This window comes from Flavobacteriales bacterium (genome assembly GCA_016124845.1).
Taxonomy (GTDB): Bacteria; Bacteroidota; Bacteroidia; order UBA10329; family UBA10329; genus UBA10329.
This window is the reverse complement of the sequence record WGMW01000040.1, coordinates 1-115,343: the sequence shown is the minus strand read 5'-3', so window position 1 is coordinate 115,343 and position 115,343 is coordinate 1. Positions and strand designations below refer to the sequence as shown.

Genomic DNA, 115,343 nt, shown 5'->3' with positions numbered 1-115,343 from the left:
ACAGCAGTCAACGGCACATTTGACGTTGCTCACGGCCAATCTGATCAGCGGTTATCACCGCGATTTTCAGGAGCTGAAAGGTGTTTTCATGGAAAGCATCGAGACCACCATCGACAATTTGGAGGTGGCCACTTTCATGCTGAAACATATTCAGGTGCAGCCCGAAATTGTTGGGTTGCCGATCTACGATGCCATGTACACGGTGGAATCGCTGCACGAACTCGTGCTAAAAGGAATGCCATTCCGTACGGCTTACCAGCAATTGGGCAAGGAAGTGAACGATGGAACATTCATCCCTAACCGAGATGTGCACCACACGCACGAAGGAAGCATCGGCAATCTATGTCTCGGTGAGATTCGCCAGAAGATGGAGGCGGTGAAGGTTGGGTAAATCGGCTTACTTCCCGATACAGAACTTGCTGAAAATGTTCCCTAAAAGGTCATCTGTTGTGATCTCTCCAGTGATCTCTCCAAGATGAAACAGCGCCTTACGGATGTCAATGGCCACAAGGTCTCCCGGAACTTGATTGTTAAAACCTGTCACAACTTCAAGCAATGAATTTTTGGCGTTGCGAAGCGCTTCAATGTGGCGCGTGTTCGTGACGATGGTCTGGTCTTCCTTGAGTGGTGAAAGATTGACGCATTCCGTCAGTCGGTTTTTCAGTTCGTCAATGCCCGTTTTCTCTTTCGCTGAGATGGAGATGATGTCAAAATCGGAGAATTTCTCTTCGACATTCTCAACAGTCTTGTCTGATTTGTTGGCAACAAGAATGAGGTGTTTCTCGATGTCAGATTTCCGAGTTTTCAGATTTCCGATTTCGGATTTCAATCTTTCAGAATCGTAGGTGGAAGCATCAAAAAGCAACAGCACAACATCAGCCTGCTCGGCCTTTTGCATGGTGCGTTCAATGCCGAGACTTTCAATCGTGTCCTCCGTTTTTCGGATACCAGCAGTGTCGATGAAACGGTAACGGATTCCTTCAATCGTCATTTCGTCCTCCACCGTGTCGCGCGTAGTGCCAGCAATGTCAGAAACGATGGCGCGTTCCTCATTCAGAAGTGCGTTCAGCAAGGTCGATTTTCCCGCGTTCGGTTCTCCGATAATGGCGACTTGAATTCCTTCTTTGATGACATTTCCCAATTCAAACGAACCAATGAGCTGGTCAATTTTGGAATTGATACGGTAAATTAGATTCTTCATCTCGGTGCGATCAACGAATTCCACATCTTCTTCCGCAAAGTCCAGTTCCAACTCGATCAGCGAAGCGAAATGAACCAATTCTTCCCGCAGGATTTTCAACTCAGAACTGAATCCGCCACGCATCTGGTGCATAGCTACTTTGTGCGCGGCTTCAGATGAAGAAGCAATTAGATCGGCAACCGCTTCCGCTTGCGAAAGATCCATTTTTCGGTTGAGGAAGGCGCGCATCGAATATTCGCCTGGCTTGGCCATGCGGCAACCGTTTGCACTCAAAAGGTTCAGAATTCGTTTCTGAATAAAAGTGGAACCGTGACACGAGATTTCCACCGAATCCTCACCTGTGAATGACTTCGGATTTCGGAAAACGCTGACGAGCACTTCGTCCACAACCTCATCGCCATCCAGAATCTCACCGAACAGAATGGTATGCGAATCAGCTTCAGACACCTTCTTTTTCCCTTTGGGACGAAAAACCTTGTCGGCAATCGTAAAAGCATCTTTCCCGCTGATGCGGATAACAGCAATTGCACCCGCTCCAGAGGCGGTGGCCAAGGCCATTATCGTATCATCCAGCGTGTTGAGAGTGGCCAATTTGTGCTTAATTCTACTGTGGAAAAGTTGCGGCCGCAAAAGTAGCCCTTAATGTTGGGTATCCGTTGTCAATGACCTACTTTTGGCCGCGTTAAATCCGTAAGAAAAGACACGATGAGTGTATTAGTAGATAAGAATTCGAAGGTGATCGTACAGGGGTTCACGGGCAGTGAGGGAACGTTTCATGCTGGTCAGATGATCGAGTACGGAACAAACGTGGTCGGTGGCGTAACTCCGGGCAAAGGAGGACAAACTCACTTGGACCGTCCTGTGTTCAACACAGTTGCTGAGGCTGTGAAGGAAACGGGAGCCAATGTTTCCATCATTTTCGTTCCGCCACCATTTGCGGCAGATGCAATTATGGAAGCTGCTGAAGCAGGCATCGCGTTGGTGGTTGCCATTACCGAGGGAACACCGGTTGCGGATATGGTGAAAGCTGCTGATTATTTGAAGGGAACAAAAACACGTTTGATCGGACCTAACTGCCCAGGCATCATCACGCCAGGAGGAGCAAAGGTCGGCATCATGCCAGGATTTGTTTTCAAGCAAGGGAGAATTGGTATTGTTTCGAAGTCAGGAACGTTGACCTACGAAGCTGCTGACCAAGTTGTGAAAGCTGGAATGGGAATTTCAACTGCCATCGGAATCGGTGGTGACCCGATTATTGGAACTACTACCAAAGAGGCGGTTGAGTTGTTCATGAATGATGATGACACGGATGCGATCGTAATGATCGGTGAGATCGGAGGAACGTTGGAGGCGGAAGCTTCTGCTTACATCAAATCAACTGGAAACAAGAAACCCGTTGTTGGTTTTATCGCTGGTCAGACTGCTCCCAAAGGACGTACAATGGGCCATGCAGGTGCCATCGTTGGTGGAGCTGAAGATACGGCAGAAGCCAAAATGAAGATCATGGCCGAGTGCGGAATTCACGTGGTTGCTTCGCCTGCGGACATTGGTGTTACCATGGCGAAAGCGATGGGAGTTACGGCTTAGTAGATAAGTGAAAGCTGGAAAATCAAAAATGGAAAAGTGATGCGGTTAATTATCTTGTCGAGCGTTCTTTTATGTGCATCCTATCAGCTTTTTGCTCAAGAACATGTCGTTAAAGTTTACAAGACTTATGAGGCGTATCAGAAGAGGGATGGGAAAGAGATTGGAGAGTTTTGGAATTTTTTCTGGTCTTTACGAGAGTTTGTCTTGGTAACTAAGAACGGAGGCAGAGAGGTCAAAACAAATACGGATGGGTTTTGGGGATTCACGGTTGATTCAGCACTTTACAGAGTTGATCACAACACACCTTACCGGGTAGACATAGTTGCTCCAGAGTTGGTTTTCTACCAGCATGGAATTGGAAAGAGTCTGAATTATATTGGGGAACGAGCCGATAGACCAAATACTCAAGATAATTATCAATTCAGTAGATACCATATTTCGGTGGATATGAACTCTGAAATATTTGTAATCACAAGTGGGAAAGCCAAGAAGGCATTTGCTGGTAATGAGAAAGGTCTGGCTGTATTGAAATGTGCCAAGTGGAAAACGGGTATGGAAAATGATGGAACTCGGAAGTGTGTCACCGACAATCTCTAATTTTCGAGAGCTATTCGATCAAGCTTACGACCTCGCAGTCATCCACTAATATCGAGTATAGTGGCTATGGTCAGAAAAGAGGTCGCCATACGTATACTGTTTCGTGGTGATGTTCTTCTTGATTGGCCCGACTAGGATACAAGTAATCTGGTCTGGAAAGAGAGTGTTTTGAAGTAAATTCGCTGCCCAACAATAATAGATGGTGTCGTTGCCAGTATTCTTTACACATAATTCGGCATTGTAGCAATTAGTATATTCTGAAAGGAAGCATACCATCAATATTCCCAACAGGAAAACGAAATATTCCATCATTGTTTGATGATGTTTTGCCAGACAAAGTAAATGGATCAAAGAATCACGTGACCCCATTTCCTGACTTAGGACAAAACTAATCGTACTTCGTCTTGCCTTTGTTTGCACGTTTTTCTGCCAGTTTCTCTTTGGCCGATTTCGCTGGAGCTTTCTTCGTCTCCTTTTTCTTGTCTTGTCCTTTTGACATGGCTAATGGATTAAAACCACACCAATTTTAGTGAATTCCTGAATCCGAAATTCAGCGGTTGAAAACTATGGTCACGTTGCCGATCTTCTTTCCAGAAAGCACATAACGAAAGGCATCGGCAATCTCTTCCAGTGGATAAGTTCGGTCTATTAGCGGTTTGAATTCACCTTTTTGGAGAAGCTCTGCCATTAGATTCACCGACCTCGGTCTGTCCAGCGGCAGCGGGAATTTTACGTGCTTGTTAAAGATGGAGAGCGGAATATTCTCCAAGTTCGGGCCGAGTTCGGAAGAGATGTAAACACCGTTCGGTTTCAACAGCCGCTTGCAAAGCCTGTATCTGCTTTTTCCGACCGTATCAAACACAAAATCGAACTGCTCTCTGTCTTTGGTGAAATCGGTTTTCTGCCAATTGATGGTCCGTACGGCTCCGAGGTCTTTCACTTGCTCTTCATGACCTGTTCCACAGGTGGCGGTAACTGTTGCCCCGAAATATCTGCACAGCTGAACACATGCAGACCCGATGGCACCGGTTGCTCCATGAACAAGTACCGTTTTTCCTTCCACGTTTACCTTATTGATAAAGTTGTAAGCGTAGTGCGCTCCTTCCAAGCTGGCGGCAGCTGCTTCAAAATCGGTGTTGTCGGGAATTTTGGCAATGGCTTCGTCCTCAGAAAGAACCATGTACTTGGCAAAAGATGAAAGTATGTTATCGTTGAAACCGAAAATGCGGTCACCGACCTTGAATTTGCTCACCTTGCTTCCAACAGCTTCGATCACACCAGCGAAATCGGTTCCGAGAATCTGTTTTCTGGGTTTGGACATGCCTAACATGAGACGCATGATGAACGGTCTTCCCGTAAGGTTGGCGCAGTCCGTTCGGTTGGCAGTTGCTGCATAAACCCGGATCAACACTTCATTTTCATTCGGTGTCGGCATCTCGATTTCCTCCAAAGAGAGTACATCGGGCGAACCGTAATTTTTGTAAACGACTGCTTTCAAGTCTTAAGCAGTTCTCAGTTCGTGCAAGGTAATTTCAGGAGGCATGCCCACACGCCCAGGGAAAATGAGATAGCCCATGCCACGATTAACATACAGATGCTGACGGCCTTTTGTGTAGAGACCTGCGTAGCGTTCGTAAAAGAATTTACCTGCGCTCAATTCCACCAACCCGGGAATCGAAATCCCGAACTGTCCGCCATGCGTGTGGCCAGAAAGTGTGAGGTCAACATTTTCTTTGGCAAGGATATGATGGTCCCAATGCGTTGGGTCGTGGCTTAATAGAATTCGGAAAGGAACGTCTTCCATATTCTCCACCGACTTTTTGTAATCACCACGGGTAGGGAACCAACCTTCCGGTGTATAGCCCCAATTCTCTACTCCAACAAGTCCGATCTTCTCGCCATCTTTCTCCAAAATGTCGTGCTCGTTCATCAGCATTTTGAAGTCCATCCGCTCGATCATTTTCTTCACTCCGAGCGAATTCTGGGTCTTGACTTCTTCGGTCAGTTTACCGCCTCTACCCCAACCATAATCGTGGTTTCCGAGAATGGCGTACTTGCCCGTTTTGGCTTTCAGTTTGGTGAAAACGCTGATCCAGTTTTCGGCTTCTTCGGGATGCTCGTTCACGAGATCACCAGTAAAGAAAATGTAGTCAGGATTGAGTTCGTTCACCATCTGAACCGCTTCTTCCAACGGTTCGTAATTGTTCTCAAAACTTCCCAAGTGAAGATCCGATATCTGAACGATCTTCAGGCCATCGAACGCTTTCGGAAGGTTGTCGAACGTCAACTTGTTCTCCAAGATCCGCCACCCGAATTTGCCTTTGGTGGTTCCCCAAAGCACCGAGCCGAGCATCAGTCCTCCAAAACCTAGAGCAACTTTGTTCATAAAGGTTCTTCGACTGAGCGTTTCACCCTCTTTGTGTTTTCCCCGCATTCGGAAAACCCCGAAACGGGTCAGTAGCATCAGATCGGAAAAAAGTTGAAAAATGCTGATGCTGAGCAACGTTACCGCTAGCGTGATGGCTCCAACGATCGTGTAGCTTCGTATCCAAGGCTGATCGCGATATTCATCGCGGTTCACCGCAAAATAAGAGGTGGTACCGTAGATGAAAATGGCCGTTACCAGAAATACAATTCTGAAAAGCCACTTGTATCTGGGCAACATCTTTTGTGTGACGATATGTACCGAACGGTATGAGTACGCGATCAGCGTAATTGTTCCGAACAATATCAGGTAATAGACAACCATGTTGCAAACTTACGGTTTACCGATGTTGAAAACGGACATCCGCAAGTCAGAAACAGTTAAGAATTCTTATTGTTTGGAATAATGAGCTCAAACCATGTTGCCAACCGCTTTCCTCTATCTTTGGCCGAAATCAGTCTCGTATGAAATTGTTGGAAGGCAAAGTGGCTTTGGTAACGGGCGGTACGCGCGGCATCGGCAAAGGCATCTGCCAGAAATTTGCTGAGCAAGGTGCTACGGTCGTTTTCACTTATGTAAGTTCGGAAGAGAAGGCCAAGCAACTGGAAAGTGAACTTGGAGCTAAAGCTTGGGCGGTTCGTTCGGATGCATCCAATTTTACCGAGACCGAAGCGTTGGTGAACCAGATCGTGGAGAAATACGGACAGTTGGATGTGGTTGTGAACAATGCTGGAATTACCCGCGACAATCTTCTGATGCGAATGAAAGAGGAAGATTGGAATGCCGTGATGGACACCAACTTGAAGTCAGTTTTCAATGTGACAAAGGCGGTGCAACGGACCATGCTAAAGCAACGAAGCGGAAGCATCATAAACATCAGCTCGATCGTTGGTGTTCAAGGAAATGCCGGGCAGTCGAATTATGCCGCCAGCAAGGCTGGAATTATCGGTTTCACGAAGAGCATTGCCAAGGAGTTAGGTTCCAGAAATATTCGCTGTAATGCTATTACACCTGGTTTTATCGAAACGGAAATGACGGATGCATTGGATGAGAAAGTGGTGGAAGAATGGCGGCAACAGATTCCGCTGAAACGTGGTGGAACGCCCGAAGATGTGGCCAATGCCGCGCTTTTTCTGGCCAGCGATATGAGTACTTATGTCACGGGGCAGGCAATATCTGTGTGCGGAGGAATGTTGACCTAGGACATGTTTTTAGCCACAGAAACACAGATTTTCACAGATTTCTCAGAGCAGAATATTTTTTCTGTGAAAGCATTCAGTGTCTTCTGTGCTTCAGTGGCCGATAAAATTTCAATTCAATCTTGAGTATCGTTTTTCAATATCCAACTTGGTTTGTACTGTTCGCCATTGTCGCGGGCGTGGCATATGCGTTCGGAATGTACTTCCGCGAAAAGCGTACGGCTGAATTCCCGAAATGGATGAGGCAGGCGTTGGCTGCTGTGCGTGGGATTGTGGTCGCGCTGATCGTGTTGTTGCTCATCGGCCCACTTATCAAGTCAACCACCAAGCGCACTGAAAAACCAATCGTTGTCATTGCGCAGGATAATTCATCTTCCATTCCGCTGAACAGCGATAGCGCATTTTACAGAACAGAATATCAGGAGAAACTGAACGAACTCCGAAAACAGCTATCGAGTGATTATGAAGTCCGCAGCTACGTTTTCGGTAATGCGGTTACAGAAATGGAAACGGCTGATTTCTCGGATGGCCGAACGGACATGTCGGAGCTTTTCGAGGAACTCGATAACGTTTACGCCAATCGGAATGTCGGTGCTGTTGTTCTTGCCTCAGATGGACTTTACAACCTTGGCCGCGACCCGATCTACAGTCCGTTGCACTTGAACGCGCCCATCTATTCCATTGCATTGGGAGATACCAGCATCAAACGCGATGTGATTCTGAAGAAAGTGGAACACAACCGCTATGCGTATCTCGGCAATGAATTTCCTGTGGAGATAACCATTGAAGCAGAGAAATTTCAAGGAAAGGATGTGACCGTTCAGCTTTCGGGCGAGAACGGAATTCTGTGGGAGCAGCGCGTCAATATCAATAGCAATTCGTTTCGAAAAGTGCTTTCAGCAAAACTGAAGGCCGAAGTTCCTGGATTGAACCGCATCAAGGCCAGTGTGAGCGAGTTGAGCGGAGAACTTTCGCGAAGCAATAACTCACAGGATTTCTTTGTGGAGGTGCTGGATGGAAGACAAAAAGTGCTGATTCTGGCGGCCAATCCGCATCCAGATATTGCCGCCATCAGACGCAGTATCAGCGAGAATGACAATTACGAAGTGGATGCTTTTGTGCTGGGCGAAAAGGAATTCACGCCTGAGAAATACGACCTCATCATTTTACACCAATTGCCAATGACTGGTGGTCGCGGACGTACCGAAATGGACAAGGTCCGCGCTTCATCGGTTCCTGTTTTCTGCATTGTGGGCGGCAAGACCGACCTGCGTTGGTTCAACGACATGGGTTTCGGGCTGCAGATAAATGCAGCACGCCAATCAAAGAACGAGGTGCTGCCTGTTTTTGCCAAAGGGTTTTCGCTCTTTACTTTGGATGAGAATGTGCGAAGAATGGTGCAGCGTTTTCCGCCTCTCAACGCGCCTTTCGGTGAATATTCGTCCAGTGGTTCTGCTCAAACGCTGTTCAATCAGCGCATCGGAAATGTGGATACGGAAAATCCGCTGCTCCTATTCAATGATGTTTCGGGAAGGAAAATGGGCGTGTTGGTCGGTGACGGAATTTGGCGGTGGCGCATCCGTGATTTTGAGGAGAACGGCTCGCACGAAATATTCGACCGAATGCTATCGAAAGTGGTTCAATTTCTTGCGCTCAAAACCGACAAAAGTCTGTTCCGCGTGAACACGAAAAACCGTTACCATGAAGATGAGGCGGTGGTTTTCAATGCAGAACTCTACAATGAAACCTACGAGCCAATCAACGAACCCGAAGTGGAATTGACCATTACAGACGAAGCGGGAAAATCATACGAATACCAGTTCAATCGTACAGACAATGCCTACCGTTTGAACGCTGGAAGTTTTAAGGAAGGCAATTACCGCTTTGTGGCGCAGGTGAGCCATGGCGGAAAGGTGTTTGAAAGCAAAGGGCAGTTCATGGTGGCGGCTCTCAAATTGGAAACCACGCGCACCACGGCCGACCATGCGTTGATGTACAAGTTGGCAAATGGTTCAGGCGGAGAACTTTTCTATCCTAGCGAACTGGACAAACTGGCCGAAGCCATCAAAAACCGTGATGACATCCGCAACGTGGTGTACGAACAGACCTGGTTCAAAGAAGCAATTCACCTGAAGTGGATTTTCTTCTTACTTCTGGCGTTGTTGAGTTTGGAGTGGTTTGTAAGGAAGCGGCTGGGGGCGTATTGATTTGATAATTGGCAAATTCGGTAATTTCAAGCTCATGAAAACGAGAGAGGCTTTCCATAAGTTGATTGATGAGATAGGAGACGAAGCTGTCTTGAGATCGTATTATCAGTTGATCAGTGTTCTGAACCAAAAGGGAGAAGGTGAGTTATGGAATTCCCTCTCCAACTCGGAGAAAGAAGAACTTCTAATTTCATACGAGGATAGCTTGAATGAGGAGAACCTCATCGATCATAATATGGTGATGGAAAAGCACCTGAAGTGGCGAAAAAAGTAGTTTGGACTAAGCGGGCCTCCAGGAAGTTTGATGTCATTATCGAGTATCTGGAGGAGGATTGGAATGAGAATGTCGTTCGTGCTTTCGTTCTAAGGACAGAAACAGTTTTGGAGTTACTGTCTCGAAACCCAGAATTAGGAACAGTTGAGAATTCGGAAAGAGGGATTTACGGATTCAGATTGACCAAACACAATCGTTTGTTTTATCGGTTCGATAACCAGCGTTTGATTGTCTTGAATCTATTCGACAATCGTCAGAATCCGAAAAGAAAGCGTTACTGAGGGCGTTTGGGAATTCGTTCACCGAACCGTAACGCTCAATTCCTTTACGTTCCCAACCTTATCTTTCACGGAAATTCTAATCGTGTTCTGACCGCTGATGAAACGCTCGTCTTTGACATAGAAGAGCAGGTCATTTTTCGGGTCGTGTTCTAAAAGAACCCAGTTGCCATTGAGCGTTCCTGAGATGGAACGGATGCCTGAAAGGTCGTCTTCCAAATGGAATTTGAGCGTGTCGATGCCAGCCGTGGAGGTTTGGTCCCGATAGCTATCGGGATTGAAATTCTTGGGCTTGAGAATGGGAGCGAGGCTGTCGAGCATCACGGAATAATCACCAAAGCTGCGTGTTTTGGTGGTGATCCAATTCCATTGGGATGAGCCGCCCTCCGCAATCGGTCTGTTGTTCTTATCGAATGAAACAATGACGGCTTTGCCGGCCGCTGTTTCCGAAACCTTATCCAGTTTGATGGAAACGGTCATGTACTTATCCAAAGGGGTGTCTGAGAGTTTGCCAATGGAATGGACAGGTGAAATGCAATTGGCGCAAGCAGGTTTCAGGTCGTATTTGAATTTCAGCGTATCGTACAAACAGCCATTGGGAATGTTGACACGTAATGAATGATTGGAAAAACTATTCTCACGATTCGGGTAGAAAATGTCGGTAATCTGTTCGGTTGCTGAAACTGCTGAGCCTTTTCTTTCAGCTCCCAAAACCACAAAGCTGAATTGGGAAATGTTGCCAGCGTGGTCTTTCACTTCAACTTCAACACGATACGTTTTTCCTTTTTCGATTTTCGTTATTCCTCTGTTCCTGACGTTCGGATAAAGCTTGAGTGAGTTTTCTGGTGCGATGTACGTGCGATAAACGTTCTGCTTTTCGGTCACGCGCTTTTCGTAATCCACATGGCAATTCACCATCCGTTTCTTGTCAAAAGGAAACTTGTCAATCTGTTGCTGATGAAGGATTTCACCGTTCACTTTCACGGTCATTGAATAAATCCCGCAAACGTTCTCAGAACTCGAAAAACGGTCTTGCGCAGCAACTCCGAAACTGATTGGTCCAAACGCACGAATGGTATCAACAGTTGAGTAATTACCCGAGGTACCTGAAAGTTGGAAGTCTTTTTCGTCAAGAAGTCCATCAACATGACCTTGTTCTGAATGCGAATAGACCCAAAGTTTTTTCAACTCTGGGTGGCGTTGGTCTTTCACTTTAAAACCATAGTTCAACGGGTTCTCAGGAATCTGCGCACCTGTTTCTCGCACTTCAAAATGCAGATGCGGCCCGCCTGAACTTCCTGAGTTGCCGCTTTTGGCAATCACCTGTCCTTGTTTCACAGGGAATTTGGAAGCAGCAACATTCAGGTCGACCTCGAAAGATTGCTTGGCGTATTGTTGCTCTTTCACATAAGCCGCAATTTCTGGAGCAAAATCCCGAAGGTGAGCGTACACGGAGGTTTTGCCATCTGGGTGATTGATGTATATGGCTTTGCCAAAACCTTCTCCAGAAACCGCGATTCGAACCACGTAGCCGTCTGCAATACTGTAAACCGATTTTCCTTCCGTACCACCCGTTTTCAGGTCAAGCCCTGAATGGAAATGGTTGCCTCGTACCTCACCGAAGTTTCCAGAAAGGATCAATTCGCCATCGAGTGGATTGGCGTATTGCTGGGCATTCGACATAAGTGCGATGCTCAATAAAACCGTGATGAGGATTGGATTTCGCATTTGCAGCAAATTACAAGGATTTAGCCGTAGGCGAAAAATCAGATCCTATTCTTTAAAAAGGGAAGAACAATACTAGTTCAATATCAAATCTAAACTTGGGCAAAACATGTGGAAAACTGACAGTTGTCAGACACAAAACTGAGCGGCAGGTAGAAGAGAACGGTTACCTTTGCGCATTCTTTACACTAACGAAATTCTAACGCATGGATGAATACGGATTGAAGGCAGAAGGAGCTACTGTTGCTGACCTTGGCCTGAAAAACGTGGCTGCCGCTTACTGGAATCTGACCCCAGCGGAGCTTGTAGAAGAGACACTTTTGAATGGTATGGGCGCATTGACCGACACGGGCGCGCTGGCTGTTGATACGGGCGAGTTCACGGGACGCTCTCCGAAAGACCGTTTCATTGTTTGTGATGAAAAGACCGAAAACGCGGTTGCGTGGGGAAACATCAACATCAAGTTTACGCCTGAGAATTTCGACCATCTTTATGAGAAGGTGTGCACCTATTTCCAAGGCAAAGAGGTGTATGTGCGTGATGCATACGCTTGTGCGAGTGAGAAGCACAGAATGAACATCCGTGTTGCTACGGAGCTTCCGTGGAGCAACTTGTTTGCGAACAACCTTTTCCTTCGTCCGACCAAGGAGGAAGTGGAGAATTTTACTCCTGAATGGACGATTCTTTGTGCACCTGGATTTTATGCCGACCCAGAGAAGGACGGTACGCGCCAGCACAATTTTGCGGTATTGAACTTCACCAAGAAGATGATCCTTATTGGTGGAACGGCTTACACGGGCGAGATCAAGAAGGGTATCTTCTCTGTATTGAATTTTGTGCTTCCGCACGAGAGAAACGTGCTTTCGATGCACTGCTCTGCCAACGTGGGCAAGGATGGCGACACGGCTATTTTCTTCGGTCTTTCTGGAACAGGAAAAACCACGCTTTCTGCCGATCCAGAGAGAAAATTGATCGGTGATGACGAGCACGGTTGGGATGGCGACACCATCTTCAACTTTGAGGGCGGTTGCTACGCGAAGTGTATCGACCTTACGCGTGAGAAAGAGCCACAGATCTTCGATGCTATCAAGTTTGGAGCGTTGGTTGAGAACACGAATTTCTATCCTGGAACTTCAACGGTTGATTACGAGAACGTTGAGAAAACGGAGAACACGCGTGCTGCGTACCCGATCCATCACATCGATAACGTGATGAATCCATCTTACGGAAAGAACCCGAAGAACATCTTCCTACTTACGGCTGATGCGTTCGGCATCCTTCCTCCTATCTCGAAATTGACCACTGGACAGGCGATGTACTACTTCATTTCTGGCTACACCGCGAAGGTTGCTGGTACTGAGGTTGGTGTTACTGAGCCACAGCAGACGTTCTCTGCTGGTTTCGGTGAGGCGTTCCTTCCGCTTCCTGCAACACGCTACGCAGAGCTTTTGGGTGAGAAGATGAACGAGCATAAAGTGAATGTTTGGCTGTTGAACACAGGCTGGTCTGGCGGTCCTTACGGAGTTGGAAGCCGCATCAAGTTGAAGTACACACGTGCGATGATCACGGCTGCGATGAACGGCACGCTGGATAGCGTTGAGTACACGACTGACAGCATTTTCGGATTGGCAATGCCTACTTCTTGTCCAGATGTGCCAACCGAGCTATTGAATCCGCGTGAAACGTGGGCTGACAAGGCCGCTTACGATGCGAAGGCTGAGAAATTGGCTGCTTCGTTCGTGAAGAACTTTGAGCAGTACGCTGACACAGCCAATGCGGAGATCATGGCTGCTGCGCCAAAGATTTCGCAGAGCGCTTAATTACAAATTGAATTGATCGGAAAACCCTTCTCGGAAACGGGAAGGGTTTTCTTTTATCCAAAACTGGTATTCAGTACTTTTACATACCATGAGTTCAAAAACGATCAATACCCTTATTGACGACTTCAACGCGCTTGAAGACGATGAGAAGGAAATGGCGCTGGATATTATCCGTAAAGCGGTGGCGGAGATAAAGCGAAACTCGATTGCCGCCAACGCCAAAGTTGCCGAAGAAAACCTGAAATACGGTAAGGTAAAACGTGGAAACGTTGATGACCTTTTCAACGATCTTGACGCATGATTGAACTGGTTTGGGATTCCAGTTTTAAACGTGCTTACCGCAAACGGATTCTGCGAGACCCATTTCTTCAAAAACGATTCAGAACAGCTATTGAAACGTTTGTTCAGGATCCGTTTGACAGGTCACTCAGAACACATAAACTTACTGGGCAGCTGACTGGACATTGGGCCTTTACGGTGGCGTATGATTGTCGGGTAGTCTTCAAATTCCTTGACGGTCAAACTGCCGCGCTTCTGATCGATATTGGAACGCATGATGAAGTCTATTGAAAGACTGGCTGAGTTGTGAAAGTTGCAACTTGGAATATCGAGCGTTTGAAGCACGCAAAGCGATTGACTGAAATGGAAGAAGCAATTCAGGCAATCGATGCTGATATTCTGATTCTAACCGAAAGCGACACGCGAATCAAGCTTGATTATCCATTTGTTTCGATGTCTTCTCCATTGAATACTGATTACTATCAAAACACGGAAAGACGAGTTACAATTCATTCAAAATTTGAGATTGTTTCAAATCATGAAACATATGATGAGCGAACGGCCGTTTGTCCAGAAATTGCAACACCCATTGGTAATCTGTTGGTCTATGGAACCATCATCGGAATTCACGGTAATCGCAGACCAAGCTTTAAAGAAGACCTTATAGAACAGCTACAAGATTTTGAGCGATTGTCAGGTAGGAATCTGTGTATATCTGGAGATTTCAACATCAGTTTTTCTGACAATTACTACCACACCAACTTTGGAAGGGATTCTTTAAACAATTCCTTTGAACAGAATCGGATAAAGAATTTGACCGCGAAGCTTGCCGAGACTATTGACCACATCTGCGTCACAGAGGAATTTCTTCGAGGTTGTTCGATGAAATTGCAGGAATGGAATACGGATAAGACGCTCTCTGATCATAAGGGAGTTTGTGTCAGACTCGAGTTGTAAATTCGGCCAATGCATCTCTTCTACCAACCCAATCTACAGAACGGCCTTCTTGAACTGAGCGAAGAAGAAACACGCCATGCGGTTCGTGTGCTTCGTTTGGGTGTTGGCGAACGCGTGGAAGTAACGGACGGAAAAGGTGTTCGGGCCATTGCTGAAATCTCGGAAATTTCGAAGCGCAGTTGTGCGTTTCAGATCGTGGAACAGGTGAAAGAGGAAAAGCCTGTTCTGCCAAAAGTGGCCATTGCACCAACCAAAAGCATCGATCGTTTTGAGTGGTTTTTGGAGAAAGCAGTTGAAATTGGCGTGAGTGAGATCTGTCCGATTCTGTGTACGAATTCTGAGCGCAGAAACCTGAAACTGGACCGCAGTGAAAAAGTGTTGCTTGCGGCCATGAAGCAAAGTCAGCGGAATTGGTTGCCGACCATTCTGCCGTTGACCTCGTTCGCAGATTTCGTTTCCAGTGTTGAACATCCAATGCTCCTCGCGCATTGTAGAGATGGAAAGAAAGTATCGCTGAACAAGGATTTGAATACGGAAAGCTGGATTCTTATTGGTCCAGAAGGAGATTTCACACAGGAAGAAATTGAATTGGTGCTGTCCAAAAGTGCTACTGAAATAGATCTTGGAAAAAGCCGTTTACGCACCGAAACCGCTGGAATATTTGCACTTTCGGTGATGAATTTTCTACAGGACTGATACGAATTCCGAATGCTCACGAATATTCGAATATTGATAAAGATTGCTTCGTCCTTCGCCCTCGCAATGACGTTAGGATTTGGCTCGCTTCAAGCACAGAATTTCAAACTCGCTGTATTGAAATACAATGGTGGTGGCGATTGGTATGCGAATCTTACGACCTCTGTCCCAAACCTCATTCAGTTCTGCAATAAGGAACTCAACACAGGAATAGACACGGAACAGGAAGTGGCCGAAGTGGGTTCGAAAGACCTCTTCAAATATCCTTTCGTACACATGACAGGACACGGCAATGTGATCTTCTCCGATCAGGAAGCACAGAATCTGAGAAAGTACCTCTTAGCTGGCGGTTTCCTTCATATTGATGACAACTACGGGATGGATCAGTTCATCCGCACGGAGATTAAAAAGGTGTTCCCAGAATACGAATTGGTCGAACTGCCATTCTCACATCCGATCTATCATCAGAAGTTCGATTTTAAGAACGGATTGCCGAAAATCCACGAGCACGACAACAAGCGCCCCCAAGGATTTGGAATTGTGCATAACGGGCGATTGGTGCTATTTTATTCGTACGAATGTGACCTTGGCGATGGTTGGGAAAGCCCCGAAGTGCATGGCGACAGTCAGGAAGCGCGCACCAAGGCATTGCAAATGGGCTGCAATATTCTACAGTATGTGTTGATGGGCAACGACCCTGACAGTCTATAACTACACATTCGGCAGCTTCACGTTCATCAGAAAATCCTTGGTCTTCATCATGTGCGGATGCATCTGCTCGTCCTCATGAAGGAACGGAACAATGCTGCGATACTCACTCAAGAATTTCTCAATCACTAGTGACGACTTTTCTGGTCTTCGGAAATCCAATGCTTGCGCGGCCGTGAAAAGTTCGATGGCCAAAACCTGATAGACGTTCTCCACCACTTCGTAGAGTTTGGTGGCGGCATTTGCGCCCATACTCACGTGGTCTTCCTGCCCGTTGGAACTGACGATACTATCCACCGAAGCAGGACTGCACAATTGTTTGTTCTGACTTACAATTCCGGCCGAAGTGTATTGTGGAATCATGAATCCTGAATGCAACCCGGGTTTCTTCACCAAATAAACGGGCAGACCGTTCTTACCCATGATGAGTTGGAAAGTCCTGCGCTCCGAAATGTTGGCCAACTCCGCTAACGCGATTGAGAGGTAATCGTACGAAATGGCCAGCGGTTGTCCATGAAAATTACCTGCCGAAATGATCTTATCCTCATCAGGGAAAATGAGTGGATTATCTGAAACGGAATTCAATTCACGCTCCACCACTTGCTTTACGTGGGTAATCGCATCAATGCTTGCGCCATGAACCTGCGGCATGCAACGGAAAGAGTACGGATCCTGAATGTGCTCTTTTTCTTTCCGCGCCAGCGGACTTTCTTCTAAAAGCTCGCGCAGTCTTCTTGCAGATTCAATCTGCCCGGGATGAGGCCGTACTTGATGAACTGACGCATCAAAAGGAGCAGTCAATCCACCGTAGGCATCCAATGCAATGGCACCGATCAAATCCGCGAAAACGGCCAGTCGCTCTGCATGAAAGACGCAGTAAGCACCATAAGCCGACATGAACTGAGTTCCGTTCAGCAGCGCCAAGCCTTCCTTCATTTTGAGTTGAAGCGGCTTCCAACCTAAATAAAGTAGTGCTTCTTTGGCCGGAACTTCTTTTCCGTCCAGAATCACATTTCCTTCTCCGATGAGCGGAAGACACAGATGCGCCAATGGAGCAAGATCACCACTCGCCCCTAACGAGCCCTGCGTGTAAACAACGGGCAGCACATCTTGATTGAAATGATCGATCAAACGCAGTACGGTTTCCTTCTGCACACCGCTATTACCGTAAAGCATATTCCATACTTTGAGGCAAAGCATGGCACGGACGATATTGTCTGGAATTCGCTTGCCCGTTCCACACGCGTGGGACAGAATCAGGTTGGATTGCAATTCCTCCAACTCATCTTCTTCAATACGAATATTACTCAGCGAGCCGAAACCTGTGTTGACCCCGTAAATGGTCGCCTTGGTGGTGTTGACCTTATCATAAAGGTAATTTGCAGATTTTTCGATGCGCTCGAGTGTCTCGTCTTCCGCATACAACTTTCCGCTGCCCAACATCTTGGACAGCTTCGCAACCGTGAGTTTACCTTTAAACAACGTTTTTCTCTTTTAGAATTTCGAACAATGGTAGCTCGGTCATCTTGGAATCCACCCACGATATCAAATCCAGGGTTGAGAGCGAATTACGCTCACCGGGTTCATATCCTGCATCTTCCAGATCTCGTTTCAACTGAGCAAACAATTCCTTGTTTTTCCGCATTGCATCGTTCTTCGAGAACTTCTTCATGAAGGCAAGCATCACCTCTTCAAATCTGTACAGTCCTTCCAATTTTGTAAGAAACCTGTAGGTTGATCTAGCCAAGTAATCCAGCAACTCACTACGACCGAGTTCAAATTGGAGAATGAGGGTAAGAAGGCGTGTGGAAGCATGCAGATCCTCAGCCGATTTGATAGCCGTATCGTTCAGCACCATGTTCAGCCATCGGATGGAACGGGAATAGAGACCGACTGTAAAAAGGAAATAGGAAATATTGAAGTAAAGATGAAGGACCACGTACTTTCTGTGATAATTCTCCAGTAGGTCTTTTCGTTCCGCCAATTTCTCTACAAGATCAAGTCCTTTCTCCTTGTCTCCCAAACGGGTGTAAAGTGCCAATTTACCGATTGCCGTCTGCATCAGAATGCGCATTCTCATTTCCTCAGAGAAATAAGAACTCAATGATTGCTCCTCGATCGCTTCCATCTTGGCCAGGCAGGTCTCAGCCTCTTCCCACTTTTTCAACTTTATGCAAACAGGGACAAGATTGTTCAGTGCGACAAAATATCGCTTGACGATATCTTTATTGTAACCACTTCCGAACTGCTCGTCCACAAGTTCAAAAAGTTGCTTGCGATAATCGTAAGCGGCTTCCCAGTTCCCGTTTATCTTGTTGTATTGTGCGTGAATGTTGAGAAAACAGCATTTGGACCTGAAGGTCAAAGCACGTGAGGGATCGCGTAGTGCAAACTGATTGATTATCTGATCATTGGTCTTGTGACCTTCGTTGCCGCGCTCAATCCCTATCTTGTAGTAATTGTTGAACACTTTGGATTGAAGGTCTGCATATTCGCGCTCATTCTGCAGGGCTCCCAGAATTTCGTAATACTCATCTGAAATGGCGTCAATATCCATTTCATCATTCCCAACATAAAATCCTTCTGCCAACAGCATGGCTTCCCATTCAAGGACACTGAGCAACACAAGGTGGCAATCATTTTTCACAGCCGCCTTACGCACCTTTCGCAACAACTGAGCAGAATGTTCAAAAAGCCCCTTTTCGTATAGGAACTGTACGTCCTGCAACATTCCTTGAAGACTGAACTCTATTGACCGCTTCAGGTGATAGAGTCTCATCGTTTTGAGAATCAGTTCGTAAAGATGATTCTGAGTAACCGCAAGCTGATCCAGAAATTTTTCGCCCTTGAACCTGTTGCGCAACTCCTTTTCATCAAATCCCTTCGAATCGGAGTAGTAATCGAACAGGCGGGCCAAATTGCTGTCCTTTTTCTGAAGTGACGCCTGCAACTTGAAATATCGCTTCTCATTCAGTTCCAATGAATGGACCAGCTGATATAACTTATCTCCCTTTGACATGTGATTGCGCATTGAAAGTAAAACAAAACCTATGATTTTACAATCTGAAAATTAAATTGACTTTAAGGATGTTCGGTTTGTGAGCGGTCTATACTTCTGATAACATATATTTGTTAGTCGGCAAACCGATGGTGTTCATCGATAAAAACCATCAGCACGGCATGGTTTGTCATAAGTTTATCGAAACAACTAAAATCTGAATCAGGCATGAGATCAAATCGTACTCTGCAAATTCTTGTTACTGTTGCAATCATAGGATCTTTCGGTTCTCGAACCTTTGGTCAGGCGGTTTCAATCAATTCTTCGGGAGCTGCTCCGGATGCACAGTCCATTCTTGACATCACCGCCACAGACAAGGGTGTTCTACTGCCAAGAATGACCACGACACAACGTGGAGCATTTGCTCCGACCAACGGTTCTGATAACGGCATGTTGGTCTACGACACGGACACGGAGAGTTTCTGGTATTGGGATGGTACGGCCAATTCTTGGAGAGAAATTCCCAACACGGCAGGTATCGTTACTACGCTTGATGGGGCCTATGACGGTGGTGGTTCAGGAGTTGGGCGGGTGATAACCGCTGACGCTGGAGCCGTAGATGTTCAGGGAGCTGATGGGCTGCTGGTATCTGGAAATGTGGGGATCGGCAACACCAACTCCGATTACAAGCTCCAGATTTCGGGAGGTACTGGTGGTGCCGAAACATCCTTACTTAACTTACACTCCAACTCATCAGCAGATGAGACAGGGTCCATTCTACGGTTTACCAACAGTACATCTACTACTTCAAGTCCGGGTTCTGGTGAGATTGCAGTTAGACGTACAAACCGTGACGCAACGGGCGATGCCGCCATGTTCTTCCGCACCAGTAACGGTTCTGGTGCACCCGCAACGCGAATGACCATTCTGGACAATGGCAACGTTGGTATCGGCACAACTGCTCCAGACTATGAATTGGATGTTGCCGGTGATGTTGGCATTGACCAATACCTTTCTCATAATGGTAATGTTGACACTAAACTTGAATTCAATACCGACCAGATCACGATTTGGGCAGGAGGGGTAAGCATGTTCGACCTGACCGAAGTAACGGGAACCGATAAAGTTTCTGTCAACCCAACAGGAACAGATGTTGATTTTAATGCACAGGGAGATACTGACGCCAATCTGCTTTTCACGGATGCATCAACCGACCGCGTTGGTATAGGAACATCTACGCCTGAATATAAACTTGATGTAGTTGGAGATATCAATCTTTCGGGAGCCGTTCTGATAGGAGGACACACAGGTGTTACGGGTCAAGTGCTGACCTCTGCTGGTGGTGGAACAGTAACGTGGGAAGATTCTTATGCAGGAGATATAACTTCCGTGGTTGCTGGTGACGGAATTATTGGTGGCGGAACAACAGGTGATGTAACGTTGAATGCATCGGCCGACAACGGATTGAATGTGAACGCTGGAGCTGATATGATTCGACTTGGAGGTTCTTTGACGGAGGCAACAACAATTACGAATGGTTCTTACAATTTGACCGTAAACCTTGATGGAACTGGTGAATTTGTGGTTCAGGACGGAGGTGTGGATCACTTCAAGGTGGCATCTAACGGAGATGCCCTTTTTGGTAGTGACACATATTTCAACGATACGGATGTCAACGGCACAAACCTGGTCAAGATAAGCGATGCAGGTACTGGTGGGAATGACGGAAAAATAGAAGTATTCACCGATGGTCTCGTCAACCACACAATTCACGGAGATGGAGATGTGATTTTCAACGCTCAGGGGCTTGACCGAGACTTTAAAATTGAGGGAGACACTGACGCAAATACGTTCTATTTGGATGCATCAACCAATCGTGTTGGAATGGGAACCAGCACGCCCGATGCCAAGTTGAATGTAGGAGAGCCTACGGGTGGAACCATTTTCATTACCCGCGAAGACCCTACCACTGCTGTTGATGATGCCTTGGGTTCTCTACTCTTTGACAGCACAGACGATACTGGCCCATCATCGACAGACGCAAGTGCCGGTATCCGTGCCTTTGCTGCTGAAGATCAAGGAAACAGCAACAAAGGTGGTTATTTGACATTCTTTACCAAACCAACTGGAACACCTGGCTCTTCTGCTGCGGCTGAAAGGTTGAGAATCTCTGCAAATGGCAATATTGGTATTGGCGCAACATCCCCTGCTCAAAAACTTGAGGTAGTAGGAAACGTTCGCATATCAGGGCTTTCTGCTGGAGGCAATGTTCAGGCCAACTCAAATGGTGATCTCATTATCTCCAGCGATGTTCCAAGCGGTGATGGAGATTACATTCAGAATCAGTACGGTTCTCAGCAATCTTCCTCCGAATTTTGGGTGAGCGGCAGAGGTAGGATGGACGGAGGACTGACCGTTGGAGCCGGTGCTACTGTTGATAACAATAACACCAACAGTGGATCCGTTGCGGCAGGTGCACTTGCGTTTGGCAATGCATCCGGTGAAGGAATCGGATCCAAGAGAAATGCCGGTGGCAATGCATTTGGTTTGGATTTCTATACCAACTCAACCAACAGATTGGCAATTACCAACGGAGGAAGTGTAGGTATTGGCACAAGTTCCCCTTCCAATCCGCTACATGTGGTGGCCAACAGCACAACGCCATATGATGTTGCCCGATTTGATGGTTCCAATACGTATGGAACGGCTCTGTATGTAAACAGTATGGCCTCCGGAGGACGGGTTTGGGAACTAATTTCTACGGCCAATGCGGCCGGTGAGGGAGCTGGCAAATTTTTGATCAAGGACGTTACAGGCAGTAGCGTGAAAATGACGGTGGAAAGCGGTGGTAACGTAGGTATCGGAACTTCATCTCCAACTGGAATACTTCACTTGAACACATCTTTGACAGGCAATGCGGTCAAGTTGGTGAATGGTTCTTTGGCCTCCAGCTCGTTAGTGGGATTTGAATTCGGAAAGGCGGAAACAGCGAATAACATGGCCGAGTTCCGTTACAACCATGTGAGTGACGGTAACAGTTCCAACTACATTAACCTCGGACTTTGGGGGAATACAAACACGTTGATTGTTACAGGTGCTGGTAATGTTGGTGTTGGAACAGCATCGCCAACCTCGAAACTTGATGTTGCCGGAAAAACTGAAACCGACCAGTTGCAAGTAGGTGGTGGAACAACGCATTCAATGATTCAATCGGGTACCGCCACTCTTGGTTCTGGATCCAATATCTCCACTTATACAGTTAATTTTCCTTCCTCATTCGGCTCTGCACCGAAAGTTATATGCACAGTACGAACTGAAACAGGACAGACCTATACGGACACGTTCGCGGTCACAACCAAAAGTATCGGTACCAGCAGCTTTCAAGTTAACGTTTACCGTGTTGATGGTTCTGCTTGGGGACAAAGCCTGATGCTGGATTGGATTGCCATTCAGTAAGAGAACGGATACGCCCCAGCTTCCGAAACAAATACAACTTCTTTATTTGGAACGCCCGTAAGGCGTTCCTTTGTTTTTGTACCTAACGTATTTGAGATGATCAATTTTGATGTAGGCAATGAAACCAACTGGTCTATCAGATCCCATCCAATTGAATGAATGATGGCGAAGTCAAGCGAATCTGATGGTTTCCAAGACATCGCCTGATCATTGGAGGGTTTCAAATTGAGGATGGCAAATCGTTCATCACCAAATTCGAGAACCCGATTGCAGACCGAATCAGAAAGTTCCACCCAATTTTCCTCATCAACTCCTTTTTTCCACCAATGGTGTTTCACATTGAAAAGCATCGCGCTTGCATCAGATCGGAACTTTGAACTTGATACAAAGGTCAGCTCAGTTCCATTGACGAATGCTGCCACCGTTTCCTTTCTGACATTGTAGATGGTAGAGAAACGTTGATGCTGTTGTTGGTTCACTTCCCACACTTGCATCAAAACAAGTACGATGGAAACGAACAGCGACACGTAAAGTCCAAGTTTCTGCTTTTGCAGATAAAACACGAGAACGCTGATGATAATGAGGTAGATAAGTAGCGTTTCAAAAGTTGTGATGTCTATTCCCATAAGGACCGAATTCGGTATCTGCTCAATTTGAACGACCAGAAAATTGAGAATGGAAATGACCGAACGAAGGATGAAACCGAAGAAAAGCAGGGTCGGTTTCCACCAGCACAGGACAAACAGACCGAAGCCGATGTAAAGGATAAGTGCCGCTGCTGGAATGACAATAAGATTGGACAGCAGGAAAAGCAATGGAAACTGATGGAAATAGAGCAATCCTAACGGAAATGTGGCGATCTGCGCAGCGATGGAAACACAACTGATGGACCATGCCCAATCGAGCCAACGGTTTTCAAAACTCTTCAGCTGCACCAGCTTCGGCTGGATGACCACAATACCGAAAACGGCAGCATAGGAGAGTTGAAAACCAACCTGCATCACAATCATTGGGTCGTAGAGAATCAGCCCGAAGGCCGATGCAGCCAGCGTATTGAATATGTTGGTATCTCGATTGATGGCCTTGCCCAAAGCAACAAATGTGAACATGAGTGCCGCACGGGAAACAGAGGCTGAAAATCCTGTCAGAGCGGCATACCCGACCAACAGAACTACCAGAAGCAAGGTCTTTAACCAGCGCAGATAATTGCTCCTGTCCATAAATCGGAGAAAGAAGTTGATAATGAGATAAACGATACCCACATGCAGACCGGAAACTGCCAGCACATGGGTTGCGCCAGCACCTGCATAAGCCGACATCAGTTCTTTGTCCAAGTTGTCGCGGAAGCCAAGTATCAATGCCGAGGCCACGGCAAGTTCATCACCTTCCAGTCCAGATTCTTTCAGCTTCCCGATCAGGAATGTCCGCGCGTCAGCAAACCAACCTACAATTCCAGGATTGCCGTTAGAGAGAACTTCCCAATCGCCACTCCGCACAAATCCTCGGAACAGAATATTATGAAAACGCAGATAGCGTGCATAGTTGAACTCATCTGGGTTTCCCTGCGGACGAACTCGATCAACAGCACTTTTCAGTACCAGTTCCTGCCCGTACTTGACCCTTCTTGCGGCAGAATCAAGGTCAAAATAGAACAGTACCTTACCAAAAGACTTACGCTCGGCATCCGTTACGTCCGCGATCACCTCCACAGAGTTGGTCCGAACACGCGGCTGTTCACCAACCTCCGCAATAAAGACCTGTTCCCCTGCTTTCTCTGGGTTCAGGTAATTGGGAAAAACATAGTCGGAAACGGAAACAGTGAGCAATGATCCCAATAGAAAAAGTACTGGCCACAGGGCAATTCCGAACAAATAGGGTCTCCTACCGATAAAACTCAATAAAATCGTTCCGAGCGATAGAAGAATGGCGCAACCGTAAATAATGCAGATCTGATCGGTGGTTGGACGAACAGACTCAAGTGCAAATGCAGCCACGATCACCCCGAAAATGATCGGCAAAACCACACGAAGCATCGGAAATGAATTCCAAACTTTCATCTTCACTTCTCCTTGTTATAAAAGTAGGAGATTCAAACTAATTAACACAGGCTTGATGAAAACTGTGATTATCAGCCAATTACAGGTGGCTACCTCGATCGTAATTTGCACTCGATGCAATGGCCATCCGGATATACGGAAGTACGAGCGCTCATTCAGCTGCTGGATGACCCCGATGATTCTGTCTATCAGAATGTGAGCGACCGACTGGTTTCTTACGGCAAGAATGTCATTCCACATTTGGAATTTGAATGGGAAACAAGTGCCCATCTCGCTATTCAGAACCGTATTGAAGAGATCATTCAGCAAATAGAGTTCGATTCGTGCAAAATTGCCTTGGCGGATTGGATCGGAAACGGTTCCGAAGACCTCTACGAAGGAGCCGTTACAGCTTCGATGTTCCAATATCCGGATCAGCATATCGATTTCATGGCATCGCGGCTGGAATTACTTCGGAAAGATGTTTGGATCGAACTGAACGATCACCTCACATCATTGGAGAAGATCCGTGTGCTGAACCATATCCTGTACGAGATACACCGTTTCCACGGATATCCGAAATATCCCAATTCATATCCGAGTTACTTCATCAGCAATGTACTGGAACAACTCAACGGAAGTCCAACAGCATTGGGAATTCTGTATAAAGTCATTGCCGACAGGCTTGAACTTCCTGTGGTAGGCATCGACCTTCCGCAACATTTCATCTTGGGTTACTTGGACGTGAACAATGCGGCCGATGGCGATGTGCTTTTCTATATCAATCCGTTCAGCAAAGGAGCGGTTTTTGGCAAAGGAGAACTGGAACGCTACATTGAAAAGATGCAGCTGGAAGTAACGGTGGAAAGTCTGAAACCGATGACCAACAAAGAAATCATCAAGCGACTTCTAACTGAGTTGAAAGCGGCTTACAAGCGACTTGGCAAGTACCGAAAACTCGATCAGGTCGATCAGCTTTTGGCGCTTTTCTGAATTCGCAATAATTTACGCTCGCAACCGTATAGAACGCGGAATAGTTGAACATGAGCAACAAGGAGATTTTCAAGAATTGGTGTGCCAAGCATCCAGAAATCCCCTTGTTTCTGCAATACGATTGGATGGAAATTGTGGCCAAACCCGAACAATGGGACGTGGCTTTGGTAGGTTCTGAGAATGATGTTCAGGCGTTCATGCCATACTTCAAAAAGCGAAAACTGCAGTTCGATATTATTACGGTTCCGCCATTGACGCCTTACATGGGGCCGTGGCTTCATTATCCTGAAGGACAGAAAGAAGCTACGCGACTTTCCTTTGAGAAGAAGATGTACGAGCAACTCATCGAGCAGCTTCCAAAGACCGATAAATTCATTCAGTATTTCCATCCCGAAGTGACGAATTGGCTTCCATTCTTCTGGAACGATTTCGAGCAATCGACCCGTTACACATACATCATTGACGACCTTTCGGATGCTGACATCCTCTACGAAAACCTGCAAGGAAACATCCGAAGGGAAATCTCTAAAGCACAGAAATCACTGACCGTTTCTGAAGTGAACGAAGTAAAGACGCTTCATAATCTAAAATTGAAGGACTTTGCTATCAAAGGTCAGGAGCTGAACTACTCAGAAGCATATTTCAATCGTGTTTTTGAGAAGTTGAATACGAAAGATGCCTGTAAAGCTTGGATTGCAAGTGATGCCGATGGAAATCCTATTGCTTCTCTCCTACTGGTTTGGGATCATGATTCAGCTTATTACTTGGCAGGTGCAACAGACCCTGAAAACAAAAACTCAGGCGCGATGAGCCTGCTCATGTGGACAGCCATACTTTTTGCTTCGAGCGTAGCTGATAAGTTCAATTTTGAGGGAAGTATGATTGAGCCTGTGGAACGTTTCTTCCGTTCGTTCGGGGCCAAGCAAACTCCCTATTTCGAGATTCGAAAAACGGATTCGAAGTTGTTGAAATTGCTGTAGAGACGCGATGAATCGCGTCTCTACAATTGAAAAGGGCGTCCGACCCCAGATCGAACGCCCTTCTAATTCACTAATTCCCTGATCAACTGATCACCTACTTAGCGTAAGCAACTGCTCTCTTTTCACGGATAACAGTCACACGTACTTGACCCGGATAGGTCATTTCATCTTGGATCTTCATAGAAATGTCCATTGCCAATTGATCTGCCTGCGCATCAGAAACCTTCTCGCTTTCCACAATTACACGCAATTCACGACCCGCCTGAATAGCGAATGTCTTCGTCACACCTGGATAAGCCAACGCCAACGCTTCCAACTCGTTGATACGCTTGATGTAGCTTTCAACGATCTCGCGTCTTGCACCTGGACGAGCACCTGAGATCGCATCACAAACTTGAATGATCGGAGAGATCAACGTGGTCATCTCAATCTCATCGTGGTGAGCTCCGATGGCGTTGCAGATGTCCGGTTTTTCACCATATTTCTCGGCCAGTTTCATACCAAGGATTGCGTGTGGCAATTCTGGTTCTTCATCTGGAACTTTACCAATATCGTGAAGCAGTCCAGCGCGTTTCGCCTTCTTCGGATCAAGTCCCAATTCTGAAGCCATAATAGCACACATGTTCGCTACCTCGCGGCTGTGTTGCAACAGATTCTGTCCGTAAGAAGAACGATACTTCATACGACCTACCATTCTGGTCAATTCCGGGTGCAGACCGTGAATTCCAAGATCGATTGCAGTTCGCTTACCGATCTCGATGATCTCTTCCTCCAAACGCTTTTTGGTCTTGGCCACAACCTCCTCAATTCGTGCTGGGTGGATACGTCCGTCCGTCACCAATTGGTGTAGCGCCAGTCGAGCCGTTTCACGTTTTACAGGGTCGAATCCTGAAAGGATGATCGCCTCTGGCGTATCATCTACAATGATCTCAATTCCAGTTGCCGCTTCAAGCGCTCGGATATTTCGTCCCTCACGACCGATGATACGCCCTTTGATCTCGTCACTTTCAATGTTGAAAATGGAAACCGCGTTCTCAATCGTGTGCTCGGTAGCAACACGCTGAATGGTCTGAATCACAATTTTCTTCGCCTGCTTGTCAGCCTGCATTTTGGCTTCCTCAACTGTTTCGTTGATGGCCGCCATTGCAGCAGTCTGCGCTTCAGCTTTCAAGGCTTCAACCAACTGTGCTTTGGCTTCATCAGCCTTCATTCCAGCAACTTTTTCAAGTTGCTCCACTTGCTTCTGACGATCGCGTTCAACCTCTTCCAGCTTCTTATTGAAAACCTCGATCTGACCATCAAGTTTCTCTTGCTTTTTCTTGGCCTCTCCAAGTTCGCGCTCAGCAGCCTGACGCTCGCGTTTCACGTCCTCAAACTTCTTGTTAAGCGAACCCTCTTTCTGTTTCACGCGGTTCTCTGCTTCGATCAATTTCTGATTCCGTTCATTCACCTTCCGGTCATGCTCGGCTTTCATTTCCTGAAACTTCTCCTTCGCCTGACTTATCCGTTTCTCACGGATGACTTCTGCCTTTGCCTTGGCCTCTTCCAGAATGCTGTTGGCTTGATCGTTCACAACCTTTTTGTTGTAAACCATCACTCCCGCACCCCCAAGGATAACCCCCAGCAACGCAGCCACTACTCCTACTACTAACTCCATTTTCTATTCAACTTTTATTCATAAAAAAACCCGCACAGATCCTTGGCTTAATTAAACTCCAATTAAGACATGATTGAGACTGCCGAGCGCATCAGAGTTCCACTGTCCCGAACGAATTCGGAAACTGCACCGAAGCGCAGTTGAGGCCTTTCTTTAACACCCATGAGCTTGATCTCAATTTTTTAAACGTTGAGTTTAACAAACGATCGATCTATGCGGGAAATCGTTGAGGTTTTACGGCCAGTTCATCAAAGAGAACCAACTGTTCACCTACTAAATATCTTATGTAAAGAACGAACTACTTGTTGATCAAGTGTTGGCATCGAGCACCTGCTCTATTGCCTTCAATCTGCTTAACACGTCCTGCTCCACTCCGCCCGCCTTCTCCTCGCTTTCCAACGCCTCTGTGGCAAACTGTAGCACGCACATGCTCAACAGGTCTCTAACATCCGTAACGGCATACTTCTCTTCATACATCTTCACCCGCTCCCGTATCTGCCGCTCCGCCTTCCTTATGGTTTCTTCTTCCTGCGGTGATTCCACCGTCATCGGGTAACTCTTCCCTGCTATCCTTACTGTTATCGCCTGAGTTCCCATTCAAAAAGAACGATCCTAATTATTCAGAAGTGCTATACACTTGTCAATCTCCCGCACGAGGTCATTCAACCTCTTTCTTTGCTCTTTGCGATCCTCCTCACCATCCGTAACCGCCTTTGCAATTTTAACAACTTTATTCTGTTCCTCCAGTTCCGTCAACGCATTTTTTTGTGTACTTACCAACCGCTCCAATTCTGCATTCTTCTGCTTCAATTCTGCATTCTCACCGCGAAGTTCAGTCTGCGACTTCACCAGTTTTTCCACGCGGCCGGTAAGTGTGCCAATGTATGTGTTCAGGTTTTCCATAGAGGTCGTATGAAGATACAAACTTACGGTTTCAAAGTGCAGAGCCTGGATAATTTCTAAAGCCCGATTCCGGTTTTACTGACTCCATTCGCGCTTGGGCGAACATTTCAACCTGCGTTTCATTCCGGGCATCTCGTTCATCGGTCGAACCATGGAATACACCATTTATGAGAAGGATACGGTCCCAGTTGTGTACGACAAGACCGTCAATTCCGTTTATCTGCAAGTGCCGTTGTATTTCAAATTCCGCTCACGCAGGATCAACAACTGGCGCGTGTACATCATGGGCGGTGGCAAGTTCATGTACGATATGGCAACGAAGGCCGATGTGAAAAGTGATGAGGTGATACTGAAAATGAAACGGGAAGATTACACGTGGGATCTGGGTGTCGGTGTCGATTTCTACCTCGAATATTTCAAACTCACCACCGAAGTGAAAATGGCCTTCGGGCTGAACAACCTCATGGTCAAAGACCAAACGGTATTTACCAACTCCATTCAGTCGCTCAACTCCAAAACCTTTCTGTTCTCGCTTTATTTTGAGTAACTGGAATAGAAGCGAGAAACCATTTCGAATTTGAACGATTCGGATTTCGTGCTTTCAACAATTCTCGTTCTTTGCCCTTCGAATGAAAGATGTCAATCTCGTCATACCCGCTCAGGACTACGGAAATGAGACATTGATGAAGCAGGCCGTTTCGCGCGCTTCAGGAATTCCCCTTGACGAGATCAACGGCTTTCAGGAACTGCGAAGAAGCATTGATGCACGGAATCGGAGCATCAAATTCAATCTCAGCCTTCGGGTTTACGCCAAGGGCGAGAAGGTGGAAGCACATCATCCCAAATTCGAGCCTCGACAGTTTCAAGATGTTTCCAAAGCAGAGCATGTGGTAATTGTCGGTGCTGGTCCGGCTGGTCTGTTTGCCGCCTTGCGATTGATTGAATTGGGCAAGAAACCGATCGTTTTGGAACGCGGAAAAAACGTGCGTGAAAGAAGGAGAGACCTCGCAGCCATTAATAAAGAGCATATCGTCAATCCAGAAAGCAATTACTGCTTTGGTGAAGGCGGGGCAGGAACCTATTCGGACGGAAAGCTCTATACGCGTTCCACCAAAAGGGGAGACGTGAACCGCATTCTAAGCACGTTCATTCAGTTCGGTGCAGATGATGATATTCTGGTGAACACGCATCCACACATTGGCACCAATAAACTTCCCAATATCATTACTGCAATCAGGGAACAGATCGTGGCTTGTGGTGGCGAAGTCCGTTTCAATTCCAAACTCACCGACATTCTTCTGAAGGATAATGAAGTCGCTGGCGTTGTCATTAATGGTGAAGAGAAACTCGAAACCAAGCATTTGGTACTGGCAACGGGTCATTCGGCCAGAGACATTTACGAGTTGCTTCACAAAAAGGGAATTGAAATAGAGGCGAAGCAGTTCGCCATGGGCGTTCGGGTGGAGCACCCACAGGAACTCATCAATTCCATTCAATATCACGGAGTGAGCTGCGAAACGCTGCCGCCTGCTGCGTATGCGTTGGTCAATCAGGTAAACAACCGTGGTGTGTATTCTTTCTGTATGTGTCCTGGCGGGATTATCGCGCCTTGCGCCACCGCTCCTGGAGAGATCGTTACCAACGGTTGGAGTCCCAGCAAGCGGAACAATCCGTTTGCCAATTCGGGAATTGTTGTTCCTGTGGAGCCAGAAGATTACAAACAGTTCGCATCTGCTGGTCCGTTGGCCGGATTGCGCTATCAGCAATTTGTGGAGCAGACCGTTTGCAAAATGGCTGGTGGAACTCAGACCGCACCAGCGCAGCGATTGTCAGATTTCGTAAATGGAAAACTGAGTTCAGACCTTCCGGTCAATTCCTACAGACCAGGAACGGTTTCCATGCAACTTTCTGAGGTGTTGCCAAAGGCGATACATCAGCGCTTGCGTGGCGGTTTTCAGGAATTCGGCAAGAAAATGCGCGGTTATTTGACCAACGAGGCCGTTGCTGTGGCGGTGGAAAGTCGCACATCGTCTCCCGTTCGCATTCCACGAAATGAACATGGAGAACATCCACAGATCAAAGGACTTTTCCCATGCGGAGAAGGCGGTGGTTACGCGGGTGGAATTGTCTCTGCAGCCATTGATGGAGAAAGAATATCGGAAAATATTTCAATTTCAAGTGGTTGATTATCAGAGCAAAACAAATTATTGTTTAATTAATTGTATTAAAAGTTAAACAAAATAATTTCTCGTGATGTTGTATCGCCAAACCATAAAAACAACATCATGAAAAACACAAAACTATTTCTCTCCGTGATGCTGGCAGGCTTTACTTCGGTCAGCGTTGCTCAAGCTCAAACTGCAAGACTGGAGGTCATTCACAATTCTGCTGATGCCGCTGCGGCCGTGGTTGACGTGTACGTGAATGGAGGAGCTTCACCGTTCATTGACGACTTCGCATTCAGAACTTCTTCTGGATTTGTTGACGTACCTGCTGGAGTGGCGCTTTCCATCGGTGTGGCACCTTCAACAAGTACTGGCCCAGGAGACATTATTGCCACCGTACCGGTTGGACCGTTGACCGCTGGCGAGACATACATCGCCATTGCGAATGGTATCATTTCTCCAAGCGGATACATGCCGGCTCCTGCTTTTGGTTTAGACATCTATACTGGAGCGAGAGAATCGGCAACAGGTGGTTCGGGAACCAACGATGTGTTGGTCTACCACGGTGCAACAGATGCGCCAATGGTAGACGTGCAGGAATTGGCCGTTCTGAATGCACAGGCCGTGAACGACCTTTCGTATTCAGAATTTCAAGGTTATCTGACCCTGGGAGTTGAGGATTACACCTTACAGGTTCAAGCTGCTGCAAGTGGAGCTGCTGTTGCGGCTTTCGATGCGCCATTGGCAACGCTTGGAGTGGACGGAGCAGCGATTACAGTACTTGCTTCAGGTTTCCTCGATCCATCGATGAACAGCAATGGTGCGGCTTTCGGCCTTTTCGTATCGACAGGGGCTGCTGGTCCATTGTTGGAACTGCCGACTGCAATGGCGCGTTTGGAAGTTATCCATAATTCTGCAGATGCTGCCGCTGCCATTGTGGATGTATTCATCAACGGCAGCGAGGCAATTCCAAACTTTGAGTTCAGAACCACTACTGGCTTCATTGATGTGCCAGCGGGAATGCCATTGGCCATTGATGTAGCTCCTGATGGTGCAGGAATCGGTGGTTCGGTCGGTACGATCGATATTCCATTCTTAAAGTCGGGAGAGACCTATATCGCCATTGCAAACGGAATCGTAAGTGGTTCTGGTTACTCACCTGCTCCAGCATTTGGGCTGGATATTTACGAAGGTGCAAGAGAGGCTGCGGCCAGCCAAGGTATGAGTCAGACAGATGTTCTCGTATATCATGGTTCTACCGATGCGCCAACAGTTGATGTTGCCGAAACGGGAGTCGGTGCTGGGACTGTTGTAGACAATATCTCGTACGGAGAATTTCAGGGATATTTGGAATTGGGGACATCGAATTATCAGCTGACCATTCAGGATCAAACAGGTACAACCAACGTAGCTTCATTTGCAGCACCGTTGGCCGACCTGATGCTGGAAGATGCCGCCATCACGGTGCTTGCCTCAGGTTTCTTAGACCCAAGCATGAATTCCAATGGAGCAGGTTTCGGACTGTGGGTTTCATTGGGAACGCAAGGCGCATTGGTTCCGTTGAGCAATGTGACGGGAATTGAGGAGGTGCAATCCATCAGCAACTCAGTTCTGTTCCCAAATCCTACAAATGATAATGCCACCATGTTCTTTGATCTGGTCGAAAAAGAGAACATCAACTTGGAAGTGGTGAACACAATGGGTCAGCGCGTATTTGTGCGAAGCTTCGGAGAGATGCTTTCTGGAAATCACAGAGTGGAGATTCCAGCTTCGGAAATGGCACCAGGATTCTACTTCGTGAACCTACGCACCAACTCAGGTGTTGTATCTACAAAACTGCAAGTAGTTCGATAATTTCCCTGCAGAATAGAGCGTCCCGTTCCGAAAGGGACGGGGCGCTTTTCATTAAAGAAATGGCACATATTCTCATAACAGGCGGTTCGGGTTCCATTGGTCGCAGGCTTATTCCAAAGCTGCGCGAGCATGGACATGCTGTGGCAATTATTGGCCGTTCAGTTCACAAGAATTTGGATGTTCCAAGTTTCACGTGGGACCTGCAAAAAGGAACGTTGGATGAACGTGCCTTGAAGGATGTGACGCACATTATCCATCTGGCTGGTGCAGGAATTGCCGATAAACCTTGGTCGCCATCGCGCAAGCAGGAAATTATTGAAAGCCGCGTAAAACCCTTGCAACTTCTTTCTGACGTTTTGAAGAAAAGGAACCAATGTATTGAGGCCATCATCTCATCTTCCGCAGTCGGTTATTATGGTGCGGTTACTTCAGAAAAGGTTTTCACCGAAGAAGACGCTCCCGCGAATGATTTTCTTGGTTCCACCTGTAAACTGTGGGAAGACGCAGTTCAATCTTTCAAACCTGTTGCCGATAGAGAAGTGCGCGTGCGAACTGGAATTGTGTTGATGAAAGGTGATGGTGCGCTTCCCAAGCTTTCAATACCTGTAAGATTTGGAGTTGGCGCGGCCATCGGTTCGGGCAAGCAATGGATGCCGTGGATTCATATTGATGATATGACTTCCATTTATCTGCATGCGGTGGAGAACAACCACATGCACGGAGCTTACAATGCGGTGGCTCCAGAAAATGCCACACAGACCAAGTTCATTCAGAGGATTGGGAAGTCGTTGAAACGACCTGTTTTCCTTCCTTCCGTTCCGAAGTTTTTGGTAAGTACCGTAATGGGCGAAATGGCCAAAGTGGTCACGGAAGGATCACGTGTCTCATCACAGAAGATCATGGATGCGGGGTTCGAATTCACCCATCCACAATTGCAGGAAGCACTCAACGATCTTTTACAATGAAACTTCACCGACAGGAATACCGACAGTTACTGCCCATTTCATTGGATGAGGCTTGGGATTTCTTCTCTCGCCCCGAAAATCTGAACGAGATCACGCCAGATGATATGCAGTTTGAGATTCTGACGGAGAACATTCCGAAGATGTACGAAGGGCAGATCATTCAGTATAATGTCACGCCTTTCCCGATGATGAAAATGGGATGGGTCACCGAGATAACGCATGTGCAAGACCGCAAAATGTTTGTGGATGAGCAGCGTTTTGGACCGTACGCTTTCTGGCATCATCAGCACATTTTCGAAGAGATGGAGAATGGCACATTGATGACCGATATTTTGCATTACCGTGTTCCACTTGGGATTGTTGGTAAGTTGATCAATGCCCTTTTCATCGAACGTAAGGTTAAAGGCATATTTGAATACAGATTTCGTGTACTTGAGAACAAGTTTGTTAAAAGTGTGTTAACAGAAGCGTCAGAGTAATAGCCATGGGCAACTACAGTATCAGCGATCTGGAAAAGCTTTCGGGCATAAAGGCCCACACCATCCGTATTTGGGAGAAGCGGTACAACATCATCAAACCCGATCGGACCGATACTAACATCCGCAAGTATTCTGACTGTGAGTTGAAGAAGTTGCTCAACGTGGCCATTCTCAACAACCACGGTTTCAAGATTTCCAAGATTGCCAAGTTCTGTCAGCAGACGATGAACACGGAATTGGAGAAATTGAACGAGAAGGAGGCGGAGTTTCAAGTTCAGATAGACATGCTGGTGGTGGCCATGGTCGATCTGGATAGAAGAAAGTTTGAGAAGATATTGGGCGATAGCACGCTGCGTATCGGTTTTGAGGATACAGCCATCCGAATTCTCTATCCATTTCTTCAGAAAGTAGGAGTGATGTGGCAAACGGACGACATCAACCCCGCTCAGGAGCATTTCATCAGTAGTCTCATCATTCAAAAATTGTACGTGGCCATTGATCAGGCCTATCAGCCCGATCTTGTAAACGCGAGAAAGGCATTGCTCTTTCTTCCCGAAGGAGAATACCACGAAATGGGGCTGCTTTTCTTCCGTTATCTGATGAAAAAACGTGGGTACGAGACGTTCTATCTTGGGCAGTCGGTTCCGTATGATGATGTGGTAAAGGTGGTAAAGGCGCACAAACCCGATGTGTTGGTTACTGCATTTGTTGCCAACTCCCCTGGTGGTCACATGCAGAATTACCTCAACAGACTGGGAAAAGAATTCAAAGACAAAACCATCTATGCATCGGGTTATCAGGTGTGCCACCAAGACTGTTCGTTACCTAAGAACGTAAAGCCCGTTCACACGCCTTACGACTTCATTTCTCTCATCGAGAAGCGTTAAATGGCCATTCGTTATTGAGTTTTTAGCTATTGGAAAAGCTATCTCTCCTAATAACTATTATCATTAACCAACAGAATTGTAAAGTTGATGGGTTCGAGCTGAGGTTCCTCACTGCGTTCGGAAAAGCAGCCAAACTTTGTTCTTGTTTTCCTGAAGAAGGAAGGAACTCAACGCTTTTGTACCGTTTACTTTATAAATCCGTTAACCGATAACCATTTCCAGCATTAACGAGCTGGAAATCCCCTTTAAGATTGTTTAACATTTGCGCTGAAAACCTTGGCAATACTGAGGTTTTAGAGGCGTTACTGCGTAGAATGTCTAAAAATGATGAAAAAAAGTTGAACAAAAGTTTGGATGTTTAAACATTGAAATCTATGTTTGTTCAACCATTTAATTAGATTGTTAAACAAAATCATATAAGTCATGTCAGCATTAACATTTAACGACAGACTCCTGAAAATGAGCGATGTGTTGGAGTATTTCGCTCTGAGTCTGACAAAGAACAGGGAGGATGCCCAAGACCTCCTACAGGAAACCATGGTAAAAGCCATCACTTACCAGGATAAGTATACACCGAACACCAACTTCAAAGCGTGGTTGCACACCATTATGAAGAACACGTTCATCAACCAGTACCGCAAGATGAAGCGTGCCAATACGGTGATCACCACAAAAGATGAGGTGGAAGTGTTGGATTTTGTGCCTGCCACAATGGACGATACGCCAGAAAGCATGCACGCCACCAAGGAAATCAACAAGGTGATAGATGCTTTGGACGACAATACACGTATTCCGTTCACCATGCACCTGAAAGGGTACAAGTACAAAGAGATCGCAGCGCACCTGGATATTCCGATCGGTACTGTGAAAAGCCGCATCTATTTTGCGAAGCAGTCCTTGATGAAAGACCTGAAGGATTATCGTAATTGAGCATTAGGCAATTCTGATGGATCTTGGAAAGTCGTCAACTTTTCGAAAGTTGACGACTTTTGTTTGTTCAATGAGTACTGAAAAAGTCATATTGGTCAATGAGCAGGACGAGCAGATCGGTCTGATGGAAAAGTTGGAAGCGCATCAGAAAGGCGTGTTGCATCGGGCGGTTTCCGTGTTCATCTTCAACAAAAAGGGCGAATTGCTGTTACAGAAGCGCGCAGCCACCAAATACCACGGTGCGGGACTGTGGACCAACACGTGTTGTACGCATCCGCGAGATGGAGAAACCAATTTGGAATGTGCTTCGCGCAGGTTGAAAGAGGAAATGGGCATCGAAACCAAGTTGGAAGAACAGTTCTCATTCGTGTACAAAGGCGAGGTTGAAAATGGCCTCATTGAGAACGAATTCGATCATGTTTTCTTCGGAGTTCACGAAGGGAAAATAGAATTGAACCCAAACGAGGCAGAAGATTGTACTTTTGCATCGTTAGATAAGGTATTCACGGACGCGGCCAACAGGCCAGAACGCTACTCGATCTGGTTCCGCATTATCATCGATAAGTTCAGGGATCACCTTACAGGAATGGAACATCGGCTGCGGTCGGTGGGAGTATAATGTAGGATGATGAAAGTAACCGTCAGCAGAAAGGCGCAGTTCAATGCCGCCCATCGACTTTTCAACCCAAGTTGGACAGAGGAGAAGAACAATGAGGTGTTCGGAAAATGCAACAACCCGAACTACCACGGCCACAATTATGAACTGACCGTAAGCGTGAAGGGAACAATTGACCCTGAAACGGGTTACGTCATCGATATGAAGGAATTGAAGGCGCTGATCAGCGAATATGTTGAGAAGCCTTTCGATCACCGCAACCTCAATTTGGACACAGAAGAATTCAAGAATTTGAACCCCACAGCAGAGAATATCGCGGTGGTTATTTGGAACAAGCTTCGACCACATTTGAAGAAGGAATTGGAGCTAAAAATCGTTTTACATGAGACAGAACGGAATTTTGTTGAATTTGAAGGATAGAGACATCGAGTTGATCGAAGAGGTTGGCGATAACCACATCTCCACAACGCTCGAAACACCGATGAAGCCTGATGCGCACGTCCTTTCCGACAAGGAAAAGATGGCGAAGATCGCGGAGCATTTTGCTTACATCATGGACACGCTTGGCTTGGATCTGTCTGACGATAGTCTTCAAGGAACACCTATGCGCGTGGCCAAAATGTACGTGGAAGAGGTTTTCAGCGGGCTGAACCCGATGAATAAACCTGACGTCAAACTCTTCGAGAACAAGTACGGCTACAACGAAATGTTGGTGGAAAAGGATATCAAGGTCCATTCGTTCTGTGAGCACCATTTTGTGCCGATCATCGGTGTGGCTCACGTGGCTTACATCAACAGTGGTAAGGTTGTCGGTCTATCCAAACTCAACCGCATTGTCGATTATTTCGCCAAGCGACCACAGGTTCAGGAACGCATGACCATGCAAATTGCCAACGAACTGAAAGAAGCGTTGGGTACGGAAGATGTGGCGGTGATCATTGATGCCAAACACATGTGTGTGTCATTGCGTGGAGTAGAGGACACGAGCAGCAGCACGGTTACGGCCAGCTACGGTGGCGCATTCCAAAATGAAGAAACCAAGAAGGAGTTCCTGCAGTACGTTTACGGAACGAAGTAGATTTTTCTTGACCGATAAATGAACCCTGTCCGCCTGAGGCGGATGGGGTTTTTTATTTTTTCCCGTCATGCTGAACTTGTTTCAGCATCTTGGGTTTAGTTTCTGAAATAAATCCAGAATGACTGATAAGAGAGAAGTATCTGTTTTTTGGTTCAGGCGCGATCTGCGATTGGATGACAACGCAGGATTGTATCACGCCTTGCGCTCAGGAAATCCCGTCTTACCCATTTTCATTTTCGATCAGCACATTCTCTCCAAACTGGAAGACAAAGCAGACAGGCGTGTTGATTTCATTCATCGAATGCTGGAAGAGCTCAAATCGCGACTAAAGGCGTTGGGTTCCGATTTGCTGGTATTTCACGGAAGTCCGTTGGAGGTTTACAAGAAGTTGCTTTCGGCATATTCGGTCAAAGCGGTTTTCACCAATCACGATTATGAGCCTTACGCGCAAGAACGTGACAGGCAAATTGCTGAATTGCTGAATGAAAACAGAGCGGGTTTCCACACCTCAAAGGACCAATGCATTTTCGAAAAAGATGAGGTGCTGAAGGATGACGGAAAGCCATACACGGTTTACACGCCATATTCCAAGAAGTGGAAAGAGAAGGTGAATGCATTTTACCTGAGTTCATATCCAACGGAGAAGTATTTCGACAACTTTTTGAAGTTCGAAGCAGCCCATTTCCCAAGTTTAGAAGAAATCGGTTTTCTGAAAACTTATGTTGATGTTCCTTCTTCAGAAGTGGAATTGGACATCATCAAGAATTACCACAACACACGGGATATTCCGAGCATCCATGGAACATCACGATTAAGTGTTCATCTGCGGTTCGGAACCATTAGCATCAGAAAACTGGCGCGAATGGCACAGGAGACCAACGGCAAATTCTTGAACGAACTCATTTGGCGGGATTTCTACATGATGATCCTGTGGCATTTTCCGCATGTGGTCGGTGGTGCGTTCAAACCGCAATACGACCAAATAGCGTGGGAGCGAAATGAAAAACACTTCGAAGCCTGGTGCAAAGGCGAAACGGGTTATCCGATCGTGGATGCTGGCATGCGTGAACTGAATGAAACAGGTTGGATGCACAATCGCGTTCGGATGGTGGTGGCCAGTTTCCTTACCAAACATCTGTTGCTGGACTGGCGTTGGGGCGAAGCTTATTTCGCCAAGAAACTATTGGATTTTGAGCTATCAAGCAACAATGGAGGGTGGCAATGGGCGGCAGGTTCAGGTTGCGATGCTGCTCCGTATTTCCGCGTGTTCAATCCTGATCTGCAAACGCAGAAGTTCGATCCGCAGTTGAAATACATCCAAAAGTGGGTGCCAGAATTTCAAGAACTGACATATCCCAAACCTATTATCGAGCACAAGTTTGCTCGTGAACGTGCGCTTGACCGTTACAAAATCGCGCTCAAATAAAAAGCCCGATTCGCCTGAGGCGAACCGAGCTTCGTGTGATCAAAAACGGTTGAGGTTATTTTACCTCGAAAGAGGATTTACTGGTGTAAACGCCATTCTCGCGCACAACAGCTATATATTCGCCTTTCTCCAAACCAGCTACGCTGATCTTGTTCAAGCCCAACCCAAGTGTGTTCTCCAGCACAATTTCACCGATGGAATTGAAAATGGAAACGGTTACGGACGTTCCAGCCAATTGGTCATCAACCTGAATGCTGAGCATATTGGTTTTTACCTCAGAATAGATGATGACCGATTTCTCTGAATTAGGTTCACCTATAACGTTATTTGCATGACTTCCGAACGCTACGGAAGAAATCATGAGAATACCGAAAAACTGCTTCATAAATTGGGGACGCATGTTGGTTTGTTTGATGCCGCGAATGTAGGATCCGTGTGCTACTCCGTTTGTCGGAATGTTGCATCTTTATCAACAATTGAATGTTCAATTCTGTATTCAAAACTTGTTGTTACGTGAATCACGCAGCATCTGTGAGAAATCCTGATTCGCACTCCAGTTCCACCTCGATGGCGGTCGGTGGCAGGTACTTTTCCTTGACAATATTGGAGATGGTCAATCGATACACCTTTCCTTCCAATTCGAGTTGTTGCACGCGTCTTGCCAACGAACTGCTCAACACGCCCAGAAAGTAGGATCCATATTTCACTGTGTACATCAAATGGCGGGAATCTGAACCCGAAACCGAATGCAGTTGAAGAATGCAGCCTTTTCGCAAGTGATGATAGACATACGGAACTTCGCTTTTATCCATAGCACCAAGCCACGCGCGGTGCTGAACCAATAACGGATTTGTACTCAGGTTTTCGGTGGTGAAGTATGTGTGTTTAGACAGCATGACGGTAAGTTTCAAGAGGGTTTGTAACAGCTTTTTCCAGTTTCTGAGTTGGTTTGGACAAGGCGCGTAACCACATCCTGATACCGTCAATTTTTCGGGTATCATTGATCTGGATCTCACGGGTTGCGTCTGCCAGCGAATTCTGAATCAGAAGTTTCATATCCTGATGGATGAAAAGTGGTTTCAACTGAAGCCATTCATCGGCAGTTTCATGCCAGACCGAACGGTTCAGAACGCCTTCGCTTGATGTGTAATCGGTGAATGACTTCCAGAGGTCTCGCTCCGAGAAGAACACATTGAAATCGTTGTTTTCACAAATGGGGCGTGAGAAATCTTCCAGATCACTTTCCTCCAGAAAAAGAACGCTTCCATCATTGTTCCAAGTGCGGTAAACCAATCTTCGGAAACCATCTTTGGCTACTTCCAGAACAAGTTCTTTTGTGTTGTTTTTGCTGCTTTTCATAACGTGTTGTTTTGATTACGTCAGCAAACCAACAGCAGCACATCGTAAACTATTTACGGAGTGAAAATTTGTTGCAATTCCTTTCGCAGCATAGGCAGAACTGATTCAAACATTAGATTTGTTCTCCATTCCCCCAATTCACTAAAAAAAATAGAGTTACATGGCAGATTTTGTTTGGTATCAGCATTACACAGGAGGCGTTCCGAAAGAGATAAACCCTGACAGTTATCCCAACATCGTTGCAGCATTTGAAGAGAGCTGCGATAAGTTCGGGGATAAGGTGGCTTTTGAGAACATGGGTGTTCCGATGACCTTCAACCAACTGAAGCGAAAGGCGCACAATTTTGCTGCTTGGATTCAGAACAATACCGACCTGAAACCAGGTGATAAGATCGCCATTCAGATGCCGAACCTGCTTCAATACCCCGTTTGTATTTACGGTTCTTTCTTGGCTGGATTGGTTGTGGTGAATGTCAACCCGCTTTACACATCGCGCGAAATGGAGCATCAGTTGAATGATGCAGGCGCCAAAGCACTTGTGATCGTTGCCAACTTTTGTGCTGAATTGCAAGAATGTTTGCACAAGACAACGGTGAAGCATGTCATCGTAACGCAGATTCCAGACCTCTTTCCGCAGCCAAAGCAGTTTATTGTGAATCTGGTGCTGAAGCACGTGAAGAAAATGGTGCCGCCTTACAGCATAAAGAACACGATCGATTTCCGTGAGTTGGTGAAAGACCGAGGTCTGAAAGTGAAGCCAGTTGAGATCAAGAACACAGATACCGCTTTCCTTCAGTATACTGGTGGAACAACGGGTGTTTCGAAAGGAGCCGTGCTTTCGCATCGTAATGTGATTGCAAACATGGAGCAGATGAAAGGCTGGATGGGAAATGTGCTTGAAGAAGGCAAGGAGATTATCGTTACGCCTTTGCCGATGTATCACATCTTCTCCTTGACGGTGAACTGTCTTTCTTTCATCTGTTTGGGAGGAAAGAACGTTTTGATCACGAATCCTCGTGACATTCCAGCTTTCGTGAAAGAGCTTGGCAAACACAAGTGGACGGTGATGACAGGTGTGAACACACTCTTCAACGGCCTGTTAAACAATGAAGAGTTCAAACAACTGGATTTCAGCTCGGTAAAAGCTGTCATCGGTGGTGCCATGGCCATTCAGAAAGCAGTTGCGGAGAAATGGCGTGATGTAACTGGAAACCTGTTGGTGGAAGGGTACGGATTGACAGAAAGTTCGCCTGTAGCTTCGGCCAACCCACTGGATGGGCGCGCTCGCATCGGAACCATTGGCGTGCCAGTTCCTTCAACAGAAATGAAATTGTGTGATGAGGATGGGAATGAAGTCCCAGTTGGTGAGCGTGGCGAGATCAACATCAAAGGGCCGCAAGTGATGCAAGGCTACTATAACCGTCCTGAGGAAACTGCCAATGTCATTAAGGACGGTTGGTTGCGTACAGGTGACGTGGCCGTGATGAGTGAAGATGGATTCTTCACCATCGTTGACCGTATCAAGGACATGATCCTTGTTTCAGGATTCAATGTCTATCCGAACGAAGTAGAAGACGTGGTTGCCTCGCATCCAAAGGTGCTGGAAGTAGCGGCAGTTGGTGTTCCAGATGAAAAATCGACCGAGGCGGTTAAGATCTTTGTGGTGAAGAAAGACCAATCGCTGACTGTAGAGGAGTTGAAAGCTTACTGCCACGAAGAACTGACAGGTTACAAGCGTCCGAAGCACATCGAGTTCAGAGATGAGCTTCCGAAGACAAACGTTGGTAAGATTCTGCGTAGAGCACTTCGCGATGAAGAAAAGGCGAAGCAACCTGCCTGATCTTAGGATGATGCCGTAAAATGAAAAGGGCCGCAATTTGCGGCCCTTTTTAGTGATGTCTTTTGCAGGATTATCGAACCACTTGAACCTTGGCAGCTTCTGGACCTTTCAATCCAGGTTGCATTTCAAAGGTTACCAAGTTGTTCTCCTTGATTTCTTCCAAAGTGTTGTTCACGTGAACGAAAATACTTTCGCCAGAGTCAGCATCTTTTATGAAACCGTAGCCTTTTTCGCTATTGAAGAATGAAACCACGCCCTTGCGAACGGTAGGTTCATCCTCTTCCGTCTTTTTGGGAATTCCGAGCTCAATATCTTCGGCTTTGATCTCCTGCTTTTTTGCAGTTGGATCCGGTGGTGTGTCAACGATCATTCCGTTCTCGTCAACGTAGGCAATCATGTCGTCAAAGCTGCTTTTCCCTTCTTCCTTTCTTGCCAATCTGGCCTCTTCCTTCTCTTTACGCTTCTTCGCTTTTTTCTTTTCCCGTTCTTTTTTTCCGAATGTTTCTTGAGATCTACCCATAGATATTAATCTGCTTGTTTTAATTGCGTTTGGTGCATGAAAACCGAGGGATCACAGGCTAAGCACACAAACTGAAGGCGCACTCGGGGAGCAATATCGATGGCCGCTGAACACCAAATAAACTCAACGGCAGCGAGACAAAGATACCAAATATGAGACGGAAAGCTATTTTCCAGCTTTTTCGAAATCCTTGACACTATCGAACTGAGGCTTGATGACCCAGTTGCCAGTTTTGTCAATAAAACCCCATTTGTCGCCTTGCTTCGCGGCAGCATAACCATTTTTGAAATCACGTACAGCTTCAAACTGAGGTTCAATGGCCCAAGCACCTGTTGCTGAAATAAAGCCTACCAGTCCACCGACCTTTGCATAGGCCAATCCGTCTTCAAAATTGCCATAGGAGTCAGCACTTGCCGCGTCAACAACAGTACCTTTCTTGTCAATAAATTTCCATTGGTCATTTTCTTTGACGCGTGTACATGCCGTGCTATACGAACCGTCCTTTGCCGCATCGTATATCGGTTCGATAACCCAGTTGCCAGATGGGTCTATGAAACCGATCTTCCCGCTTTCGGTTTTAGCCCAGGCCTTTCCGTGGACAAAATAACCGACACTTTTAAACTTCGCTTCGACCACTAATTTCCCCGTAGTATTCACAAATCCATAATTGTCGCCAACTTTTACTGGAGCAAGTCCTTCCTGAAAATGTTTGGCATCCTCCACGTTTTCCTGTATCGGTTGCTCAGTTCCCACTTTGTCAATTATCAGCCATTTATCCTTCGATTTTACCAGCGCGTAACCGTTATCGAAAACCGTAGCATCGTCATATTTGGCGGCAACGGACAGATGACCTTTTTTGTCCAAGTATCCCCACTTCCTATCAATTTCCACCATGGCCATGTTATCGACAAATCCCACGGTGCCAAAACCAAAAATGTTCTTCAGTTTGAAATCTTTCACATCCGTTTCCAATCTATTGTTCTTGGTGTCAATAAAGTAGAACTGCTTCGACTTTTTGTCATAGATGGCAGCCAGACCATCGCTGGAAAAGGCATTGCAATTCCTGTATTGGGCGGGGATGATAAAATCGCCTTTCGGATTGATGTATCCCCATTCGTCCGAATCGACAGGTTTGGCTTGGGCCAAGAGTTCCTGCGAGAATACGTTTACTGAAACTGTGAGGCAGAGAATGGACGTAAGTAGTGCTTTCATGATCAATGGTTTGCAGGCGAATTTAGGGTTTGTATAAGAACAGACGGTTACGGGTTCAGTTCAACCATTACAATTTTCCCTTCCTGAGATACGAGGTCGAGTTGAAGACCACCGATAAATCTGTCGCCTTCTGGACTGAACGAGCCGAGCCCAGCCCAAACCGCATGCCCCATATCCTGTTCGTTATCAGGGTTGTTGAAATAGGTGAGGCGATGCTTATTACTTCCATCCGCGTTCATCATCCACCAATCACTTCCACCGTATTGTGCGTCCTTGTTCGTCATCCAAACTATCTGCGAACCATCTGGCGTGTAGAACGCATGTTCGTTATAATCCTTGTCGGTCAGTTTGATGAATTCGCCAGATATCGGATCAAGGGTGTAGATGCGTTGGTCCCAGGTACTTGCCTGATTCACACTGCTGCAAAGGATCAGTTTGCTGCCATCAGGACTGAACCCGTAGCATTCGTAAAATGCGCTTCCATCAGGTTCAAAGGTTCGGATGTTGGAGATGGACGGAATGCTGTCCTCGCTCCAGTTCAGCTCGGCCAGTTTAATGCGCCAATACCCGAAGGTTTCTGGCGGCCACAATGGGTTTGGAGATGATTTACGGTCCGTCCAAACGATCTGCGTTCCATCAGGCGAAAAGCGCGAAGCGATGACACCGTGGTCGTAATCGTTCGGAATGTCGATGATCTTGTGGGTTTTCTGTCCGTTTTTGCTGATGAGCCACACATCTGTGTAAGCGCCAAATCCAGGCAAAGCATCTGTGCTTGAACCAGAATGATCCGCTTTTTCAACCTCGATCATCAACCATTCTCCCGAAGGATGCCAACTGGCCGAACCGATATGTCTGTTGGGAAGGTCGGGATGATCGCAGGTCAGGCAGGTATCATTCGAACCATCAGGCAACGCCAAATGAATATCGTAGTAGCCGTCTGCGCCTTTTGATGAATAGGCGATCAAATTGCTTCCCGACCTGTCCCAATCAACGGCCAAGCCGCTTTCGCGGAAAGTGGAAACAGTTGTTGTAAGAACGATGGGGTCTTTCTGGCAGGAAGACAGAAGAAGTATCACGGTGAGAATTGCAAGAAGACGCATATCAGTCGAGTAGATGGTTCGGTTCCAGCACTTCCACATTATCCCCAAACGAACGAATGGTCGCCTTCAACTCATAGCTTGGAATCACCTTCAGTTGAACGGTCAAGCCATCAGCATTTTCCTTGATGATCTTCTGCGTTGGATGAAGCGGTTGCGCCTTCACATAACGGCCTTCCTGTGGTGCAAACTTCAAAACAACCTTCTCAGGTTTACCGCCTGCTGTAATGCCGAAACTGTACTTGAAAAGCGTTTCAGGGTCAAAGTTCTTATCAACTGTAAAGTAGTTCTCGCGAATGGACAGGTCGGAGATGCGGTCAAGGCCAAATGTTTTCACTTTTCCAGCTTCGGCATCTTTTCCTATCACGTACCAACGGTTGCGGTATTCCTTCAAAAGATAAGGATGCAGCACGCGCTCGGTTTCGCTTTCATCCAAGAATGAAAGATAGCGGAATCGCACCTCGCGGGTTTCTTTGATGGCTTGTAGCAACAGCGGCAGATGTTCCGTTCCCTTGGCAACAGGCGTGTTCTCAAACTGCACGAAGCGTTCAATTGCTTCGTCTTGCATTTCTGGCGAAATGTTCAGTCGGTCGAATATCTTCTGAATGGCCGCCCCGAACTGATCGAAAATCGATAGGTCTTTGAACTGGAAAAGGGTAGTGGCCGCAAAGCGGATGGCCTCCTTGTCCTCATCGCTCAGACTGATTTCTTTGATGGTGTAATTCGGGTCTTCGTAGTAGTAGCCTTTCTCAAGTTTTGAATACGCAATGGGCGCGTAGTAGCCGAGTTCGCTCTCGTTCTTCATCGCCCACATATCCTTCTCAATGGTACTGATGGAAACGCGCTCGCCCGAACTGCCATAAAGCGCCTGTTCACAAGCGTATTGCAAATCTTCCTTGGTCGGAAACTTACGGCCTTTGTTGGTCAGGCAATCGTCAATAATGCGGTAGCGGAGTAGGGCGTATTTGTTGGCTGGCATGCAGTAAAATTAAAAGCCCCTCCCGACCTCCCCAAGAGGGAGGAGAGAAAAAGTCTCCCCTTTGGGGGAGATTTAGAGGGGTCTACCACAGCGGGCTCGGATATTTTCCTTCGTCAACGAGTTTTTGGAAGGCGTTCACCACCATCGGACGGTCTTCCTGATACGTTACGCCATACCAACGGTCGTTGCTGGTCAGAATCGGGAATTTGGCATCGCCCGCTTTGATGAGGTTATCGGCCACCAACGGAATGAAGAATTCCGCTTTCGGATTATCGCGGTTCTCCTTCACGAAGTCGATGAACATGTGTCGGCTCACTTCAAAAATGTTCGGGTGGAAACCCCAGAAATTCATGGAAACAACGCTGTCAGGATCCACTTCATGTGCGCCATCTGCATCGTGGTAAACCACTTTTTCACCTTCCCAATGGATCTTGGTACGCTCGTCAACTTGCGACAAGTTATTTCCGCTGTCAGCTACACAAACACCACGACTTACCTGTCCGTGATCGCTCAACGTGTTGCGAAGCACGTAACCGACCATGGTGTACGTGTCTTCGGTGCACTTATTCTTCAAGAAATCGGCCACCTGATGGAAGCCATCCGCACCGTAAAAATCATCTGCATTGATAACCGCGAAAGGCTCGTTCACCACATCCTTGGCAACCAACACGGCATGCATGGTTCCCCAAGGTTTCTCGCGATGCGGAAGATCGGTTACACCTTCAACAGGTGTGTTCACATCCTGATACGCGTACGCGATCTCAATTTTATCCTCGAACTTCCCTGTGAAACGCGCTTTGAAATCATCCGCAAAACTCTCGCGGATAACGAAAACCACTTTGCCAAAACCTGCCTGAATGGCATCGTAGATCGAGTATTCGATGATGGTTTCTCCGTTCGGGCCAAGCGGATCGATCTGCTTGAGACCACCGTAACGGCTGCCCATTCCTGCTGCAAGTATTAGAAGTGTCGGTTTCATGTTCATTGGTTATTTGTCGCGAATATAGAAAGCCCATTTCTTCTGCGGCCTGTTGAGTTGCCGAAGCATTAACGCATGCCTGTTAATACTTCGTTAAGGATGCGCGATGAGCGGCCTCGCAACCGCGTAATTTCCATCATGCAACTCACACTCCTCGATCAGGCCATCATTGCGGCCTTTTTTATCGTTTCGCTCATTATCGGAATTGTTGTTTCGCGCAAGGCCGGAAGCAGTTCAGCAGAGTTTTTCCTTTCGGGAAGAAACATGCCCTGGTGGCTGTTGGGAATTTCGATGGTAGCAACGACCTTCTCGGCAGATACGCCCAATTTGGTAACGGATATCGTTCGTAAGAATGGCGTTTCGGGCAACTGGGTCTGGTGGGCGTTTCTGCTGACAGGAATGCTGACAGTTTTTGTCTATTCCAAGCTGTGGAGGAGGTCTGGCGTACTCACCGATCTGGAGTTCTATGAGATACGTTACGGAGGAAAAAGTGCGGCATTTCTCCGAGGTTTCCGAGCTTTGTACCTCGGTGTTTTCTTCAATGTGATGATCATGGCCACGGTGTGTTTGGCCGCCATCAAGATCGGTGGCGTGATGCTTGGGCTTTCGCCCGAACAAACGCTGTTGATTGCAAGTGTTGTCACGGTTCTTTACAGTTCGATGGGAGGTTTGCGTGGCGTTCTGATCACCGATTTCTTTCAGTTCATTTTGGCGATGGTCGGAACGGTTTGGGCAGCGAATGTGATGCTCGACCTGCCGCAGGTTAACGGATTGGAAAACCTGTTGGCGCATCAGGAAGTAGCTTCATTGACCAATTTTCTTCCAGACTTCTCTGATACCGAAGCATTGATTCCATTGCTCATTATTCCGTTGGCGGTGCAGTGGTGGAGCGTTTGGTACCCAGGTGCGGAACCAGGTGGTGGCGGATACATTGCGCAGCGAATGTTGGCCGCAAAAGATGAACAGAACGCGATGGGCGCAACCTTGCTTTTCAATATTGCGCATTACGCTTTGCGACCTTGGCCTTGGATCATCATCGCCTTGTGTTCGGTCATAGTTTTTCCTGACCTGAAAAGTATTTCCAATGCTTTCCCGAATGTTGACATAGGAATAATAAATGATGACATCGCTTATCCCGCCATGCTCACTTTACTGCCTACCGGATTGCTTGGGCTGGTGATCGCTTCTATCATTGCGGCATTCATGAGTACCATTTCAACCCACCTGAATTGGGGCAGTTCGTATGTGGTCAACGATTTCTACCAGCGTTTTGTGAAGCCTGATGCTTCCGAAAAGGAACTGGTGATGGTGGGTCGCATAACTACGGTACTTCTAATGGCGTTCGCAGCTTTGTTCGCCTTGGTCTTGAATAACGCTTTGCAGGCGTTTGAAATTCTGCTGCAAGTTGGAGCTGGCACGGGTCTTATCTTCATCCTGCGCTGGTTCTGGTGGCGCATCAATGCGTGGACGGAGATCAGCGGGATGGTGATCTCATTCCTTGTGGCCATCTTCTTCCATATTATTAATCCGAAATTTGAACTTATTGAGATTGCCGCACATTGGAATTTGGTGATCGGTGTTGCAATTACCACCATTGGTTGGTTGGCCGTTACCTTTCTAACGCAGTCCGAAACAGAAGAAACGTTGAAAGGCTTCTGCGCCAAGGTCAATCCGACAATCGGTTGGAAGAACTATCGTTCCGAAGGAATGACAGTTTCCGGAAATCTGCCTTTGCAAATTCTTGGGATGTTCCTCGGTTGTGTAGTGGTTTACACCGCACTTTTCTCCGCTGGCTCTTTCATCTACGGAAATATGATGCTTGGCATAGGGTTGGCAACCGTTTCGATACTTTCTGTAGCGATTCTTGTTTCCTTCTGGAGAAGGTTCTAAAACAAAAGCCCAAACCATAGCGGCTTGGGCTTTTGAAACACAAATTGTTCGTAGTTCTACCTCGCTACGATCACCTGTCTTAGCACATTCAATTCGTCATTGTGGAAACGGATAGAATACAATCCGTTCTCAACTCCTTGAAGGTCGATCACACTATTGTTCTTCACATTTGAACTGGTGTAGATCGTTTGTCCCATCATGTTGAACACGTTCACTTCCATCGGACTTTCCACATTCGAGATCATTCTGAACTCACCGTTGCTTGGGTTAGGGTAGAGTAGAAGCACGATTTCTTTTGCCGTTGCGTCCTCAATTCCAACGGTCATCACATTGTAGCAAGATGATGTGTCGGAACAGGCGTTCTGCGTCACTACTAATGCATAGTTTCCAGTAGTTGAAGGAACGAATGTCTGATCCGTTGCATTGGCGATAGGCGAGAAATTGTCATCGCAATCAACCCACTGATACGTTGCACCTGCAAGAACCGCGGCCAATTGGTTTCCATTCTGAACAACAGATGTGTCTGGAAGGTCATTCACCGTTACCATCACCGAATCCATGTTCGAGCAAAGCGTGGTGTTGTTCACTCCAACAACAGTAAAGTAGCCCGATTGTGTTGGTGCGAAAGCGACACCGTCTGTCACATTATTGTTCCACGTGTAGCTGTCAGCACCGCTTCCTGAAAGTGTGATCTGCTCTCCTGCACAAACCGTTTGCGAAGTAGCATTTGCAACAACTGTTGGTAATGCGTTGATGGTGATATCCGTTGCGTTTTCCATTCCCGTTGTTGGAGAGGCTGTTGAATTCACGCGCACGCGGTAGCCACTTCCTTGAGCCGTATTTGCTGGGAACGTAATCGTGATCGCTCCGGGCGTAGCTCCGTTCAATGTGCCAATGTCAGTCGGAGAAGTGAAATCTCCGCTGGCATCCGAAAGTTGAGCGGTGAACACATTTGCACCTGTAAAACTTCCAATCGCATTGAATGTAATGGATGTAGAATCGCCAGCACAGAATTCCAAGGTTGCAAGGTCGGTTGTCACAATTTCAACACATGGATCAGGTTGCAAAGCCAACACGCCTACGTTATCGGTAATGGTTCCGGCCACATTGGCCACTTCACCAACTGCTCCATCTGTGCCAGCAACCCCTGCTGGTGTTCCTGCACCTCCTGTTCCAACAACACCGGCTGTTCCTCCGCTAAAATTGGAACCTGTTCGGTTGATGGTGGAGTTGACTCCGTAAATGCCGTAAGCAGAGCCTGCGGCTCCACCGCCACCGCCACCGCTGTTGCCGCCATCGCCACCGTTGCCGCCATTTCCGCCATCTCCAGTTCCTGGTCCGTAACCGCCTTGACCACCTTGGCCGCCAGCTGTGCCTTGTCCGCTTTCGCCACCGGCACCTGCAATACCGCCCGAGCCAAGAAGGAAGGAACAATCAATGGCCGAGCAAGTGGAGTTCACAAGAAAAAGCGCAGCACTATTGCCACCGGATTGGCCACCGGTACCAACCGTAGAAGCGGCAATGCCGCCAGATCCACCGCCACCGCCACCGGCTCCATAAGAATCGGTTCCGCTGTCGCAGCCGCCTGAGCCACCGCCACCGCCACCTCCGGTGCCATTATCGCCCAAAGTGCCTGGGTCAGCTGTTGTGGCAATCCAAAAATCTCCATTCAATGTAGCCGAAGACGTTGCACCCGTGCCGCCTGTGCCATGAACGGTTTTGCCGTTCTGCCCGGGGCTTCCATTGCTGCATGTACCGCCACCGCCACCTCGGTAACCGTAACTATTGGTCTGAAAATCCGTGGCGTTCGATCCGGCAACGCCATCCGTTGCGTTCAAGCTGGGAGGAAAGCTGCAATCGCTGTCCATGTGTCCGCCACGGCCTCCGTTTCCTCCTTTCGTGTTCGCATAGCCAGGAGTTGTCGCGCCTGTACCACCGCTTCCTGCGCTACTGTCGTTGCAGGAGGTGTTGTATTCGTCACCATCGCCTCCATTTGTGCCATTCACGGCAACCACGGTAGCATCGGTTCCCCCAGTTCCAGAATCACCTTGTGAACCTGTTCCACCATGAATGGTCACGCGCTGGAATACCAACCCCGTACTGTTGGAAATATGCATTCCGTAAGAACTTCTACCGGCAATGGTAGCGTTGGGCGCGGTTATTTCCAGATCGGAAAGCACAGTGGTCGAATTGACATTGCTGGCCTTGACAGTATAAACCTCGCTGTTGTTGTCAAGTCCTCCTTCAATTTCGGTGAGTCCCACCAGATTCCATTGAGAATCAAATCCGCCCCAGAGGCTGATTCCATCGGCTATCTCCACAATTTCCGCGTAAGGGTTTGTGGTAATTGCAATGCGGACGTCAGAATAACCTTCGGTTCCAGCCCTCTGAATACCATAGTTGATGGTGGCACACGGAGAACCTTCGCCTCCGCAGGAAGCATCATCGGTTCCGTTGTCTCCATCTACGTGGATGATGAATGAGCAGCTCTGCTGCGAATACACCGCTGAGGTAAACACAACGGAAAGAAGGAAGGGAAGGAATGGGGTCAGTTTTTTCATGGTAAATTTTAATGGGTGCGAATATGCGAGTTTGAGCCGAGTGCTATGTGATGGAAATCATAAGGAATTCTCCATTGTCAGATACATTACATAGAAAAGGGGCTATTCTCCGGGATGATATACCCGCTCGGCATTCTTTTCCAATGTTGCTCTGTCCATTGGAACTTGCTTGTATTCGTGGTCGGTGAAGAGTTTCATCTGGTCGGTGTAATGCGAACTCTCTGGCCGAGAACTTGCACCGAACGCATTGATGCTGCGGATGTTCACGCCATCTTTCCCGAACCGCGCTATCTGAATGTAACCATCGCCACCCGTTACCTTATAGATTCCATTCTTCTTGTCGTGCAGTTTGGTGTCGCTGGCGCGTGGAACTTCGCGAAGACCGTTGGCCGGGAAACTGACATCTCCTCTTACAAGACGTTGAACTTCTCCGAGAGGAACATCCAATGTTCCGTGCGTTTTCAGTAGCAATTTCTTCGCTTTGCGGATGGCGTCCACGGCCATTTCCTCCGAAAGCGGTTCCTGCCGAACCATCAGCAGCGCAAAAGGTGCATCAATGGCTTGGCGGAGAAACTCGTGCGTGACCATGGCCAAGGCCGCATCCATGTTATCGGCATTGCCCGCTTTGTCCCAATGTTTCAGTTTTTGGATGGCATCGGCAATGTCTGGATATTTCGTTTCGTCCAAGTTGTACATGGCTGCGAATTTGTGCTCGTAAATTCCATTCGGGTGATACTTCATGTCGAATTTGATGCGCTTCAGGTCGGCTTCCGTAAATGATCCTTCATGGCTTTTCATCAGGTAGCCGAAACGCTCGCCTCGGTTGTACTCAAACGTCTGAAGTCCAGGGAAATACTCATTCCAATTGCAACTGTCGCCTGTGCAATGGAGCGGTGTGTTATTGGCGTTGTAAACAAAACCGCATTCGGGATTTTCCACGTGTGGCAGCTGCTCATAATCAAGGATCTCCGTCCATTTGTAATCAGATGTATTGGCCGTGATAGGATAGGTCCAATTGAGCTTTGGATTGCGCTTGGGCATTTTTCCGCCAGAGTGCAGCATGATGTTTCCGTCCTTATCTGCATACACCGTATTGAAGAGTGGAACCGCTTGCATTTTCATCGCCTCGGTAAACTCCCCAAAGTTTTGGGCCTTGTTCATTCGGAACCATTGTTCGGTTGCCCGAATGTCGTTGTATGCAGGGAATCGGAATCCCCACGAACCGTACTTGTTCTCGAAAACGGGGCCGTAAGTACACCATTTCACCTTGCGAGAGACAGGAATCCTCATTCCCGCCACTTTCACTTTCAACTTCACTTTTCGGATGTAGAAATCCTTCCACTCACCATCATATTTATATTGGTTCTTGTTTTTCGGGTTGATCTCCAATTTATAGATGTCGCCAAACTGGTGGTAGTTGAAGGTGTGCCCCCAGCCAAGGTTCTGGTTCGAGCCGACAAAAACGGTGGTGCCACCAGGAAAAAGTCCTCCGATGCAATCCCAACCTTCATCACTTACCACGTGCGCTTCGTACCATGCAAATCGTCCCTCGATCGGCTGATGCGAATTGACCAATAAATAAGGAAGTCCGTCATCCATTTTTTCGGATGCAACTGCCAATGCATTGGAGCCTGTTCCGGTATGTGCTTCATTGGAACCGAGGAATTCTTCCACGCGGTTCTCATTCACCGCTTTCAACGCCATGCCCAAACCTGCCATCAGCGAAACGCTCAGCGTAGAACTTTTTACGAGGTCTTTCGCTTCCACAGGGAAGAGTTTTTTATGAAGGACCTCTTTCGGATGCTTGGCCGCAAAATCATTCAAACCCTGTGCATAGGCTTGCAGCGTGGCTCTGAATTCGGGCGACAGGTCTTTTTCGAACCGCGCTTCCACCAGCGAGTCGATGTTCAGCAACCTCAGACCGAAATCGAAAAGCACGCCTTCCTTTCCGGTCACTTCTCCCAACCTACCTTGCCCGGCCAGCACCGCCAACTGGATGTCGTGAAAGTTGTCTTCAGAATGTGCATACGCAAGACCATAAGCGGCATCGGCATCGGTCTTCCCGAAAATGTGCGGCACTCCGAACGGGTCGCGCACAATGGTCACATCTTTCGGGTCGATGGTCTGTGAAAAGGCAATTTGCCATACGCTAAGGGCGTAAAGGCATAGCAGAAATCGTGAGAACATTTGAACTGGAATTGAGAATGAGCCGTGAAAATACAATTCGTAGTTCAGGCCACGAACTTGTAGCCGACACTCCTAACAGAAAGAAAATGTTTGGGGTCTTTGGGATCTTTCTCAAAGTACTTTCGGAAGGCGAGAATGTAGTTGTCGATGGTGCGGGTGGAAGGGAACACATCATAGCCCCAGACCGTTTCCAATATCGTTTCGCGCGAGAGGACCTCGTTTCTCCGATCGACAAAAAGGCGCAGCAGCTTCATCTCCCTTTTGGAAAGCTGATGTTCGTTCCCGTCAATGTCTTTGATGGTGAACGAACTGAAATCGATCTTGCAGTTGCCGAAACTGAACGTGTCTACAGACTTGTTGAACTCGGTCGCTCCACGCTTCAGTAATGCCTGAACACGGAGTAGAAATTCATCCAAGTTGAACGGTTTGGTGAGGTAATCATCTCCACCGATCTTCAAACCGAACACGCGGTCTTCTGCCGAACTTTTTGCGGTGAGAAACAGGATAGGAACTTTGGTGTTTTCCAGTCGAATGGTTTGGCAGATGGTAAAACCGTCCACTTCGGGAAGCATCACATCCAGAATCACCAGGTCGAACCGCTTACGGGCAAATTCCTCCAAGGCGGTTTTGCCGTTGTTCACGGCAGAAACCTCATAGCCTTCCAATTCCAAGTTCAGTTTAATGATATCTTGGAGGCTTTCCTCGTCCTCAACCAGCAGAATCCGTTTGTTCATAGCTATCTTGCCCACGAATTTAACGGTAATTCCGCCCAACAGATGAGCCAGCGACTTTTCGGAAGTTCTTTACCCCAATTCGGGTATGCACTTTTTGTGGCTGCGTTGTTTCTGCTGGTTCGCGGTTACCAGTTCAATACAGACGATCAGGCAGAACACTTGCCTCAGATCTATCAGCAGTTGGACCCACAACTCTACCCGAACGATTATTTCGTCAATGCTTCCAATTCGGTTTTCACCATCCGTTTCTACTACGAGAAATTGGTTCTTTTTGTAGCCGAGACCATCGGTTTGGAATGGGGACTTTTCGTTCTCACGTTCTGTTGCATTGGATTGATGGCGTATTCGCTTTCGCGCATAGCGGAAAAATGGTTCCATGACCGTTGGGCAGCGCTACTTGCTCCAGTTTTTGCCATGATGGTGTTCTACAATTTCACCGTTGGTGGAAACCACGTGATGTACAGTAGCTTTATTTCCAGCACGGTGGCCAAAGGAATTTCCTCCTTCGCGCTTTTACAGTTCATTTTGAACAGGAAGCTTCTTGCGGGAATTATTCTTGGTGTCGCCACGCTGTTCCAACCGCTTGTTGGGTTGCAACTGTTCTTGCTTTTGGGCGGGATAGAACTTCTTTCAAGAAGAGACATTGGGAATACTGTAAGGTTCTCCATTCCCTATCTGTTGTTGGCAGCATTGATATTGATCCCAACGTTTCAACGTCAGTTCGGTGAGGCGTCCGATTTCGACAAGGAATTCTACTACACCATATTATACAGGTTTAGAAATCACCATCATTTCCTGCCAATTCTGTTTCCGATAACGCATTACATCAAGTTTGCGGGATTGTTGGTTTTGGGGTTGATGAGCTACTACGTCACCAAGCCACGCGACAACCGGTTTTACCTGTCGTTGGTGGTTTTGGCAATTTTTGGAATGGCCGTTTATGCCATCGGTCTGGAAGGTCTGCACATTTATTCCGTTGGCAAAACACAATGGTTCAAGACCACGATATGGGTGGAAGCGTTCAGTTCCATCATGGTGGCGGGTTTGATAGGGCAACTATTGTCCGGGCTTCTGCCGTTGTTCAGGTTCAGAAGAATCCTTGGTCCTGTCTCTTTATCGCTTTGTCTCTTAGTTCTAATAGCGATCACCAATTCGAAATATCTTCCTGAACGGTTTCAGCACAAGTACATGATCGGTAATCGTGTTTATTCTGATCTGGAGAAGATGCATTTCTGGATCGCGGAGAACACACCCAAGGATGTTTCAGTTCTTGTTTCACCCGATGACAATGCTTTTTCATGTCAGGCCAAGCGGAGCATGCCCATTCATTATCAGGCCATTGTGCATGAGCCATTTTTCATGTTGCCTTGGTACGAGGATTACAAGGAGATCTATGGTGTTTCCATTGAAAATTTGGAGGGAATTGATGCACGGGCTCATGCCGTAAAGCTCTATCGGACCCGCAACTACCGAGGTTCGGCCAAACACATCGATTACCGTTTGGACGATCTGGAAACGTGTGAGTTCAACGATGAACTCGGCCCTGTGATCCATCAGGAAGGAAAGTGGGTGTTGACCCGATTCCGGGCTGCCGAATAATTGGCAATTACGTAAATCCGCGTACGCAGAAACATGGGAGACTTCCGTGTTTTGTTCCAGTAACCAATTATTCTAAACCCCAAAAAATTCAACATGAAAACTTTGAGCGAAACATTCAAGTGGGCGCGGTTTCTGGTTTTGGCCGGTGCTGTTTCCTTTGCCGTTGCATCGTGCAACACAAAAAAAGACGATACCAGCACGCCTTCCGATCCTGCAAGCGATCCTCCAACACCTACAGTTGGTGAAGGTTATGGAACATTATCGGCCGTAAAAACGGTTACCACGATCGATCCAGGATTCGGGCTGCCAACTCAGGAGATAGAGCTTGGAATTGCTGCGGCAGCTTTTTTCAATGGCACCGATTACAGCACGTTTGTGAATGCCGGTTCGGTCTCTGCCGAAGGTGAGTCGCTGACTCAGTACGAGAACAATTCCTATGCTTACACTCCCTCGCAGACCAATCCGTCTGGAATCGATTTCGGCTCCACAGCATCATGGGATGTCGGTGGCGCGGGCGATATTCCCGCCTTCACGCACACAACAAGCATCGGTTTTCCAACACTTGGAACCATTTCAAGTGCAACCACCGTCCCTGCCACCGGAAATTATACGTTATCGGTCTCCAATGTGACTGGTGCTGATTCGGTGTATTTCATGCTCGGAGGTGTGGTGCATGTGGAAGCAGGAAACGCCACTTCGAGCACATTTACAGAGGCAGAGATAGATGGCATGGGCTCAGGATCCAATTTTGCGCAGGTGGCTCCTTACAAGATTGAAGCTGCCACAAAATCTGGCAAGCAGTTTTTCTTCGTAACGGAAAAAGTTAAAACCCAATCGGTTACCATCGAATAATTGGTTGCGGTATAATGTGGGTGAGGTCGGTTCCTTCGGGGATCGGCCTTTTTTGTTCAGGAAATTTCAATCTCATTAAACCTGTTGACAATTCTGTAACGCTTGATTGATTCCGATAATATTAATTTGGCGGACGATGCAAGCAGCAGAACTCTATATCCGCAACATGGTAAGCAGCCGCTGCATTGTGGCGGTGCGCCAGATGCTTAAGCAATTGGACATGACCGAAGTGGAGCGTATTTCGCTTGGCCGTGCAGTTGTAGGTTATGATGATGACCGACAGTTGGCCCAGTTCATTGATGCGCTTCCATCCATCGGTTTCTCGCTGGTGGAAGATGACGGACAGAAGACCGTGGAGATGATCAAGGCGGCTGCCATTGAGCTTTTTTACCACGGGAATAACGCCAATTCGCTTATCCGAAATTCCGACCACTTGAGTGAACGTACCGGAATGCCTTATCATCAGCTCAGCCGGGTTTTCTCGGAACAGACGAACACCACGCTGGAGAAGTACATCATCCTTCTGAAGATCGAGCGTGTGAAGGAACTTTTGAGTTATAAAGACCTATCGCTCAGTGAAATATCATACCAAATGGGATACAGTAGTGTGCAGTATCTCAGTAACCAGTTCAAGCAGGTAACGGGTGTTACTCCCAAACAGTTTAAAGAAGGTAAAGGTGGGGGTCGGATTCCGCTGGATAGACTTGTCTAAAACCTTTCCGGTTGAATAGGGTAGAAGCGCTTCGAATGTTACACAAGGAACTATTAATACTGTAAAAGGCGGCCCGAACACAACCCGTTACTTTGAATCAGACAATTGAATAACCATAAAACAAGGAAGCCATGATCAGTTTAAAGAAAAACATCGCAGTAAGTGAGTCAGGATTCGTTTTCAACCCGACAACCGGAGACTCGTTCTCGCTGAACGGAGTTGGAACAGACATCCTCAAACTGATGAAGGACGGCAAGAGTGAGGCCGAGATCAAAACCATGGTCCGCACATCGTATGATGTGGATGATGATACGTTTGACAAGGACTACTACGACTTCCTGAAAATGTTGGGGCAATACAAACTTCTTGACGCAGAGTAATTATGAAAAAGCAACTCACCATAGCAGTTACGGGACTGAACAACATTGACAGTCCAGGACCGGGAGTACCTGTGATCCGCGCGCTGCGAGATAGCGAAGAGTTCGATGTACGCATCATCGGTTTGAGTTATGAGGCACTTGAGCCAGGCATTTACATGCATGATGTGGTAGATTACGTTTACCAGATACCTTTTCCGAAGTCTGGAACAGAGGTGATCTACAGTCGCATTGCCTACATCAACTCGTTGGAGAACATCGATGTGCTTATCCCGAATTTCGATGCAGAGCTTTACAACTTCATCAAACTGGCAGACAGGATGGAGAAGGAGTTGAACATCAAGACCTTCCTTCCTTCGGTAGAGCAGTTTGAGGCTCGCCACAAGGTGAACTTGGAAGAGTTCGGAGAGAAGCACGGGCTATTGGTTCCAAAGAGCAAGATGATCTTCTCCACGGCCGAGGTTCCAAAGTTGGCTCAGGACTTCACATATCCTGTTGTTGTCAAAGGCCAGTTTTACGATGCACACATTGCCTACAATCAGGAGCAGGTGGTCACATACTTCAATAAGATCGCGGCCAAGTGGGGATTGCCGATCGTCATTCAGCAGTTCGTTTATGGAACTGAAGTGAATATTGTGGCCCTTGGCGATGGCGAAGGGAACATGGTAGGAGCGGTGCCGATGCGCAAGCAATACATCACCGATAAGGGAAAAGCTTGGGCAGGAGTGAGCTTGGATGATGAAGGTCTGCTGAAAGAGGCCAAATCAATGATCGCCAGTTCGAAGTGGCGTGGCGGCATGGAGCTCGAGTACATCAAAACAAGCGATGATGAATATTACCTGCTCGAGATCAATCCTCGGTTCCCAGCTTGGGTGTATCTGGCCGTAGGCTGCGGACAGAACCTTCCGGAAGCGTTGGTGAAACTGGCGCTGGGAGAGAAGGTTGAGACCTTTACCGATTACGAGATCGGGAAGATGTTCATCCGCTACTCATGGGACCTGATCGTGAACATGAAGGAATTTGAGGAGATTTCAACGACAGGTGAGCTTGGACCTTCTTCGAAGAAGAGAGCAAGTTGATCAGTTGAACAGATAATAAGTTGACAAGAAAAAGTTGGTTTTTCGGTAAGTGAATTCGTCATATTCGAAAGGATTCGTAATTCGTAACAGCCAGCATCATTTCAGATAACCAAAAACCGAATACAAATGGAAAAGCAGCGCTATGAAAGACCAATTATCCGAAGGCTGAACACAGGGGTAATGAACAAGTTCGGTACTAAGACAGAGTACGAACCAGTAACACACATTGACGATTGCGCGGTGAAAGACCTGCTGGCAGATTACGGTTCTCCGCTGTTCGTCATCTCGCAGAAGAAGATCCACGAGACGTATCAGGATGCAACGCGTGCGTTCACCACACGCTATCCGAAGGTGCAGTTTGCCTGGAGCTACAAGACCAACTACATCAGCGCGGTATGCAACGTTTACCATCAGTTAGGTTCGTGGGCGGAAGTGGTTTCAGGCTTCGAATACCAGAAAGCGCTGAAGAACGGTGTGCCTGGTTCCAAGATCATTTTCAACGGACCCGACAAAACCGTGGATGAACTGAAGTTAGCGATGGAGAACAAGTCACTGATCCACATCGATCACTTGGATGAACTCTATACGCTCACGGAGCTTTGCGAAGAGACAGGAATCCGTCCGAAAGTGGCCATCCGTATCAATATGGATACAGGCATTTACCCAATGTGGGACCGTTTCGGCTTCAACTACGAGAACGGACAAGCGTGGGATGCCATCAATAAGATCGTATTGAGCGATAGAATGGATCTGGTCGGGTTACACTGCCACATCGGAACATTCATGTTGACCGCGAACGCGTACGGAGTGGCTGCCACCAAACTTTCCGAGCTAGCGTTGAGCATTCAAAGCAAGTACGGCAAGAAGATTCAGTATATCGATATGGGCGGAGGTTTTGCTTCCAAGAACACGCTCAAAGGCTCATTCCTTTCAGGATATGATACTTCACCAACATTTGATGATTACGCGGAGGCCATTTCAACCTCCATCATGAATGCTGGATTTGTGGAAGATGAGTTGCCACTGCTGATTCTGGAAACAGGTCGTGCAATGATCGATGAGGCAGGTTACCTGCTTGGAACCGTGATCTCGAACAAGCGTTTGAGCGATGGTCGCAAGGCAACGATCATGGACTTCGGGGTAAATATCATGTTCACTTCGTTCTGGTATGATCACAAGATCAGTCCTGCGCAGGAGTTCAGCCACCACACGGAAGATACCGTGATGTACGGGCCGCTGTGTATGAACATCGATGTGGTGCGCGAGAATGCTACGCTGCCACCAATGAAGCGGGGCGATCAAGTAGTGGTTCACACCGTTGGTGCGTACAACATGACCCAATGGATGCAGTTCATTGCGCTTCGGCCTGCCGTGGTGATGATCGATCTGCAGAACAAACCGCACCTGATCCGTAAGCGTGAGGAACTGTCCAATATCGATCAGCAGGAACAAATGCCTGATTACCTGAAGGAGTTTAAACTTTGACGGAAACTCAGAAATACACTTGGAAATTGATCTGGGAGGGGCTGCTACACAGCTACTCTCAGATTTTTTTCAGTCTGGACAAGGTGTTTGCCGTTGTCCTTCTGCTCTGTTCCTTCATTGATCCGTATGTCGGTATCAGTGCGATCGTTGCTGGGCTCATAGCCATTCTCACCGCGTACTTTCTGGGCTTCGACCACAAGAACATCCGCGAAGGCATGTACAGCTTCAACAGCGTGATGGTGGGAATGGTGATGGCGGTGTATTACGATATGAACGTGCCGTTCATTCTCTTGCTGGTGCTGATGTCTGTGTTTACACTCTTCTTCACCTTGGCCATCAATGCGCAGTTGAGCAAATACGGCTTGCCCATCATGAGTATTCCATTCCTTTTTGGGGTTTGGACCGTTCTTTTGGTTGGTAGAGAATTCGGTGGGTTGCAACTCACCGAGCGCGGCATCTATACCATCAATGAACTTTGGTCGTATGGTGGCGAAGCGTTGGTCAACTTCTACGATAAGGTCGATAACCTGCCCATTCCCGACATTCTGGACGTATATCTAAGGTCGCTCGGAGCTATCTTCTTTCAGTTCAATATTCTGGCAGGACTGGTCATCATGATCGGGTTGATCCGCTTCTCGCGGATTGCATTTGTGCTTTCGCTGATCGGTTTTTTTAGCGGTTACCTTTTCTTCAGTTTTATGGAAGGGCAGTTCTCGCATTTACATTACAGCTACATCGGTTTCAACTTCATTCTGTCCGCCATTGCGTTGGGCGGTTTTTTCACCATTCCTTCCCGTGGAACGTTCCTGATGGTTGCGCTGGCATCGCCAGTCATTGCCATTCTCATCGCGGCAATCGGAAATGTGTTTGCCGTGGTTCAGCTGCCGATCTACTCGCTTCCGTATAACGTACTTGTTCTGGTTACGCTTTATGTTTTGAAGCTGAGATTGGCGCCAAAAGGGCTTACTCCAATTGTAGAGCAATCCTATTCTCCAGAGATAAACCTTTACCGTTTCTTGAACCAGCAGGAGCGTTACGCCAACGACACCTATTTCCATATTTATCTGCCATTTTATGGCGAATGGACGGTTTCGCAAGGACATGATGGCGAGATCACTCATAAAGGAGAGTGGAAAGAAGCGTTCGATTTTGTGATAGAGGATGAGGAGGGGAAGACCTATCGGAATCCTGGAACGCAGTTGGAAGACTTTTACGGATTCAACCGTCCTGTGGTAGCGCCACAGGCAGGTTGGGTGGCAGCTGTACAAAGTGAAATTGAGGAAAACGCCATTGGCGATGTCAACCTGGATAAAAACTGGGGAAATACCGTGGTCATCCGTCATGGCGATGGCATGTTCACCCAGCTCAGTCATTTAAAAAAGGACAGTATAAAAGTTGCGGTCGGTGATCCCGTGAAGAAAGGCCAGGTCGTTGCTTCCCTCGGAAATTCGGGACGTTCTCCTGAGCCACATATCCATTTTCAGATGCAGGCCACACCCTACATCGGCAGTAAGACAATGAAGTATCCCGTGGCCTACTACATGGAGAAAACCGCTGATGGTCTGAAATTCCATGCGTTCGATTATCCACAGGAAGGGCAGACCATTTCCAACATTAAAGTGGATCCATTACTGAAAAAGGCGTTCAATCTCATTCCTGGGATGGTTTTGAACTTGGAATCGGATGGAAAAAAGTTCAAGTGGGAGGTTTTTACGGATGCATACAATAGCACATATATCTACTGCCACAGGAGCGAAGCAATTGCCTACTTCGTGAACAATGAAACGCTGTTCTACTTCACCCGATTTATCGGGGATAAAAAATCACCGCTGTTCGAATTCTACACAGGCGTCTACAAGGTAATGCTCGGTTTCTACCGCGATCTGAAGGTCACCGACCATTTCCCTGTAAATGACATCTATTCAGGTTTCCTCAAAGGGTTGCTGGACATTGCATCGCCATTTTATCCAGTTGTGAAAGTAGAATATGAGGTCAGTTATGATGAGATCGATGATTCGCTGGAAGCGGAGTGGATGAAGCTGAGTTCTTCGCTCAAGGTGAAAGCACTTGGAAACGTACAGCGGCAGAAGGATTTCCGTATCGAACTTGATTCCAAAGGGATCTCAAAGTTCATTATCGGCAAGGATGGCAACGAAAAAGTGTTCACATGCGAAGTGCGCTGATCGTCATATCATTTGTGCTCATTGCGATGAACGGACGTTCGCAGGTCTGGTCAGATTCTGCCCAGTACAACGCCTACATGAAAGGCGATTGGAAACGGGTTCTGAAACTCGGAAAACTGGCCAAGAGATCGGGTGCCGATTACTATTACATCCGCGCTCGGAACGGCTACGCCAACTTCATGCTGGGCAAGTATTTCCGCTCCGAAAAGGAATTTGAAAAAGCCTTGAAATTCAATAGTGCCGACCCGTTCTCAAAACGCTACGGTTACTGGTCATCTGTTTATGCGGGAAATGTCGAATCTGCGCTGGTGACGAGTTCGAAAATGTCACAAGCCGAGAAGGACACGTTTCAGGTTATGAAGCCGAAATTTCTGAGCAGCATTTCGGCATTGGGAGGTTACCGTGCTTCCACTTCACAGAACTTTGTGGGCGACATGCCATACTTTGCGCTCTATCTCGGCCATCAGTTCGGTAAGCGCATTACATTGCGGCATGGTGTCGGTTATCTCAGTCAGCGTAGGCGCACCTATCCAGCGCGGGCTGATTATAACGTTTGGCAGGTCGGTTATTTGGCCAGTATCGGCATTCAAGTGGCAAAGCATACTACGATCACACCGTCTGTTGTTCTACTGAATTGGTCGGTCAAGGACACATCACTTTCAGGTCTGGATGTTAGCGGTGCGCTGAGCGTCAAACAGCATTTGGGCAATTTTCGTTTGTCTGTAAACGGTGGTATTTACCGTGAATCCGGAAAGTCCAGTTCAGATACACTCAAGTATATTGTAAGCGGTTCGTTGGTCTGGTACCCGCTCGGTTCAACCAAATTGTACACCATCACTTCTGGCGGTTACAACTTTGGCGGAAAGGCTCCCAATCCGTTCGTGTCGCAAAGCATCGGAGGACAGCTTTTCAAACGGGCGTGGGTCAAAAGCACCTTCATTTGGGGACATCAGATCTGGATGATCGAGGATGGAAATATGGATTTCAGCAACAATAGTGGAGATAGATTGCAATGGTTGTGGTCCATTTCACCCACCTATTATGTCACCGACCATTTCAGCATGTCGGTCACATATTCGGTTGAATCGCGCTCGTTTTACGTATCTACTTCTGCCTTGGGAGCAGAAAACGGACGTGGCCGATCTTTCAACTATAATTTCCACTCTTTCTACGTAGGTTTGAACTATAATTTCTAAGCATGAAAAGTATCCTTGCAATAGCGTTTTCCGTGTTGGTTTCCTTGGGTGTCTTCGGACAGTCGTCAGAACTGCAAACGGCTTTCAAGAGTAGCTATACAAAAGAGTCCAACAGCGACTTTTCTGGGGCGATCAAAGACCTGAAAGCGGTTTATAGCGAAACATCTTATGAACTCAACCTGCGCTTGGGCTGGTTGCATTATTCGGCAGGTCTTTTCACCGAATCCATGAGCTATTACAAAAAGGCCATCGACCTGATGCCCGCTTCGGTTGAGGCAAAATTTGGCTATGTGTATCCAGCAGCGGCAGTTGGAAATTGGGATCAGGTAAAATCGCAGTACGAAGACATTCTGCGCATTGACGCCAAGAACTCGCAGGCGCATTATCGTTTGGGATTAATTTTCTACGGAAGAGAGGAATTCGATAAGGCGCTTCAGCACTTTCAGGTCGGTTTCAACCTCTATCCGTTCGATTACGATTTCAACCTGATGATGGCTTGGACGAGCCTCAAAATGGGCAAAATGCGTGAGGCCAAAGTGCTATTCAATAAGGTGCTGTTGCTTTCTCCAGATGATGAATCTGCGATTGAGGGATTGGGTCTGATCAAGTAAGACCTAACGCAGTTTTCCAGCAATAAAACCCGTGGTCCAAGCGGCTTGAAAGTTATAGCCGCCCGTAATTCCGTCAATGTCCAGCACTTCTCCAGCGAAGTAGAGATTCGGTACAACGCGACTTTCCATCGTATTGAAATTCACGGATGAAAGGCTCACGCCTCCACAGGTCACAAACTCTTCCTTGAAAGTGGTTTTTCCGCTCACAGAATACTCATCGTTTGTGAGCGTGTTCACCAACTTGTTCAATTGTTTCTTGCTCAATTCGTTGGCTTTTTTCTCTGCTGGAATTTCGCTTCGCTGAAGCAAAAACAGCCACAACCGATCGGGTAATGTGAATGGTTTGATGTTCGAGATCTGCTTGTTTGGATTTATTTCCAACGCTTCTCTCAAGGTTTCCGAAGCCTTTTCGTAGTTCGGTTCACCAATCCAATTCACTTGAACGTTGAACTGGTAGCTCATTTCGCTCAGAGTGCGCGCGCCAAAGGCAGATAGTTTCAGAACCGCTGGGCCGCTCATTCCCCAATGGGTGATGAGTAACGGTCCCTGTGCTTTCAGCTTCGTTCCTTGAATATTGACCAATGCGTTGTCTGAAACCACGCCCATCAATTCCGTAATCGATTCATTGGGCATATTGAAGGTGAAAAGCGAGGGAACGGGCTCAACGATCTCGTGTCCCAACTTTTCCAGCCAATCAAACCCCGTTCGCTTTGGAGAACCACCTGTGGCAACAATCACTTTGTCGAAACGCTCTGAATCACTTTCTGAAAAACTCAACCTGATTCCACCTTCAATTGATTCAATGGCAGAAACCCCAACTCCAGTTCGAATTTGAATTCCAAGTCGTTTGGTTTCATTCAACAGACAATCAATGATGGTCTGCGAGTCATTTGACGTGGGGAAAACCCGATTGTCGGGTTGTGTGTAGAGTTTCACGCCACGTTTTTCGAACCACGTTTGTGTGTCTCGATTATTAAAAACCGAAAAGGCTTTCTTAAGCTGTCTTTCGCCTCGTGGATATCCCTTGGCCAGTTCGGTAATGGAATCGGTTCCGTTGGTGACGTTGCATCTTCCACCTCCCGAAACCTTCACTTTGGCCAACACCTTCTGCGATTTCTCGAAGATGGTAACAGAGGCATTCGGATGATTCTCCCTCACGTGAATGGCAGCGAAGAATCCAGCGGCACCACCTCCGATTACGGCAACTTTCATGTTGGCGAAGGTACGTGCGTTGAGTTGTTCAGCTGCGCTTCAAAATACCGTTGAATCGCATCTTGAAATAGCTTTCAAACGCAGCCTGAAGATTCAGCCCTTTGGAAGTGAGGTATTCGGGATTGGTCAGCGCATCGAAGAAAAGTTCGTCACTCAATACCATCAGGTCAGGATTGATGTCTTCAAACGTTCCGTCCTGGATGCCGCTGATGTAAAAGGTTCGCAGTTCATTCAAAGCCATTAGTTTGAAGGAGTTGATAAGATTCCACAGGTCTGGATAGATCTCTTTCAGGTCGGAGAGGAAAACGTTACTCACATCTCCCAAATGTTTGGAGATATAGGCAACAGCCAGCACATAGCGTTCTTGATATGTCTTTGATGGATCACCGAGAATTGGAACAAAATGCTTCAGGTCGTTCAGCTTCCGCGCAATGACCAATGAAACGATCTCGTGGTGCGATTCGAAGTGCTTGTAAACCGTGGCTTTCGATTTTCCAAGAATGGAAACAACCTCATCGATCGGTGTTGCTTTAATGCCGTTCTGGATGAAGTAGGGCAGAAGCTGTTCAATCCAAGCATCCCGTTTTATCGGGTCCTTAATTCGTTTTTTCGCTACAGATTGTCTTCCCATCACAACAAAGGTAAACTAAAAATGAAAAATAGTTTACTAATGGATTTTTCTTTCTACTTTAGTGTCAACCAAATTTTACTCATCATGCCAAAATTCAGAGCACTTAAATACTTGTTTGTCTTTCTGATTCCCGTTGTCGGATTCTATGCGCTTTATGAGAAGGGAATGTGGTCGTGGTTTCTTCCTGTTTTTGTTTACATCATGATTCCGATCATTGAGTTGATCAGCAAAGGCTCAACGGTCAATCTCTCTGAAGCCGAGGAAGAAGTGGAGCGAAATGACAGGATCTACGATTACTTGGTCTATGCGATCGTTCCGGTACAATGGGCGCTGTTCATTTTCTTCATGTATGAAGTGAGCCAACCCGATCTGGCTGCTTATGAAATTGCAGGTATGACCTTTACGATGGGCATCGGCTGTGCGGCATTTGGGATAAATGTGGCGCACGAACTTGGTCACAGAAAGAAGAAATCAGAACAATGTATGGCGAAAGCGTTGCTCTTGACAGCTCAGTACATGCACTTTTTCATCGAGCACAATCGAGGACATCATAAGAATGTAAGCACCGAAGAGGATCCAGCAACAGCACGATATGGCGAGGTTTTCTACACGTTCATTTTCCGTTCGGTAATAATGGGTTATCTCTCTGCTTGGACCTTGGAGGTTGAACGTCTGCGAAGGAAAGACCTGCCTTGGTACCATTGGAGCAATGAGATGATATTCTACGCTTTCTGCCAGACCGGTCTGTTGGTAGCTGTTGCAGTCATTTTCAGTGTTCCGACCATGCTACTGACATTGACGGCCTCGGTCATTGGTTTCTCTCTTCTTGAAGTGGTCAACTACGTTGAGCATTACGGTCTTGCCCGCCACAAAACAGAAAAGGGTTTTAAGAAAGTGCTGCCAATTCATAGCTGGAACAGCAACCATCCTATGGGAAGGCTGCTGCTTTTTGAGCTGACCCGACACAGCGATCATCATTACAAAGCAAGTAGGAAATATCAGGTTCTACGTCACTTTGAGGATTCACCTCAAATGCCGACCGGTTATCCAGGGATGATCGTGTTGGCGCTGGTTCCGCCACTTTGGTTTGCGGTGATGAATCCGCGTGTGAAGGCGTTGCAGGAACAATATCCGGATGACCTGAGAATTCCTGTGGCGCAGGCGGCTTAGGAGTGTTCGTACTTTCCTAAGAGTTCGTTAACAAGCGCAACATACGCATCGGCAGCATCTTCTTGAGACATACCGCTTTTGTCTTTCCAAGCCTTCCATTTGAACTGACCTTTCATGTCAAACATACCTGGTTTGGAAGTTCTATTGTCCCCAACAGTGGCCTGTTTGAATAACCCATAGAGATTCAAGAATTCCTCATTCGATGGGCGTTCGGTAAGGGTTTTCAGGCGCTCAGCTGCTTCTTCTACGTTGCTCATTGATATATCAGTTTGAACGTGCAAATTAAATATCGAAAGCATTCCGATAGGCCGACTATCGTGCAAAGGTTGCGGGTCACCAGTAGTCAGTTTTCAATATCTGAACATCAGGCTGCTCTAAAAGGTAATTGGGAACGGAGTCATTGTCCAATACCGCCATCAACAGTTCTTTTTCTCTCAACTCTTCAACCTGTGCTTTGGTAGGATAGCCCGGATGCGCATCTCTCAGTTCGGTGAAGAACAATGCAGGAACCTCATCCCCTCGTCTGCAATTAAAGAGCACCGTGCGTTCCATCTCAGGCACAGAATCGTTGAGTTGCTTGAAAATGCGAGTTGAACGTTTGCGCTGCGCGATGAAATCGTTGCGGTTCTTACCTTTCATGGTCAGGTCTTGCTCAATTCGTTTCAGATCCAGATCCCACAGGCAAACCATTGATAGAATGACCGTTGTAAATAGAACCGAGTAGATCGGTCTTGTACTCATCTTAGGATTGATGACCACCCATTTGAAGAACGTATCGATGGTTGATCCCAAAATAATGAACACCAGAAACGAGATGCAATAGGTGAACGCGATCATTTTTGATACGGCCAAACTGAACAACCCATAAACGATGATCATGGAAACCAGCATGAATATGCGGTATGGCGTGTTTTTCGTATTTCGGAGAAAGATGAGCGTGAGCAAGATGAAAACCCCGAAACTCAACTTGTAGATGTCTTGAAATTTATCGAAGTGGTAGCCGAACGGTTCTCCATGACCTTCCACGACTTCGAACAGGTGCTTGGAGTTGTACGCATATTCAAACCTGCTCAATTCTGGGAATTCGTTGAGAATGTAAAGTTGCCAAGGCAAAAAAACTACAATACAAACGCCCAATGCGGCCAACATGTGCAGGTAACCGGGTTTGGATTTACGTTTTTGGCCATCTAAGAGATGAACGATGCCCCAACCAGCGAATACAAGCAGTCCAGTAAGCCATTTGTTGAGAATGGCAGCTCCAGAAAATAGACCGATCAAGAGTGCCCATTTCCATTTATTGCCGATGCTTGCATGTTCGTATTCAAACCAGGCCCAAACGCTACATGCAACATAAAACAGGAAAGCCGTGTCGTTATGGTCGGTGTGAATGCTGCCCGTTGTCAGTCGTAAACCAAAAAACGACATGGCGTAGAGCAATGCGCCATAATAGCCTGCTTTACGGTTGAATCCGATCTGCCCTATTCTGAAAATGAGCAGTACAACCAGTGCCGACATGATGATGCTTGGCAGACGCATGGCAGTTGTGTGCACTCCAAAAAGTTTCATGCTCAGTGCCATCTGCCACAGGAACAAGGGTTGTTTGTGCAGCCATTCACGACCGTATGTCCAAATGAACGGGTCATAACCAAGAGTAGGATTGGCAAAAAGCATCGGGTGGAACGGATCGCTCATCATGTTCTTTGCGACCAAAGCATGAAACTGCTCATCCCAAAGAAAGAGGTGATCGGATACCTCGGCCAAGAATACGCGTATGGAAACAGCCCCAAGCAACAACAAGGCAACGGCCAATTTATCTTTTGGTGTTGCATGAAATAGAATGATGCTGATCAGTGTAAGTAGAAATCCCAACCCTAAGTAAAAAAGCTGATGGTCCCTGAAATTGCTCTTGATGAGTGGCTTTCTTTTCTTGACGATCACAAATTTCGTGGCATCCTTCATGCTGTCGGAAGTGGCGGTCAACCTTTCTTCCGAATCTGTTCTGACAAATTTGTCATTGCTCGATTGAAAGATCACATGTTCGTCCTCGGTCGTTATCATCTTGAAGACTGCGTCTTCTGTGAGATACACTCCGTCCGCAATCAGTTTGGCATTTGTACTTCCGTCTAATTTTACCAATCGACCTGAATGGGAGCTGATGGTCACTTGTCCATTGGACAGTTCAGAAAGGGTAAAGTTCTCCCAAGTTTGTGCATGGTCTCGGTTCGCCCGAAGTTCACCACTCTTAAATCCATCGGCACTTACGTACTTGCCACAAGGATGCAAGATGACCACCTCGTAATTAGTCCCAAAGTTGAACAAATGACCCATCTGCTGACAGGAGGCCAGCATTACTGACAGAAGCAAAGCTGTCAGCGTCAACCATCTTACACGTATAACCGAAGGACGCATTTTCATATCACGATAATCGGAATGGCCCATTCAAATAGCGTATTAATCTGCCTGCATTTCGGTTCAGCCACTGCAGTTTTCGTTTCCGAAAGTTTGGATGAACCTTACATTTGCGCCAAATATCGCATAAGAAATGGGAAGAGCATTTGAATACCGGAGAGCAGCAAAGGAAAAGCGCTGGGGCAACATGTCGCGTGTGTTCCCGAAACTCGGGAAGGCCATCACCATGGCAGCAAAAGAAGGTGGTCCCGATCCGGACATGAACGCTGCGTTGCGCACGGCCATTGCCAATGCCAAGGGGCAGAACATGCCCAAGGCAAACATTGAATCGGCCATCAAGCGTGCAACGGGTAAAGATGCCGCTGACTATACGGAGATCAATTACGAAGGCAAAGGACCACATGGCGTTCTTGTGTTTGTAGAATGCGCAACCGACAACACCACGCGTTCCGTGGCCAATGTCCGTTCCTATTTCAATAAGTTCGATTGTTCGTTGGTGCCGAATGGCTCATTGGAATTCATGTTCAGCCGTAAGGCGGTTTTCGAGATCAATAAGACCGAAGGAATGGACATTGAGGAGATGGAGTTGGAGCTGATCGATGCCGGTTTGGAAGAGATCGTTGACGATGGCGATACCATCTACGTTCATGGCGATTACACCCATTTTGGAAGTCTCGCTCAGGCGCTTGAAGCCATGGGAATTGAAGTGGTCAAGGCCAGTTTGGAGCGTTTCCCAACCTCACCCGTTGAGTTTACGGATGAGCAGATGGTAGACATCGAAAAGCTCATTGACAAACTTGAAGATGACGATGACGTTCAGGCGGTTTATACCAACATTGCCTGATTCAGTTCGCATTCTTTTTGGGCCTTTTCTTCTTATTGTAAATATCGGGTAGTTCGATGGTGTCGCCTTTTGAGGTGATCACTTCCAGATCATAGCGGAAGATAACCTTGGTTCCGATCGGAGCGGAGTAGTAAACGTACCAAGCATCTGTCTCCGAGCAACCGACACAGCCATGTGAGCAGGGCTTCCCGAGCGTTTCAGGGTTTGTGGTCGGATGGATCAGATCTCCAGGTAGCATTCCATCCAATTCAGGTTCCAACCACGGTATCTGAGGCATCTTGGTGTATTTGCCGTCATCTCTTCGCGTAGCGTAATAGCGTTTGCCCGTGGTCGGATTCACATAATAAGGGTCGCGGGCAATCCGAACAATGGATCCGATTCCTGTAACGGTTCGAAGATCGGCCTCGCGACCGGCAGTTTTCATGTATTGCTTGTCGTTACGGCCAACACGCACCTTACATTCTTTAATGGTTTTCCCATATTCCATAATGCGAAGATTGAACTCTGGAATGTTCACATCGATGACCGTGTTTTTCAGCCTTTCGGAAATCGAATCACTCATCAGGCTATCGGGGATCATCAGCACACTTCCTTTCGGTAGAATGACCATTTCCTTCTGATCCTCAATGAAAATGCCGCGCGCCTTTTGTGTGTAATAATCTGTGTTTGCCAGCGTATCAATCACCCAAGGATTCGTCCGTATGAGAAGATGCTCCGTTATGGGCCAATTGTATATGGTGTCGTAGCGTGCCACCAAACTGTCCATTACATGGAAGTAGTTCTTCATCAGCACATCTTTTTGAAATGTGTCTGTGAAAAATTGTTCTCGAACCATCTTCACAGGAGCAATGCTGTCGCTGGAGGTTGCTGCATTATGCTCAATTGGCCGCTTTTCATTGCATGCCGCCAACAGCACCATCAGACCCATGATCGGCAAACGAAATTTCATACAGGTAAAATTATTGGCTTTTGGCCGATGTGCAGGACGAAATTGCGACCGTGATCACATACGGTGAACCGACCTTATGTAGCTTCGTGTCCGATGAATTTCAGAACCGTCCTGTTTTTATTGCTTCTTGCTGTCGGTCAGGCCAATGCGCAGAGTGGCTTCTCAGGCGGAAATCAGATATGGACGCAACTGCTTCAGAAACACGTGGATGATAGAGGTTGGGTCTCGTACCGAGGATTTCTGAACGATACGGCAATACTGAACAACTATCTGCTTTGGCTTTCCTCCAATCCGCCAAGGTTATCTGCTGACAGCGATGAAAAACTCGCATTCTGGATCAATGCTTACAATGCTTTTACGGTCAAGTTGATCTTAGACCATTATCCTGTTTCCAGCATCAAAGACATTAAGAACGGTGTACCGTTTGTCAATTCGGTCTGGGACATCAAATTCTTTGAAGTAGGAAGCGAGGAAATGAGTTTGAACGCGATCGAACATTCCATTTTGCGAAAGCAATTTGATGAACCAAGGATCCATTTTGCCATCGTCTGCGCTTCCATGTCGTGCCCGCAATTGCGCAACGAAGCCTATACGGCAGACAAATTGGAACAACAATTGACAAACCAGGCGGTTCGATTCATAAATGATACGACCAAGAATGTTCTTGCACGTGAAAAGTTACAGCTTTCGGCCATATTCAAATGGTATCGGAAGGATTTTACGAAGGAGATCAGCTTGAAAGAATACCTTCGGAAGTACGCCAAAGAGGCGGTGAGCGAGAAGGCCAAAGTGAGTTATTTGGATTATGATTGGAGTTTGAATGGAGAATAAACTGATATTCGGATTGATCTTGTTGCTTCCGCTCATCTCTTGCGGACAGAAAAACACCTCGTTGGATGAGGAGGTGAAAACGCTTTACAGGAACACGGTTCCAATTGCGCAGATGACGGATGTGGAAAATTGGAAAAATGCCAAAGTTTTGGATTCGCGCGAGAAAGAGGAATATGACGTGAGCCATCTTCCAAATGCGGAGTTTGTCGGTTACAACGACTTCGACCTAAGTTCTGTCAAAAGCATTCCGAAAACAGACACCATCATTGTTTATTGCTCGGTCGGTTACCGAAGCGAGCGGATAGGTGAAAAGTTGCAAGATGCCGGTTATAAGCATGTTTATAATCTGTACGGAGGCATTTTCAATTGGAAAAACCATGATGGCGTAGTTGTGGATGACCAGAACGATACCACCCAGAAAGTTCACACTTACAACAAGGATTGGAGTCGGTTTCTTACCAAAGGAGAAAAGGTCTATTGATAGGTGAAAAACCTTGTGATTTCCAATGAATCATGTACCTTGTACAAGTTTTAAACCTAACTTCAACAGTCTATGAGTTCTGAAGAAAGCGCAAACATGCTTGGGTCGCTTGATGATCAAGTATCGGGTCAGTTCGAGGTTAACGACCGAATGAGAACGTACCTTGCCGAAACTGGCAAATGGGGTAAGTTCATTGGTATTGTCGGTTTCGTATTCATTGGTTTGATCGTATTTGCAGGTCTTGCAATTACCATAATGGGAAACTCTTTTCCCGGTAGTGAAGATAGGCCGATAAATATGGGCGTTTTCGGTATTGTTTATATCATTATGGGAATCATTTACCTGTTCCCAACACTTTATCTGTACCGTTTTTCAAGCAAAGTGGTGGATGCCGTCAAGCATCTTGATACCATGGGTTTGGAGGCAGCATTTATGAATTTGAAGTCGCTGTTCAAGTTCTTTGGAGTCTTCACGGCAATCGTTATGGGACTCTATGGTCTCATTTTCGTTGGAGCGATCATCGGTGGTGGGTTTGCTGCCCTTATGAAGTGATAAGAGACCTTGGTGGGTTTCGTTCCCTTTGCAGAGAACACCTAAGACAACGGATTCTTCTCAATTGTAATGAGGTAATCCTGTTCGCGTCTATTATAGAAGAACTTCCGTCTCACCTCGCGCTCACTTGATTCGTAGAAATAGGAAACGTGTTCTTCCTTGTTCGGGTCATTTCGGTCTATCCATTTCACCGTGTAGCTATACTTTTCGTCCGAAACGCTCTCACGCTTCAGGTGATGGATCATTTTCTGAAGGACATCGATTGAACTCGTTCCGCGTGTTTGATGCAACAGAAAAATGGCGCCATTCCGAGCGTTTCTGGTGTAGAGGTCAAGCATAATGCTGTTGTCGGTGTCATCAATGTCCACATGGTAATCGAAATGCACCGTATTGCGGTTGTCCTCAAAGATCAACGTCATGATCTTTCCTTCCAATTCAAATCGTTTGTCCTTCTGCCTCATCAGATTCGTTTGTCCAAAGCTAAACAAACCAAGAATTCGGATGTTTCTGCTTTGTCGATAATGTGATCCACATTACACAAACCAACATAACCCAACATATTTTTGGACACCTCTAAACCACGAAATTGAAAAAAGAACTTCTATCAATTGCCATTGGGTCTGTCGTATTGACCTCAGTATTTACTGGTTGTAGCGACCATTCCGCAACACACCAACAGAATCAAAATGCGGCTGAATTTGCGGAACACATGCGATTGGATGGTCTTGTGGCCGAAAAGGCAAGAAAGATATTCAAACCGCTTTCTTCGGTGGCAGAGAATTCTGAGAACCCTGTTACCGAGCAGAAGGTGAAGCTGGGGAAGATGCTGTACTTCGACAAACGTCTTTCCAAAGAGGGAAATATCAGTTGCAACTCTTGTCATAATCTGAGTACAGGTGGTGTGGATCATTTACCGACCTCTCCTGGCGACAATGGAGGTTTCGGTGACCGCAACTCACCAACAGTTCTGAATGCGGCTTTCCACACAACTCAATTCTGGGATGGTCGCGCCAAGGACGTGGAGGAACAGGCAGGCATGCCAATTCTCAATCCAGTTGAAATGGCAATTCCGAGCGAGGCATTTTTGGTTGACCGTTTAAAGGGAATTGACACATATAGGAATCTGTTTGCGGAAGCATACCCGAATGAATCATCTCCTATCACCTATACCAATCTGCGAAAAGCAATTGCTGCTTTCGAACGCACGCTTGTTACGCCTTCTCGCTTTGATGCGTATTTGGAAGGAGACTCAAAAGCGTTGACCATTGCCGAGAAAGAAGGACTGAGGGCGTTTCTGGATGCTGGCTGCATCACGTGCCATAATGGGCAAATGGTCGGTGGAAATTCGTTCCAGAAATTCGGGCAGTTCAAAGACTACTGGAATTATACTGGCAGCGAGAAGATCGATGAAGGATTGTATGCCATCACTAAAAATGAAGCTCAGAAATACATGTTCAAGGTGCCAAGTCTGAGAAATATTCACGAAACAGGACCTTATTTCCACGATGGCAGCGTGAGCGACCTGAAGGAAGCAGTAAGCATTATGGCGGAGGTCAATCTGAACAAGAAGTTGAGCGATGCGGAGGTGAATGACATTGCCACATTTCTCCAATCACTTTCTGGCGAACTTCCAGAAGGAGCAGCCGATGAGCCGAAAGAGCTGGCCTCCGCTCATTGACGGCTAAAGACAGCCGTGATCCTGGGCTGAACGATAATCGTTGTTCGGGAAACAGAAGCCCGAAAGAACGTGATCCGGTGTATAGCGTTTCAGATTCCGATCGTAAAGACCGAATTCGATAAACGCGCTGATTGCTGATATTTCTGCTTGTGTAAGACCAAGCGGATGAAAGTCCTCGGCAAGTTGAGACGCGGGTACTTCCGAATTTTCAGCAACCGCTCTGTTCTTGTATTTCACCACCTCTTCCACGGAGTGAAAAGAAGCCCCGTGCCCGTAAAAACGTGATTGGATAAGATTGTACAATTGCGGCACTTTGAACTTGTAGTTGTCCTCCTCTTTGCCTGTAAATCCACCGCGTCCGAAATTGATGGTCTCGTCCGGGAAATTGGTGAAATACGTACCGGCACCGCCCAGATCGTTCACCCCCAAGGCATAGAAATCCATGGAGTTCAAGGCTGGGCCGTTGTGGCATTTGTAGCATTCGGCCTTGGTAAAGAACAGTACGGCTCCACGCTTTTCCTGTTCGCTCAAAGCCGCTTTATCGCCATTCAACCACTTTTGAAATGGAGCTTCGGTTGCAAGTATTGTGCGCTCGTATGCCGCCAAGGCCAGACCCACATAAACGTTGCTCATCAGGGTATCATCTCCCAACGTTCCGAAGGCAGCTTCGAAAAGTGGTCGGTAACCTGTTTGGTCGTACAGTTGCTCGGTCATGCCCTGTCGATGCACAATTACACCGGCTATGGCCTGCGTTTCCGTTCCTTCAAAACCCAGATGATTCCACGTTTTGGGTGTGTTCTCAAACCATTGCGATTCGGTCCCAGCGTTCAGATGTGTGCCTCCGAACTGTCCGTTCCAAAGCACGTTGGTCTGATAGGCAATGTTCAGTACAGATGGTGTTCGTATGGGTTGCACATCGAGCTCGGCCACGGCATATTCCGGGTTCGGATAACGTCCTTCTCCATGCAGTCCGAAACCCATTCCGCCTTCAGAGATCCCTTGCGGGAGATTTGCCTGAAAACCGCCTTCGGCATGATGGCAACTTGCGCAACTGTACGTAAATCGTCCTGCCTCATTCATCGGGTTTGTGGCCAATCCCGACTCGTGATAGAGCATCTTGCCCAATTCAACTTTAGCTGCCGTCAATGGGTTCTTCGGATCCTGTGGAATGGCATCCATACTTGTTGGGAGCTTGTAGAAATCTGCACCCACACCGTTCGAGGCGTTCAGCAATGCCTCATCCAAAGCGGCATCCAACACGTTGGGTTGGGTCGTATCATCCGTAATTATGGAATCCTCCTGACAGCCGATAAAACTGAGCGAAACAAGAAGCGCAAGCGTCCAAGTAAGACGTTGATTCATGGTAGTTTGGAGTTGAACGATGCAAAGAAATAGAACTTCCGTGCATGCTGACTGACGTACGGCAGTTTATTCGGTCAACTGCGTTTTTACCAATTCATAAAGTCCATCGAACGAACTGGCGCGCCCGATCCAACGGAGTTCGCGGTCAAGCAGAATGAGTGTGGGAGTGGAGGTGACACCGAATTCCTTCACGTATTTGCTGTCCCAACCGTCTGTGTCGATCACGTTAAGCCACCGAAGATTGTTCTGGTTGATGGTGTTGACCCAATCCGTTTTGGATGTGTCGAGCGAGACCGCGTACACACCCAATTTGCCTGGAAGCTCATCGTACAATGCTTTCAGTTTTGGTATCTCGCGGATGCAATGCGGGCACCACGATGCCCAGAAAACCAACACGTTCAGGTCTCCTGTTAAGGCTGTAAGCGGAACGTTATGGCCTGTCTGGTTCTTGAGTGTGATGCTCGAAACCACGTCACCTTCCTTGAATTTCACGGTCTGCGAGATCTTGTCCAGCGTTTCCTGTGAGAGAGGTAGGTCGCAACTGCCCAAATAGTTGCGACTGATGTGGTCGACATATTCGGCAGCACCCTTATCCGTGAAGAAATCGATGAGCAGATCAATGACGAATGCCTGCACTTTCGGGTTCATGTTCGGCATGTTCAGAAGTTTGTCGATAGCATCTTTCACGCCTTGTTCCGATCGTTCGGTATAGCTGTAGAGGTATTCGAGAATTTTGTTGGATAGGAACGGATTGGTGATGATCCGTTCATCATCAAAAGGGATCATATCGAAATAATGGACATGATTGAACGCAGGGTCGTTGTCGTACTCTTTCTGCCATTCGGGTTTTTGAGAGCGGAGCGGAATTTTATCCAACGGAACCAACACTTCGGCCGTGTAGCTTTTTGGAAAAAGATTATTCAGAAGGTCGAGCGAATGGTTGTACGCTTCGGCAGTTCGATGGTAATGATCCGTCATCAGATCGGTAATGGCATCATGCTTCGGGTCGAAGTCGGAAAGACGGTTCATGGTCATGGAAAGTGTGTCCATGCTCATGGAATAGGTGTCCGCCAAATTCAGCATGACATTGAATGCGTCATTTTCCTTTGACATGTCTGCTTTGAAAGCCATTCCTCTACCACTTTCGTAAATGTGTGCGGTGATCGGCTCCTGCCCAACCAACACAAACTGAAACGTTTCCAGCGTGCTGATACCGACCGCGTACACGCCATCTGTGTAGCGCGAATCGTAATTGAAGGTCACTTCCGCTTCGCCACGATAGCGCATGCTGTCCAGCGGAATTTCCATATCGCCCAAATATTTGGACACGCGGATAACACTTCCGACAGGTTTCGTATCCATTACCAAACGCAATTGCGCCTGAGCGGTAAACGCACCGAAAAAAGTGAGCAGGAAAAAGATGTTCTTCATGCAATGGCAATTAGAATGATGGATGCCACAGCCAGCGCAATGCCACCCCAATTGAGTTTTGAGAGCCGTTCTCTGAACAGCAAAATGGCCAGCAAGGTACTCAGAAGTACAATGCCTGTGTTGTTGATCGGGAAAACGATGGTGCTTTCCAGATTCGGGATGTTGAGTGCCATCAACAGAAAATGAATGGAGAAGTAGTTGGGAATGCCTAATGCAAATCCTGCTACAATGCTTTTGGTTTCCAGCGTTTCATTCTTGGAAAAGCGTTTGAACAGCAGCACGGAAAGTCCCACAAAGGCAGCCATCAAAAAGAGCGATGCGCTGAAGATCTCTACTTCATTCTCGCCCAATTGAGTTGTTTCCACGTATTTGAAAAACGTGTCGAGAAAGCCGCTGCCGACAAAGATCACCAACGGAAGGATGAGGAATTTGGGTTCGATGTGAACGCCTTTCTTCGGATAGGTGACCATGGCCACAGAAACTACGGCCGCAACCACTCCGACCAATTTCAGTCCTAAAAGACGTTCGCCATAAAGAACAATGCCCGCCACCACGGGAATGACCAGCGACATTTTATTGGCCACCGAACTGATGGCCACACCGACCTTTTGCGATGAGATGGCCATAACGTAGAACATGGCAATGAAAACGCAGCCAATGATCACGGCACTTGCCGTCCAAGGTTTGGAAAGCAGTTCGGTGGCAGAGTAGGAGACAGGCGACAGCAGAAAACCAAGCGAAGCCGCAACCATGTAATTGATGGTGATGGCCTGAAAGGTTTTCACGCTGAACTTGTCGAAGTACTTGAAAATGACCAGCAGTAACGATGACGAAAGGATGCTGAGTGCTAAGGGGATCATCGGTTGCGATAAATAAGCAATCGGTCGTCACCGATCATCGTTTCAGTTTCAGGCGTTTCCTGAATATTCAATGCGGGAACGCCATTTCCGATTTCCAATGGCGAAACAAATCGTCTGATCTCATCCCAAACATCGGCCTCGTAAAACGAACGGTGAAGCGTTGGCCCACCTTCCACGATCACGGATTGGATGTCTCGCTGATAGAGTTCCGATAGCATTTGTGAAAGATCGCGTGTATCTGTTACGGTCAACGTTTCGAATTTCTCATTTCTCATTTCCGATCTTGAGAACACGATCGTTTTCGAATCATCATTGAAGATTTTGGCCGTAAGTGGTGTTTCCAAGTTCGAATCGATAAGAATCCGCACAGGATTTCTGCCTCCGTATTTCCGTGTTGTCAAACTGGGTTCGTCCAAAATGGCGGTGTTCTTCCCGACCATGATCGCAGCTTCCTCCGAACGCCATTTGTGAACAAGGATATTCGAAGTTTCGCAGGTGATCTTCAATGCTGGTTCTGACGAATCCGTTCTGTTTCCATCGACAAACCCATCGGCCGTTTCGGCCCATTTCAGAATGATGTAGGGTCGTTTTTTCTGATGGAACGTCATAAAACGTCTGTTCAGTTCGATGGCCTCTTTTTCCAGCACACCGAGTTTCACTTCCGCGCCCGATTCCATCAGTCGTTTGATGCCCATTCCGTTCACTTTCGCGAATGGATCCAAGCAGGCCACAACCACACGTTTTATCTTCTTGCTGATGATGAGATCGGAACATGGAGGCGTTTTTCCGTAATGAGCGCACGGTTCCAAACTCACGTAAATGGTGGATTTCGGTAGCAACGACTGGTCTTCTACAGAGTTGATGGCATTCACTTCCGCGTGGTTGCCACCGTATGGGCTCGTGAATCCTTCTCCGATGATCTTGTCGTTATGAACAATGACGCTACCGACCATCGGGTTCGGTGCAGTTGTTCCCGCTCCGAGCAATGCCAGTTCAAGGCAACGCTGCATGTATTTCTCATCGCGTTTCACAGCACGTTCAGTCGATCCGTTCCAGCCAATTGTTCACAATTCCAACTACGTTCTTCGGTTTTTTGGCCCAATTGAAATGATTGTAGCCATCGTTCCTTGGGTCATTTTTTTCCAAGTGGATATGCTCTTTTTGGGCATATGAGAGTTTGTCGAGAAGATGCTCCACCGCGCCAACGGGCGAAAGTGAATCGCCTTGGTATGAAAGTGCCAGAACGGGGATTTCAACTTCACTCAGAGCTTTCTCGTAATCGAAGGAATCGTTCTTGAGAATGTAGTTGCCAGTTCGGGATTGTCGGCTCCAATCGCCAATAAGGCTTTTTGCCTCCGTGCCTCCGAATCCTACTTTCTTTCCAGGAAAATAACCAACTGATCGTGCCACAAGATTGGCGAACTGCGTACCTGCAAGAATTCGGTAGGCCGCCAAACCATCCCAACCTTTGTAATAGACGGAACAGGTTGCCGACAGAACAAGTCCATCGATTTTGCGTGAATTCCGCGCAGCGAAAAGGCAACTGAGCTGCCCGCCCAAGCTGTGTCCGAACAGAAAAACCTTCTTTTCGGGAAATGATTCTGAGACATGGTTCAATACGGTGGTGTACTCCTGTTGCAGCACATCCGCGTAGCTGAAGTCTACTTTTTTGGAAGGACGGATGCTTGAATGGCCGTTACCGCGCAGATCGGCCGTTATGGCCAAATGACCCGCCTGCGCAAGTTCTATTGCAAGCGGTTGGTAATAACTGGCATACACGCCCATAGCAGGAAAAACCACGAAAACCGAACTGGCTTCCGTGGTTTCTCCAAATTGATGCACCACCGTGGTAGTGCCATCGCTGTTCTCAAGTTCAACTGGAATCGGATTCACCGATTATTTGGTTTCGATACCCAAGTGCTCCATGACGGCCTTGGTCAGGTCATCCGCGTCTGGAGCGACCACTACGATCGAATTTCCTGTACCGTCAGATGAGTTCAATACATATTTATAGCCTTTTTGTGCGGCTACCTCATCCATGGCTTTCTCCAATTTCTTGGCAATGGGGTTCAGCAACTCCATTCGTTTCTGAAACAATTCCTTCTCATCTTCCCGGGCCTGTGTTTCGATCTTCTTGCGCATGTCGGCAATTTCACCTTCAGAAACCTTGCGGCCAGCTTCGGTCAGTTCGCCAGCACGCTCCTTGCGGTTCATTTCATCGATCTTACTGTTCAGAAACTTGGTGTTCTTCATCAGATTGTCCGATTTTTCTTTGCCGATCTTATCCAAGGTCTTGTTCATTTCCTGCGTTTCGGGCATGTTGTTCAGTACCATTTCCATGTACACATATCCGATCTTGGTGTCATTTTCCAAATTGGCCGAAATACCAAAAGCACCGAGCACCAGAATAATTGCCACTGCTACATTTTTCATCTCAAAAACGGTTTAGTTATTTGTAGCGCAATTTAAGAATCTGTTCATGGGTGCAGTGCTCATTCTTATAAGATCCATAGTTTTTATCGTGATGACACTTGGATGTACCATCACGGTGCTGCTCTTTTCTTGGCTTTTCGGACACCGTTTTGCGCTTGGTACGCAGCAGTTCTGGTCTCGTGTAATGCTGTGGACCTTTGGCGTGAAGACCATCATGCATGGACAACAACCCAAGGTCGGACTGATGATGTCCAATCACCAGTCGTACTTGGACATTTGGATCATTCCCAAGTTTGCCATAACGGTTTTTGTGGCCAAGGCCGAAGTGAGGAAGATGCCATTGGTAGGCTGGGGCGCAAGTGTTGTGGATACGGTTTACGTGGACCGCAGCAACAAAGAGAGCCGCAGAGCCACCAAGAATGAGATCGCGGAACGCATACGAAAAGGTCGCTCTGTCATTATTTTTCCTGAAGGAACCACAGGTAATGGAAATGGACTTTTGCCACTAAAACCCGGTATGTTCCATGTCGCGGCAGAAGAAGGATTTCCCATCATTCCGGTGGCCATTTTCTACGAAAACCCAGACCTTGCATGGGTTGGTGACGATAACATGGGGGCACATTTCTACCGCAATTTCACCAAATGGACAACTACTGCCCATATCGTTTTCGGAGAACCGATGATCGGCACCGATGGTGACGAACTGATGAACCGATACCAGCGTTGGGCAGAAGGGAAGTTGGAGGAATTAGGGAAGGACTTAGGGTCAACTTGAATCAGCTCATTCAAAACTATAATAGGACGCAGGCGGAAAAGGTCATTTTCATTTTTCCACTTCTTTGACGGTGATCACATATCTGAAACCCAGAGTGCAATGTGAACTGTCGGGATGCACAAAGGTTTTGGCGTTGACTCCTCCCACATTTTTACCAAGCAGCTCGGAATAACGTTCATCGTACCAGTTTCCACCACGGACAAGTTTGCCGTTTCGGTCATTTTTGGAGTCGAAGTATTTTTCCAGTTCTGAAAGCAGTTTCGTGTCTGGGGCGTTGAGTCTTTCCAGCAGTCGCTGTCGGATGTCGAAGATCGGTTTCCATTGTGTTTCGTAGTCGTCTCTCAGCCATTCAGAAACGTTCCCACCCATGAAGCAGATGCCGAGTTCATCTTGATTGCCATTCAAGAAAGCTGTTCTGTCTTTTCGTTTGATCTTGTTGATGTCGGCTTTGTACGTGTGAAATTGGGAGTCCACTGGATTATCGGTCAAAAGAAAAGGCCCGTTCAGTTCATTGATCAAAAGGTTGTCCCGATCGGAGATATATCTGGTTTTTCCACTTGCTGCATCAACACTATCCAATGCCTGAATACGAGTGTTTTTGATGGATAGATCAGTGATCCAACCTTTATCCGAAGTATGTTCGTAGCTTTCTGGAAAGATCCGTACTTCTCCTTTGTTGGAGGAACAAGTTGCGGCCATGTCCCACTGTATTTCGGTTGGCAACTCGTATAGAACACGATAAGGGCTGCCTTCCTTTGCCAATTGCAAGTTGTGCTGTTGGGTTTTCCAGTGCAAAAACGCACGGGCCTGTTTGTATGTGATGCCCACAACGGGATGTTCAGCAAAGGCTGGGTGCCAGAAATACATGGAGGTCATGGGTTCGTTGTAAGAATAACTGAAGTCTCTCACCCATCTCATCGTATCGGGATAGACATTGATGATTATGCGAATACTTCCCGTATCAGTTTCCTGCCAATACTCGTAGTTCACTTTTCTGGTATCAAATTCATGTCTTCTGTAGAATCGCTCGTGTTCCGGTAGGTATAGTTCTTCCAGGATTTCCATCGTTTCTGCATCATCATAGTCGATTTTGGCCTCCCAGTTGATGCGTTCATTCGGCTTTCCCTCATTGATCAGATAGTTTTCTCCCATCAGAAGATGGGCAATGGAATCTCTGACCCAATCATAGAACTCGTGGTATTCCCCATTGGTCACCTCATATTTTCGGAAGTAGAAGGGCGTCAGATATTCTTTTACCGGAGGAATAAATGACGTATCAATCTTTAAGAAAGTGTGGTGGTTCGAAGTCCGGATATCCTTTGGGTCTAAGTAAAAGCGTAGTGAATATGGCAGTATTGTTTTTGGAATCGGTTTCCAATCTGAATCATCAATTTTCTTCCAAGCATTATGGCCAAGAGAATCCCGTTCTGACGAAATGATTGATCTGAATGAATGATAGGTCACGGCCTTCTGTCCATAATCAAGGGTATTCAGATAGAAGTAAGGCTGTTCCACATCTTCTTCCGAATAGTTACCGATAAAACGAGCCTCTGGATTGAAGAAAACACAGTCATTGAATTTGAAGACAGGTGCCGTTATGCGGGAAGAATCTTTCCATTCAATAGTGGAAAGTCTGACAAATGGGGTATCAGAATGGTTGATGGCTAAGTCATCATTGCCGACACCTCTACTGAATTCACAACACTGGGAGAGGTAAATGGTTGAAGGATATTTTTCCCGGACATAAACCCCATCCAGAATGTTCTGACTCACGACCGATAAATCCAAAAGGAGAAGTAAGGTGGAAAACAGTAGAACTTGACGCATGTAACCGCAGGTTGATTTCATTGAACGGTCTTAGCAGTTCCATATTTTATTCGGTTGCTGCAATCTGATACTCAGACATACGGTGGTCTGAATTCATGCGAACTGAATCCGAGTAAGAACAAATGGGAATCATCCTTCCTTTGCATCTTACAACTAAAACCGCTTCAGCAGAATCTCAGATTGCTGTTTCAAGTTGTCTTTGGATAGAACGATCGATCCACTGACCATATCATGAATCGCTCTTCGGTGCTTGTTGCCACCAACTGTCAAAAACGACAACCAACCGAGCATGGCTTTCAGAAAAAACCTGAACACTGCCACGAAAAAGTTCACATTCTTATCTGGTTTGCTTCTGCGTTTCACTCTTAGGCCGATCAGGTAATGACCGAGTGTTCCACCGAACATTGAAATGAAAAAGGGCTCGTAGAGGTAAACCATGAAGACAAGGATGAACCCGCGAACGAATTCGGGTGAGTCCCCAAAATGGTCAAGGGTCTGTGCGGTGGCGGCAAAGACCAAAAGCATGATCAACAGGTCTACAAATACGGCCTGTACCCGTTTTATAAGCGAAGGGAACTGAACCTCATCAACATCCTCTTCTTTGTGTTCTTCCACAAGTCCATCGTCAAGAATGGTTGTTTCTCCAGGGGTCAACTTGGGAGCCTCCTGACCCAGCATGTTGTTGGTCCTGTAAAACTCTACGGGCTCTTCTTGACTGTTATTTTCCATCAGTCACTTCGTTTTTGAATCAAGAATTTCGTTGTTGGTCAAAGTAATAAAACTGATGCTATCATAACCATCCTTCTCAAACAGAATTCCAATGCTTCCATCTGGGAGAATGGCCATGCAACTGTATGCGAATCCGTCCTTATAAATGATCTTTCGATAAGGCCAAGTAATACCATCATCCAAACTTGCATAAATGGTTCCACGCATTCTTCTGGTGCGGTGGCGCGGATTGCAGAACAGGATGGTTTTCTCATCATAGCGAATGAGACTTCCCTGGCATTGCGGTTCTAAAAGTTCCTTGTCGTCCTCCACTTCGCTCCAGGTCTGGCCACCATCATCGCTGTAGGCGATCTTCCGCTTTCGGTTACCCGTTTCACTTCGGGCATTCAGCATGAGTCGGCCATCGCTCAGTTCCACCATCTGTACTTCATTGGCCCAACCACGCACTTTTTTCTTGTAGGGTGCAATTTCTCCCTTCTGCCAGGTCTGGCCGCCATCGTCAGAATAGACCGAATAGACGAACCATTTTTCCCACGGACCTTGATTGAAAGGCATCACCAATCTTCCTGCATGTTCACCTTTCTGTAGCTCCATGCCGATTCCCGGTCCGCTGGCAACAGAAGTTGCCTCAGGTCTTTTCACCTGCTGCGTGATGTCTTCCGGTTTTGACCACGAAACACCGTCATCATCCGAGTAAGTGACAAAGGTTTTGCAGATGCGGTTCCCATCCAGTCCGGGCATGGCGCTTTTTTCTCCGTAACCATCCGCGTAGCGCTGATACATGAGAATGATGCGACCATCAGAACGGACAACCGCTTCCGGGTTGTTCAGCGCGTTCCTGCCGTCTTCGGCAACGATTGAAAGCGCTTCCCATGTTTTTCCATTGTCAGAACTTCTCTTCAGTACAATGTCATTCTCAGAATTGTCCAAGAGGCTGGCGCGGCCTTCGGCAAATGCAAGAAGGACACCGTTTTTGGAGCACATAAGCGAAGGAATGCGGTAGTTTCTGTAGCCATCGGTTTTCTTGCTGAACACCTCCGTAAACTCCTGAGCATTTGCTTGAGATAGAAAGAATGTCAGCAGAAAAACGGCCATTCGCATGGCGTGAAGTTAATTCCACCGGTGGAATGATGCCCATCATAATTCCCAAATGCATCTCAAGTTACATTGCCGAAACAAATGGAATTTTATTTTTGGGGGACATTCAGCCTCCATACCTAAATTCTAAAAACAAAAGATGCTGAAAGTAAAGTACGTTATCCCCGTCATTCTTGTTTTCCTTGTAGCCGGTTGTAAGAAAGACGATGTGAACAACACCTACGAGACAACTCCATACGAATTCAATTTACCGCCAGGATTGCCGTCTATGGACGTATTCATTCCTGAAGACAATCCGATGACGGTTGAAGGTGTGGCCTTGGGAAGAAAGATCTTTTACGATCCGATTCTTTCTGGGGACGGAACAATGGCCTGTGCCAGTTGTCACAAACAGGAGTCCGGTTTTTCCGACCCGCATGCGCACAGCACGGGTATCGATGGAATTGAAGGAACGCGCAATGCGATGGCCGTTGTCAACCTCGGTTGGAATCAGTTCGGGTTCTTCTGGGATGGAAGAGCGAAGACGCTGGAAGACCAAGCGCTTCAACCAGTTGTCAACCCCATAGAGATGCACACGACCTGGCCGGAAGTGGAGGCCAAGTTGAACGCAAGCGAAGAGTACAAGACGCTTTTCAAGCAAGCATACGATGTAGATTATATTGATTCGATGACCGTAGTAAAGGCGATCGCCTCGTTTGAGCGGACGTTGATTTCTGGTAATTCACGGTTCGATCAATGGTACACGCAGCAGTCAATTCAATTGACAGACCAGGAACTGCGTGGCTATGTACTTTACAGTAGTGAGCAGGGAGACTGTTTCCATTGCCACACGCTGGGAGGTTTTCTCACGGACAACAAGTATCATAATAACGGTATGGATTCGGTTTACACCAATGATGAAGGCCGTTTCCTTGTTTCGGGAGACCCCATGGATATGGGACGTTTCAGAACGCCTACGTTGAGAAATATTGAGATGACCGCGCCATACATGCACGATGGTCGGTTTTTCACATTGGAAGAGGTTCTGGATCATTATAACGAACACATTCTGCGCTCTCCGACCCTTAATAATTTCTTGGACCTTCATCTCGACCCGAACCAGAACGAGGGAGGATTGAATCTGTCAGCAGATGATAAGGCCGCGCTTATTGCGTTCCTTAAGACAATGACCGATCCAGACTTCATCAATAATCCAGACTTTAGCGATCCGAATCCTTGAGGAATCTCCTTGGCATACTATTGATGGCATTGTACGGGCTCACGCTCGGGCAGGCATACATGCCTCATCTGAATTATTGGATGAACAAGGATTTCATTGCCTCCGTTCTTTGTGAGAACAAAGACAAGCCTGAGATGAAGTGCGATGGGAAATGCCATCTGAAAAAGGAGATCCGCAAAGCGGAAAATGAGAAAGAGGAAGGTCAGACCGTTTCTGTTCGAATGATGGTCGAGTTCTTTCAACCGATAAAGCAGTTCTCCCTGCGCGAACTATTTCTGCAAACGGAAAAGCACTGTTCCATTTATGGTGAAAATCCCATTTCGGGACACCTAACGTCTATTTTCCATCCACCACGCGTTTGGTTTTCATTTTAGGCTGATTTCCCTATTCGGGACGGTTTCCGTGCGGCCGAAAATGCACGGTTTACATTTACATTGAAATATGAAAACCAAACTATTTTTTGCAATGGCCATTGCGGCCGGAACCTTTGCCTTCAGCGGATGTCAGAAAGAAGGCTGTACCGATAAAAGCGCCACCAACTACGATTCGAAAGCTCAGAAAGACGATGGTAGTTGCGTCTACGCAGATACTACAAGCGACATTATGCTGCATTTCCATCCCATGTTGGGTTCTTCTGATTTTGCATACGATACGGAAGTGACCAACTGGGAAGGTCGTAAGATGAAGTTCACCAAAGCTCAGGTTTACTTGAGTGGATTCCATTTGAACAATGATGACGGCACCACCATGCTGCCAACCCAGTATCTGCTGACAAAGCCGGAGACCATGATGTATGATCTTGGGTCCGTTCCCAACACGCATTATCATGAGATCGCGTTCAGCGTGGGAGTTGATAGTGTTGCCAACCACAGCGATCCTGCAAGTTGGCCATCCGATAATGCGCTGTCGTCAAACAATCCCGACCATGCTTTTTGGAACTGGAACTCAGGTTACATCTTCATAGAAGTGGAGGGAATGGTTGATACAACGGCAGACATGAGCGGTTCGGCCAACGCTCCGTTCGTGTATCATATTGGTACCGATGCGTTGCGAAATGACCTTGTTTTCGCGCATCACATGGACCTTGATGGAGACATCACGATGATGGCGATGATCGATTATTTGGAACTCTTTAACGGAATTGATGTGCGGTTGAATCCAGACTCACACACCATGAATAACATGCCAGCGGCAATGGCACTCAGTGCCAATGTGCCAAATGCGGTTACCGTAGTGGAATAATCGGTTGTGGAAGGTGACAAAGGGCAGGTGGAATTGGTTCGCCTGCCCTTTCTTTGTATCATGAAACGTAGGTTTTCATACTTATTGGTGATGGCGGTAGTGCTTTCTGCCTGCCAAACAGATATTGAAGTTCCTGTTGACTATCAGAAGATTCCTGAGTGGTTCCCTGAGATGGATATTCCAGCAGAGAACGAACTGACGCAGGCGCGCATCGATCTTGGGAGAAAGCTATTCTACGAGAAGAAGCTTTCGCGCGATGAAAGCATTTCCTGTGGTTCGTGCCATCAGATCGATAAAGCGTTTACCGATGCCCAACCGATCGCTACAGGAGTTGAAGGCCGTTTGGGAATTAGGAACACGCCCACCTTGGCCAACATCGGTTATACCGAACGCATGTTCATGGACGGAGGCGTAAAGACGCTCGAATTGCAATCGCAATCGCCCATTTTCACCCATGAGGAAATGGATTTCACCATTGCAGAATTTCTGCTTCGCATTGCAGGCGATGCCGAATACCAACGCATGTTCAGCGAGGCTTATAGTCAGGAACCTGGCGCTTATGGTATTTCGCGCAGCATTGCGGCTTTCGAACGCACGTTCATCAGCGGAAATTCGCGCTTCGATCAATATGAATATCAGCATGATGAAACAGCACTGTCAGCTGCTGAGAAACGCGGGCGTGACGTCTTTTTCAGTACCAAAACAGGCTGTGCCGAATGTCATGTGCCTCCGCTGTTCACCAACTTCGAGTACGAGAACATCGGTCTTTATGAGCATTACGTGGATACGGGTCGCGCACGCATTACGGAATTGCCTGAAGATGTTGGCAAATTCAAAGTTCCCAATCTGCGGAATGTGGCTGAAACGGCTCCTTACATGCACAACGGAAGCTTTGCCACATTGGAGGAAGTGGTGGAACATTTCAACGCTGGCGGAGTGGGACACGTCAATCAGAATCCGCTGATCAGACCTCTTGGTCTGACCGAACAGGAAAAGGCCGATCTGGTGGCTTTCCTTCATTCGTTGACGGATGAGAGCTTCATGAACAACTCGGATTTCGCGGATCCGAACTGATCTTGCCACCCTCCTTCGAAAGGAGGGGTTGGGGGAGGTCGTTCGGAATCCCCATCTTTGACCCAAACTCAATTCGGATGAAACGCATTGGCCTATTTCTCTTCATGATCATCGCTTTTCTTACTTCGTGCAAAAAGGATGGGTGCATTGACCCTACCGCGCTCAATTACGACCCGAATGCGAAGAACGATGACGGTTCGTGCGTGTATCTGGTGGATAACCTGAATTTCAAATTCTACAGCAAGCTGGGAACGCAGGATTTCGCTTACGGCACCGAAGCACAGCTTTCCTCTGGAAGAAAGGTCAAGTTCTCGAAGGCGCAGATGTATCTGAGCGGTTTTACATTCAACGGTGCGGGCGGACCGTATGAATTGCTCGACCCGCACGTGTTGCTCCAAGCCGATGTTCAGGATTACAACCTCGGTTATCTTCCGTTAGGTGCATACACCTCATTCAGTTTTGCGGAAGGTGTAGATAGCGTGGCCAATCATTCCGATCCAGCCTCATTTCCGAGCTCCAGCGCGCTTTCGTCCAACAATCCCGATTACATGCATTGGGCGTGGAATTCGGGTTACATTTTTCTGGTGCTGGAAGGAACGGTGGACACCACCGCTGCCATGAATGGAAATACAGATGCAGCATTCGTCTATCATATCGGTTTGGATGAGAATTTGGTGGAAATGGCCTTTGCCAAAGACTTCAATTCGGTGGCAGAAGGGTTTACCATTGAGATGGATGTCGATTGGCTCAAACTGCTTGACGGAACAAATATGGTCGGTGCAGATACCACCCGCTCCACCCACACAATGGACAATCCGTCACTTGCGAGCTTGGTCATTTCCAATGTGGATGGAGCGTTCAGTTTGCATTGAAAAGAACCGACCTGAAACTTCCGTTGAAGGTTTCAGGTCGATTAAGAATCCCATTGTTGATTATTCAGATTCGATAAGAGACATTGCTTCTTCCGAATTTTCATAAAACATCTGCGGACTGCACGGAAACACAACGGCATACATTTCATTCCGAAGCTGTTCTCTTGCCATCAGTTTCTTGACGCGTTTCTGCTCTTTGATGTCGAATTTCTGATAGGCAAGGTCCTCTTTCAGATTTCGCTGCACGGAATAGTCTTTCACACGGTAGAGCAGTTTCTCCAATTCCGTTTCTGGGATGTATTCCAGCGTCACCGAACCATAATCTTTGGGCTTGGCCTTTTTGATGTGATGGATGAAACTCTCCTCACCCTTGAATCCGATGCACATCACATCATAAGCAAACAGCTCGTTCAGTTTTTCAGAGTATCTGTTTCCATTCTGCGTCATGCGCTGGAAACTATAGAGGTTATCTGGGAGCATGTACACCAGCACGCGATCAAATTCGGCCGCATTGGCAATTTCCAAACTGATCGGTTCGTATTTGATCACTGCACGTTTTCCGTTTTTGTCGGTATAATCCAATGTGGTTCTGTTGGTGGTTGATTCGGCTACCGCCTGATCCACGTTCTTCCAGCCAGGAGTTGTGACAATGGCATTGTTCCGAGGACGTACGGTTGTTGGTTTATAGCCCAATTGTCGGTATGCTTCCTTCAAATTCGTTTGGAACTCCTCAGACCAGTTTCTGAGATATCGCTCGGCTTCGGCAGAAGTGTGACTATTTCGTTGTTCCTGTGCCTCGCGAAGTTTCTTCAGATTCTCCTCGTCATATTGCTTGCGCACAAGCTGAATCGCTTCGGCTTCCATTTTCGCTTGGCGATGGTAGTAACCTTTCAGAAACTCCGCGTACTTGTTATCGGTTTCCACACGGCCATCACCACGTCTGGCGAATTCCCAGAATTTGTCTTCTGCAGGCAACTCAACGCTGGTAACACCTATAGTGTCGTCAGCATAGTACTCAACCCCAGAGTAACCTATATGCATAGAACCTCTTTTCTGTGCAACTGCTGAATCTAAGGTGCAAAGACGCTTATCCAAATTGTTCACGTAGTAGTCCAAGATCCATTGGTCGCAAGTACCATGAATATGGGCCAAGCGCTCTTCAAACTCCTCCGTTGCCAAATTGGTGTTGTTGAATTTCTCGTTCCAAATGGTTTTGATGGAGGCAGGGTTGATGCCCTTTAATACATCTTCTTCAGCATACGATTGGTCACAACCGAGATTGGATATTTTCAAATTCCCTGCAAAAGGAGGAAGAGTAGCTCCTTCATTAAACAGTGTAAACTTTACTGATACTTCAAGGTTGCAGGCGGCCTCATTTAGTTCAATTTCTTGCCAAAAGGTTGCATCATTAGTGAAAGCAAAAACATCTTTTCCGGCTACATTATAGCTTTTAATGTTTTCTGAGTATCTCAAATCCAATATTGTGCGATAGTTGGAATTTTCGACAAAGTCAATGATCAATGGTGAGTCCTCGCCTTGCTCAAAAAATGCCAACTTCCAACCATCTGCAATTTTAGCACGAAGGACCAATTGGGGATTATTCCAATTGCCTATACCCTTTGGACTGAATGACAGTTTCCAAGTTATTAATGATGTCTCCTTTCCGAAATAACCAAGGTTCTTAGTAATCTTATCTGTTGTCCATCCGCTTTCTGTGATACTCTGGGCAGTACCATGCTCGAAATACGAAGCATACGAATAGTAAAGACTATCGGTAAATCGCTTATCAGCTCTATCGTGCCCACGGTTTTCCAGTTCATCCAAATAATCGGGTGGGTAGAAATTGAGGGTGGTGATGTCAACGGGTGTGAGGAAGGTTTCCAGTGGTTTCGGGTTCACCCAATCAATGCGGCCATCGGCCAGACGTTTACCATCATACAGTTGCATGTTGGCGTCTTTCCGGTCGGTCGGCACTTGCGTGTAAATACCTTGATTCGGGTCTATCTGTAGCGAAGTGTTACCCTGCCTTCCGTTCACGTAGAACATGCCACCGCTTTCCAGCAGTTGGTCGCCAGATAGGGTGGTGAGCCCTGCTTTCATAATGCTCAGCGGGTCGAGGGCTTCCTTCACTTCAAGGTCGATGCTTCCTTTCACGGGGTGGCCGTCCTCATCCAAAAACGTGTTGGCAAGAATGGTCATGGTAATGCCGCCTTCGGTCTGAATGACGGTGTCCTTTCCACCATCCACCTCAAACAACTGGCTTGGAAGGAACTTGTCGGCATCGGCAAATTGCTCCGTTCCGATTTCATTCGTTGGGTATCGCAGATTTTCGGAAGTTTCTGATGAAAACTTTGGGGCCAAGAACCAAGCGGCCGCGGCAACCACCAGCACGGCAAATCCGCCCAAGCCCCAATTGAGGCCGCCCTTTCCGAGTTTATACTTCTTGTGTGCCTTCTGGGCATCCTGCACCAACGATTTGCGCGTGATGCCTTCCATCAGGTCGCGCTGCAATTCCACCTGTTCCTTCAGTTCGGCATTGCTGTTCATTTCGTTCTCAAAGGCCGTCTTTTCCGTAGCAGACATATCGCCCATGAGGTACTTTTCTATTCGTTCTATGTTATTGAGTTCGTTTCTCATGACTGTTCAATTAAGGGGATGATCAATTAGGCCTGCGCGGCTTTCAGTTCCTGCAATTTGGTGCGGGCGCGCTCCAGGCATTTGTACTTCTGGTTCTTGGCCACATTTTCAGAACTGAGGTGCATTTCCGTAGCTATCTGCTTCATGCTGAAAGCGTGGAAATAGAACTTCTGAAGCAGTTCGAAACAGCGTTCGCCAATGCTCGAAAGGGCTGTTTCGGCCAATTTCAATCGGCTTTCCTTTTCGTTCGCTTCGCGGATGTCGTTCTGAAGGTCGCTGCTCACATCACCGAGCTCAACGGTTTCGGTGCGGTTGCGCTTTTTCAGTTCGTCCTTCCACAGAAAGCGGCTTACGCTGTAGAGGTAGGTGCCAAGGCTGGCGGTCAGTTCAAACTGGGCATCCTGCGCCTTGCGATACAGGATAATCAGCGCTTCCTGAAAAATGTCCTTCGCATCGTCCTTGCTTCCGCCTTTGGTCAGGATGAGTTTTTCCACCTTGGGAAAATCCCTGTAAAGTCGGACGAACGCCTTGTCGGTCTGTTTTTCGCGAAGCAGAACTATGATCTGTTGGTCAGTCATTTTGCTTGTTTATCCCCTTAATGGTCAAAATAGGAAAAGGTCACCTGCTGAAAAGTGAAAAAATAAAATCAACCTTAAATTGAGGCGAATTTCAAGGGTCGATGGCATTGTGACAACCGTCACAACCGTACGTTCGGCCGCAGGCTACTTTTGTTGCTGAAACGAGTACAATGGAAATAGTTGGTTGGACAATGGCATTGGTGATCGGGTTAACGCTCGGTCTGCTGGGAGGTGGAGGTTCCATCCTCACGGTTCCGGTGCTGGTGTACATCCTTGGCATCGATCCGGTTTACGCCACGGGCTATTCCTTATTTATTGTGGGCGTATCGTCTCTTTTCGGTGCTGTGAGCTATTTCCGTAAGAAGTTGGTAGATGTGAAAACGGCCATCGTTTTCGGTATTCCATCCATAGCGGCAGTTTACGTTGCAAGAAAAATGCTGGTGCCGTCCATTCCTGATCATTTGCTTACCATAGGTGAATTTGAGTTGACCAAGAACATCGCCATCATGGTGCTGTTCGCGGTACTGATGATATTGGCCTCCTATTCCATGATCAGGGGAAAAGTGGATACCGCAACCGAAGAGGAACGATTGACGCACAACTATCCCGTAATGGTATTGCAGGGAATTTTTGTGGGCGCGCTTGCCGGATTGGTCGGTGTGGGCGGTGGTTTTCTCATCATTCCCGCGTTGGTCCATTTTTCAGGACTTTCCATGAAAAAGGCCATTGGAACTTCGCTGATGATCATTGCGGAGAATTCGCTGTTCGGATTTGTGGGAGATGTGCAGAACTACACCATCGATTGGCCTTTCATACTCGGATTTGCCGCGCTCTCGGTGCTTGGCATCCTCATCGGAACGAAACTCTCAAACGCCATTCACGGAGCAAAGCTGAAACCTGCTTTCGGGTGGTTTGTGCTCGTAATGGGTGTTTTCATCCTCAGTAAAGAACTTTTATTCAAATAAGAACCCGATAAACTAAAACCATCTAAAATGAAAACTATGAAACACGTTGCATCCATCTTTTTACTTGCCGTAGTTATGGTGTCGTGCACCAATGGGCAGAACAAGGCAGGCAGTTCGAACATTGCAGAGAATGTGAATGTGGAGGAATTTGCAAAGCATCTGGACGGATCGCAGGTCCTTGATGTGCGAACACCGGCAGAATGGAAAGAAGGAATTATGAAAGGGGCAACAATGGCAAACCTTTACGATGATGATTTCAAAGCACAATTGGAAAAATTGGACAAGGAAAAGCCGGTGGCCGTTTACTGTAAAGTAGGTGGAAGAAGCGGAGAGGCCATGAGCATGATGCGCGATATGGGCTTTAAGGAGGTGTATAATTTGAAAGGCGGAATGGACGCATGGAAACAAGCGGGCAAACCGACCGTACAACCGTAGCATGAGAAAACTATCGTCCATAATTATCGTCTCGAGTGCCGCATTGATCGGCCTACAGAGTTGTTCGGAGAAAAAAGCAGAGAAACAGCCGCATAGGAATGTGCAGTACGTTTCGGGTGCAGATGAAGTGACCTACCGCAAGATCGGTGAAGAGATCACGGATTCTGTTCAGAGCAAGCTCAAGGCAAATCTGGTAAAGGCCATGCAGGAAGGTGGCCCTGTGAGTGCGGTGAAGTTCTGCAACGTTCATGCAATGGAACTCACATCCATGTATTCTGAAAAGTACAGCACGGAAGTGAAGCGTGTGTCTGATAGGAATCGGAACGCGAAGAATGCTGCGAATGAGAAGGAACTTGCGGTGATCGAGGACTTTAAACAAACAATAAAAGAAGGAAAGCCGGTATTGCCCAAGGTGGCCATAGATGAGGATGGGAAGAAGAACTATTATGCCCCGATCTATGTCGGTGGAGTTTGCCTCACCTGTCATGGCGACCCGAATAATATGCAACCCGAACTTGTAACGGTATTGGACAGTCTTTACCCGAATGATAAAGCGAGAGGATATGCCGTGGATGAGCTCCGCGGTATTTGGAGTGTGAAATTCAAGAACAGCTGAAAGTGGTTATTGGTCAATGGGTTATTTGTAATGAAGCAATCCGAGTAACTCAATAACGATTTTCAAATAACTCAATAACAGACACATGGCAAATTTCAATGACATCATCAATTCAGATAAGCCCGTGCTTATCGATTTTTCTGCCGAGTGGTGCGGCCCATGCAAAATGATGGGCCCCATTCTGAAAGATGTTTCAAAACAAGTTGGCGAACGTGCCAAGATCCTGAAGATAGATGTGGACCGTAACCCGAAGGTGGCGGCCAAATATCAGATCCAAGGCGTACCGACATTGATGGTCTTCAAGAACGGCAAGATGCTTTGGCGACAGAGCGGAGTTGTTCCTGCAAACCAGCTGGTGAGCATTCTTGAGAAGAACGCCTGATGGAAGCGTTGGAGGTTTTCGCTCATGCGGTGAGCGGCTATTGGAACTGGATCGTCAGTGAAGTGACCTTCAACTACGATTACAAACCGTGGTATCAGAACTACTTCTATGGTCTTATAGCCCTATCGTTGGGTGTGTGGGCGCTCGAACTCCTGTTTCCTTGGCGTAAAGAGCAGCCGGCCATTCGCAAAGACTTTTGGCTGGACGGGTTCTACATGTTCTTCAACTTCTTCATCTTCGGATTGGTGATAAGCGGTTTCTATGCGCTTATCGAGTTCGGACTTGGGCAGGTGGGGCTTACAATGCAGTCGTTGAGTTTCTTTGATTTTTCGGCTCTGCCACTTTGGACACAATTGTTCATCTTCTTCATTCTGAACGATTTTGTGCAATGGTTCACGCATGTGCTGTTGCATCGTTTTCCGGTACTGTGGGAGTTTCATAAAGTGCATCATTCGGTGGTTGAAATGGGCTTTGCGGCCCACTTGCGCTACCATTGGATGGAGAACATCCTTTATAAACCGCTGAAGACCTTGGCCGTAATGCTCATCGGTGGTTTTGAGCCACAGCATGCTTTCCTCATCCATTTCATTGCCATTGCCATCGGGCACCTCAACCATGCCAATGTGCGCATTACGTGGGGGCCGTTCAAATACATCTTCAACAATTCGGTGATGCATCTTTACCACCACGCCAAAGACCTGCCCAAAGATCGTCCGTATGGTATGAATTACGGTATCAGCCTCAGCCTGTGGGATTACATTTTCGGCACCAAATACATACCGCAAAGCGAGGATGGCAGCTATGCATTGGGTTTTCCCGGTATAGAGAAATACCCGGTGCATTCATTCTGGAAGCAGTTGGTCATCGGCTTCGGAAAGCGGAGTTAACATAGGGGTAAACATCATAAACTTCAGTTAACAGAACCATAATTCTATTGTAAGGATCGGAGTTGCTGATGGTAACATATCAATGATTGTTTTGCAGCGGATTAAAACCAAAACCAAACAATCATAAACATGAAAAGAAGTTACCTGAATTTCGTTGCAATTGTTGGCCTTGCTGCCAGTATTGCTGTTCTTCCATCTTGTAATAAGAAGGAAGGTTGTACTGACCCTACTGCCAGTAATTACGACTCTGAGGCCAAGACCGATGACGGCTCTTGTACGTATGATTCGGCTGTAAAGAGTGGAAACATTACTGCTGATGAGACTTGGACCGCTGATCAAGTAATTTACTTGGATGGTCGCGTTGTGGTACAAAGTGGTGTTACACTTACCATTGAGCCAGGTGCCCTTATCAAAGGAAAGCAAGGAACTGAGACAAACGCTTCTGCATTGATCATTGCCCGTGGAGGAAAGATCATGGCGCAAGGAACTGCTGCCAACCCGATCATCTTCACATCAGAATTGGACAACATCGAGCTGGGACAGAAAGTAGGTACCAACCTTTCTAAGACGGACAACGAGAAATGGGGTGGTGTTATCGTGCTTGGTAGCGCTCCTATCTCTGCAGAGAACGGTGATACAGAAGGAAACATCGAAGGTATTCCGGCCAACTCTGGTGTGGGAGCTTACGGTGGTAGCAATGCAGCCGACAACTCAGGTGTTATCAGCTACGTTTCTATCCGTCACGGTGGTGTAACTATCGGAGAAGGAAACGAGATCAACGGTCTTACACTTGGTGGTGTCGGTTCTGGAACCACTATCAACAACCTTGAGATCTACGCTACTTTGGATGATGGTATCGAATTCTTCGGTGGTACTGTTACACTTACAGACATCCTTATCTTCTTCCAAGGAGATGACGGTTTGGACGTGGATCAGAACTTCGCTGGTAGCGTAACTGGTTTCGCAGTTGTTCATGGTGATGGTGTTGGAACAGACGAAGGACTTGAGATCGATGGTCCTGAGAACAGCACATACAAAGACGGTCAGTTCACAATTGCCAACGGTATCTGCAAGTACTTGGATGCTACTGGAACAGGTTCTGCTGCCGACTTCAAGGATGGTGCTCAGGGTTTTGTAAATAACGTGACCTTCGATTATTCTGCCCTTGGCGGTATGCCGGTTAAATTCCGTACCAAGTTCGATGGTTCTTGCGGACACAAGGAAGATGCGTACATGCACTTGGTTTCTCCAAGCGGTGCTCAGACATTGTCTTTGACAGGTTGCGACATCCCTGGCGGAACGAAGGTTTACGATGGCGATGCTAACCCAACATCTGCATGTCAGACCGAGTTGGACGCTTCTCAGGCAACAGCTGCTGCTGCGGTTACCATTACAGGAGCAGGTTCTACTTACGACTATGCAAGCAAGTTCACTTGGGGAGCTGCCGGTAACAGAGGAGAGCTTTAATCCTCACCTTATATAATTGTTAAGAAAGCCCTGCGATGAATGTCGCAGGGCTTCTTTGCTTTAATCTTGCGCAAATTTTCTGAACCCGTTCAACCAACAAGAACACCATGAGGAGATCAGGTCTCATCATCGCATTTCTCACCCTTACCAACATCTTATTCGCACAGCAGAAAGGCTACATCCGAGGCAACATCGGAGACGGTCAGTTCGGAGGTCCATTGATCGGTGCCAACGTGACCATTCCTGCGCTTTCCGGAGTTGGGGCCACCACCGATTTTGATGGCAACTATTCCATTACGGTGGAACCGGGCACTTACGAAGTGAAAGTTTCGTACATCTCTTTTGCCGATCAGGTGTTTAAAGACATTGTGGTGAAGGCCGGGGAAGTGACCAAGCTCGATGCGGTATTGCAAATGGCATCGCAGGAAGTGGGAATGGTGGAGGTGGTGGCCACGGTGCGCAAGAACTCCGAGGCGGGTGTGCTGATGGACATCAAGAATGCCACGGTGGTAACGGACGGACTTTCGGCACAGACCTTCCGCAAGGTGGGCGATTCCGATCTTTCGGGTGCCATCAGAAGGGTTACGGGTGTTACGGTACAGAACGGCAAATACGTTTATGTGCGCGGATTGGGCGACCGATACACCAAATCGGTGTTGAACGGCATGCCTTTGCCAGGGCTCGATCCCGATGTGAATGCCGTGCAGATCAACATCTTTCCGACCTCCGTTCTGGAGAATGTGAGCGTTTCCAAAACCTTCTCTCCCGACCTTTGGGGCGATTTTACGGGTGGTCTGGTGAATGTGGTCACCAAGAAATTCCCGGAGGAGAAAACCACACAGATCGGGCTGAGTTTTACGTACGTTCCCGGTCAGCATTTCAATAAGGACTACATCCTATACACACGTAGTAAGACCGATTTTTTTGGCTTTGATGATGGCATGCGCAAACTGCCGATAGACGGTCAGACCAAGATTCCTGATGAGACCCAGATCAATCCGCAGCTGGAGACCATTACCCGCAGTTTCAATCAGGAACTGAGCGCTAAAAAGACCTTGGCGTTCATGAACACTTCGTTCAATTTCAACCACGGCAATCAGATAAACAAGGAGAACGGAACCACCTACGGTTACAACTTCGTTTTCCGATATGCCAGCGAACGCTCATTCTACAAAGGCTATCAGTCCAACGATTATCTGAAGAATCAGACAGATACCGTGATCCAACTGGAGCGCCAGCGTACGCGTGTGGGGGATGTAGGCAATGAGACCGTGCTTTGGAACGCCCTGCTCACCGGAAGTATGAAAAAGGGGAAAAGCAGCTACACCGCCATGTTGCTTTACAATCAGGGCAATCAATCTTCTGCCTCGCAACGTATCAATCAGGATTTTGAGCAGAATCAGGCCACCTTGGTCGAGAACATCCTCACATACTCGCAGCGCAGCATGGCCAACTTCCAACTTTCAGGCTCGCATCGGGTAGGAATAGCCGAATTGGATTGGGGAAATTCATTCTCCTACTCGCGTGTATACGACCCTGATTTCCGCGAAACGCGCATCTCAGTTACCGATGGCGACACGGCCCTTACAACAGGCAACGGTGCTGGCATCAACCGTTTCTGGAGAAACCTGAACGAATTCAACGAGACCTTCCGTTTTGATGCCAAGCTCAAAGTGCACGAAAACATTTCGGTGAAGGTCGGAGCTGCGGAAACCTATCGTACCCGCGATTTCACGGTCTTCTCTTACAAGCATCGCCCCAATAACCTCAATGATGTGAGTTTCGACCCGAACTGGTATCTGCAGAGCAACAACATCTGGTCTGCCGACCCGTCTTCGCCCAATTACCGAAACGGCACTTACACCATCGGAGATCCGCAGCCGGCCAACCAGTACAAAGCTCAACAGAACGTGGCGGCAGTTTACCTCATGGCAGAGCAGCAAGTACTTAAGAAACTCAACCTTATCTACGGGCTGCGTATAGAACATACGCTCATGTATTACACCGGGGTGAACGAAACCAATACGCAACGCTACCTGCATCAGACAACGCTGAACACACCGAGCTTTCTGCCTGCGCTGAACCTGGTGTACAAGGCCAACGACAAGATGAACCTCCGTGCCGGCTACAGCCGCACCATTGCCCGTCCTTCCTTCAAGGAAAAGTCGCAGGCGGAGATCTACGACCCGATCACCAAGCGGACTTTCTCAGGAAACATCGACCTGCACTTGACCAACATTGACAATGCCGACCTGCGTTACGAATTCTTCATCGGAGGTAAGGACATGATCTCGTTGGGCGGATTCTACAAACGGTTCGATGGTCATATTGAACTTGTTTCGTTTGAGACCGCACCGGACAACTACAAACCCCGTAACTCAGGTATTGCGCACGTTTTCGGGGGCGAGTTCGAGATACGGAAAGGCCTGCGTCAGCACACTTCTTCCGCATTCCTGCAAGGGTTCTTCCTTGCCGCCAACGTGACCATCGTAAAGTCGATGGTAGATATGACCAGCGTGTTTGTGGACAACAACGGTAAGACCGAGCTGCAGCTGCGCCAAGAGCATGCACGTGCAGGAGAGACCATCTCGCGGTATCGCCCCATGACGGGCCAGTCGCCCTATGCGGTCAATGCCAGCATCTCGTACGAGTTGCCGGACAACCGTGGTAACATCTCCTTGGCATACAACGTTCAGGGCGATCAGCTCACCATCATCGGTTCGGGCCGTGTGCCAGATGTTTACACCATCGCCTTCCACAGCCTCAACTTCAATGCGTATGTGAATGTGGGCGAGAAGCGCAATTCGCGCATCACGCTGCGCGTGCAGAACATGATCAATGACGACCGTACGCTGGTGTATCGCTCCTACAAGGCTGCCGACCAGAAATTCACCAGCTACCTGCCGGGGCCGAGCATCCGATTGGCGTATCAGTATACGTTCTAATGCCTAAGCAGGTCGGCTGATTCGGGTGATCTTTGACGAAGGAGAAAATCGTATCGAGAAGTCCTTCGACAAGCGCAGGGCAGACACTTGCAAGGAGGTTAGCAACGCTCCATCCATCGGTTGCAATTGGCACTGATCCCTCCCTTGGAAAGGGGAGGTGGCCGCAGTCCGGAGGGTGACCATCATCTGCTCCCCAACAGGTCTACTGCTTTACGGAGGTAATCCCGTTCCTCCTTCAGTTTGGCGTACTCCAGTTTCAGTCGTTCCAGTTCGGTCTGCTGCTGTTGCAGTTTGCCCTCGGTGGCCGCGTCCAGTTGCTGGGCAAGGTCGGTAAAGAAGTTATGGCCAAGGGCCACGCTCAGTTCCCATACGAGGTAGGTCTGCATGGAAGAACGTTTCAAAATACGGGTAAGCCCTGTAGCATTGCGGCCCAGCCTGCGCGACAGTACCGCAAACGTGATGCGTTGCTTTCTGCGCTCTGCCTCCACCATGCTGCCTGTGTGCAGCCCGATTATCTGATTTCCTTTTTGACTGGACTTTTGCATCTATTGTCTGAAAATTACGCTCTTAGGTCTGAAAAATGCGATGAGAGATTGAAAGATTGAGACCGAAAGGCCGAAGTTTCAGACCGTAGGTCTCAAGTTCGAGACCTTACATCTGAATCTTCAGACCAAGGGTCTGAAGTTTCCGACCTGAGAGCAGAAACTTCAGACCTTTCATGCCTATTTACGGTTGTGGTGCGCTGTCATCGGTAGAACTGCTGCCCCCACCTGTAAAGAACTGCCCCAGTTCGGCCACCTTGGTGTCGTAGCCAAGCCCCGGAGATGTGGTGTCCTTGTACTGGGCGTAATGGTAGTCGATAAGTCCGTTCTGATAGTTGTCGTAATCATGCAGTCTGCGGGTCTCTGTAAGTGCCTTGCTCAGCGCATCCAACCGCATGGCCAGCAGCTCATAGAACTGACGACTTGCACGGTCTGCCTCAAATTCCACCCAGTCCACATCGGGGCTGTCCAATGCCGGTTGGCTGGTGTGATAGTCCATTACCTTGTTCACGAAGAGTTTGGTCTTCTCGTCAATGTGGCCTACGGTGCCGTTCTCCTCCTCGCTCAGGTTGCGAAGAAAGGGTTGCAGCAGGGCCTCCACCTGGTCCATCAGGGTTCCGGCCTGCTGCTTGTCCAGGTCCGGAACATGGTTGTTGATCATGTCTTGAAATGGCATAATAAATAGGTTTTAAAAGTGAATAATGAATAGAGTTACAATGCGAAATAGATCCAGTTATATGTAGTAACGACAATTGTCAATAACTTTTTTGTTACGCACGTTGGTTCTGAACACGGTTTATATGAGATATGAACAGTTAAGGAGTTGCCTGTTAAATAAGTTGTTAATAACGGTTGATGATGTTGATTTCGGCACCATTGAGGCGCTCCGGCAGGTATTATGGGCAAGATGGCGCGTAATGGTACATTCAACGGCCCGAAACCGTACCTTCGGAGAGATGCACCACCCACTCAAATACGCGCTACTGCTTGTGCTGCTGTTCTGTGTAGGTAGCGCGGTCGGGCAGGCCAATCTTGTACCCAATCCTTCTTTTGAGGAGTATGATTTTTGTACAAGCCCCGGAGTCCACGGTAGTGCTGATGCTTGGTTTGTCCCGTACCAAGGACTTACTCCTGATTATTTCAATTCCTGTTCAAGCGTTTCTTCATTATCGGTCCCATCTAACGTTGGAGGACATCAATATGCACGGACAGGAGAAGCATATAATGGGTTCCTCGTGTTTCGAGTAAATAGTCCAGAAATAAAGGAGTTTATTTCCGTTGAACTGAATGAAATTTTGGTTGCGAATAAACAATATGTGTTCACCGCCTATTTCAGTTTGGCCGATACAATGCTGTATAGTGTAGATAACTTGGGTTATCTGATCTCAGACAGTCTTCCAAGTAACATACCTCTATATGAGGTGACACCCAGCTACGTGAACGAGCAGACCGGCTTGTTCAACGACAAGGTCAATTGGGTGAGAATGACCGATACGATCACTGCAGCCGGAGGTGAGAAGTATCTGAGTATCGGTTGTTTTTTCCCTGATTCTCTTACCGACACCACCTACGTTGGTCAAGGAACTCCGGGCTGGACCGATGCTTATTACTACATAGATGACGTCTCCCTGATTCCATTGGACTCTCTTCTTGCCGTGGAAAACCAAGAGGCCATTGAAGTAGACCTGTATCCTAACCCAGCCTCCGATCACATCACTCTGAAAAGCAAGAAGGCTCTGAAAACCGCCCAGTTGAGCGATATCAGTGGTAGAAGGCTTTGGCCGATGGAAAGGCGTTCGGGCATCTATTGGGAGACCGACCTTGGTAGTTTGCCCAATGGCATCTACCTCATACAGGCCATTACCCCAGATGGCCGAAGGGCGGTAAGGAAGGTGGTGAAGGCTCCGTAGGTTCTCGCAAAGGCGCTAAGACGCAAAGGTTTTTTACACAGAGGAGAATGGAGCAGGAGAGATGCACAGAGGGTTCGCTACGCTCACAGTAGGTTCTCGCCAAGGCGCCAAGGCGCAAAGGTTCTTACACAGAGGAGAATGGAGCAGGAGAGATGCACAGAGGGTTCGCTACGCTCACGGTTGGTTCTCGCCAAGGCGCCATGGCGCATAGAGACGAGCGGGTCAGTTCAAGCATTCGGTCTCGAGCAATGGTCGGATGTCGCAGCTTCCCCTCTTGAGAACTAAGCGAAGCGGTCTCTTTGCCTTTGGCAAAACTGGTTAGGGGTGTGTTTTTATTTCTCGCTAAGACGCAAAGGTTTTTTCACACAGAGGAGAATGGAGCAGGAGAGATGCACAGAGGGTTCGCTACGCTCACGGTTGGTTCTCGCCAAGGCGCTAAGGCGCAAAGGTTTTTACACAGAGGAGAATCGTGTCGAGAAGTCTTTCCACCTTCAGTTGCCAAGCGGTGAGAACGTTTAGCTCCATTTTCCAAATACTTTCGGCTGCGCCTCAAATACTCGAACGGAAAGCGGTTTATCGCAAAAAGCTGTCGGTCAATTCTTCACAAACCGAATGACATCGCTTCCCTTGTCCGTACGGATGTGCAGCAGGTAAACACCTGCATTCAGATCAGAGGCATAGCTGTCCAGCGCAATGCGCGTAACACCCGCAGGTAGTTTGCGGTCAATAACGGCCAGTTGCTGTCCCACCATGTTCACAATACTCAGCGTGGTATGTGTGGCTTCGCTCAGCACGATCTCCAACTGAGAGGTTCCATTGATCGGGTTCGGGTAGATGCGCGCATTTTGCACAGCGGTGTTCTCTGCAATTCCCATCGGTGCGTTGGGAGTAATGTTAATGTCATCCAAGTAGAGGTAGCTCTGCTGGTCGCTGGTGGCCTCAAATTTTACCAGCACGTGCCCTTCTCCTCCCATGCCGCTCAAATTGAGCTCTTCCAATCGCCAGTCGCTTGCATCTGGCACAAATGTGCTGCCCACATTGGCTCCGGCCGTGTTCAGGTTATCCCCATACTTGTTGTAGCGCAGCGACCACGTTTCGCCACAGTTTCTGGAAACATACACGCGCAATCTCTCTGTGTGGTCGGTGCTGTTCCGGTTAGAATGTGCCAATCGGAAGGTCATTGTAGCGTCTGCGTTCTCCACGTTGCTCAGGTCCAACGGAGGACTGATGAGGCTATGGGTCTTTCCGGAAGTGATGCTGCGCAGATTGATCCGTGCGGAAGCACCTCCCGAATAGGAGGCCGCTGTACTGCGTTGCCAAGTAAGTCCTCCTGGAGATTCAATGGTCCAAACCATGTTGGGATCGGCATTGTTCGGGAAACCGGCATCTTCCATTCCTTCCAGATAAGGCCCTACAATACCTCCGCCATACTGCGAGACCACCACGGCATTCTGAATGGTATGTGTTTCGGCTCCCGCAGCAGTTGTAATTGTAAGCGAGACGTTGTAGGTACCGGCCGTATTGTAAGTTACACTCGGCTCCTGATCGGTACTTGATGATGGTGAGCCACCTGGGAAATTCCAATTCCATTGCCACGTTGCGTCTTGATCCGCTCCCCACGAATTATCTGAGAAATTGACCGTGAATCCTTCGCAACCGTGATCACTGCTAAGGGCAAAATCGACCGTGGGCGTGCAGCTGCTGCTGTAGCCATCGTTGGTTCCGGTAGCGATCAGATTCGAAGCGGCCCAGTACTGATTGCGCCCGCCTGTGGATGAATTGGCCGCAGCTTGCATGGTTGATGCCTGCTCTAACGTGAACATGCGCTCACAACCAGAGTAATCCATGAAGTTCTGAACGTTGTCCAAACTTCCGCAGCTTATCTGAGAAGTGTTGCAACCTGAAGAGCCGATGGTGTTGGGCGTGTCCGAAATACCATCATCGAACGAACAGTTGCTTGTATTTCCAGGCTCATTGGTAGGTCCCCAAGTATGGTTCAGATTGGTCCAATGCCCGAATTCGTGGGTCAAACTCTGCTGAAACTGTGCTGCTCGGATGATGATTCCGTTATTGTGCGCACCGGTGGTTCCGGGTAGGAAAGTGTAACCCCCGGCTTGGTTGGAAAGGGAAAATACCAGCCATACCTGTAGATATTTTCTACTGCCATCATTCCAGTTGATCAGGTCCTTCACGTTCTCACCGGCATCGTAGGTCAACTGCGATTCGGTGCGGGTAATGCCGTCCGTACAATCACCGTTAGGGTCTATTTTGGCCAAACGAAGCTCAAACTGCGCATTACCGATAATGGGTTGAAAGGAAGACACAATTGAACTGAGGTTCGAGTTCTGAGCGGTCAGTTCCAAATTCACCTCTTCAATGGCGTTGATTATCGTTTCTTTCGTCAGGTTCTCAGACCCGTTGTTGTGAATGATATGGACAACGGTGGGAATGACCTTCAGACCAGAACGTTCACCATCAAATTCGGCAACCTCGCGCAAAAATTGTTCTCTATTGGCACGTGCTTCTTCCGAATTGGCCAGCACCGCATCGGTCATACTGTGCGTGGTGCATGTATGAAGTTGGGCAAATGTTGAAAGGAAAGAAAGGGTGAAAAAAGACAGTACGAAAGCAAGCTTTCGGTAAAAGGAAAATTTCATTTGTTTGATTTTGAGCACCTTAGTAAACGCCTCAGAGGTGTTTTGGTTGCGCGAATATAGTATCTGACCATACCCGCTTTAACTTTTTGCTGACATTTTAGTCGATTCGAACGCTTTCGCAACAAATTCAAAAACCATCCTTTTGACGAATGTCAGTTTTATGGGTGACGGCCCTCAAAGCCATAGCTTCAAGCCTGTACTTTCTTTGAGGTCACATTGCCAAAGACCTATGCAAAAGATCCTTATTCCAACAGATTTTTCTGATAATGCCCAAAAGGCAACAGATTTCGCCATCACCCTTTTTGGAACAGATGCCACGTACACGCTCGTGCATTCGTATGATGTGCCGCATTCGGGTGCCACCATGCTTATTTCCATTGCTGATATTTTGGAAAAGGATTCGCTTCAATTGCTGAACGAGACCAAAGCCAAATTGCTGGAAAAATATCCTGACATGGAAGGACATATCGATGTGAGACCCATCATGGGACCGACAACCGTAGGCGTCAGGAAACTCGTTTCGGTGGATGGGTACGACATGGTCATTATGGGTACGAAAGGTGCAACCGGGCTCAAGCAGGTTTTTGTGGGAAGCGTGGCCGCAAACACCATGGTCGAGTTGGATTGTCCCGTCATAGCCGTTCCGCAGGATGCGCCACTGAGAGTTCCGAAAAAGATCGTCTTTGCGGTGGATGATCAAGGTCTGAACGAAGGAAAGGTGCCGCAGAAGTTGGCCGATCTTGCCAATTTGCTCAATGCAGAGGTTTTATTGCTGAATGTCATTCCAGTTGGTGAATTGGCGCACGTTGGTTCAAACGACCAGAGCAACGCAGTGGGGATACCCGTATTCGGAAACGTAAGGCACAGTGTGCATTTCATTGAAAATGATGACGTCAAAAAAGGAATCGTTACATTCATCCAAGAGAGTGGGGCAGATATGTTGGCGATGGTCACACGCAAGAACGACTTCGTCTCCAACCTGTTCGGAACCAGTAATACCAAGCAAATGATGATGAGTACGCGCATTCCTCTGGTCGCGTTCCATTGATAAACAGAAAACACCATCCATGAAAAAGATACTTGTACCGACCGATAAGAGTGAAAATGCCAATCATGCGTTGAGCTATGGCCTCAACCTTTTTGAAGGCGAGCAAGTGGAGTTCATTCTGTTCCAGTCCTTCGATATTCCGACCTACACGGCCGATATGCCCATGCCGATGGATGTGGTCGGTTCCGAGGAATTGAAACGCGTTTTGGATCAGGACGTGGAGAGGCTGCAGAAGAAGTATGATGGAACAGGCTTCCGTTTTTCTGCTCAGGTGGAAGCGGGGTCGCTTTCACTGAATGTGGATGAACTGGTAGAAAGGTTGGGGATCGATCTGGTACTGATGGGAACAAAAGGTGCCTCTGGGGTGGCAGCGGCCATTATTGGTACAAACACGGCCGATGTTATTCAGGCGGCCACCTGCGCGGTTTTGGCTGTGCCAGAAAATGCAAACATCATCAAGCCACAAAGCATCCTTTTCGCTACGGACAATAAAGGTTTGAGTGATCCAGGCATCCTTGACCCGATGATGGAGGTCGCGGAGCGGTTCAAAGCACATGTTCACCTGATGAATGTGTTGGATGAAGGCAAAATGACCAGTGTTGAGGAGGCCGTTGCAGGCCTGAAACTCGACCATCTTCTGGAGCGGATCGATCACACCTTCCATTTTGAGAATGGCAACGATAAGGCGCATGCCATCGAAGAATATCTCAACACGCACGACATCGATATGCTGGCGGTCATTCCACGCAGGAACAACTTCTTCGATGCCATCTTTCACCGAAGCGTAACGCGCAAATTGGCGCTGCATACGAAAGTGCCGCTGTTGGTCATGCACGACCTCGGTTAAACCGCGTTCACGCGCTACTTCATCAATTGCTAATTTAGCCGTCCTTCAAAAGGGGACGGGATGAAGAAGATATTGGTAGCCAACCGAGGCGAGATCGCGCTTCGTATCATGCGCTCAGCGCGCGAAATGGGAATCAGAACTGTGGCCATCTATTCGGAGGCCGATCGCAATGCATTGCATGTCCGCTATGCGGATGAGGCGGTCTGCGTTGGGCCACCACCATCCAATCAAAGCTATCTTCAGATCGATAAGATCATACAGATATGTAAGGAACTGAACGTAGATGGTGTGCATCCAGGCTACGGATTCCTTTCAGAGAATGCGGCATTTGCCAATGCGCTGGAGAAGGCAGGCGTAACCCTTATCGGTCCGCCTGCAAGTTCCATGGAGATCATGGGCGATAAGCTTTCGGCCAAGGCCGCGGTAAAGAGTTACAACATTCCACTTGTTCCAGGAACGGATGGCGCGGTGGAAGATCTACAAGAGGCCATTACCACAGCCAAAGAGGTCGGTTTTCCGATCATGATCAAAGCCTCGGCAGGAGGTGGTGGCAAGGGAATGCGCATCGTTTACCGCGAAGAGGACATTGAGGAAGAGATGAATCTGGCCATCAGCGAAGCGACCTCATCTTTCGGTAATGGAGCGGTTTTCATTGAGCGGTTTGTGGGCTCACCACGCCATATTGAGATTCAGGTCATAGCTGATTCGCATGGAAATGTGGTTCATCTTTTCGAACGCGAATGCTCGGTACAGAGACGGCACCAGAAGGTGATAGAGGAAGCTCCTTCTGCTGTGGTTTCGGAAGAGATGCGCCACAGAATGGGCGAATGCGCCAAGGATGTGGCGCGCGCCTGTGGTTACGTGGGCGCGGGAACGGTGGAATTCCTCGTGGATGAGAATCTCGATTTCTACTTTTTGGAGATGAATACGCGCCTTCAGGTGGAGCATCCCGTAACGGAAATGATCACAGGAATTGACATCGTAAAAGAGCAGATCCGTATTGCGAGAGGAGAGAAGCTGTCATTCAAACAGGAAGATCTCAAAATTCTGGGCCACGCCATCGAATCGCGTGTCTATGCCGAGGACCCGCAGAACAATTTCCTGCCTGATATTGGAAAACTGGAACGCTACGTCCGTCCGCAGGGACCCGGTATCCGTGTGGATGATGGTTTTGAGCAAGGCATGGACATTCCGATCTATTACGACCCGATGATCGCCAAATTGACGGTTCATGCCGAAGACAGAGATGAGGCACGTGCCAAAATGATACGCGCCATCGATGAGTACCAGATTTCAGGTGTGACCACCACATTGGGTTTCTGCCGATTTGTGATGCAACATGAAGCGTTTGCAACTGGTCAGTTCGATACAGGTTTTGTCAAGGATCATTACAAGCCTGAGTTCTTGGATGTTCAGAATGAGGATGAAGCTGAGGTTGCGGCATTGATGGTCGCATTTCAGGACGATTCATCTTCGGTTGCATCGGTTCCATTCGCCAACGGAAATGGCCATGTGTCAGCTTGGAAGCTGAACCGATCGAGGTAATATCGGCTGGTGAACAACGTTGGCGCGAAAGTTGCCCTATCTTTCGTGTATGCAAGTCAAGCAGTTCATAATCATGGTAATGCTGGGGTTGAGTTTCGTCTCGGCCTCTGGGCAGGAACTGCTTGCGCAGGAGAATCCCTCCATCATACAGAAGAAACGTGATAAAATGTTGGGTCAGAAGAGAGACAGCACGGCTTCTGCGCTGATCAACGGCAAACTTTACGAAGCGATTATTATTGATGGAGACACGGTTCCCGTGATCTCCCTGCCGACCGCTCGAGTCACTTCCAGAAGGGTTTTCAAGTCGAAGCGCGAAAGCAAGAAGTATTACCGACTTGCCTATCATGTGAAAAAGGTGCTGCCGTATGCCAAACTTGCTGGCAAGCGTATGCGCGAAGTGGAAGAGGAAGTGAAGGACATGACGCCGAAAGAGCGCAGCAAGCGGATGAAGCTTTTGGAAAAGGAGATCAAACGCGATTACGAAGGCGAACTCACCAAACTTTCATTCACGCAGGGACGCATCCTCATCAAATTATTGGACCGCGAAACGGGTGAGGTTTCCTACGATATAGTCAAAGAATTCCGTGGTGGTTTTACCGCTTGGTTCTTTCAAGGCATCGCCAAAATGTTCGATTACGACCTGAAATCGGAGTATGACCCAGAAGGCGATGACAAGCTGATCGAAGAGATCGTTCAGAAAGTGGAGCGGGGAGAACTTTAAGCCTTGCCTTCTATCTGGAGTTCAATTGACTTCATCTCATCCCGCAACCTCGCAGCCTCCAAGAAGTCCAATTCTTTGGCGGCAATTTCCATGAGCGAGCGCGTGCGCTGAAGTCTTTTCTTCAGTTCATCCTTGCTCAGGTATTCGATGCCTTCTTCAGCCGCCTGATTCACCGATTCCTGAATGTCGTACTTGGCTTTTCGCTTCATGGTACCCGCCACGGAGGTCTGTTCCATGATCGCTTCGCGCGATTTGACCAGCGGAGTAGGCGTCAGACCATTTTCGGTGTTGAACTTGATCTGCTTTTCGCGCCTGCGCTCCGTTTCATCAATGGTACGCTGCATGCTGTCGGTGATCTTGTCCGCGTACATGATCACGCGGCCGTTCACGTTACGGGCAGCACGCCCAGCCGTCTGCGTCAAGCTTCTTTCCGAGCGGAGAAAACCTTCCTTGTCTGCATCCAGAATGGCCACCAGACTTACTTCAGGAAGGTCCAACCCTTCGCGCAACAGGTTGATGCCAATAAGCACATCGAAGTTCCCAAGGCGGAGGTCACGCAAAATTTCCACACGTTCCACGGTATCTACTTCAGAGTGGATGTAACGACAGTTGACGTTCAAGCGCGCCATGTATTTGGCCAATTCCTCGGCCATCCGCTTGGTAAGCGTGGTCACAAGCACACGTTCCCCTTTCTTGATGGTCTTGTCCACTTCATCCAACAGGTCATCTACCTGGTTCACGCTCGGGCGCACTTCAATGATCGGGTCCAAAAGCCCTGTCGGGCGAATGACCTGCTCCGCAAAAACGCCACCGCTTTTCTCCAGTTCGTAATCGGCTGGTGTGGCCGAAACATAAATGATCTGATTGGTCAGGTCTTCAAACTCATCAAACTTCAGCGGGCGGTTGTCCATGGCCGAAGGAAGTCGGAAGCCGTAATCCACCAGATTGATCTTTCTGCTTCTGTCGCCACCATACATGGCACCGATCTGCGAGACCGTTACATGGCTCTCATCAATGAACATCAGAAAGTCATCTGGGAAATAATCCAATAGGCAGAAGGGACGCGTACCTGCCGCGCGGCCATCGAAGTAACGCGAGTAATTCTCAATGCCCGAGCAATAGCCCAGTTCGCGCATCATCTCAATGTCGTATTCCACGCGCTCTTGCAGCCGTTTGGCTTCCAATGGTTTGCCGATCTCCTTAAAGTAATCCACCTGCTTCACCATGTCTTCCTGTATCTGCCAGATCTTCTGAAGCAATGTTTCTTTGGAGGTAACGAAGTTGTTGGCAGGATAGATCACGGCACGTTGCAGCGTTTCCAAGGTGGAACCACTACGCGGGTCGATCTTCTCAATTTCCTCTACCTCATCTCCGAAAAAGAAGATCCGATACGCGTAATCGGCATAGGCCACGTACACATCTACCGTATCTCCTTTTACACGGAACTGACCGCGCTCCAAGGTCTCGTTAGAACGGGCATAAAGGCTGGAGACGATGCTGTGAAGAAAAGCCTCTCTGCTGATCAGCTGTCCTACTTTGATCTCGACCGTATTGTTCGAGAAATCGGTCGGGTTTCCGATACCGTAGATGCACGAAACGGACGATACCACAACCACATCTCTTCGTCCAGAAAGTAGGGTGGAGGCGGCACTCAATCGGTGCTTCTCGATCTCATCATTGATCTGTAGATCCTTCTCAATGTACGTATCGGTAACAGGCAGATACGCCTCTGGCTGATAATAATCGTAGTACGAAACGTAGTATTCTACCGCATTGTGCGGGAAGAACTGTTTGAACTCACCGAAGAGCTGCGCGGCAAGCGTTTTATTGTGGCTTAGAATGAGGGTTGGCCTGTTGGTCTGCGCGATCACATTGGCCATGGTAAAGGTCTTTCCCGAACCCGTTACGCCCAACAGCACCTGGTCGGTCTCTCCGCTTTCCACACCTTCCACCAATTGGCGGATGGCCGTGGGCTGGTCGCCCATCGGTTTAAAATCCGCTATCAGTTCAAAGTGCTCGTTCATGTTCGGCCCTACCGAAGATCAATGTTCATGCGCCTCCTCCATACTGGAAACGCCCTCGTCATTCAGTTCATCATCAACATCGTCTTCATCAGTATCTGTCTTCCCGTCAGATGCAGTGGCTGTTGCAGAGGCTTCCACCTTGTAGTTCTTGAAATAGTCGAGCAGAATGGAACGTTCGGCATCCGTCAGTTTGGCATCCCAATGCACGATCCAGTATGTCCAAAGGGGCATTTCCTTTTTCTCCAGAACCTCTATTGTCTCTTTGATGGCATGCCGCCTGTCTGCCATGGAAAGGGAATTCCATTCCGAGAAATTCAGATGCTCGCGCCCTTCTTCAATATGATGGTCCAGCCAGAAATTGATGGGAGTGACCTCCGCGTACCAAGGATATCTCGTTTGGTCTGAGTGGCAGTCCATGCATGCAACATCAAGGAGGTTTCTTACCTCGGCAACGTCCGTGGTAAAACGTTCTCCCTCAGTAGTTGTGGCCTGTGGGTGTTGGTGCGGAATGAACTGAATGGCCCCAAGAATGAGTACGATGGGAACGAGAATTTTTCTGGTCTTTGACATGAATGATCGTTTTGAGAGTTCAAAAATACCTGATGGACTTTCCCGACCCTAATCGGTTCAGGCAAAATGCATCCAAAGTTCAGAGAATTTGGAGGGCAATTCGCGTTCGGTCCATTTTTCACCTTTAAAGGTTATTTCCTTCTCTTCCGGAAGCGGAATGAGCTCATCCGTTTGGCGCAGATAAATGTCTGAAGTAAGATCAAAAATGGAACGGCCATCAATTTCCGCAACCTCTTTTCCGATGATGAGGTTGGGGTTGAGACATGCCTGGTTGAAAAACACTCGGCCACGCAGTAGGAACACGGTCATCAATACGTAAATGGCGTGGAGGTCGGCCGCCTTGAATATGATGTAGGTTGCCGCCTGCAGTTCGTACGATATCCGTTCATCAAACAACCTTGTAAGCAAATTGTCCAGATGGATCAGTTCCTCGCTGCTCAATTTAAAGAATCGGTCGTTCAGCAGACCCAGATGGTTCTTGTAGTTCTCTCCACTTCGTTTCCTTGCATCGTCAACAATCTCCCAAAAGGCTTCTTCATCATACTCCGAAAGGTCTTCCCGTACTTTTCTGTTCGCGATCTTCTCGGCCAGTTCCTTCCGTCCGGTTTCAACGGCATCGGTCACCAGTTCCTCTTGCTCCTTTTTCGTGTAGTGATTTCTTATAAGATGAACTACCACAGCAACTACAAGACCCAACAGTAAACCTTCCATGCTTTTTTATTGGCCACTAATATAATGCAGGTAACCCATGAATTCCATAAGCATTGCAACCCCCAAATGCACGATCAAACCCCCAAAAATGCTGCGGCTATGGATGGCCAGCACCCCCAAGGCGTATCCACCGAAAAAGGCTCCCACCGCTTCTCCTGCTGGTTTGCCAAAATGGAACACACAGTAAAAAGAGGCCATGGCCAGTACCGCACGTGAACCCATAATGCGTACCATGGTAATGGCCAAGGCTCCGCGGAAAATGGATTCGACAGCCACAAAACCAGTAGAGTAGCAGGCTTCGAACATGGCGGCCCGCTGCCAGATGGCCAGTCCGAATACATGCTCATACAACCACGGTTTGTATTGCGGGTATGCCTGTTTGAAAGACGCGTGGAACGATGCCCCGATGATCAATGGTGCCACCAACGCCAGCACCAGGAAATAGGGTTTCAAAGTGCGCCAGTCGGCACGGAAACCGTAATCTATCTTGACCCATTGCCTGAACAGGAGCTTTACAATACCAAGTCCCACAAGGGTCACTATCATCTGGTGCACAAAGAAGTGACACTTGGATGTGAATACCATTTCATGGAGGTTCCAACCCTGTTCGCGTACGTGGATCAACGGCCAAATGTGCAGTTTCGGGATGGTGGCAATGGTTACGAATGCCAGCCCCAGCACCCAGAAGCGCCAATCTTTCAGATACCGTGTGCCGCTATTGACCGAGGCGAGCAGGGCCGTGGCAAAATAGGTTCCACCGAACAGGATGCTGTAATACCCCGACCGTGGCCAGAACCCGCCTGCCAAGTTGAACGGACTGACATCAATAGTTGGCAGATAATTGATGTACATGGCCACGGCCAGAAAAAGTATGGTGATGCCATAAATGGGCCAACTGAAATCCTTTCGGATGAATTCGCTGAGGGCGTGGTAGAGGTCTTTCATCGCAGGGCGAATATCGCATATACAAGTGTCATGGCGATTGGAGATGGAACCATCATTCATTCAATGATTCCAATGTTCCTTTCTACAGGTCTTCAGCGGTCTTGTCCGGGAACTGAGCAGTCTTGTACGGGAACCGAGTCGTCTTGTCCGGGAACCGAGCCGTATTGTCCGAGAACTAAGCCATCTTGTACGGGAACCCATCGATCTTGTCCAAGAATCAAGCGATCTTGTCCGGGAATCAAGCAGTCTTGTCCGGGATTAAGCGGGTCTGTTCAGCGAACTGTGTCAACCCTGAAGGTTGGCCGCGGCCAACCTTCAGGGTTGTGTCAATCGGTTTTCAAATATGATCATTAGCTGTGAGTATGTCTGTTTCCAATCCAAGACGGGTGTGTTCCACTTCTTAG

107 protein-coding genes and 1 pseudogene (1 of these 108 running past the window's edge) are annotated in these 115,343 nt (G+C 47.6%); 63 read left to right on the top strand and 45 right to left on the bottom strand.

Annotation, left to right across the window (positions count from 1 at the left end; translation table 11 throughout):
* Nucleotides 1-391, top strand: the end of a protein-coding gene (argH, locus tag GC178_14930) for an argininosuccinate lyase (GenBank protein ID MBI1288860.1). Its footprint begins 896 nt before the window's first position; the window shows 391 of its 1,287 coding nt (coding positions 897-1,287); its start codon lies beyond the left edge, outside the window; the stop codon is at nt 389-391.
* A gap of 6 nt (nt 392-397) precedes the next feature.
* On the opposite strand, the gene mnmE is transcribed toward argH, so the two are convergent.
* The gene (gene mnmE, locus GC178_14925; GenBank protein MBI1288859.1) at nt 398-1,759 is read right to left on the bottom strand and encodes a tRNA uridine-5-carboxymethylaminomethyl(34) synthesis GTPase MnmE; all 1,362 of its coding nucleotides are present in this window, start codon (nt 1,757-1,759) and stop codon (nt 398-400) included.
* A gap of 147 nt (nt 1,760-1,906) precedes the next feature.
* Between mnmE and sucD the strand changes: the two genes are divergently transcribed.
* Together sucD and GC178_14915 are read left to right on the top strand one after the other, a co-directional pair.
* Complete coding sequence (sucD, locus tag GC178_14920) at nt 1,907-2,788, top strand: succinate--CoA ligase subunit alpha (protein ID MBI1288858.1); 882 nt, start codon at nt 1,907-1,909, stop codon at nt 2,786-2,788.
* A gap of 39 nt (nt 2,789-2,827) precedes the next feature.
* Nucleotides 2,828-3,385: a hypothetical protein gene (locus GC178_14915; GenBank protein ID MBI1288857.1), complete on the top strand. Its 558-nt coding sequence runs from the start codon at nt 2,828-2,830 to the stop codon at nt 3,383-3,385.
* A 550-nt stretch (nt 3,386-3,935) separates the two neighbouring features.
* On the opposite strand, the gene GC178_14910 is transcribed toward GC178_14915, so the two are convergent.
* Together GC178_14910 and GC178_14905 are read right to left on the bottom strand one after the other, a co-directional pair.
* Nucleotides 3,936-4,883 carry a zinc-binding dehydrogenase gene (locus GC178_14910; protein ID MBI1288856.1) on the bottom strand — a complete coding sequence of 316 codons (948 nt, stop codon included), beginning with the start codon at nt 4,881-4,883 and terminating at the stop codon, nt 3,936-3,938.
* 3 nt (nt 4,884-4,886) lie between these two features.
* On the bottom strand, nt 4,887-6,134 hold the full coding sequence (locus tag GC178_14905) for a metallophosphoesterase (protein MBI1288855.1): 1,248 nt from the start codon (nt 6,132-6,134) through the stop codon (nt 4,887-4,889).
* Nucleotides 6,135-6,274: 140 nt separating this feature from the next.
* On the opposite strand from GC178_14905, the gene fabG reads away from it, so the two are divergent.
* The 4 genes from fabG to GC178_14885 all read left to right on the top strand — a co-directional run bounded on the left by fabG (nt 6,275) and on the right by GC178_14885 (nt 9,771).
* Nucleotides 6,275-7,012: a 3-oxoacyl-[acyl-carrier-protein] reductase gene (gene fabG / locus GC178_14900; protein MBI1288854.1), complete on the top strand. Its 738-nt coding sequence runs from the start codon at nt 6,275-6,277 to the stop codon at nt 7,010-7,012.
* Between the two features lie 119 nt (nt 7,013-7,131).
* On the top strand, nt 7,132-9,216 hold the full coding sequence (locus GC178_14895) for a hypothetical protein (protein MBI1288853.1): 2,085 nt from the start codon (nt 7,132-7,134) through the stop codon (nt 9,214-9,216).
* A gap of 34 nt (nt 9,217-9,250) precedes the next feature.
* Complete coding sequence (locus GC178_14890; GenBank protein MBI1288852.1) at nt 9,251-9,490, top strand: hypothetical protein; 240 nt, start codon at nt 9,251-9,253, stop codon at nt 9,488-9,490.
* Nucleotides 9,475-9,771, top strand: coding sequence for a hypothetical protein (locus tag GC178_14885; protein MBI1288851.1), 297 nt, complete (start codon nt 9,475-9,477; stop codon nt 9,769-9,771). The genes GC178_14890 and GC178_14885 overlap by 16 nt, the downstream gene beginning before the upstream one ends.
* Before the next feature lie 18 nt (nt 9,772-9,789).
* Here GC178_14885 and GC178_14880 read toward each other — a convergent pair whose 3' ends face one another.
* A complete protein-coding gene (locus GC178_14880) occupies nt 9,790-11,496 on the bottom strand; it encodes a peptidoglycan DD-metalloendopeptidase family protein (GenBank protein MBI1288850.1) in 1,707 nt (568 codons plus the stop codon).
* A gap of 203 nt (nt 11,497-11,699) precedes the next feature.
* Here GC178_14880 and pckA point away from each other — a divergent pair, with 203 nt between their 5' ends.
* The 6 genes from pckA (at nt 11,700) to GC178_14850 (ending at nt 15,956) form a co-directional block, all read left to right on the top strand.
* Complete coding sequence (pckA, locus tag GC178_14875; protein MBI1288849.1) at nt 11,700-13,313, top strand: phosphoenolpyruvate carboxykinase (ATP); 1,614 nt, start codon at nt 11,700-11,702, stop codon at nt 13,311-13,313.
* A gap of 88 nt (nt 13,314-13,401) precedes the next feature.
* Complete coding sequence (locus tag GC178_14870; GenBank protein ID MBI1288848.1) at nt 13,402-13,614, top strand: hypothetical protein; 213 nt, start codon at nt 13,402-13,404, stop codon at nt 13,612-13,614.
* On the top strand, nt 13,611-13,883 hold the full coding sequence (locus tag GC178_14865; protein MBI1288847.1) for a type II toxin-antitoxin system mRNA interferase toxin, RelE/StbE family: 273 nt from the start codon (nt 13,611-13,613) through the stop codon (nt 13,881-13,883). Before GC178_14870 ends, GC178_14865 begins: the two co-directional genes overlap by 4 nt.
* 15 nt (nt 13,884-13,898) lie before the next feature.
* The gene (locus GC178_14860; protein MBI1288846.1) at nt 13,899-14,549 is read left to right on the top strand and encodes a hypothetical protein; all 651 of its coding nucleotides are present in this window, start codon (nt 13,899-13,901) and stop codon (nt 14,547-14,549) included.
* 9 nt (nt 14,550-14,558) lie between these two features.
* Entirely contained in the window at nt 14,559-15,245 is a 687-nt protein-coding gene (locus tag GC178_14855) for an RsmE family RNA methyltransferase (GenBank protein MBI1288845.1), read from the top strand.
* Between the two features lie 12 nt (nt 15,246-15,257).
* Entirely contained in the window at nt 15,258-15,956 is a 699-nt protein-coding gene (locus tag GC178_14850; GenBank protein ID MBI1288844.1) for a DUF4159 domain-containing protein, read from the top strand.
* On the opposite strand, the gene hutH is transcribed toward GC178_14850, so the two are convergent.
* Together hutH and GC178_14840 are read right to left on the bottom strand one after the other, a co-directional pair.
* On the bottom strand, nt 15,957-17,396 hold the full coding sequence (gene hutH, locus GC178_14845) for a histidine ammonia-lyase (protein ID MBI1288843.1): 1,440 nt from the start codon (nt 17,394-17,396) through the stop codon (nt 15,957-15,959).
* Nucleotides 17,397-17,427: 31 nt separating this feature from the next.
* On the bottom strand, nt 17,428-18,972 hold the full coding sequence (locus GC178_14840; GenBank protein ID MBI1288842.1) for a hypothetical protein: 1,545 nt from the start codon (nt 18,970-18,972) through the stop codon (nt 17,428-17,430).
* A 207-nt stretch (nt 18,973-19,179) separates the two neighbouring features.
* Between GC178_14840 and GC178_14835 the strand changes: the two genes are divergently transcribed.
* Complete coding sequence (locus tag GC178_14835; protein ID MBI1288841.1) at nt 19,180-22,407, top strand: hypothetical protein; 3,228 nt, start codon at nt 19,180-19,182, stop codon at nt 22,405-22,407.
* Here GC178_14835 and GC178_14830 read toward each other — a convergent pair.
* Entirely contained in the window at nt 22,401-24,464 is a 2,064-nt protein-coding gene (locus tag GC178_14830) for a DUF4131 domain-containing protein (GenBank protein MBI1288840.1), read from the bottom strand. The genes GC178_14835 and GC178_14830 overlap by 7 nt on opposite strands.
* A gap of 114 nt (nt 24,465-24,578) precedes the next feature.
* Between GC178_14830 and GC178_14825 the strand changes: the two genes are divergently transcribed.
* The gene (locus GC178_14825; protein MBI1288839.1) at nt 24,579-25,436 is read left to right on the top strand and encodes a hypothetical protein; all 858 of its coding nucleotides are present in this window, start codon (nt 24,579-24,581) and stop codon (nt 25,434-25,436) included.
* Nucleotides 25,437-25,486: 50 nt separating this feature from the next.
* Entirely contained in the window at nt 25,487-26,416 is a 930-nt protein-coding gene (locus tag GC178_14820) for a GNAT family N-acetyltransferase (GenBank protein MBI1288838.1), read from the top strand.
* A 94-nt stretch (nt 26,417-26,510) separates the two neighbouring features.
* Here the strand turns inward: GC178_14820 and rny are convergent, their stop codons facing one another.
* The 3 genes from rny to GC178_14805 form a co-directional block, all read right to left on the bottom strand.
* Nucleotides 26,511-28,073, bottom strand: coding sequence for a ribonuclease Y (gene rny / locus GC178_14815; protein ID MBI1288837.1), 1,563 nt, complete (start codon nt 28,071-28,073; stop codon nt 26,511-26,513).
* 309 nt (nt 28,074-28,382) lie between these two features.
* The gene (zapA, locus tag GC178_14810; GenBank protein ID MBI1288836.1) at nt 28,383-28,670 is read right to left on the bottom strand and encodes a cell division protein ZapA; all 288 of its coding nucleotides are present in this window, start codon (nt 28,668-28,670) and stop codon (nt 28,383-28,385) included.
* A gap of 15 nt (nt 28,671-28,685) precedes the next feature.
* A complete protein-coding gene (locus GC178_14805; GenBank protein MBI1288835.1) occupies nt 28,686-28,976 on the bottom strand; it encodes a hypothetical protein in 291 nt (96 codons plus the stop codon).
* A 94-nt stretch (nt 28,977-29,070) separates the two neighbouring features.
* Between GC178_14805 and GC178_14800 the strand changes: the two genes are divergently transcribed.
* The 11 genes from GC178_14800 (at nt 29,071) to GC178_14750 (ending at nt 39,376) form a co-directional block, all read left to right on the top strand.
* The gene (locus GC178_14800; protein ID MBI1288834.1) at nt 29,071-29,523 is read left to right on the top strand and encodes an outer membrane beta-barrel protein; all 453 of its coding nucleotides are present in this window, start codon (nt 29,071-29,073) and stop codon (nt 29,521-29,523) included.
* An 82-nt stretch (nt 29,524-29,605) separates the two neighbouring features.
* Nucleotides 29,606-31,162, top strand: coding sequence for an FAD-binding protein (locus GC178_14795; GenBank protein MBI1288833.1), 1,557 nt, complete (start codon nt 29,606-29,608; stop codon nt 31,160-31,162).
* 99 nt (nt 31,163-31,261) lie between these two features.
* Nucleotides 31,262-32,995: a DUF4397 domain-containing protein gene (locus GC178_14790; GenBank protein ID MBI1288832.1), complete on the top strand. Its 1,734-nt coding sequence runs from the start codon at nt 31,262-31,264 to the stop codon at nt 32,993-32,995.
* A 59-nt stretch (nt 32,996-33,054) separates the two neighbouring features.
* Complete coding sequence (locus GC178_14785) at nt 33,055-33,960, top strand: TIGR01777 family protein (protein ID MBI1288831.1); 906 nt, start codon at nt 33,055-33,057, stop codon at nt 33,958-33,960.
* Nucleotides 33,957-34,439, top strand: coding sequence for a hypothetical protein (locus GC178_14780; protein MBI1288830.1), 483 nt, complete (start codon nt 33,957-33,959; stop codon nt 34,437-34,439). The genes GC178_14785 and GC178_14780 overlap by 4 nt, the downstream gene beginning before the upstream one ends.
* 5 nt (nt 34,440-34,444) lie before the next feature.
* Nucleotides 34,445-35,326: a MerR family transcriptional regulator gene (locus tag GC178_14775; protein ID MBI1288829.1), complete on the top strand. Its 882-nt coding sequence runs from the start codon at nt 34,445-34,447 to the stop codon at nt 35,324-35,326.
* A 423-nt stretch (nt 35,327-35,749) separates the two neighbouring features.
* Nucleotides 35,750-36,256 (top strand): sigma-70 family RNA polymerase sigma factor, encoded by a 507-nt coding sequence (locus GC178_14770; GenBank protein ID MBI1288828.1) that lies wholly within the window; start codon nt 35,750-35,752, stop codon nt 36,254-36,256.
* A gap of 70 nt (nt 36,257-36,326) precedes the next feature.
* A complete protein-coding gene (locus GC178_14765) occupies nt 36,327-36,875 on the top strand; it encodes an isopentenyl-diphosphate Delta-isomerase (GenBank protein ID MBI1288827.1) in 549 nt (182 codons plus the stop codon).
* Between the two features lie 9 nt (nt 36,876-36,884).
* Nucleotides 36,885-37,292, top strand: coding sequence for a 6-carboxytetrahydropterin synthase (locus GC178_14760; protein ID MBI1288826.1), 408 nt, complete (start codon nt 36,885-36,887; stop codon nt 37,290-37,292).
* Complete coding sequence (gene folE / locus GC178_14755) at nt 37,255-37,950, top strand: GTP cyclohydrolase I FolE (protein MBI1288825.1); 696 nt, start codon at nt 37,255-37,257, stop codon at nt 37,948-37,950. Before GC178_14760 ends, folE begins: the two co-directional genes overlap by 38 nt.
* 118 nt (nt 37,951-38,068) lie before the next feature.
* Nucleotides 38,069-39,376 (top strand): deoxyribodipyrimidine photo-lyase, encoded by a 1,308-nt coding sequence (locus tag GC178_14750; GenBank protein MBI1288824.1) that lies wholly within the window; start codon nt 38,069-38,071, stop codon nt 39,374-39,376.
* Between the two features lie 55 nt (nt 39,377-39,431).
* Here GC178_14750 and GC178_14745 read toward each other — a convergent pair whose 3' ends face one another.
* From GC178_14745 to GC178_14735, 3 genes are all read right to left on the bottom strand, one after another.
* Nucleotides 39,432-39,776, bottom strand: a complete 345-nt coding sequence (locus tag GC178_14745; GenBank protein ID MBI1288823.1) for a hypothetical protein — start codon at nt 39,774-39,776, stop codon at nt 39,432-39,434.
* Between the two features lie 118 nt (nt 39,777-39,894).
* Entirely contained in the window at nt 39,895-40,272 is a 378-nt protein-coding gene (locus tag GC178_14740; GenBank protein ID MBI1288822.1) for a hypothetical protein, read from the bottom strand.
* The gene (locus GC178_14735; GenBank protein MBI1288821.1) at nt 40,262-40,735 is read right to left on the bottom strand and encodes a hypothetical protein; all 474 of its coding nucleotides are present in this window, start codon (nt 40,733-40,735) and stop codon (nt 40,262-40,264) included. The genes GC178_14740 and GC178_14735 overlap by 11 nt, the downstream gene beginning before the upstream one ends.
* Nucleotides 40,736-40,895: 160 nt before the next feature.
* Here GC178_14735 and GC178_14730 point away from each other — a divergent pair, with 160 nt between their 5' ends.
* On the top strand, nt 40,896-42,575 hold the full coding sequence (locus GC178_14730) for an AMP-binding protein (protein MBI1288820.1): 1,680 nt from the start codon (nt 40,896-40,898) through the stop codon (nt 42,573-42,575).
* A gap of 70 nt (nt 42,576-42,645) precedes the next feature.
* On the opposite strand, the gene GC178_14725 is transcribed toward GC178_14730, so the two are convergent.
* The 5 genes from GC178_14725 to GC178_14705 all read right to left on the bottom strand — a co-directional run bounded on the left by GC178_14725 (nt 42,646) and on the right by GC178_14705 (nt 47,362).
* A complete protein-coding gene (locus tag GC178_14725) occupies nt 42,646-43,095 on the bottom strand; it encodes a cold shock domain-containing protein (protein MBI1288819.1) in 450 nt (149 codons plus the stop codon).
* Between the two features lie 165 nt (nt 43,096-43,260).
* Nucleotides 43,261-44,307, bottom strand: a complete 1,047-nt coding sequence (locus tag GC178_14720) for a hypothetical protein (protein MBI1288818.1) — start codon at nt 44,305-44,307, stop codon at nt 43,261-43,263.
* Between the two features lie 47 nt (nt 44,308-44,354).
* Nucleotides 44,355-45,446 (bottom strand): hypothetical protein, encoded by a 1,092-nt coding sequence (locus GC178_14715; GenBank protein ID MBI1288817.1) that lies wholly within the window; start codon nt 45,444-45,446, stop codon nt 44,355-44,357.
* Nucleotides 45,409-46,383 carry a WYL domain-containing protein gene (locus tag GC178_14710; protein MBI1288816.1) on the bottom strand — a complete coding sequence of 325 codons (975 nt, stop codon included), beginning with the start codon at nt 46,381-46,383 and terminating at the stop codon, nt 45,409-45,411. Before GC178_14710 ends, GC178_14715 begins: the two co-directional genes overlap by 38 nt.
* Before the next feature lie 82 nt (nt 46,384-46,465).
* Complete coding sequence (locus GC178_14705; GenBank protein MBI1288815.1) at nt 46,466-47,362, bottom strand: NTP transferase domain-containing protein; 897 nt, start codon at nt 47,360-47,362, stop codon at nt 46,466-46,468.
* Nucleotides 47,363-47,500: 138 nt separating this feature from the next.
* Between GC178_14705 and GC178_14700 the strand changes: the two genes are divergently transcribed.
* Nucleotides 47,501-49,252 carry a Na+:solute symporter gene (locus tag GC178_14700; GenBank protein MBI1288814.1) on the top strand — a complete coding sequence of 584 codons (1,752 nt, stop codon included), beginning with the start codon at nt 47,501-47,503 and terminating at the stop codon, nt 49,250-49,252.
* Between the two features lie 56 nt (nt 49,253-49,308).
* Here GC178_14700 and GC178_14695 read toward each other — a convergent pair whose 3' ends face one another.
* Nucleotides 49,309-50,031: a T9SS type A sorting domain-containing protein gene (locus GC178_14695; GenBank protein ID MBI1288813.1), complete on the bottom strand. Its 723-nt coding sequence runs from the start codon at nt 50,029-50,031 to the stop codon at nt 49,309-49,311.
* A gap of 733 nt (nt 50,032-50,764) precedes the next feature.
* Here GC178_14695 and GC178_14690 point away from each other — a divergent pair.
* Nucleotides 50,765-50,875, top strand: a pseudogene (locus tag GC178_14690) (RNA-binding protein).
* Nucleotides 50,876-51,915: 1,040 nt separating this feature from the next.
* Here GC178_14690 and GC178_14685 read toward each other — a convergent pair.
* Together GC178_14685 and GC178_14680 are read right to left on the bottom strand one after the other, a co-directional pair.
* Nucleotides 51,916-54,000, bottom strand: coding sequence for an acylase (locus GC178_14685; GenBank protein MBI1288812.1), 2,085 nt, complete (start codon nt 53,998-54,000; stop codon nt 51,916-51,918).
* Nucleotides 54,001-54,044: 44 nt separating this feature from the next.
* The gene (locus GC178_14680) at nt 54,045-54,740 is read right to left on the bottom strand and encodes a response regulator (protein ID MBI1288811.1); all 696 of its coding nucleotides are present in this window, start codon (nt 54,738-54,740) and stop codon (nt 54,045-54,047) included.
* Between the two features lie 36 nt (nt 54,741-54,776).
* Between GC178_14680 and GC178_14675 the strand changes: the two genes are divergently transcribed.
* The 9 genes from GC178_14675 (at nt 54,777) to GC178_14635 (ending at nt 64,828) form a co-directional block, all read left to right on the top strand.
* Nucleotides 54,777-56,333: a hypothetical protein gene (locus GC178_14675; protein ID MBI1288810.1), complete on the top strand. Its 1,557-nt coding sequence runs from the start codon at nt 54,777-54,779 to the stop codon at nt 56,331-56,333.
* A 93-nt stretch (nt 56,334-56,426) separates the two neighbouring features.
* Nucleotides 56,427-57,185, top strand: coding sequence for a hypothetical protein (locus GC178_14670; GenBank protein ID MBI1288809.1), 759 nt, complete (start codon nt 56,427-56,429; stop codon nt 57,183-57,185).
* Between the two features lie 136 nt (nt 57,186-57,321).
* Nucleotides 57,322-57,897, top strand: a complete 576-nt coding sequence (locus GC178_14665; protein MBI1288808.1) for a helix-turn-helix domain-containing protein — start codon at nt 57,322-57,324, stop codon at nt 57,895-57,897.
* 131 nt (nt 57,898-58,028) lie between these two features.
* Nucleotides 58,029-58,277: a PqqD family peptide modification chaperone gene (locus tag GC178_14660; protein MBI1288807.1), complete on the top strand. Its 249-nt coding sequence runs from the start codon at nt 58,029-58,031 to the stop codon at nt 58,275-58,277.
* The gene (locus GC178_14655; protein ID MBI1288806.1) at nt 58,277-59,353 is read left to right on the top strand and encodes a biotin carboxylase; all 1,077 of its coding nucleotides are present in this window, start codon (nt 58,277-58,279) and stop codon (nt 59,351-59,353) included. The genes GC178_14660 and GC178_14655 overlap by 1 nt, the downstream gene beginning before the upstream one ends.
* Before the next feature lie 126 nt (nt 59,354-59,479).
* Nucleotides 59,480-60,838 (top strand): diaminopimelate decarboxylase, encoded by a 1,359-nt coding sequence (locus GC178_14650; protein ID MBI1288805.1) that lies wholly within the window; start codon nt 59,480-59,482, stop codon nt 60,836-60,838.
* The gene (locus tag GC178_14645) at nt 60,835-63,021 is read left to right on the top strand and encodes a peptidoglycan DD-metalloendopeptidase family protein (protein ID MBI1288804.1); all 2,187 of its coding nucleotides are present in this window, start codon (nt 60,835-60,837) and stop codon (nt 63,019-63,021) included. The genes GC178_14650 and GC178_14645 overlap by 4 nt, the downstream gene beginning before the upstream one ends.
* Nucleotides 63,006-64,217, top strand: coding sequence for a hypothetical protein (locus GC178_14640; GenBank protein ID MBI1288803.1), 1,212 nt, complete (start codon nt 63,006-63,008; stop codon nt 64,215-64,217). The genes GC178_14645 and GC178_14640 overlap by 16 nt, the downstream gene beginning before the upstream one ends.
* Nucleotides 64,218-64,219: 2 nt before the next feature.
* Nucleotides 64,220-64,828: a tetratricopeptide repeat protein gene (locus tag GC178_14635; GenBank protein ID MBI1288802.1), complete on the top strand. Its 609-nt coding sequence runs from the start codon at nt 64,220-64,222 to the stop codon at nt 64,826-64,828.
* 3 nt (nt 64,829-64,831) lie between these two features.
* On the opposite strand, the gene GC178_14630 is transcribed toward GC178_14635, so the two are convergent.
* Both GC178_14630 and GC178_14625 read right to left on the bottom strand, forming a co-directional pair.
* Nucleotides 64,832-66,040, bottom strand: a complete 1,209-nt coding sequence (locus tag GC178_14630) for an aminoacetone oxidase family FAD-binding enzyme (protein MBI1288801.1) — start codon at nt 66,038-66,040, stop codon at nt 64,832-64,834.
* Between the two features lie 28 nt (nt 66,041-66,068).
* Nucleotides 66,069-66,671, bottom strand: a complete 603-nt coding sequence (locus GC178_14625; GenBank protein MBI1288800.1) for a TetR family transcriptional regulator — start codon at nt 66,669-66,671, stop codon at nt 66,069-66,071.
* Nucleotides 66,672-66,755: 84 nt separating this feature from the next.
* Here GC178_14625 and GC178_14620 point away from each other — a divergent pair, with 84 nt between their 5' ends.
* Nucleotides 66,756-67,841 (top strand): alkane 1-monooxygenase, encoded by a 1,086-nt coding sequence (locus GC178_14620; GenBank protein ID MBI1288799.1) that lies wholly within the window; start codon nt 66,756-66,758, stop codon nt 67,839-67,841.
* Here GC178_14620 and GC178_14615 read toward each other — a convergent pair.
* Together GC178_14615 and GC178_14610 are read right to left on the bottom strand one after the other, a co-directional pair.
* Nucleotides 67,838-68,098, bottom strand: coding sequence for an acyl-CoA-binding protein (locus GC178_14615; protein ID MBI1288798.1), 261 nt, complete (start codon nt 68,096-68,098; stop codon nt 67,838-67,840). The two genes, GC178_14620 and GC178_14615, sit on opposite strands and share 4 nt — an antisense overlap.
* A gap of 76 nt (nt 68,099-68,174) precedes the next feature.
* On the bottom strand, nt 68,175-70,280 hold the full coding sequence (locus tag GC178_14610) for a hypothetical protein (GenBank protein MBI1288797.1): 2,106 nt from the start codon (nt 70,278-70,280) through the stop codon (nt 68,175-68,177).
* Nucleotides 70,281-70,383: 103 nt separating this feature from the next.
* Here GC178_14610 and GC178_14605 point away from each other — a divergent pair, with 103 nt between their 5' ends.
* A complete protein-coding gene (locus tag GC178_14605) occupies nt 70,384-71,094 on the top strand; it encodes a YebC/PmpR family DNA-binding transcriptional regulator (protein ID MBI1288796.1) in 711 nt (236 codons plus the stop codon).
* A gap of 1 nt (nt 71,095) precedes the next feature.
* Here GC178_14605 and GC178_14600 read toward each other — a convergent pair whose 3' ends face one another.
* A complete protein-coding gene (locus GC178_14600) occupies nt 71,096-72,043 on the bottom strand; it encodes a L,D-transpeptidase family protein (GenBank protein ID MBI1288795.1) in 948 nt (315 codons plus the stop codon).
* A 93-nt stretch (nt 72,044-72,136) separates the two neighbouring features.
* Between GC178_14600 and GC178_14595 the strand changes: the two genes are divergently transcribed.
* From GC178_14595 to GC178_14585, 3 genes are all read left to right on the top strand, one after another.
* The gene (locus GC178_14595) at nt 72,137-72,874 is read left to right on the top strand and encodes a DUF547 domain-containing protein (protein ID MBI1288794.1); all 738 of its coding nucleotides are present in this window, start codon (nt 72,137-72,139) and stop codon (nt 72,872-72,874) included.
* Nucleotides 72,864-73,355 carry a rhodanese-like domain-containing protein gene (locus GC178_14590; protein ID MBI1288793.1) on the top strand — a complete coding sequence of 164 codons (492 nt, stop codon included), beginning with the start codon at nt 72,864-72,866 and terminating at the stop codon, nt 73,353-73,355. The genes GC178_14595 and GC178_14590 overlap by 11 nt, the downstream gene beginning before the upstream one ends.
* Nucleotides 73,356-73,427: 72 nt before the next feature.
* Complete coding sequence (locus tag GC178_14585; protein ID MBI1288792.1) at nt 73,428-73,907, top strand: hypothetical protein; 480 nt, start codon at nt 73,428-73,430, stop codon at nt 73,905-73,907.
* 41 nt (nt 73,908-73,948) lie between these two features.
* Here the strand turns inward: GC178_14585 and GC178_14580 are convergent, their stop codons facing one another.
* Nucleotides 73,949-74,368 (bottom strand): hypothetical protein, encoded by a 420-nt coding sequence (locus tag GC178_14580; protein ID MBI1288791.1) that lies wholly within the window; start codon nt 74,366-74,368, stop codon nt 73,949-73,951.
* Nucleotides 74,369-74,616: 248 nt separating this feature from the next.
* Here GC178_14580 and GC178_14575 point away from each other — a divergent pair, with 248 nt between their 5' ends.
* Entirely contained in the window at nt 74,617-75,585 is a 969-nt protein-coding gene (locus GC178_14575; protein ID MBI1288790.1) for a c-type cytochrome, read from the top strand.
* 3 nt (nt 75,586-75,588) lie between these two features.
* Here GC178_14575 and GC178_14570 read toward each other — a convergent pair whose 3' ends face one another.
* The 6 genes from GC178_14570 to GC178_14545 all read right to left on the bottom strand — a co-directional run bounded on the left by GC178_14570 (nt 75,589) and on the right by GC178_14545 (nt 81,671).
* Entirely contained in the window at nt 75,589-76,947 is a 1,359-nt protein-coding gene (locus GC178_14570) for a cytochrome-c peroxidase (protein MBI1288789.1), read from the bottom strand.
* 66 nt (nt 76,948-77,013) lie between these two features.
* Entirely contained in the window at nt 77,014-78,378 is a 1,365-nt protein-coding gene (locus GC178_14565) for a redoxin domain-containing protein (protein MBI1288788.1), read from the bottom strand.
* A complete protein-coding gene (locus tag GC178_14560) occupies nt 78,375-79,238 on the bottom strand; it encodes an EamA family transporter (GenBank protein ID MBI1288787.1) in 864 nt (287 codons plus the stop codon). The genes GC178_14565 and GC178_14560 overlap by 4 nt, the downstream gene beginning before the upstream one ends.
* Nucleotides 79,235-80,269: a bifunctional diaminohydroxyphosphoribosylaminopyrimidine deaminase/5-amino-6-(5-phosphoribosylamino)uracil reductase RibD gene (ribD, locus tag GC178_14555; GenBank protein ID MBI1288786.1), complete on the bottom strand. Its 1,035-nt coding sequence runs from the start codon at nt 80,267-80,269 to the stop codon at nt 79,235-79,237. Before ribD ends, GC178_14560 begins: the two co-directional genes overlap by 4 nt.
* 7 nt (nt 80,270-80,276) lie before the next feature.
* Nucleotides 80,277-81,131, bottom strand: coding sequence for an alpha/beta fold hydrolase (locus GC178_14550; protein ID MBI1288785.1), 855 nt, complete (start codon nt 81,129-81,131; stop codon nt 80,277-80,279).
* Between the two features lie 3 nt (nt 81,132-81,134).
* Nucleotides 81,135-81,671, bottom strand: a complete 537-nt coding sequence (locus GC178_14545; protein ID MBI1288784.1) for a hypothetical protein — start codon at nt 81,669-81,671, stop codon at nt 81,135-81,137.
* Nucleotides 81,672-81,717: 46 nt separating this feature from the next.
* Here GC178_14545 and GC178_14540 point away from each other — a divergent pair, with 46 nt between their 5' ends.
* A complete protein-coding gene (locus GC178_14540) occupies nt 81,718-82,446 on the top strand; it encodes a hypothetical protein (GenBank protein MBI1288783.1) in 729 nt (242 codons plus the stop codon).
* Nucleotides 82,447-82,494: 48 nt separating this feature from the next.
* Here GC178_14540 and GC178_14535 read toward each other — a convergent pair whose 3' ends face one another.
* From GC178_14535 to GC178_14525, 3 genes are all read right to left on the bottom strand, one after another.
* Nucleotides 82,495-84,294, bottom strand: a complete 1,800-nt coding sequence (locus GC178_14535; protein MBI1288782.1) for an SUMF1/EgtB/PvdO family nonheme iron enzyme — start codon at nt 84,292-84,294, stop codon at nt 82,495-82,497.
* A 132-nt stretch (nt 84,295-84,426) separates the two neighbouring features.
* The gene (locus GC178_14530) at nt 84,427-85,002 is read right to left on the bottom strand and encodes a hypothetical protein (protein ID MBI1288781.1); all 576 of its coding nucleotides are present in this window, start codon (nt 85,000-85,002) and stop codon (nt 84,427-84,429) included.
* 3 nt (nt 85,003-85,005) lie between these two features.
* Nucleotides 85,006-86,097 carry an exo-alpha-sialidase gene (locus GC178_14525; GenBank protein MBI1288780.1) on the bottom strand — a complete coding sequence of 364 codons (1,092 nt, stop codon included), beginning with the start codon at nt 86,095-86,097 and terminating at the stop codon, nt 85,006-85,008.
* 142 nt (nt 86,098-86,239) lie between these two features.
* On the opposite strand from GC178_14525, the gene GC178_14520 reads away from it, so the two are divergent.
* From GC178_14520 to GC178_14500, 5 genes are all read left to right on the top strand, one after another.
* Nucleotides 86,240-87,319 (top strand): cytochrome-c peroxidase, encoded by a 1,080-nt coding sequence (locus GC178_14520; protein ID MBI1288779.1) that lies wholly within the window; start codon nt 86,240-86,242, stop codon nt 87,317-87,319.
* A 23-nt stretch (nt 87,320-87,342) separates the two neighbouring features.
* Nucleotides 87,343-87,693, top strand: a complete 351-nt coding sequence (locus tag GC178_14515) for a hypothetical protein (GenBank protein MBI1288778.1) — start codon at nt 87,343-87,345, stop codon at nt 87,691-87,693.
* Nucleotides 87,694-87,760: 67 nt separating this feature from the next.
* Nucleotides 87,761-88,561, top strand: a complete 801-nt coding sequence (locus GC178_14510; GenBank protein MBI1288777.1) for a hypothetical protein — start codon at nt 87,761-87,763, stop codon at nt 88,559-88,561.
* Between the two features lie 60 nt (nt 88,562-88,621).
* Entirely contained in the window at nt 88,622-89,635 is a 1,014-nt protein-coding gene (locus GC178_14505) for a c-type cytochrome (protein MBI1288776.1), read from the top strand.
* A gap of 77 nt (nt 89,636-89,712) precedes the next feature.
* Entirely contained in the window at nt 89,713-90,507 is a 795-nt protein-coding gene (locus GC178_14500; protein MBI1288775.1) for a hypothetical protein, read from the top strand.
* Nucleotides 90,508-90,567: 60 nt separating this feature from the next.
* Here GC178_14500 and GC178_14495 read toward each other — a convergent pair whose 3' ends face one another.
* Both GC178_14495 and GC178_14490 read right to left on the bottom strand, forming a co-directional pair.
* Nucleotides 90,568-93,144: a hypothetical protein gene (locus GC178_14495; protein MBI1288774.1), complete on the bottom strand. Its 2,577-nt coding sequence runs from the start codon at nt 93,142-93,144 to the stop codon at nt 90,568-90,570.
* Nucleotides 93,145-93,170: 26 nt separating this feature from the next.
* Nucleotides 93,171-93,722: a sigma-70 family RNA polymerase sigma factor gene (locus GC178_14490; GenBank protein MBI1288773.1), complete on the bottom strand. Its 552-nt coding sequence runs from the start codon at nt 93,720-93,722 to the stop codon at nt 93,171-93,173.
* Between the two features lie 170 nt (nt 93,723-93,892).
* Between GC178_14490 and GC178_14485 the strand changes: the two genes are divergently transcribed.
* The 7 genes from GC178_14485 (at nt 93,893) to GC178_14455 (ending at nt 101,419) form a co-directional block, all read left to right on the top strand.
* Nucleotides 93,893-94,687 (top strand): TSUP family transporter, encoded by a 795-nt coding sequence (locus GC178_14485; protein ID MBI1288772.1) that lies wholly within the window; start codon nt 93,893-93,895, stop codon nt 94,685-94,687.
* 27 nt (nt 94,688-94,714) lie between these two features.
* Nucleotides 94,715-95,122, top strand: coding sequence for a rhodanese-like domain-containing protein (locus tag GC178_14480; protein ID MBI1288771.1), 408 nt, complete (start codon nt 94,715-94,717; stop codon nt 95,120-95,122).
* 1 nt (nt 95,123) lies between these two features.
* Nucleotides 95,124-95,738 (top strand): DUF3365 domain-containing protein, encoded by a 615-nt coding sequence (locus GC178_14475; GenBank protein MBI1288770.1) that lies wholly within the window; start codon nt 95,124-95,126, stop codon nt 95,736-95,738.
* 85 nt (nt 95,739-95,823) lie between these two features.
* Nucleotides 95,824-96,120: a thioredoxin gene (trxA, locus tag GC178_14470; protein MBI1288769.1), complete on the top strand. Its 297-nt coding sequence runs from the start codon at nt 95,824-95,826 to the stop codon at nt 96,118-96,120.
* Complete coding sequence (locus GC178_14465; GenBank protein MBI1288768.1) at nt 96,120-97,007, top strand: sterol desaturase; 888 nt, start codon at nt 96,120-96,122, stop codon at nt 97,005-97,007. Before trxA ends, GC178_14465 begins: the two co-directional genes overlap by 1 nt.
* Nucleotides 97,008-97,136: 129 nt before the next feature.
* Nucleotides 97,137-98,474 carry a hypothetical protein gene (locus tag GC178_14460; GenBank protein MBI1288767.1) on the top strand — a complete coding sequence of 446 codons (1,338 nt, stop codon included), beginning with the start codon at nt 97,137-97,139 and terminating at the stop codon, nt 98,472-98,474.
* A gap of 107 nt (nt 98,475-98,581) precedes the next feature.
* On the top strand, nt 98,582-101,419 hold the full coding sequence (locus tag GC178_14455; GenBank protein MBI1288766.1) for a TonB-dependent receptor plug domain-containing protein: 2,838 nt from the start codon (nt 98,582-98,584) through the stop codon (nt 101,417-101,419).
* 182 nt (nt 101,420-101,601) lie between these two features.
* Here GC178_14455 and GC178_14450 read toward each other — a convergent pair whose 3' ends face one another.
* Both GC178_14450 and GC178_14445 read right to left on the bottom strand, forming a co-directional pair.
* The gene (locus GC178_14450; GenBank protein ID MBI1288765.1) at nt 101,602-101,964 is read right to left on the bottom strand and encodes a hypothetical protein; all 363 of its coding nucleotides are present in this window, start codon (nt 101,962-101,964) and stop codon (nt 101,602-101,604) included.
* A 181-nt stretch (nt 101,965-102,145) separates the two neighbouring features.
* The gene (locus GC178_14445) at nt 102,146-102,637 is read right to left on the bottom strand and encodes a hypothetical protein (GenBank protein ID MBI1288764.1); all 492 of its coding nucleotides are present in this window, start codon (nt 102,635-102,637) and stop codon (nt 102,146-102,148) included.
* 124 nt (nt 102,638-102,761) lie between these two features.
* Here GC178_14445 and GC178_14440 point away from each other — a divergent pair, with 124 nt between their 5' ends.
* Nucleotides 102,762-103,871, top strand: coding sequence for a T9SS type A sorting domain-containing protein (locus tag GC178_14440; GenBank protein ID MBI1288763.1), 1,110 nt, complete (start codon nt 102,762-102,764; stop codon nt 103,869-103,871).
* Between the two features lie 593 nt (nt 103,872-104,464).
* On the opposite strand, the gene GC178_14435 is transcribed toward GC178_14440, so the two are convergent.
* On the bottom strand, nt 104,465-106,528 hold the full coding sequence (locus tag GC178_14435; protein MBI1288762.1) for a T9SS type A sorting domain-containing protein: 2,064 nt from the start codon (nt 106,526-106,528) through the stop codon (nt 104,465-104,467).
* 142 nt (nt 106,529-106,670) lie between these two features.
* Here GC178_14435 and GC178_14430 point away from each other — a divergent pair, with 142 nt between their 5' ends.
* The 4 genes from GC178_14430 to GC178_14415 are packed head-to-tail and all read left to right on the top strand — an operon-like array spanning nt 106,671 to nt 110,689.
* Nucleotides 106,671-107,576 (top strand): hypothetical protein, encoded by a 906-nt coding sequence (locus GC178_14430; GenBank protein MBI1288761.1) that lies wholly within the window; start codon nt 106,671-106,673, stop codon nt 107,574-107,576.
* Between the two features lie 19 nt (nt 107,577-107,595).
* A complete protein-coding gene (locus tag GC178_14425) occupies nt 107,596-108,423 on the top strand; it encodes a hypothetical protein (GenBank protein ID MBI1288760.1) in 828 nt (275 codons plus the stop codon).
* A 60-nt stretch (nt 108,424-108,483) separates the two neighbouring features.
* Nucleotides 108,484-109,968, top strand: coding sequence for an acetyl-CoA carboxylase biotin carboxylase subunit (gene accC, locus GC178_14420; GenBank protein MBI1288759.1), 1,485 nt, complete (start codon nt 108,484-108,486; stop codon nt 109,966-109,968).
* Nucleotides 109,969-110,017: 49 nt separating this feature from the next.
* A complete protein-coding gene (locus GC178_14415; GenBank protein ID MBI1288758.1) occupies nt 110,018-110,689 on the top strand; it encodes a DUF4294 domain-containing protein in 672 nt (223 codons plus the stop codon).
* Here the strand turns inward: GC178_14415 and uvrB are convergent.
* From uvrB to GC178_14395, 4 genes are read right to left on the bottom strand one after another with little or no spacing between them, the layout of a single operon-like run.
* A complete protein-coding gene (gene uvrB, locus GC178_14410) occupies nt 110,686-112,713 on the bottom strand; it encodes an excinuclease ABC subunit UvrB (GenBank protein MBI1288757.1) in 2,028 nt (675 codons plus the stop codon). The genes GC178_14415 and uvrB overlap by 4 nt on opposite strands.
* An 18-nt stretch (nt 112,714-112,731) precedes the next feature.
* Complete coding sequence (locus tag GC178_14405) at nt 112,732-113,283, bottom strand: cytochrome C (protein ID MBI1288756.1); 552 nt, start codon at nt 113,281-113,283, stop codon at nt 112,732-112,734.
* Nucleotides 113,284-113,340: 57 nt separating this feature from the next.
* The gene (locus tag GC178_14400) at nt 113,341-113,994 is read right to left on the bottom strand and encodes a DUF4240 domain-containing protein (protein MBI1288755.1); all 654 of its coding nucleotides are present in this window, start codon (nt 113,992-113,994) and stop codon (nt 113,341-113,343) included.
* A gap of 6 nt (nt 113,995-114,000) precedes the next feature.
* Entirely contained in the window at nt 114,001-114,939 is a 939-nt protein-coding gene (locus tag GC178_14395; GenBank protein MBI1288754.1) for a hypothetical protein, read from the bottom strand.
* Between the last annotated feature and the right edge of the window lie 404 nt (nt 114,940-115,343).

Coding starts and splice junctions, on each gene's coding strand:
- mnmE (MBI1288859.1), bottom strand. CDS start 1,759: ATGGCCTTGGCCACCGCCTCTGGAGCGGGTGCAATTGCTGTTATCCGC.
- sucD (MBI1288858.1), top strand. CDS start 1,907: ATGAGTGTATTAGTAGATAAGAATTCGAAGGTGATCGTACAGGGGTTC.
- GC178_14915 (MBI1288857.1), top strand. CDS start 2,828: ATGCGGTTAATTATCTTGTCGAGCGTTCTTTTATGTGCATCCTATCAG.
- GC178_14905 (MBI1288855.1), bottom strand. CDS start 6,134: ATGGTTGTCTATTACCTGATATTGTTCGGAACAATTACGCTGATCGCG.
- fabG (MBI1288854.1), top strand. CDS start 6,275: ATGAAATTGTTGGAAGGCAAAGTGGCTTTGGTAACGGGCGGTACGCGC.
- GC178_14890 (MBI1288852.1), top strand. CDS start 9,251: ATGAAAACGAGAGAGGCTTTCCATAAGTTGATTGATGAGATAGGAGAC.
- GC178_14880 (MBI1288850.1), bottom strand. CDS start 11,496: ATGCGAAATCCAATCCTCATCACGGTTTTATTGAGCATCGCACTTATG.
- pckA (MBI1288849.1), top strand. CDS start 11,700: ATGGATGAATACGGATTGAAGGCAGAAGGAGCTACTGTTGCTGACCTT.
- GC178_14870 (MBI1288848.1), top strand. CDS start 13,402: ATGAGTTCAAAAACGATCAATACCCTTATTGACGACTTCAACGCGCTT.
- GC178_14865 (MBI1288847.1), top strand. CDS start 13,611: ATGATTGAACTGGTTTGGGATTCCAGTTTTAAACGTGCTTACCGCAAA.
- GC178_14855 (MBI1288845.1), top strand. CDS start 14,559: ATGCATCTCTTCTACCAACCCAATCTACAGAACGGCCTTCTTGAACTG.
- GC178_14850 (MBI1288844.1), top strand. CDS start 15,258: ATGCTCACGAATATTCGAATATTGATAAAGATTGCTTCGTCCTTCGCC.
- hutH (MBI1288843.1), bottom strand. CDS start 17,396: ATGTTGGGCAGCGGAAAGTTGTATGCGGAAGACGAGACACTCGAGCGC.
- GC178_14840 (MBI1288842.1), bottom strand. CDS start 18,972: ATGTCAAAGGGAGATAAGTTATATCAGCTGGTCCATTCATTGGAACTG.
- GC178_14835 (MBI1288841.1), top strand. CDS start 19,180: ATGAGATCAAATCGTACTCTGCAAATTCTTGTTACTGTTGCAATCATA.
- GC178_14830 (MBI1288840.1), bottom strand. CDS start 24,464: ATGAAAGTTTGGAATTCATTTCCGATGCTTCGTGTGGTTTTGCCGATC.
- GC178_14825 (MBI1288839.1), top strand. CDS start 24,579: ATGCAATGGCCATCCGGATATACGGAAGTACGAGCGCTCATTCAGCTG.
- GC178_14820 (MBI1288838.1), top strand. CDS start 25,487: ATGAGCAACAAGGAGATTTTCAAGAATTGGTGTGCCAAGCATCCAGAA.
- rny (MBI1288837.1), bottom strand. CDS start 28,073: ATGGAGTTAGTAGTAGGAGTAGTGGCTGCGTTGCTGGGGGTTATCCTT.
- zapA (MBI1288836.1), bottom strand. CDS start 28,670: ATGGGAACTCAGGCGATAACAGTAAGGATAGCAGGGAAGAGTTACCCG.
- GC178_14805 (MBI1288835.1), bottom strand. CDS start 28,976: ATGGAAAACCTGAACACATACATTGGCACACTTACCGGCCGCGTGGAA.
- GC178_14795 (MBI1288833.1), top strand. CDS start 29,606: ATGAAAGATGTCAATCTCGTCATACCCGCTCAGGACTACGGAAATGAG.
- GC178_14790 (MBI1288832.1), top strand. CDS start 31,262: ATGAAAAACACAAAACTATTTCTCTCCGTGATGCTGGCAGGCTTTACT.
- GC178_14785 (MBI1288831.1), top strand. CDS start 33,055: ATGGCACATATTCTCATAACAGGCGGTTCGGGTTCCATTGGTCGCAGG.
- GC178_14780 (MBI1288830.1), top strand. CDS start 33,957: ATGAAACTTCACCGACAGGAATACCGACAGTTACTGCCCATTTCATTG.
- GC178_14775 (MBI1288829.1), top strand. CDS start 34,445: ATGGGCAACTACAGTATCAGCGATCTGGAAAAGCTTTCGGGCATAAAG.
- GC178_14770 (MBI1288828.1), top strand. CDS start 35,750: ATGTCAGCATTAACATTTAACGACAGACTCCTGAAAATGAGCGATGTG.
- GC178_14765 (MBI1288827.1), top strand. CDS start 36,327: ATGAGTACTGAAAAAGTCATATTGGTCAATGAGCAGGACGAGCAGATC.
- GC178_14760 (MBI1288826.1), top strand. CDS start 36,885: ATGAAAGTAACCGTCAGCAGAAAGGCGCAGTTCAATGCCGCCCATCGA.
- folE (MBI1288825.1), top strand. CDS start 37,255: ATGAGACAGAACGGAATTTTGTTGAATTTGAAGGATAGAGACATCGAG.
- GC178_14750 (MBI1288824.1), top strand. CDS start 38,069: ATGACTGATAAGAGAGAAGTATCTGTTTTTTGGTTCAGGCGCGATCTG.
- GC178_14745 (MBI1288823.1), bottom strand. CDS start 39,776: ATGCGTCCCCAATTTATGAAGCAGTTTTTCGGTATTCTCATGATTTCT.
- GC178_14740 (MBI1288822.1), bottom strand. CDS start 40,272: ATGCTGTCTAAACACACATACTTCACCACCGAAAACCTGAGTACAAAT.
- GC178_14735 (MBI1288821.1), bottom strand. CDS start 40,735: ATGAAAAGCAGCAAAAACAACACAAAAGAACTTGTTCTGGAAGTAGCC.
- GC178_14730 (MBI1288820.1), top strand. CDS start 40,896: ATGGCAGATTTTGTTTGGTATCAGCATTACACAGGAGGCGTTCCGAAA.
- GC178_14725 (MBI1288819.1), bottom strand. CDS start 43,095: ATGGGTAGATCTCAAGAAACATTCGGAAAAAAAGAACGGGAAAAGAAA.
- GC178_14720 (MBI1288818.1), bottom strand. CDS start 44,307: ATGAAAGCACTACTTACGTCCATTCTCTGCCTCACAGTTTCAGTAAAC.
- GC178_14715 (MBI1288817.1), bottom strand. CDS start 45,446: ATGTGGAAGTGCTGGAACCGAACCATCTACTCGACTGATATGCGTCTT.
- GC178_14710 (MBI1288816.1), bottom strand. CDS start 46,383: ATGCCAGCCAACAAATACGCCCTACTCCGCTACCGCATTATTGACGAT.
- GC178_14705 (MBI1288815.1), bottom strand. CDS start 47,362: ATGAAACCGACACTTCTAATACTTGCAGCAGGAATGGGCAGCCGTTAC.
- GC178_14700 (MBI1288814.1), top strand. CDS start 47,501: ATGCAACTCACACTCCTCGATCAGGCCATCATTGCGGCCTTTTTTATC.
- GC178_14695 (MBI1288813.1), bottom strand. CDS start 50,031: ATGGAAAACGCAACGGATATCACCATCAACGCATTACCAACAGTTGTT.
- GC178_14685 (MBI1288812.1), bottom strand. CDS start 54,000: ATGTTCTCACGATTTCTGCTATGCCTTTACGCCCTTAGCGTATGGCAA.
- GC178_14675 (MBI1288810.1), top strand. CDS start 54,777: ATGAGCCAGCGACTTTTCGGAAGTTCTTTACCCCAATTCGGGTATGCA.
- GC178_14670 (MBI1288809.1), top strand. CDS start 56,427: ATGAAAACTTTGAGCGAAACATTCAAGTGGGCGCGGTTTCTGGTTTTG.
- GC178_14665 (MBI1288808.1), top strand. CDS start 57,322: ATGCAAGCAGCAGAACTCTATATCCGCAACATGGTAAGCAGCCGCTGC.
- GC178_14660 (MBI1288807.1), top strand. CDS start 58,029: ATGATCAGTTTAAAGAAAAACATCGCAGTAAGTGAGTCAGGATTCGTT.
- GC178_14650 (MBI1288805.1), top strand. CDS start 59,480: ATGGAAAAGCAGCGCTATGAAAGACCAATTATCCGAAGGCTGAACACA.
- GC178_14640 (MBI1288803.1), top strand. CDS start 63,006: ATGCGAAGTGCGCTGATCGTCATATCATTTGTGCTCATTGCGATGAAC.
- GC178_14635 (MBI1288802.1), top strand. CDS start 64,220: ATGAAAAGTATCCTTGCAATAGCGTTTTCCGTGTTGGTTTCCTTGGGT.
- GC178_14630 (MBI1288801.1), bottom strand. CDS start 66,040: ATGAAAGTTGCCGTAATCGGAGGTGGTGCCGCTGGATTCTTCGCTGCC.
- GC178_14625 (MBI1288800.1), bottom strand. CDS start 66,671: ATGGGAAGACAATCTGTAGCGAAAAAACGAATTAAGGACCCGATAAAA.
- GC178_14620 (MBI1288799.1), top strand. CDS start 66,756: ATGCCAAAATTCAGAGCACTTAAATACTTGTTTGTCTTTCTGATTCCC.
- GC178_14615 (MBI1288798.1), bottom strand. CDS start 68,098: ATGAGCAACGTAGAAGAAGCAGCTGAGCGCCTGAAAACCCTTACCGAA.
- GC178_14610 (MBI1288797.1), bottom strand. CDS start 70,280: ATGGGCCATTCCGATTATCGTGATATGAAAATGCGTCCTTCGGTTATA.
- GC178_14605 (MBI1288796.1), top strand. CDS start 70,384: ATGGGAAGAGCATTTGAATACCGGAGAGCAGCAAAGGAAAAGCGCTGG.
- GC178_14600 (MBI1288795.1), bottom strand. CDS start 72,043: ATGAAATTTCGTTTGCCGATCATGGGTCTGATGGTGCTGTTGGCGGCA.
- GC178_14595 (MBI1288794.1), top strand. CDS start 72,137: ATGAATTTCAGAACCGTCCTGTTTTTATTGCTTCTTGCTGTCGGTCAG.
- GC178_14590 (MBI1288793.1), top strand. CDS start 72,864: ATGGAGAATAAACTGATATTCGGATTGATCTTGTTGCTTCCGCTCATC.
- GC178_14585 (MBI1288792.1), top strand. CDS start 73,428: ATGAGTTCTGAAGAAAGCGCAAACATGCTTGGGTCGCTTGATGATCAA.
- GC178_14580 (MBI1288791.1), bottom strand. CDS start 74,368: ATGAGGCAGAAGGACAAACGATTTGAATTGGAAGGAAAGATCATGACG.
- GC178_14575 (MBI1288790.1), top strand. CDS start 74,617: ATGCGATTGGATGGTCTTGTGGCCGAAAAGGCAAGAAAGATATTCAAA.
- GC178_14570 (MBI1288789.1), bottom strand. CDS start 76,947: ATGAATCAACGTCTTACTTGGACGCTTGCGCTTCTTGTTTCGCTCAGT.
- GC178_14565 (MBI1288788.1), bottom strand. CDS start 78,378: ATGAAGAACATCTTTTTCCTGCTCACTTTTTTCGGTGCGTTTACCGCT.
- GC178_14560 (MBI1288787.1), bottom strand. CDS start 79,238: ATGATCCCCTTAGCACTCAGCATCCTTTCGTCATCGTTACTGCTGGTC.
- GC178_14545 (MBI1288784.1), bottom strand. CDS start 81,671: ATGAAAAATGTAGCAGTGGCAATTATTCTGGTGCTCGGTGCTTTTGGT.
- GC178_14540 (MBI1288783.1), top strand. CDS start 81,718: ATGGGTGCAGTGCTCATTCTTATAAGATCCATAGTTTTTATCGTGATG.
- GC178_14535 (MBI1288782.1), bottom strand. CDS start 84,294: ATGAAATCAACCTGCGGTTACATGCGTCAAGTTCTACTGTTTTCCACC.
- GC178_14530 (MBI1288781.1), bottom strand. CDS start 85,002: ATGGAAAATAACAGTCAAGAAGAGCCCGTAGAGTTTTACAGGACCAAC.
- GC178_14525 (MBI1288780.1), bottom strand. CDS start 86,097: ATGGCCGTTTTTCTGCTGACATTCTTTCTATCTCAAGCAAATGCTCAG.
- GC178_14520 (MBI1288779.1), top strand. CDS start 86,240: ATGCTGAAAGTAAAGTACGTTATCCCCGTCATTCTTGTTTTCCTTGTA.
- GC178_14515 (MBI1288778.1), top strand. CDS start 87,343: ATGGCATTGTACGGGCTCACGCTCGGGCAGGCATACATGCCTCATCTG.
- GC178_14510 (MBI1288777.1), top strand. CDS start 87,761: ATGAAAACCAAACTATTTTTTGCAATGGCCATTGCGGCCGGAACCTTT.
- GC178_14505 (MBI1288776.1), top strand. CDS start 88,622: ATGAAACGTAGGTTTTCATACTTATTGGTGATGGCGGTAGTGCTTTCT.
- GC178_14500 (MBI1288775.1), top strand. CDS start 89,713: ATGAAACGCATTGGCCTATTTCTCTTCATGATCATCGCTTTTCTTACT.
- GC178_14495 (MBI1288774.1), bottom strand. CDS start 93,144: ATGAGAAACGAACTCAATAACATAGAACGAATAGAAAAGTACCTCATG.
- GC178_14490 (MBI1288773.1), bottom strand. CDS start 93,722: ATGACTGACCAACAGATCATAGTTCTGCTTCGCGAAAAACAGACCGAC.
- GC178_14485 (MBI1288772.1), top strand. CDS start 93,893: ATGGAAATAGTTGGTTGGACAATGGCATTGGTGATCGGGTTAACGCTC.
- GC178_14480 (MBI1288771.1), top strand. CDS start 94,715: ATGAAAACTATGAAACACGTTGCATCCATCTTTTTACTTGCCGTAGTT.
- GC178_14475 (MBI1288770.1), top strand. CDS start 95,124: ATGAGAAAACTATCGTCCATAATTATCGTCTCGAGTGCCGCATTGATC.
- trxA (MBI1288769.1), top strand. CDS start 95,824: ATGGCAAATTTCAATGACATCATCAATTCAGATAAGCCCGTGCTTATC.
- GC178_14465 (MBI1288768.1), top strand. CDS start 96,120: ATGGAAGCGTTGGAGGTTTTCGCTCATGCGGTGAGCGGCTATTGGAAC.
- GC178_14460 (MBI1288767.1), top strand. CDS start 97,137: ATGAAAAGAAGTTACCTGAATTTCGTTGCAATTGTTGGCCTTGCTGCC.
- GC178_14455 (MBI1288766.1), top strand. CDS start 98,582: ATGAGGAGATCAGGTCTCATCATCGCATTTCTCACCCTTACCAACATC.
- GC178_14450 (MBI1288765.1), bottom strand. CDS start 101,964: ATGCAAAAGTCCAGTCAAAAAGGAAATCAGATAATCGGGCTGCACACA.
- GC178_14445 (MBI1288764.1), bottom strand. CDS start 102,637: ATGCCATTTCAAGACATGATCAACAACCATGTTCCGGACCTGGACAAG.
- GC178_14440 (MBI1288763.1), top strand. CDS start 102,762: ATGAGATATGAACAGTTAAGGAGTTGCCTGTTAAATAAGTTGTTAATA.
- GC178_14435 (MBI1288762.1), bottom strand. CDS start 106,528: ATGAAATTTTCCTTTTACCGAAAGCTTGCTTTCGTACTGTCTTTTTTC.
- GC178_14425 (MBI1288760.1), top strand. CDS start 107,596: ATGAAAAAGATACTTGTACCGACCGATAAGAGTGAAAATGCCAATCAT.
- accC (MBI1288759.1), top strand. CDS start 108,484: ATGAAGAAGATATTGGTAGCCAACCGAGGCGAGATCGCGCTTCGTATC.
- GC178_14415 (MBI1288758.1), top strand. CDS start 110,018: ATGCAAGTCAAGCAGTTCATAATCATGGTAATGCTGGGGTTGAGTTTC.
- uvrB (MBI1288757.1), bottom strand. CDS start 112,713: ATGAACGAGCACTTTGAACTGATAGCGGATTTTAAACCGATGGGCGAC.
- GC178_14405 (MBI1288756.1), bottom strand. CDS start 113,283: ATGTCAAAGACCAGAAAAATTCTCGTTCCCATCGTACTCATTCTTGGG.
- GC178_14400 (MBI1288755.1), bottom strand. CDS start 113,994: ATGGAAGGTTTACTGTTGGGTCTTGTAGTTGCTGTGGTAGTTCATCTT.
- GC178_14395 (MBI1288754.1), bottom strand. CDS start 114,939: ATGAAAGACCTCTACCACGCCCTCAGCGAATTCATCCGAAAGGATTTC.